The sequence below is a fragment of the Parahoeflea olei genome, from assembly GCF_001703635.1.
GTDB lineage: Bacteria > Pseudomonadota > Alphaproteobacteria > Rhizobiales > Rhizobiaceae > Hoeflea > Hoeflea olei.
This window is the reverse complement of the sequence record NZ_LQZT01000042.1, coordinates 57,672-165,532: the sequence shown is the minus strand read 5'-3', so window position 1 is coordinate 165,532 and position 107,861 is coordinate 57,672. Positions and strand designations below refer to the sequence as shown.

The 107,861-nt window shown below is 62.8% G+C and carries 127 protein-coding genes and 1 pseudogene (1 of these 128 only partly in view); 70 read left to right on the top strand and 58 right to left on the bottom strand.

Annotation, left to right across the window (positions count from 1 at the left end; all coding sequences use genetic code 11):
- Positions 1–168: 168 nt before the first annotated feature.
- The gene (locus AWJ14_RS17585) at positions 169–489 is read left to right on the top strand and encodes a hypothetical protein (protein WP_066182262.1); all 321 of its coding nucleotides are present in this window, start codon (positions 169–171) and stop codon (positions 487–489) included.
- A 164-nt stretch (positions 490–653) separates the two neighbouring features.
- On the opposite strand, the gene AWJ14_RS17580 is transcribed toward AWJ14_RS17585, so the two are convergent.
- Positions 654–1,223, bottom strand: a complete 570-nt coding sequence (locus AWJ14_RS17580; protein WP_066182259.1) for a hypothetical protein — start codon at positions 1,221–1,223, stop codon at positions 654–656.
- A gap of 255 nt (positions 1,224–1,478) precedes the next feature.
- Here AWJ14_RS17580 and AWJ14_RS17575 point away from each other — a divergent pair, with 255 nt between their 5' ends.
- From AWJ14_RS17575 to AWJ14_RS22460, 5 genes are all read left to right on the top strand, one after another.
- Positions 1,479–1,895, top strand: a complete 417-nt coding sequence (locus AWJ14_RS17575) for a hypothetical protein (RefSeq protein WP_066182256.1) — start codon at positions 1,479–1,481, stop codon at positions 1,893–1,895.
- Positions 1,896–1,973: 78 nt separating this feature from the next.
- The gene (locus AWJ14_RS17570; RefSeq protein WP_066182253.1) at positions 1,974–2,321 is read left to right on the top strand and encodes a hypothetical protein; all 348 of its coding nucleotides are present in this window, start codon (positions 1,974–1,976) and stop codon (positions 2,319–2,321) included.
- A gap of 112 nt (positions 2,322–2,433) precedes the next feature.
- Complete coding sequence (locus tag AWJ14_RS17565) at positions 2,434–3,192, top strand: hypothetical protein (protein ID WP_066182250.1); 759 nt, start codon at positions 2,434–2,436, stop codon at positions 3,190–3,192.
- The gene (locus AWJ14_RS17560) at positions 3,193–4,458 is read left to right on the top strand and encodes a DNA cytosine methyltransferase (RefSeq protein WP_066182246.1); all 1,266 of its coding nucleotides are present in this window, start codon (positions 3,193–3,195) and stop codon (positions 4,456–4,458) included.
- A complete protein-coding gene (locus tag AWJ14_RS22460; RefSeq protein ID WP_171904902.1) occupies positions 4,455–4,622 on the top strand; it encodes a hypothetical protein in 168 nt (55 codons plus the stop codon). Before AWJ14_RS17560 ends, AWJ14_RS22460 begins: the two co-directional genes overlap by 4 nt.
- Positions 4,623–4,764: 142 nt before the next feature.
- Here the strand turns inward: AWJ14_RS22460 and AWJ14_RS17555 are convergent, their stop codons facing one another.
- The 6 genes from AWJ14_RS17555 to AWJ14_RS17530 all read right to left on the bottom strand — a co-directional run bounded on the left by AWJ14_RS17555 (position 4,765) and on the right by AWJ14_RS17530 (position 8,681).
- Entirely contained in the window at positions 4,765–5,007 is a 243-nt protein-coding gene (locus AWJ14_RS17555) for a hypothetical protein (RefSeq protein WP_066182243.1), read from the bottom strand.
- On the bottom strand, positions 5,001–5,198 hold the full coding sequence (locus tag AWJ14_RS17550; protein WP_066182240.1) for a Pam3-gp28 family putative phage holin: 198 nt from the start codon (positions 5,196–5,198) through the stop codon (positions 5,001–5,003). Before AWJ14_RS17550 ends, AWJ14_RS17555 begins: the two co-directional genes overlap by 7 nt.
- Positions 5,195–5,998, bottom strand: coding sequence for a glycoside hydrolase family 108 protein (locus AWJ14_RS17545; RefSeq protein WP_066182237.1), 804 nt, complete (start codon positions 5,996–5,998; stop codon positions 5,195–5,197). The genes AWJ14_RS17550 and AWJ14_RS17545 overlap by 4 nt, the downstream gene beginning before the upstream one ends.
- Positions 5,995–6,240, bottom strand: coding sequence for a hypothetical protein (locus AWJ14_RS17540; protein ID WP_066182234.1), 246 nt, complete (start codon positions 6,238–6,240; stop codon positions 5,995–5,997). Before AWJ14_RS17540 ends, AWJ14_RS17545 begins: the two co-directional genes overlap by 4 nt.
- A 110-nt stretch (positions 6,241–6,350) precedes the next feature.
- Positions 6,351–8,264, bottom strand: a complete 1,914-nt coding sequence (locus AWJ14_RS17535) for a helix-turn-helix domain-containing protein (protein WP_066182231.1) — start codon at positions 8,262–8,264, stop codon at positions 6,351–6,353.
- Between the two features lie 141 nt (positions 8,265–8,405).
- Positions 8,406–8,681 carry a hypothetical protein gene (locus tag AWJ14_RS17530; protein ID WP_066182229.1) on the bottom strand — a complete coding sequence of 92 codons (276 nt, stop codon included), beginning with the start codon at positions 8,679–8,681 and terminating at the stop codon, positions 8,406–8,408.
- 132 nt (positions 8,682–8,813) lie between these two features.
- Between AWJ14_RS17530 and AWJ14_RS17525 the strand changes: the two genes are divergently transcribed.
- Complete coding sequence (locus tag AWJ14_RS17525) at positions 8,814–10,241, top strand: SIR2 family NAD-dependent protein deacylase (protein WP_139112689.1); 1,428 nt, start codon at positions 8,814–8,816, stop codon at positions 10,239–10,241.
- A 1-nt stretch (position 10,242) separates the two neighbouring features.
- On the opposite strand, the gene AWJ14_RS17520 is transcribed toward AWJ14_RS17525, so the two are convergent.
- From AWJ14_RS17520 to AWJ14_RS17405, 24 genes are all read right to left on the bottom strand, one after another.
- Positions 10,243–10,452: a hypothetical protein gene (locus tag AWJ14_RS17520; RefSeq protein WP_066182220.1), complete on the bottom strand. Its 210-nt coding sequence runs from the start codon at positions 10,450–10,452 to the stop codon at positions 10,243–10,245.
- 2 nt (positions 10,453–10,454) lie between these two features.
- Positions 10,455–12,323 carry a hypothetical protein gene (locus AWJ14_RS17515; RefSeq protein WP_066182216.1) on the bottom strand — a complete coding sequence of 623 codons (1,869 nt, stop codon included), beginning with the start codon at positions 12,321–12,323 and terminating at the stop codon, positions 10,455–10,457.
- Positions 12,323–12,862, bottom strand: coding sequence for a hypothetical protein (locus tag AWJ14_RS17510; RefSeq protein ID WP_139112688.1), 540 nt, complete (start codon positions 12,860–12,862; stop codon positions 12,323–12,325). The genes AWJ14_RS17515 and AWJ14_RS17510 overlap by 1 nt, the downstream gene beginning before the upstream one ends.
- Positions 12,862–15,459, bottom strand: coding sequence for a hypothetical protein (locus tag AWJ14_RS22455; RefSeq protein ID WP_066182211.1), 2,598 nt, complete (start codon positions 15,457–15,459; stop codon positions 12,862–12,864). The genes AWJ14_RS17510 and AWJ14_RS22455 overlap by 1 nt, the downstream gene beginning before the upstream one ends.
- A 224-nt stretch (positions 15,460–15,683) precedes the next feature.
- Entirely contained in the window at positions 15,684–16,235 is a 552-nt protein-coding gene (locus AWJ14_RS17500; RefSeq protein ID WP_066182208.1) for a hypothetical protein, read from the bottom strand.
- Between the two features lie 62 nt (positions 16,236–16,297).
- Positions 16,298–17,080, bottom strand: coding sequence for a hypothetical protein (locus AWJ14_RS17495; protein ID WP_066182204.1), 783 nt, complete (start codon positions 17,078–17,080; stop codon positions 16,298–16,300).
- A gap of 19 nt (positions 17,081–17,099) precedes the next feature.
- The gene (locus tag AWJ14_RS17490; RefSeq protein WP_066182201.1) at positions 17,100–17,561 is read right to left on the bottom strand and encodes a hypothetical protein; all 462 of its coding nucleotides are present in this window, start codon (positions 17,559–17,561) and stop codon (positions 17,100–17,102) included.
- Positions 17,562–17,570: 9 nt separating this feature from the next.
- Entirely contained in the window at positions 17,571–17,936 is a 366-nt protein-coding gene (locus AWJ14_RS17485) for a head-tail joining protein (RefSeq protein WP_066182199.1), read from the bottom strand.
- Positions 17,933–19,609, bottom strand: a complete 1,677-nt coding sequence (locus AWJ14_RS17480) for a peptidase G2 autoproteolytic cleavage domain-containing protein (RefSeq protein WP_083220337.1) — start codon at positions 19,607–19,609, stop codon at positions 17,933–17,935. Before AWJ14_RS17480 ends, AWJ14_RS17485 begins: the two co-directional genes overlap by 4 nt.
- 3 nt (positions 19,610–19,612) lie before the next feature.
- Positions 19,613–19,939, bottom strand: coding sequence for a hypothetical protein (locus AWJ14_RS17475; protein ID WP_066182193.1), 327 nt, complete (start codon positions 19,937–19,939; stop codon positions 19,613–19,615).
- Between the two features lie 83 nt (positions 19,940–20,022).
- Positions 20,023–21,024 carry a major capsid protein gene (locus AWJ14_RS17470; RefSeq protein ID WP_066182191.1) on the bottom strand — a complete coding sequence of 334 codons (1,002 nt, stop codon included), beginning with the start codon at positions 21,022–21,024 and terminating at the stop codon, positions 20,023–20,025.
- A 35-nt stretch (positions 21,025–21,059) separates the two neighbouring features.
- The gene (locus tag AWJ14_RS17465) at positions 21,060–21,428 is read right to left on the bottom strand and encodes a head decoration protein (protein WP_066182188.1); all 369 of its coding nucleotides are present in this window, start codon (positions 21,426–21,428) and stop codon (positions 21,060–21,062) included.
- 23 nt (positions 21,429–21,451) lie between these two features.
- Positions 21,452–22,510 (bottom strand): hypothetical protein, encoded by a 1,059-nt coding sequence (locus tag AWJ14_RS17460; protein ID WP_066182186.1) that lies wholly within the window; start codon positions 22,508–22,510, stop codon positions 21,452–21,454.
- A 152-nt stretch (positions 22,511–22,662) separates the two neighbouring features.
- Positions 22,663–23,040 (bottom strand): hypothetical protein, encoded by a 378-nt coding sequence (locus AWJ14_RS17455; protein WP_066182184.1) that lies wholly within the window; start codon positions 23,038–23,040, stop codon positions 22,663–22,665.
- Positions 23,037–23,225, bottom strand: coding sequence for a hypothetical protein (locus AWJ14_RS17450; RefSeq protein WP_066182181.1), 189 nt, complete (start codon positions 23,223–23,225; stop codon positions 23,037–23,039). The genes AWJ14_RS17455 and AWJ14_RS17450 overlap by 4 nt, the downstream gene beginning before the upstream one ends.
- Before the next feature lie 183 nt (positions 23,226–23,408).
- Positions 23,409–25,013, bottom strand: coding sequence for a phage portal protein (locus AWJ14_RS17445; RefSeq protein WP_066182178.1), 1,605 nt, complete (start codon positions 25,011–25,013; stop codon positions 23,409–23,411).
- 1 nt (position 25,014) lies between these two features.
- Entirely contained in the window at positions 25,015–25,275 is a 261-nt protein-coding gene (locus tag AWJ14_RS22450) for a hypothetical protein (RefSeq protein ID WP_066182174.1), read from the bottom strand.
- Between the two features lies 1 nt (position 25,276).
- On the bottom strand, positions 25,277–27,463 hold the full coding sequence (locus AWJ14_RS17435) for a terminase gpA endonuclease subunit (RefSeq protein WP_066182171.1): 2,187 nt from the start codon (positions 27,461–27,463) through the stop codon (positions 25,277–25,279).
- A 3-nt stretch (positions 27,464–27,466) separates the two neighbouring features.
- Positions 27,467–28,090 carry a terminase small subunit gene (locus AWJ14_RS17430; RefSeq protein ID WP_139112687.1) on the bottom strand — a complete coding sequence of 208 codons (624 nt, stop codon included), beginning with the start codon at positions 28,088–28,090 and terminating at the stop codon, positions 27,467–27,469.
- Positions 28,091–28,264: 174 nt separating this feature from the next.
- Positions 28,265–28,552 (bottom strand): hypothetical protein, encoded by a 288-nt coding sequence (locus AWJ14_RS17425; RefSeq protein WP_066182165.1) that lies wholly within the window; start codon positions 28,550–28,552, stop codon positions 28,265–28,267.
- The gene (locus AWJ14_RS17420) at positions 28,549–28,767 is read right to left on the bottom strand and encodes a hypothetical protein (protein WP_066182162.1); all 219 of its coding nucleotides are present in this window, start codon (positions 28,765–28,767) and stop codon (positions 28,549–28,551) included. The genes AWJ14_RS17425 and AWJ14_RS17420 overlap by 4 nt, the downstream gene beginning before the upstream one ends.
- Entirely contained in the window at positions 28,764–29,027 is a 264-nt protein-coding gene (locus AWJ14_RS17415) for a hypothetical protein (RefSeq protein ID WP_066182159.1), read from the bottom strand. Before AWJ14_RS17415 ends, AWJ14_RS17420 begins: the two co-directional genes overlap by 4 nt.
- A complete protein-coding gene (locus AWJ14_RS17410) occupies positions 29,024–29,404 on the bottom strand; it encodes a hypothetical protein (protein WP_066182156.1) in 381 nt (126 codons plus the stop codon). Before AWJ14_RS17410 ends, AWJ14_RS17415 begins: the two co-directional genes overlap by 4 nt.
- Positions 29,401–29,781 carry a hypothetical protein gene (locus AWJ14_RS17405; protein WP_066182153.1) on the bottom strand — a complete coding sequence of 127 codons (381 nt, stop codon included), beginning with the start codon at positions 29,779–29,781 and terminating at the stop codon, positions 29,401–29,403. Before AWJ14_RS17405 ends, AWJ14_RS17410 begins: the two co-directional genes overlap by 4 nt.
- A 107-nt stretch (positions 29,782–29,888) precedes the next feature.
- Between AWJ14_RS17405 and AWJ14_RS23140 the strand changes: the two genes are divergently transcribed.
- A complete protein-coding gene (locus AWJ14_RS23140; RefSeq protein ID WP_083220335.1) occupies positions 29,889–30,248 on the top strand; it encodes an HNH endonuclease in 360 nt (119 codons plus the stop codon).
- Between the two features lie 271 nt (positions 30,249–30,519).
- On the opposite strand, the gene AWJ14_RS17400 is transcribed toward AWJ14_RS23140, so the two are convergent.
- Entirely contained in the window at positions 30,520–31,143 is a 624-nt protein-coding gene (locus AWJ14_RS17400; RefSeq protein ID WP_066182150.1) for a hypothetical protein, read from the bottom strand.
- A 113-nt stretch (positions 31,144–31,256) separates the two neighbouring features.
- Entirely contained in the window at positions 31,257–31,628 is a 372-nt protein-coding gene (locus AWJ14_RS17395; RefSeq protein ID WP_066182149.1) for a hypothetical protein, read from the bottom strand.
- Between the two features lie 166 nt (positions 31,629–31,794).
- On the opposite strand from AWJ14_RS17395, the gene dcm reads away from it, so the two are divergent.
- From dcm to AWJ14_RS17365, 6 genes are all read left to right on the top strand, one after another.
- Positions 31,795–33,039, top strand: a complete 1,245-nt coding sequence (gene dcm / locus AWJ14_RS17390; RefSeq protein WP_066182146.1) for a DNA (cytosine-5-)-methyltransferase — start codon at positions 31,795–31,797, stop codon at positions 33,037–33,039.
- Complete coding sequence (locus AWJ14_RS17385; protein ID WP_066182143.1) at positions 33,039–33,515, top strand: very short patch repair endonuclease; 477 nt, start codon at positions 33,039–33,041, stop codon at positions 33,513–33,515. Before dcm ends, AWJ14_RS17385 begins: the two co-directional genes overlap by 1 nt.
- The gene (locus AWJ14_RS17380; RefSeq protein ID WP_083220334.1) at positions 33,493–34,719 is read left to right on the top strand and encodes a type II restriction endonuclease; all 1,227 of its coding nucleotides are present in this window, start codon (positions 33,493–33,495) and stop codon (positions 34,717–34,719) included. Before AWJ14_RS17385 ends, AWJ14_RS17380 begins: the two co-directional genes overlap by 23 nt.
- 90 nt (positions 34,720–34,809) lie before the next feature.
- Positions 34,810–35,010 carry a hypothetical protein gene (locus tag AWJ14_RS17375; RefSeq protein WP_245304347.1) on the top strand — a complete coding sequence of 67 codons (201 nt, stop codon included), beginning with the start codon at positions 34,810–34,812 and terminating at the stop codon, positions 35,008–35,010.
- A 94-nt stretch (positions 35,011–35,104) separates the two neighbouring features.
- On the top strand, positions 35,105–35,773 hold the full coding sequence (locus tag AWJ14_RS17370) for a hypothetical protein (RefSeq protein ID WP_066182137.1): 669 nt from the start codon (positions 35,105–35,107) through the stop codon (positions 35,771–35,773).
- Positions 35,774–35,857: 84 nt separating this feature from the next.
- Positions 35,858–36,730, top strand: a complete 873-nt coding sequence (locus AWJ14_RS17365) for a nucleotidyl transferase AbiEii/AbiGii toxin family protein (protein ID WP_066182131.1) — start codon at positions 35,858–35,860, stop codon at positions 36,728–36,730.
- A gap of 1 nt (position 36,731) precedes the next feature.
- Here the strand turns inward: AWJ14_RS17365 and AWJ14_RS17360 are convergent, their stop codons facing one another.
- The 9 genes from AWJ14_RS17360 to AWJ14_RS22285 all read right to left on the bottom strand — a co-directional run bounded on the left by AWJ14_RS17360 (position 36,732) and on the right by AWJ14_RS22285 (position 42,198).
- The gene (locus tag AWJ14_RS17360; protein WP_066182128.1) at positions 36,732–37,064 is read right to left on the bottom strand and encodes a hypothetical protein; all 333 of its coding nucleotides are present in this window, start codon (positions 37,062–37,064) and stop codon (positions 36,732–36,734) included.
- Positions 37,036–37,326 carry a hypothetical protein gene (locus AWJ14_RS17355; protein WP_066182125.1) on the bottom strand — a complete coding sequence of 97 codons (291 nt, stop codon included), beginning with the start codon at positions 37,324–37,326 and terminating at the stop codon, positions 37,036–37,038. Before AWJ14_RS17355 ends, AWJ14_RS17360 begins: the two co-directional genes overlap by 29 nt.
- Positions 37,326–37,820: a ferritin family protein gene (locus AWJ14_RS17350; RefSeq protein WP_066182122.1), complete on the bottom strand. Its 495-nt coding sequence runs from the start codon at positions 37,818–37,820 to the stop codon at positions 37,326–37,328. The genes AWJ14_RS17355 and AWJ14_RS17350 overlap by 1 nt, the downstream gene beginning before the upstream one ends.
- Before the next feature lie 55 nt (positions 37,821–37,875).
- Positions 37,876–39,510, bottom strand: coding sequence for a DNA cytosine methyltransferase (locus tag AWJ14_RS17345; protein WP_066182119.1), 1,635 nt, complete (start codon positions 39,508–39,510; stop codon positions 37,876–37,878).
- 72 nt (positions 39,511–39,582) lie between these two features.
- The gene (locus AWJ14_RS17340; protein ID WP_066182116.1) at positions 39,583–40,332 is read right to left on the bottom strand and encodes a hypothetical protein; all 750 of its coding nucleotides are present in this window, start codon (positions 40,330–40,332) and stop codon (positions 39,583–39,585) included.
- Between the two features lie 132 nt (positions 40,333–40,464).
- The gene (locus AWJ14_RS17335; protein ID WP_066182113.1) at positions 40,465–40,758 is read right to left on the bottom strand and encodes a hypothetical protein; all 294 of its coding nucleotides are present in this window, start codon (positions 40,756–40,758) and stop codon (positions 40,465–40,467) included.
- A 2-nt stretch (positions 40,759–40,760) separates the two neighbouring features.
- The gene (locus AWJ14_RS17330) at positions 40,761–41,414 is read right to left on the bottom strand and encodes a hypothetical protein (protein WP_066182111.1); all 654 of its coding nucleotides are present in this window, start codon (positions 41,412–41,414) and stop codon (positions 40,761–40,763) included.
- 102 nt (positions 41,415–41,516) lie between these two features.
- Complete coding sequence (locus AWJ14_RS17325) at positions 41,517–41,771, bottom strand: hypothetical protein (RefSeq protein WP_066182106.1); 255 nt, start codon at positions 41,769–41,771, stop codon at positions 41,517–41,519.
- Positions 41,772–41,859: 88 nt separating this feature from the next.
- A complete protein-coding gene (locus tag AWJ14_RS22285; RefSeq protein ID WP_139112686.1) occupies positions 41,860–42,198 on the bottom strand; it encodes a hypothetical protein in 339 nt (112 codons plus the stop codon).
- A 478-nt stretch (positions 42,199–42,676) separates the two neighbouring features.
- On the opposite strand from AWJ14_RS22285, the gene AWJ14_RS17320 reads away from it, so the two are divergent.
- The 9 genes from AWJ14_RS17320 (at position 42,677) to AWJ14_RS17280 (ending at position 48,309) form a co-directional block, all read left to right on the top strand.
- Entirely contained in the window at positions 42,677–44,074 is a 1,398-nt protein-coding gene (locus AWJ14_RS17320; protein WP_066182102.1) for a replication initiation protein, read from the top strand.
- Positions 44,071–44,778 carry a hypothetical protein gene (locus AWJ14_RS17315; RefSeq protein WP_066182099.1) on the top strand — a complete coding sequence of 236 codons (708 nt, stop codon included), beginning with the start codon at positions 44,071–44,073 and terminating at the stop codon, positions 44,776–44,778. Before AWJ14_RS17320 ends, AWJ14_RS17315 begins: the two co-directional genes overlap by 4 nt.
- A 270-nt stretch (positions 44,779–45,048) precedes the next feature.
- Positions 45,049–45,591 carry a hypothetical protein gene (locus AWJ14_RS17310; protein ID WP_066182096.1) on the top strand — a complete coding sequence of 181 codons (543 nt, stop codon included), beginning with the start codon at positions 45,049–45,051 and terminating at the stop codon, positions 45,589–45,591.
- Complete coding sequence (locus tag AWJ14_RS17305; protein ID WP_066182093.1) at positions 45,584–46,279, top strand: hypothetical protein; 696 nt, start codon at positions 45,584–45,586, stop codon at positions 46,277–46,279. Before AWJ14_RS17310 ends, AWJ14_RS17305 begins: the two co-directional genes overlap by 8 nt.
- Complete coding sequence (locus tag AWJ14_RS17300) at positions 46,272–46,580, top strand: hypothetical protein (RefSeq protein ID WP_066182089.1); 309 nt, start codon at positions 46,272–46,274, stop codon at positions 46,578–46,580. Before AWJ14_RS17305 ends, AWJ14_RS17300 begins: the two co-directional genes overlap by 8 nt.
- The gene (locus AWJ14_RS17295) at positions 46,570–47,061 is read left to right on the top strand and encodes a hypothetical protein (protein WP_066182086.1); all 492 of its coding nucleotides are present in this window, start codon (positions 46,570–46,572) and stop codon (positions 47,059–47,061) included. The genes AWJ14_RS17300 and AWJ14_RS17295 overlap by 11 nt, the downstream gene beginning before the upstream one ends.
- Entirely contained in the window at positions 47,058–47,567 is a 510-nt protein-coding gene (locus AWJ14_RS17290; RefSeq protein WP_066182083.1) for a hypothetical protein, read from the top strand. The genes AWJ14_RS17295 and AWJ14_RS17290 overlap by 4 nt, the downstream gene beginning before the upstream one ends.
- Positions 47,567–47,824 (top strand): hypothetical protein, encoded by a 258-nt coding sequence (locus tag AWJ14_RS17285; protein ID WP_066182080.1) that lies wholly within the window; start codon positions 47,567–47,569, stop codon positions 47,822–47,824. The genes AWJ14_RS17290 and AWJ14_RS17285 overlap by 1 nt, the downstream gene beginning before the upstream one ends.
- Positions 47,824–48,309 carry a hypothetical protein gene (locus tag AWJ14_RS17280; RefSeq protein WP_066182078.1) on the top strand — a complete coding sequence of 162 codons (486 nt, stop codon included), beginning with the start codon at positions 47,824–47,826 and terminating at the stop codon, positions 48,307–48,309. Before AWJ14_RS17285 ends, AWJ14_RS17280 begins: the two co-directional genes overlap by 1 nt.
- Before the next feature lie 56 nt (positions 48,310–48,365).
- On the opposite strand, the gene AWJ14_RS17275 is transcribed toward AWJ14_RS17280, so the two are convergent.
- Positions 48,366–49,913 carry a site-specific integrase gene (locus AWJ14_RS17275; RefSeq protein ID WP_066182075.1) on the bottom strand — a complete coding sequence of 516 codons (1,548 nt, stop codon included), beginning with the start codon at positions 49,911–49,913 and terminating at the stop codon, positions 48,366–48,368.
- A 437-nt stretch (positions 49,914–50,350) separates the two neighbouring features.
- On the bottom strand, positions 50,351–51,313 hold the full coding sequence (locus tag AWJ14_RS17270; protein ID WP_066182072.1) for a LysR family transcriptional regulator: 963 nt from the start codon (positions 51,311–51,313) through the stop codon (positions 50,351–50,353).
- Between the two features lie 94 nt (positions 51,314–51,407).
- Between AWJ14_RS17270 and AWJ14_RS17265 the strand changes: the two genes are divergently transcribed.
- The 13 genes from AWJ14_RS17265 (at position 51,408) to AWJ14_RS17205 (ending at position 65,676) form a co-directional block, all read left to right on the top strand.
- Positions 51,408–52,274: an ABC transporter permease gene (locus AWJ14_RS17265; protein WP_066182068.1), complete on the top strand. Its 867-nt coding sequence runs from the start codon at positions 51,408–51,410 to the stop codon at positions 52,272–52,274.
- A complete protein-coding gene (locus tag AWJ14_RS17260; RefSeq protein WP_210183559.1) occupies positions 52,274–53,071 on the top strand; it encodes an ABC transporter permease in 798 nt (265 codons plus the stop codon). The genes AWJ14_RS17265 and AWJ14_RS17260 overlap by 1 nt, the downstream gene beginning before the upstream one ends.
- A gap of 36 nt (positions 53,072–53,107) precedes the next feature.
- Positions 53,108–54,247, top strand: coding sequence for an ABC transporter substrate-binding protein (locus AWJ14_RS17255; protein ID WP_066182065.1), 1,140 nt, complete (start codon positions 53,108–53,110; stop codon positions 54,245–54,247).
- 71 nt (positions 54,248–54,318) lie between these two features.
- Positions 54,319–55,392 (top strand): ABC transporter ATP-binding protein, encoded by a 1,074-nt coding sequence (locus tag AWJ14_RS17250; protein WP_066182063.1) that lies wholly within the window; start codon positions 54,319–54,321, stop codon positions 55,390–55,392.
- On the top strand, positions 55,389–56,753 hold the full coding sequence (locus AWJ14_RS17245; RefSeq protein ID WP_066182061.1) for an aminotransferase family protein: 1,365 nt from the start codon (positions 55,389–55,391) through the stop codon (positions 56,751–56,753). Before AWJ14_RS17250 ends, AWJ14_RS17245 begins: the two co-directional genes overlap by 4 nt.
- 9 nt (positions 56,754–56,762) lie before the next feature.
- The gene (gene kce / locus AWJ14_RS17240) at positions 56,763–57,689 is read left to right on the top strand and encodes a 3,5-dioxohexanoate:acetyl-CoA acetone transferase (protein ID WP_066182058.1); all 927 of its coding nucleotides are present in this window, start codon (positions 56,763–56,765) and stop codon (positions 57,687–57,689) included.
- A gap of 38 nt (positions 57,690–57,727) precedes the next feature.
- Positions 57,728–58,750 carry a histone deacetylase family protein gene (locus tag AWJ14_RS17235; protein WP_066182055.1) on the top strand — a complete coding sequence of 341 codons (1,023 nt, stop codon included), beginning with the start codon at positions 57,728–57,730 and terminating at the stop codon, positions 58,748–58,750.
- Positions 58,747–59,853, top strand: coding sequence for an NAD(P)/FAD-dependent oxidoreductase (locus tag AWJ14_RS17230; RefSeq protein WP_066182053.1), 1,107 nt, complete (start codon positions 58,747–58,749; stop codon positions 59,851–59,853). The genes AWJ14_RS17235 and AWJ14_RS17230 overlap by 4 nt, the downstream gene beginning before the upstream one ends.
- 23 nt (positions 59,854–59,876) lie before the next feature.
- Complete coding sequence (locus AWJ14_RS17225) at positions 59,877–60,224, top strand: RidA family protein (protein ID WP_066182050.1); 348 nt, start codon at positions 59,877–59,879, stop codon at positions 60,222–60,224.
- A 714-nt stretch (positions 60,225–60,938) separates the two neighbouring features.
- Entirely contained in the window at positions 60,939–61,640 is a 702-nt protein-coding gene (rquA, locus tag AWJ14_RS17220; protein WP_066182047.1) for a rhodoquinone biosynthesis methyltransferase RquA, read from the top strand.
- Positions 61,641–61,944: 304 nt separating this feature from the next.
- Positions 61,945–63,147 (top strand): cytochrome c3 family protein, encoded by a 1,203-nt coding sequence (locus AWJ14_RS17215; protein WP_245304346.1) that lies wholly within the window; start codon positions 61,945–61,947, stop codon positions 63,145–63,147.
- Between the two features lie 98 nt (positions 63,148–63,245).
- Positions 63,246–65,030, top strand: a complete 1,785-nt coding sequence (locus AWJ14_RS17210) for a multiheme c-type cytochrome (protein WP_171904901.1) — start codon at positions 63,246–63,248, stop codon at positions 65,028–65,030.
- On the top strand, positions 65,023–65,676 hold the full coding sequence (locus AWJ14_RS17205) for a cytochrome b/b6 domain-containing protein (RefSeq protein ID WP_066182041.1): 654 nt from the start codon (positions 65,023–65,025) through the stop codon (positions 65,674–65,676). The genes AWJ14_RS17210 and AWJ14_RS17205 overlap by 8 nt, the downstream gene beginning before the upstream one ends.
- An 18-nt stretch (positions 65,677–65,694) precedes the next feature.
- Here AWJ14_RS17205 and AWJ14_RS17200 read toward each other — a convergent pair whose 3' ends face one another.
- The 6 genes from AWJ14_RS17200 to AWJ14_RS17175 all read right to left on the bottom strand — a co-directional run bounded on the left by AWJ14_RS17200 (position 65,695) and on the right by AWJ14_RS17175 (position 71,675).
- Positions 65,695–66,330 carry a glutathione S-transferase gene (locus AWJ14_RS17200; protein WP_066182039.1) on the bottom strand — a complete coding sequence of 212 codons (636 nt, stop codon included), beginning with the start codon at positions 66,328–66,330 and terminating at the stop codon, positions 65,695–65,697.
- A gap of 82 nt (positions 66,331–66,412) precedes the next feature.
- A complete protein-coding gene (locus tag AWJ14_RS17195; RefSeq protein WP_066182037.1) occupies positions 66,413–67,201 on the bottom strand; it encodes an ABC transporter ATP-binding protein in 789 nt (262 codons plus the stop codon).
- Positions 67,198–67,956 (bottom strand): ABC transporter ATP-binding protein, encoded by a 759-nt coding sequence (locus tag AWJ14_RS17190; RefSeq protein ID WP_066182033.1) that lies wholly within the window; start codon positions 67,954–67,956, stop codon positions 67,198–67,200. Before AWJ14_RS17190 ends, AWJ14_RS17195 begins: the two co-directional genes overlap by 4 nt.
- A gap of 19 nt (positions 67,957–67,975) precedes the next feature.
- Positions 67,976–69,187, bottom strand: a complete 1,212-nt coding sequence (locus tag AWJ14_RS17185; RefSeq protein ID WP_066182030.1) for a branched-chain amino acid ABC transporter permease — start codon at positions 69,185–69,187, stop codon at positions 67,976–67,978.
- 3 nt (positions 69,188–69,190) lie between these two features.
- Entirely contained in the window at positions 69,191–70,222 is a 1,032-nt protein-coding gene (locus tag AWJ14_RS17180) for a branched-chain amino acid ABC transporter permease (RefSeq protein WP_066182027.1), read from the bottom strand.
- A gap of 109 nt (positions 70,223–70,331) precedes the next feature.
- On the bottom strand, positions 70,332–71,675 hold the full coding sequence (locus AWJ14_RS17175; protein WP_066182025.1) for a substrate-binding protein: 1,344 nt from the start codon (positions 71,673–71,675) through the stop codon (positions 70,332–70,334).
- Between the two features lie 341 nt (positions 71,676–72,016).
- Here AWJ14_RS17175 and AWJ14_RS17170 point away from each other — a divergent pair, with 341 nt between their 5' ends.
- The 7 genes from AWJ14_RS17170 to AWJ14_RS17140 all read left to right on the top strand — a co-directional run bounded on the left by AWJ14_RS17170 (position 72,017) and on the right by AWJ14_RS17140 (position 78,609).
- Positions 72,017–72,550, top strand: coding sequence for a hypothetical protein (locus AWJ14_RS17170; protein ID WP_066182024.1), 534 nt, complete (start codon positions 72,017–72,019; stop codon positions 72,548–72,550).
- A 46-nt stretch (positions 72,551–72,596) separates the two neighbouring features.
- A complete protein-coding gene (locus tag AWJ14_RS17165; protein WP_066182021.1) occupies positions 72,597–73,871 on the top strand; it encodes an imelysin family protein in 1,275 nt (424 codons plus the stop codon).
- 11 nt (positions 73,872–73,882) lie between these two features.
- Positions 73,883–74,209, top strand: coding sequence for a (2Fe-2S)-binding protein (locus AWJ14_RS23065; protein WP_066182017.1), 327 nt, complete (start codon positions 73,883–73,885; stop codon positions 74,207–74,209).
- Positions 74,210–74,244: 35 nt separating this feature from the next.
- Positions 74,245–74,727, top strand: coding sequence for a bacterioferritin (gene bfr, locus AWJ14_RS17155; protein WP_066182014.1), 483 nt, complete (start codon positions 74,245–74,247; stop codon positions 74,725–74,727).
- Between the two features lie 164 nt (positions 74,728–74,891).
- Positions 74,892–76,418 (top strand): di-heme oxidoreductase family protein, encoded by a 1,527-nt coding sequence (locus AWJ14_RS17150; protein ID WP_245304345.1) that lies wholly within the window; start codon positions 74,892–74,894, stop codon positions 76,416–76,418.
- Positions 76,418–77,536, top strand: coding sequence for an imelysin family protein (locus AWJ14_RS17145; RefSeq protein ID WP_066182011.1), 1,119 nt, complete (start codon positions 76,418–76,420; stop codon positions 77,534–77,536). The genes AWJ14_RS17150 and AWJ14_RS17145 overlap by 1 nt, the downstream gene beginning before the upstream one ends.
- Positions 77,533–78,609 (top strand): DUF1513 domain-containing protein, encoded by a 1,077-nt coding sequence (locus AWJ14_RS17140; protein ID WP_066182008.1) that lies wholly within the window; start codon positions 77,533–77,535, stop codon positions 78,607–78,609. Before AWJ14_RS17145 ends, AWJ14_RS17140 begins: the two co-directional genes overlap by 4 nt.
- Positions 78,610–78,835: 226 nt before the next feature.
- Here AWJ14_RS17140 and AWJ14_RS17135 read toward each other — a convergent pair whose 3' ends face one another.
- Together AWJ14_RS17135 and AWJ14_RS17130 are read right to left on the bottom strand one after the other, a co-directional pair.
- Positions 78,836–80,209, bottom strand: coding sequence for a radical SAM/SPASM domain-containing protein (locus AWJ14_RS17135; RefSeq protein WP_171904900.1), 1,374 nt, complete (start codon positions 80,207–80,209; stop codon positions 78,836–78,838).
- Positions 80,210–80,303: 94 nt separating this feature from the next.
- Positions 80,304–80,486 carry a DUF1843 domain-containing protein gene (locus AWJ14_RS17130; protein ID WP_066182002.1) on the bottom strand — a complete coding sequence of 61 codons (183 nt, stop codon included), beginning with the start codon at positions 80,484–80,486 and terminating at the stop codon, positions 80,304–80,306.
- Positions 80,487–80,671: 185 nt separating this feature from the next.
- Here AWJ14_RS17130 and AWJ14_RS17125 point away from each other — a divergent pair, with 185 nt between their 5' ends.
- The 14 genes from AWJ14_RS17125 (at position 80,672) to AWJ14_RS17060 (ending at position 93,778) form a co-directional block, all read left to right on the top strand.
- Positions 80,672–81,202: a hypothetical protein gene (locus tag AWJ14_RS17125; RefSeq protein WP_066181999.1), complete on the top strand. Its 531-nt coding sequence runs from the start codon at positions 80,672–80,674 to the stop codon at positions 81,200–81,202.
- Positions 81,203–81,837: 635 nt separating this feature from the next.
- Positions 81,838–83,388: a methyl-accepting chemotaxis protein gene (locus AWJ14_RS17120; RefSeq protein WP_066181995.1), complete on the top strand. Its 1,551-nt coding sequence runs from the start codon at positions 81,838–81,840 to the stop codon at positions 83,386–83,388.
- Between the two features lie 66 nt (positions 83,389–83,454).
- A complete protein-coding gene (locus tag AWJ14_RS17115) occupies positions 83,455–83,754 on the top strand; it encodes an STAS domain-containing protein (protein WP_066181991.1) in 300 nt (99 codons plus the stop codon).
- Positions 83,751–84,116 (top strand): response regulator, encoded by a 366-nt coding sequence (locus AWJ14_RS17110; protein WP_066181988.1) that lies wholly within the window; start codon positions 83,751–83,753, stop codon positions 84,114–84,116. The genes AWJ14_RS17115 and AWJ14_RS17110 overlap by 4 nt, the downstream gene beginning before the upstream one ends.
- 13 nt (positions 84,117–84,129) lie before the next feature.
- Entirely contained in the window at positions 84,130–86,436 is a 2,307-nt protein-coding gene (locus AWJ14_RS17105) for a chemotaxis protein CheA (RefSeq protein WP_066181985.1), read from the top strand.
- A gap of 9 nt (positions 86,437–86,445) precedes the next feature.
- A complete protein-coding gene (locus tag AWJ14_RS17100) occupies positions 86,446–86,901 on the top strand; it encodes a chemotaxis protein CheW (RefSeq protein WP_066181982.1) in 456 nt (151 codons plus the stop codon).
- On the top strand, positions 86,898–87,779 hold the full coding sequence (locus tag AWJ14_RS17095; protein ID WP_066181979.1) for a protein-glutamate O-methyltransferase: 882 nt from the start codon (positions 86,898–86,900) through the stop codon (positions 87,777–87,779). The genes AWJ14_RS17100 and AWJ14_RS17095 overlap by 4 nt, the downstream gene beginning before the upstream one ends.
- 5 nt (positions 87,780–87,784) lie before the next feature.
- The gene (locus AWJ14_RS17090; RefSeq protein ID WP_066181977.1) at positions 87,785–88,843 is read left to right on the top strand and encodes a protein-glutamate methylesterase/protein-glutamine glutaminase; all 1,059 of its coding nucleotides are present in this window, start codon (positions 87,785–87,787) and stop codon (positions 88,841–88,843) included.
- The gene (locus tag AWJ14_RS17085) at positions 88,843–89,232 is read left to right on the top strand and encodes a response regulator (RefSeq protein WP_066181974.1); all 390 of its coding nucleotides are present in this window, start codon (positions 88,843–88,845) and stop codon (positions 89,230–89,232) included. The genes AWJ14_RS17090 and AWJ14_RS17085 overlap by 1 nt, the downstream gene beginning before the upstream one ends.
- Complete coding sequence (gene cheD, locus AWJ14_RS17080; RefSeq protein WP_066181971.1) at positions 89,229–89,783, top strand: chemoreceptor glutamine deamidase CheD; 555 nt, start codon at positions 89,229–89,231, stop codon at positions 89,781–89,783. Before AWJ14_RS17085 ends, cheD begins: the two co-directional genes overlap by 4 nt.
- Positions 89,784–89,794: 11 nt before the next feature.
- Positions 89,795–90,187: a hypothetical protein gene (locus AWJ14_RS17075; protein WP_066181968.1), complete on the top strand. Its 393-nt coding sequence runs from the start codon at positions 89,795–89,797 to the stop codon at positions 90,185–90,187.
- 179 nt (positions 90,188–90,366) lie between these two features.
- The gene (gene fliF / locus AWJ14_RS17070; RefSeq protein ID WP_066181963.1) at positions 90,367–92,049 is read left to right on the top strand and encodes a flagellar basal-body MS-ring/collar protein FliF; all 1,683 of its coding nucleotides are present in this window, start codon (positions 90,367–90,369) and stop codon (positions 92,047–92,049) included.
- A gap of 207 nt (positions 92,050–92,256) precedes the next feature.
- Positions 92,257–93,024: a transcriptional regulator VisN gene (gene visN, locus AWJ14_RS17065; protein WP_083220331.1), complete on the top strand. Its 768-nt coding sequence runs from the start codon at positions 92,257–92,259 to the stop codon at positions 93,022–93,024.
- 16 nt (positions 93,025–93,040) lie between these two features.
- Positions 93,041–93,778 carry a helix-turn-helix transcriptional regulator gene (locus AWJ14_RS17060; protein WP_083220330.1) on the top strand — a complete coding sequence of 246 codons (738 nt, stop codon included), beginning with the start codon at positions 93,041–93,043 and terminating at the stop codon, positions 93,776–93,778.
- 41 nt (positions 93,779–93,819) lie between these two features.
- Here the strand turns inward: AWJ14_RS17060 and AWJ14_RS17055 are convergent, their stop codons facing one another.
- The 6 genes and pseudogenes from AWJ14_RS17055 to motA form a co-directional block, all read right to left on the bottom strand.
- Positions 93,820–94,275 carry a hypothetical protein gene (locus AWJ14_RS17055; RefSeq protein WP_066181961.1) on the bottom strand — a complete coding sequence of 152 codons (456 nt, stop codon included), beginning with the start codon at positions 94,273–94,275 and terminating at the stop codon, positions 93,820–93,822.
- A complete protein-coding gene (gene flhB / locus AWJ14_RS17050; protein WP_066181958.1) occupies positions 94,272–95,363 on the bottom strand; it encodes a flagellar biosynthesis protein FlhB in 1,092 nt (363 codons plus the stop codon). The genes AWJ14_RS17055 and flhB overlap by 4 nt, the downstream gene beginning before the upstream one ends.
- A 12-nt stretch (positions 95,364–95,375) precedes the next feature.
- The gene (locus AWJ14_RS17045; protein WP_066181955.1) at positions 95,376–96,443 is read right to left on the bottom strand and encodes a flagellar motor switch protein FliG; all 1,068 of its coding nucleotides are present in this window, start codon (positions 96,441–96,443) and stop codon (positions 95,376–95,378) included.
- Positions 96,440–97,063: a flagellar motor switch protein FliN gene (fliN, locus tag AWJ14_RS17040; RefSeq protein ID WP_245304344.1), complete on the bottom strand. Its 624-nt coding sequence runs from the start codon at positions 97,061–97,063 to the stop codon at positions 96,440–96,442. Before fliN ends, AWJ14_RS17045 begins: the two co-directional genes overlap by 4 nt.
- Positions 97,064–97,163: 100 nt before the next feature.
- Positions 97,164–98,117: a FliM/FliN family flagellar motor switch protein gene (locus AWJ14_RS17035; protein ID WP_066181949.1), complete on the bottom strand. Its 954-nt coding sequence runs from the start codon at positions 98,115–98,117 to the stop codon at positions 97,164–97,166.
- A gap of 4 nt (positions 98,118–98,121) precedes the next feature.
- A pseudogene (motA, locus tag AWJ14_RS17030) lies at positions 98,122–99,028 on the bottom strand (flagellar motor stator protein MotA).
- A gap of 205 nt (positions 99,029–99,233) precedes the next feature.
- Between motA and AWJ14_RS17025 the strand changes: the two are divergent.
- The 13 genes from AWJ14_RS17025 to AWJ14_RS16965 all read left to right on the top strand — a co-directional run.
- Positions 99,234–100,016, top strand: coding sequence for a DUF1217 domain-containing protein (locus AWJ14_RS17025; RefSeq protein WP_066181947.1), 783 nt, complete (start codon positions 99,234–99,236; stop codon positions 100,014–100,016).
- Positions 100,016–100,741 carry a flagellar basal-body rod protein FlgF gene (flgF, locus tag AWJ14_RS17020; RefSeq protein ID WP_066181944.1) on the top strand — a complete coding sequence of 242 codons (726 nt, stop codon included), beginning with the start codon at positions 100,016–100,018 and terminating at the stop codon, positions 100,739–100,741. Before AWJ14_RS17025 ends, flgF begins: the two co-directional genes overlap by 1 nt.
- A gap of 55 nt (positions 100,742–100,796) precedes the next feature.
- Positions 100,797–102,173, top strand: a complete 1,377-nt coding sequence (gene fliI / locus AWJ14_RS17015; RefSeq protein ID WP_066181939.1) for a flagellar protein export ATPase FliI — start codon at positions 100,797–100,799, stop codon at positions 102,171–102,173.
- A gap of 8 nt (positions 102,174–102,181) precedes the next feature.
- Entirely contained in the window at positions 102,182–102,730 is a 549-nt protein-coding gene (locus AWJ14_RS17010; protein WP_066182725.1) for a flagellar protein, read from the top strand.
- Between the two features lie 146 nt (positions 102,731–102,876).
- Positions 102,877–103,254: a flagellar basal body rod protein FlgB gene (flgB, locus tag AWJ14_RS17005; protein WP_066181937.1), complete on the top strand. Its 378-nt coding sequence runs from the start codon at positions 102,877–102,879 to the stop codon at positions 103,252–103,254.
- Entirely contained in the window at positions 103,254–103,679 is a 426-nt protein-coding gene (gene flgC, locus AWJ14_RS17000) for a flagellar basal body rod protein FlgC (RefSeq protein WP_066181934.1), read from the top strand. The genes flgB and flgC overlap by 1 nt, the downstream gene beginning before the upstream one ends.
- Positions 103,676–104,014, top strand: coding sequence for a flagellar hook-basal body complex protein FliE (gene fliE / locus AWJ14_RS16995; RefSeq protein ID WP_066181932.1), 339 nt, complete (start codon positions 103,676–103,678; stop codon positions 104,012–104,014). Before flgC ends, fliE begins: the two co-directional genes overlap by 4 nt.
- A 12-nt stretch (positions 104,015–104,026) precedes the next feature.
- On the top strand, positions 104,027–104,815 hold the full coding sequence (gene flgG / locus AWJ14_RS16990; protein ID WP_066181930.1) for a flagellar basal-body rod protein FlgG: 789 nt from the start codon (positions 104,027–104,029) through the stop codon (positions 104,813–104,815).
- Positions 104,816–104,833: 18 nt separating this feature from the next.
- Positions 104,834–105,316: a flagellar basal body P-ring formation chaperone FlgA gene (gene flgA, locus AWJ14_RS16985; RefSeq protein WP_066181927.1), complete on the top strand. Its 483-nt coding sequence runs from the start codon at positions 104,834–104,836 to the stop codon at positions 105,314–105,316.
- Positions 105,313–106,470 (top strand): flagellar basal body P-ring protein FlgI, encoded by a 1,158-nt coding sequence (locus AWJ14_RS16980; RefSeq protein ID WP_171904899.1) that lies wholly within the window; start codon positions 105,313–105,315, stop codon positions 106,468–106,470. Before flgA ends, AWJ14_RS16980 begins: the two co-directional genes overlap by 4 nt.
- Positions 106,467–106,994, top strand: a complete 528-nt coding sequence (locus tag AWJ14_RS16975) for a MotE family protein (RefSeq protein ID WP_066181924.1) — start codon at positions 106,467–106,469, stop codon at positions 106,992–106,994. The genes AWJ14_RS16980 and AWJ14_RS16975 overlap by 4 nt, the downstream gene beginning before the upstream one ends.
- Positions 106,991–107,698, top strand: coding sequence for a flagellar basal body L-ring protein FlgH (gene flgH, locus AWJ14_RS16970; RefSeq protein ID WP_066181921.1), 708 nt, complete (start codon positions 106,991–106,993; stop codon positions 107,696–107,698). The genes AWJ14_RS16975 and flgH overlap by 4 nt, the downstream gene beginning before the upstream one ends.
- An 11-nt stretch (positions 107,699–107,709) precedes the next feature.
- Positions 107,710–107,861 carry the 5' end (the start) of a flagellar basal body-associated FliL family protein gene (locus AWJ14_RS16965; protein ID WP_066181918.1) on the top strand. It continues 370 nt past the right edge of the window, so only the first 152 of its 522 coding nucleotides appear in the window; its start codon is at positions 107,710–107,712; its stop codon lies beyond the right edge, outside the window.

Below are 107,861 nucleotides of genomic sequence, written 5' to 3'. Positions count from 1 at the left end.
TCACGAAAGACGCGGCAACAAGCTGTCTATCAGAAAGCTGCCTCGCTAATATCACGGACTTCTGCATGAGTGCGATCGCACTCTCTTAACTCTTCCGGGAGATTGCGGGCTCACAAATGATTAGGGTCCATGTATCGATATGATCCCGATGTCAGAGGAGTGCCGCGTATGTCGATGTTCACAAGCCGCAACCCCGCCGGAGCAGCCGCAGGCGAGCTGGCCCTGCTCACCATGGGTATCGCCGCGACGATGTCGCAGGCAGCCGCCGCTGGTCGCCAGGCCGCCGCCGAGCGCAAGGAGAAGCGTGCTGCATACAAATATGCGACGGAACTCGTCGAAGCCCGCGGTCGTGCCGATGAGCTGGGCCGCGTTGCAATGCGCGCCGTCCGCCACGTTGCAAGTCTCGAAGCCGAAGTTCGCCGTCTGCGGGTCGCGCTTCAGCAGCGCCAGGCGCACATCGAGCGCAACCGTGACCGTGGAGCAGCCTGATGGATCCGCGCACCGATCTCTCTGATGAAGCGATGGCCGCGCGCTGGGGCGGGATTCTCAACGAGGTCCCCGAACTCTGGGACGCTATCAGGCTCTTCGAAATCAAAAACCGCCCGATGTCAGACATGGGCGGTTTCAGGATCAAGAGCGACTGGGTGTCAGTTTCAATGAATGGTGCCGCTGGGAACGTATCTCGGATTCAAGTTCGGAACCCCGCGCGCGTGGAATAGCTCACGATACCGCGCGGCGACGAACGCCCGCTTCTCCTCTTCTTCATCTACAGGGGCCGGGATCTTCAGGATCTCGGCCTCACCCGTCTCGTCGATCGGCTTCCGATAGATCGGCTTAACAGCCCGCGCTTCGAGGCTTCGAGCACAGCCAGCCGTCGTCGACATCGCCAACAGCGTTAGGTCGTCTTCGCTCAGGTTTTGTAGCCAGTCCTGACCCTCGGCGTCGAGCACGGACAGGTCCATAAGAGCGCGATCCTCCGGGGAAGCCGACGCGTAGGCTTTCACGACTTCGGCAGGCGACATGTCGCGCACGATCGCATCGATAGCTTCTTCCGTTCTCTTCGCCTGCTCGGCTGCCTCTTCGACGTCGGCCGTGCTGAGGTTTTCGAAACCGTCCGTGCGCGGGGGCGGCATCAGGCCGAGCCACCGCAACAGCGGCCCGAAGACGGCGGCGATCCAGGTGAACGGATTCAGCAATGACCAAAGCGACTTCTTCTTTCCCATATCGACACCTCCTTGTCTGACGAGACCAGGATCTCGCCGGCGGCCGAAAGCGACAAACGACCGAACTCGCCGGCGTAAAACTCACGGACAAATGTGTGAACGGCGTTTCGTGAAATCAGACGTTGTTAACCTAAGTAATTGTTGACAATGAATTATTTTGATTCCGGCTATTGCTTTGTGTCCGCATCCGGACACACCATTAGTCATCGGCACACGGCATAGGGCCGCCGAGATGCCGAAACAAAGGAGATCGAAATGAACGAAGAAATCCAGACCGCGCTCGAACTGCTGAAGACTGCAGTATTCAAGAATGTCGTATCCAGCGACGAACGTAATCGCTGGCTCGTGGGCCTACGCTACGCCGCCGGCGCTACCGTCACGGAAGACGCCTACGAACTGTACGATGGCATCTCTGACCTCGCGCCGATCTACACGCTCGCCTTCGTAGACGCTGCCGAAGTGTCGATGCAGGTTGCGCGTCGCTTTGAAATCCCCGCCGATAAAGCCGAATGGGCGCGCGATAACTACGCATATGTAGCGTCTCGCGTCGCGGGGGAGTTCGACTTCGACCACTCGACGGTGGCAGCGGCGATCGTCGCTAAATTCAAAGAAATCGCTGCTCTTGAGGGCGTGGAACTCAAAGAGAAGGTCGCGCAGTTAAAAGCCGCCTGACGATGACCGCCTGGCAGCGGTCGAAACCCTCTCATGAGGGTCGCGGTAGCCAAACCCAACCGCATGAGGAGAACGAACATGAAAACAGCACACACAGCCCATCTGATCTGCGCACGGAGCGGCGTTCTGGCGGCGTCGGGAACGGGCAAGAGCGAGGGCCACGCCATCCTCGCAGCGGTAACCGAGTACGGAACCGCAATCGGAGCGCGCCAGTCCTGGTACGAGACATTTTCGCTCAGGAGCCAGCCGCTCTCGGCCCGGATTTTCGAAGTCTACTACGCAGACGGACAGTTCGGGTGCGGCGACGAAGACAAGATCGCGGCCACCGGGGAGCGCTGGGGTCTGATCGAGCTGAAAGACTACGTCGAGCCGGTCGTCAACGAGAGCGACGACGATGACGACGAAGATCTCGACGAAGCCGCCTGACGATGGCCACGTGGCTGTGGCCGAAACCTCCTTCCGGGAGGTCGCGGTAGCCAAATCACGAAGATGACCACGCACTGCAGAGGAACACGAACTCAACATCCGGGAGACTGAAATGGAACTAGACATCGAAATCGAGGAGACGACGCGTCCAAGCGTTCGCTACTTCCTCACCGACAGCGAGATCGGCAACGCATGCCGCGCAGCCGAAGAGCTGCTCGCGTCACACGGCATCGACCGTGACGCTACCGCCGCCGCTCTCGGCATCTCGCCGATAACGCTCAAATCGTATTCGCGCGGTGTCGCAACAGTGTCCCATCGTCGAATGCCAGCCGTCACCCTCGACCGTATCCGTGACCTCGCTGTGGATGCCTACTGGCGCGCAGCGGCGTGGCCGTATCGGCAGGAAATCGGCGGCGAGCAGGCTCATCTGACTCCCGTTTACACGGCTCACGACTGCACCGGACTGGTGCGCGATCGGCATCCGCACCCTCTGCGCATGCGTGAGATCGCCGACAAGCTAGGCGGCAGCGTGCGCGTGACGTGGTGTGCGGATCCCCGCGTGACGGAGGTGCCGCCTCTTGATGCGATGGCCGCTCTCCGGAGCCGCTGGAGGATCGGTGTCTGGCAGTTGAGAGACCAGTTCGAGTTTCTCGGGCGCGACGATGCGGACGACGTTCTCTGCGAGATCGCGGATTGCGACAGATATTCGTTGTGGTCGTTCTCGACGGAATATCGGCCATGGCTGCTCCAAGTCACGACATCCCAGGTCGAACGACTGGAAGCCGCTGTCGCTGACATCGAGCGCGGCGACCAGATCCAACCGTGGGAATCCGCGACGGCCCGTGCGATGGCCGAACTGGAGGACTTCTGAATGCGCGTCCTGTCTACCTTCTCAGGCATCTCGGCCGCGAGCGTCGCGTGGAAACCCTTGGGCTTCGAATTCGCGGGCTACTGCGAGCCGGCAGCGTTCCAGTGCCACGTGCTCGCCGCGCGCTGCAATGCGACGGCCCCGAAATACCTGCCGAGGGATCCGGATTTCGCTCCGAAGAAATATGCTTCGATCTCGGGCGGCTCCGTCGTCAATTTCGGCGATATCACGCAGATCTCGGACGACGACCTCCGCGCGCTCGGCCGTGTCGACGTCCTCGAAGGCGGCAGCCCGTGCCAAGCTTTTTCGATCTCGGGGCTTCGGCGTGGCCTCGAAGACGACCGCGGAAATCTGACCTTGGCGTTCGCGCAGCTCGCTCTGCGGATGCGTGAAATCAACGGCCTACGCTTTGTCGTGTGGGAAAACGTGAAAGGAGTCCTCAGTGACAAAACAAACGGATTCGGATGTCTTCTGGGCGCTCTCGCGGGCGGAAGGAACGGAGATCCTCTGGTCCCGCCAAGGAGCGGCTGGACAAATGCTGGTCACGTGCTTTCCAGAAACGACCATGGCGCTACCGACGTCACTCTCTGCTGGCGAACGGTTGACTCTCAATTTTTCGAAGTCCCACAACGCCGGGAAAGAGTCTTCCTCATTGCGAGCTTCGATGGAGATGTCGACGCAGGAAGCGTACTCGCTGAGTTCGACCGCGAAGGCCGGGATCCTGCGTCGCGCCGACGGTCGGAACAAGACGCTACCAGAAGCAGTCAGGAAGGCACTGCAGAGCTGATCTGGCCTCCGGTGCTTGGAACGCTGAACGCCAGCGGAGCCGGGATGTCTCGGCCTGCTGGGCAGGGCAATGAGTTGGATTTCGTGCTGGTGTTCGCCGACGGCACCGTTCGCCGCCCGACACCGCTGGAATGCGAGCGAGCGCAGGGATTCCCGGATAACTGGACCGATGTCGCCGTCGGCAAGCGCGCGGCTCTCGATATCGAACGGTACCGGGGGATCGGGAATTCAATGTCGGTCCCTGTGATGGAGTTCGTGGGCTGGCGGTTGATGCAAGCGGTCGAGATCGCCGAGAAAGCGAAGAAAACCCGCAAGCCGGATCCCGTCGTCTGGCTTCGGCATTCCTGGGACCGGGCGAAGGATCGTCTCGTTACCGAAGCCGCGGTCGGCCGGCAGCCGGATGAGCCGGGCTGGTATCGGCAGGGGTCCATTCAAGAGATCGAGGCGAGAGAGAATGCCGGGCAGCGGGAGATGTTTGCGTGACCGAGAAATCGATAAAGAAGCATTTCGGCGACAAGATCGCGGCGCGGATGGCACGAGAGGTGAATCCACCGCCTCCGGATGAGACACCGGAACGGCGGCGGTCGATGTGGGATTTCCACCGCGAGCTGGAACAGCGAGTTAGAGATGGCGAGGCCGGGGATTGATCCCGGCCTTTCTCGTTACGGCTTCCAGCCGCACACCTTGGCACCAGTCCGATTATGCTCAAGGAGCTGCCGCGCAGTCCCATCCGACATCGTCTCGACCTCAGCCGCAGTCGGCCGGATCGGCCTGTTCGTCGCGCACCAGTCAGCCGTTGTCGCGCACCCAGCCACGAAGCTCGTCACGAACGCGATCAGCAGGCATCTTCGAAACATCATCCTGAATCCTTTCCCGCTCGCGTGCGGCATCCATCTTCTCGGCGACCTGGCGCGCCCGCTCCGAAGCCCGGCCGTCGGCATAGATCTTCCAGTAGATCGCAACGCCGATGGCCATGAACGCCGCCAACTTGGCCACCAGATTCCCGATCGACGAGGTCAGCCAGGTCAGCATGGATCCGCCTTCCGCTTCCTCCGGGGAAGGTCGGCGCGACGGTCGTACGCGAACCAGCCCAGGTTCAGAAGAATGATGGCTCCGGAAGCGAGGGTCTCGACATCGGATGCCGACAGGCTCGTCTGAGCGAAGAGCATCCCAAAAATGAGAGTGATGGCATGGCGAACGAGACCGACGACTGCAGGGTTCATGCTGTGGCTCCTGCCGCGACCGCGGCGTAGGCTTCGGCACGAGCTGACTGCGTGCGCGAGCGATGGATGAGATAGACAGCCAGCACCACGAGCGCGGCGGTGGCCCCGATCAGAAGGATGCTCTCGACCCCTGCAAGATTCGACCAGTCCGTCGACACGGAGGACGTCGCGGCGGCAGTGCCGGATCCCGCGACCCCTGCGGTGGCGTTCTTCGACTTCTCTGCTGCGCGCACAGACTCAGCCTGGAGGGCGATGGGCAGCGACTTCGAGGAGATCCCGCGAGCCTCCATCGCCATCGAAACGGATTCCGCTTCCACCCGGGCGACACGGGAAGTCCAACCCCTGCCGAAGGTCGAGAAGATCGACAGGCCTCGAAGGAAGGACATCCGCCTCGCGCACATGGACTTGACGGTCGCGATGGAGTCGGCCTTGGCGGCAGCCGTGATTGTCTGGGATCCGATCTTGCCGTCAGAACTGACACCCAGTGCGCTCTGAAGCCATTTCGCACCGCGTGAGACACCCGAGTTCACGGCTCCGTCGAGGGTCGCGTAATCGATTCCGGCCGGCAGCTCGTCGTAGCGGATCTTGTCGGCGTACTGGGTCTTGTAGATCTCGTTGACCTCGGCTTCCGAGATCAGGCGCACTGACTGCTTCGACATCCCCTTCGACTTGCGGAAGGTATCGTAGACCGTCTGGATGATGCCGTAGTTGGTGGCTCCCCCGGGATCGCGAGGATGGTTGCTCCAGCCCCCTTCGGAAATGCGGATGCCTTTCATGGCGCGTGCGTAGGTCGACTTCATGCCCGCACCTCCACGTCTCCGCCGAGGGTCTCGATGATCGCGAATGCCATCCGGATGCCGAGCGTTTCGCCGTTATCCAGGGCGCGCAGATGGTATGGCCGGATTGACGGATAAGTCTGCTGGATCTCTGCGGCGGTCAGCCCGGTGGCTTTGACAATCCGGTCGGCAGCGCGGCTCAGATCGTATTCGAAGTTCTCGGCTGTGGAGCACTTCCAAGGTTTCGGGATGTATTTGGTCGCCATGCGCGTCTCCGAGTGTTCATGTTATGTTCTAACATTACATCGAGAAAAAGGAAACGCCGGCAGCCGATCCGGGAAGAGAAAAGGCGGCACTGTGGCCGCCCTGTCTGGTCTCAGGCCCGGTATTTCTCACCTACGAGCAAACCGACCTGACGATTGCCGTCGGAATGGCCAAGGCTCCATGCTCCACACCAGGTGGTCGGCCCTGTCGCATAGTCTGCCCGTAGCAGCAGATTACCCAGGCTTAGACAGTCATCCATCCATGACAGCGTGTGGTCATGGGCTTTGGTGATCTTGAGGCCGAGCTTTGCCAGCCCCGCCGTCGATCCTCTTGATCCGTTGACGCCCTTGTCACCATGAAATTCGTAACGCACGCCGTATGCTTCCAACGGTGTGTCTACATTGACGATTTCGAACTGAGCGCTGGGCGCGGCTTTCCGAAGGAGCCATTCGAAGACGTCGAACTTCACGCCGCGGTCGATTGCGTCCCTGACTTCGAAGTTCGCCTGATGCCACAGCTTGCTATTCTCGATGGCGATCTCGTGCGCCGGGCGCTGTAGCCAGCGATAGATGAAGTCGTCATGGTTTGAATAGACGACGTAAGATTTGCACCACGGCCTCGACGTCTCCTGCAGGAAACTGGCAGCCCGGGTGATTTCGTCGGTCAAGCTCTGGCGTTTTTCGGCATGACGGCGATAGACGGATATCGGGTTTTTGTCTTCGTGATGATTGATGCTTTGGCCATCGAAGACATCGTTGACGTTCTGGCCGCGTGCTCTGACGAGATCGATCAACGGGACGTCACCTGCTGGCTTTCCGCCCCATCCCCAGAGCCCACGCGCGTGAGGAACATGGATGCCATCAACGTGTGTGCAACCGACTGGCATCCATGGCCAGTCGTAGTCAATGAAGTGGTAGTCCTGAATGGCCTCATCAATCGTGAGAACGCGGCCTTTCGATACGCACAGCTCGAGATCTCGGAGATCTCCTGTGTGCGGATCCGCATCTACATTCCGGACGAAAACGTTGTCGTCGTGGTCGATCTCTACGATCAGGAATCCGACGGTATGGCGATCCAACGCCTTCAGTCCAGCTTCCTGTCCGATGTAATTCGGCACTGTGATCGCGCCAGTCGTCCACATCGTGACAGGCTTCTGGCTCTGAGGACGAGGAACGGACGCAATCTCTCGGCGGGGATGCGCAAAGAACGAGGTCTTGCCACGGATGTATGTGTTGAGGCCTGTCAGTGGCCTAGCCTTCGTCGGCCTGAGGTTCATCTCGGCGCAGAATTGTGTGTCCGGATCAATGTGACGCCGACTCCTGGTAACGTGGTCGGCAAGCATTGAAGACCACGGCGCGATTTCAAGTACGTCCTTCTTCCTGCGCTCGAACAGGGATTTTCCGTAAGTGAAACCGCCGATTTCTAGGTCTTCGATTCCGCGGGCGCGCATCAATGCCCTCATGTTGATGTAGGCGGGGCCATGAGCAGGAGTGAGAGCCTGAGATCCGGTCAGCGCGAACCCTCGCTTCAGGCTGCGTTTTGGGGCGGCGACGTTCGGCGAAATCCAGATACCGTTGATGTCTTTTGGACCATCCCAGGAATCTGGCCAGAGAACTCCAGGATCAAGTTTCACACCGACGAGCCTTTGCTCGCCGTCCTGGTCGGTCTCGTAGATATCCTGCGGCTCCCCGGCTTCCCGATACCAGCCTTGGCCGATCCAGTTGCTGAAAGGGACGGTCAGCTCGTCGGTCGCAATCCGCTCGCGTACGTCGGCCTCGGTCGGCTTGGCCTTGGCGATTTTCGGTGTCTTGGAGGGCTTGGGTGCCGGAGTATCAGGCTCGACGGCGGGTGTGGTTTCAACAGTGCTTCTGCTCTTGACTCGGATGCGGGTGACACTGCGCGGCGGCATGCCGAGGATTTCGGCGATCTCGCGTGTGCTTTTGCCGTCGGCAACGAGGGATTGGATGGCTGCTATCGTGTCTGCAGTAGACTGACCGGCTGCGGTCGATGGGGAATTCTGTGTCATTGACTATCCTTCAGGTGCCGCCTCTTCACCGGGCGGTCTGAAGGAATGGTTTGCGTCGGCGGACTCCACCGCAAGTCGTCAACGCATTGATTTTCAATCCGTATCCGACACTTTGTTGACGGCATCAGGTACCGCCACACTTTAGATGCCGAAGATTTTTTTGATTTTCTCGCCGAAAAGCATCCATGCAATGCTGCCGGCGGTGACGAGCGCAGACCCGTACGCGAAAAGCACGGTTCGTTGGCTCTTGATCACGGCGACGTCGGCCTTCACGGCACTGATGTCGGTCTTCATCGAGTCCATCTCGGCTTTCATGGCCGTCTGAGCCGAAAAGAAGTTGTCGATCTTCGCCTCGAGGCGAGCTTGCCCGCGGATCAGCTCGAGGATTTCGCTCGAAGGGATGGCTGTGTCTGTCATTTGATGGGGGCTCTCGTACAACTGGGTGTCAACTCCACGAGCAGACCCGACAATGCTGCAAGATTCGAGGTCGAGCGCTTGCGAAAACGACGTGTGCGGTGTCATCTGGACACAATTTTAGGACGCTGAGTCGTGGGGGATCAGATGGTGGAGCAAGTGGCGGCAGCCGAGACGAAGCAGCCGCGCTACGAGCGCTATATCGAAGAAATCACAGAGGACATCACGAACACGGTCGACGAGTTCGGCTGTCAGCCGATCCTGTTCATCGGTTCCGGCTTGGCGAAGCGGTACATGGACGCCCCCAATTGGGAGGAATTGCTGGCCCATCTCGCTGACAAGTGCTCTGTGATCGACAAGGGCCTGGGGTTCTACAAGCAGTCGTTGGTGTCACCGATCAAAATTGGCCAGGAGTTCGCAAGGCTCTACCACGAGTGGGCTTGGGGAGCCGGGAACAACGAGTTCCCGAAGGAGCTGTTCAATGACGACGTCCACGCTCAGTCGTACATCAAGTTCAAGATTTCCGAGCATTTAAAGAGCCTGATGCCGCCTGATGCCGCCGGATTGAAAGGCGAATATCAGCCGGAAATCGAGGTGCTCTCGAAGATCAAGCCGCACGCGATTATCACTACGAACTACGACCAGATGATCGAGCTGATCTTCCCGGATCACGAGCCGATTATCGGACAGCAGATCTTGAAGGGACAGCAAGTCTGCGTCGGCGAGATATACAAGATCCACGGTTGCGTGACCGATCACGACAGCATCGTCTTCACATCGGACGACTACGAAGAGTTCATGAAGCGCAAGAAGTTCCTCAGCGCCAAGCTCCTGACATTCTTCAACGAACATCCGCTGGTCTTTGTCGGGTACAACGCAGGCGATCCGAACATCCGCGCGATCCTGTCTGATATCGATGAAGCTCTGCCTGAGAAGGGCGGCATCATCCCGAATGTGTACATCCTGCAGTGGGACGGCTCCCTCACTGAAGAGAGCTGGCCCCCGCGAGAGAAGGTCATCCCGACCGAGGATGACCGTAGTGTCCGCGTGAAGATGATAGTCGCGAATGATTTCTCCTGGGTGTTCGACGCCTTCGCGGCTAACCCAGCCCTGGCACATGTTAACACAAAGGTCCTTCGATCTCTGATCGCCAGATCTTACGAACTCGTACGCCACGACATCCCTAAGATGACGGTGGAAGCAGACTTCAAGATGCTGAACGAAGCCGTCGAGAATTCGGAGACCTTCGCGAAGCTCTTCGGTATCGCCAACATCCACGACTACAGCTCAGCAGGTGCGCATCACTGCCTCAGCCTGACTGAGGTAGGCAAGGCCCTCGGACACAAGGGGTGGCACGCTGCAGACCACCTGATCACTAAGGTAACGACGAAGACCGGTATCAACATCAAGAAGTCCGACAACCGCTATCATCGCGCAGATAAGGTGAACAACACGATCTTCCACAAGTACTCTCACGACGCGGTCGACCTGCTGAATAAGGTGCAGAACAACGAGGATTACACGGTCGACCTCGGCATTCCGGAGGTCAAGAAGGCGGTGTGATTCAAGTAGGCGCCACGAAATCGACGCGGGTGTTGATCTGGCAGCTCGACGCATCCACAGGCTGCTCGGATCCGATGACCAGCCCGCTCTCGTTGTCGACATCCCACCTTGCCATGACATCGACCGTCACCGTCCTCGGCCGCCCATCCACCTCCGACCGGATCCGACGCTGAACGAAGCCAGAAAGCCCCATGATCAATTTCTGCGACATCGTTACGCTCCCATGTCCGGCCGCAAGTTGATCTGGCGCGGCAACGCTGGCGGCAGACACGTCACCGACATCCGGCGTGTCAGGAGGTCCTCTTCCCGGAGTGCAGGCATCGCTATGCGGAGCCTCGTCGGCATCGTTCCGATAGTGCCCACGGGATCGCCCGAACCCATGGCGGCGGCGAGTTGTTCCCCGGCCGCGTTTTCGACGGCATAGACTCGCGGCGGCACAGATGCGAGGGCGAACGCGTTGACCGGAACCTGCGGCTGCCGGTAGCTGGTTGAATACACGATGTCGCCGGTCTGAAATTCGTCGGGTCCAGGAGTTGGTGCGATCGATCCAGAACCTGGAATGGCTACGATGGTGATCTTGGCCGACCGCCTGCCGCCGCGTTCGATGTTGAGATCGACCGCCGTAACCTTTCCGGTGACCTCGACCCCCGGCAGCTTCGGATGGGCGATCCGGCAGGAGTGCGCCGTCGTGATCCCTCTGCCGAGCATCCATGGCACCTCGAAAGTGATTTCGGCGCACTGGCGACGCTCCATAACAGCTCGATCGAGTCGGAGGACGGCATGGCGGACGGCTCGGATGCCGCGTGGCAGGTCGAGGAACCGGGAGTTCCGGCTGTCGCGCATCGGCGCGCGCTTTTCGCGCTGTATCCAGAGGATTGGCCCGCCGTCGTATTCCCTTACCCTGAAATCCTCAGTCGCTTCATGATCGGTCGCGCACGTCCACGCCTTTCCGGCAGCCAGAACCTCATCACCGACGACGTACTGGATGACCTCGAGCGTCTCCGGATCTTCGTAGAGCCACTCCTTCGTCGAAGAATCGATGTTGAGCGGCCCCAGGGTGATCGGGGATTCGATGAGCTCGCGCTGGTCGTCTTCGTCCGGCAAGTCCTGAAGCCCGGACGGCATGACCAGAGTAAGGATTTCCTGTCTTTGCTGGGAATAGTCGTAGGCAGCCGTCAGGCGGAAATGCACTGTTTTCGACAGCAACTCCACCTGACCACCCGATGCGTTGCCGAATTTCGCTCCAGAGATCGTCAGCCAGTTGGACAGATTGTTCACGACGTTCTCGACCTTCGCTTCCGCGAGCGTCCACCCGGTGTTGGCACCGATCGACGCACCGGGCTGAGGAAACGAGCTGATGAAGTCGTCGGAGGTGAACGTGGAAACCGCATCCGGCTCCGACACCGTCTGCCGTCCCTTCGCGGCCTGCGTCCAGCTCGCGATTATGCGCAACATGCTGATCGGCTTCGGGGGATTCGTGACAGATAGCGACGGAGCCGCGCCGACAGACTGATAGCCGATGTCATGCACGACGTCACTCTCGACGAGGTGCGTGCGGCCGAGCTGAAGAGACGCGCGATCCCATCTCCAGATCTCCGGGCGAGCGACAAGGGCCGTATCGGGATCGTCGGAGGCATCTGCACTGAAGAAGAGCGGGTCGTAGTATTCGGCATCCAAACGGTCAGCGGGATCCGCATCGGGATCGTAGTCGAAATCCTCGCCGATCCGTAGTGCGTCGGCGGCGGAAGTCAGAACGTCGTCGCTGTCGGGAGGCAGACACCGGAACGTAAGCTCGAGCGTGGCCTCTGCCATGTCCGTCGGGAGCGGTACAAGGCGCCCGCGTGCGATCAGCACCGGACCCGGATCTTCGTCCCGCTGCTCCCAGAGATCCGCGTATTTCAAAGCTGCCGGCATCCACCCCGCGGCTCCAGGGTTGGCGATCACGACGCGAAAGGAGGGTTCGACCTTGCGGCCGACGCGCTGCTCGGTGACCACGGCCGAGAGCACAGTGAACGCATCGCCATCGGTGGCTGACGGATTGAAAGGGGCATCATGGGACGGGATGAACTGGAGGCGCTTCATCAGAGGATCCCTCCCACTTCCTCGGTGGCGAGCTGCCACGAATAAGCCGCCTCCGCTTCCTGGAAGGACTGCCGCCACGGCTCTACGACCATAACCTCGTGTTCAAGGCGGGCGTAGACACGCACCGCTTCCGTGGCTGGAGCCGACAGGGTGACAGTTTTCGCGGCGAAGGAATGCGCGATGTCATCGAAGCCGAGCGTCAGCGCGCGGGCCGAGTGGATCGTGCGCGGGAAAATAGCGGTGCTGCCGCCCGCCGGGATGACCACGCAGACCTCGCCCGGAGGGACGATCGTGAAGGTCTCGCCCGGCCACATGTTCGCCAGCGCGGGCGGCCGCATGTCGTCGGCACCGCTCGAGAGCCTGATGGCGTACAGGCGGAACATTGGGTCGGCCAGGTTGACTGCCCTCCCGTTCCAATCGCGCTCGATAGCGGCGGATCCGGAGATCGGCGACAGCTCCACACTCAGGTTGAGTGCCGTCTGCCATCCTATCCCGAGAGCCGGACAGAGAAGCTTGGTGTGTCCTTCGTATTGAGCCATTACCATCCCCGTGTCGCCTGCTCGAGGGTGCGAGCGAGCTGCATCGCCGAAACTTCATCGCCCTCAAGGGTAGTCGTGCGGCCTGCAACATTCAGGTCGACGGCAACGCGTTTCGTCACCGGAACTGGATGCGACATTCCGCGACCGTCGCCGGAGTAGCCGTAACCTTCTTCTGGCTTGTAGTCCGCCCTCCAGCCCATGAACTCGTTGCTTCTAGCTAGGTTGGCGGCGGCGCGCTCGGCGGCAGACATGCCCTGCCAGCCACCCTGCAGGGTGCCCTGCTTCTTCCAATAGGCGGTCCTGCGATCTCGGCTCGTCTCATCTCGGCGGTTCAGGAAGTCCTTCATGTAGGATTCGTCGTTCGCACGGATCAGGGCGGTCTGTCCTTCAATGACCTTGTCGTGCGCTGCCAAGGTGTCCGCCATAAAAACCTTGGCGGCCTGCTGACCGAGCATGAATGCGGCCGCAAGTGTGGTTCCGAGTACCACCGCAGCCGATGTCAACGTGCCGATCGCCGTAGTCACGCCTGCCACTGCAACACGCAGTCCTGCCGCTGTCGCACCTGCCGCCCCCGCGGCTCCGGCAGCGGATCCGGCAGCGCCACCAACGGCGCCGACTGCTCCAGCCGTCGCCCCGGCGAGCGCAAAGGCCTTCCCGAGCGCTTTGAAGAGCAGTCCGGCTGCTCCGGTCAGAATAGGCAGAAGTCCAACAAGGCGCGTGAGTCCCAGGAAGAGGCCTAGGGTCGCGATGTCGGTACCCAGATAGTCCAGCACTGTCTTGAATGTGTCGCTGAGCTTCCGGACGACACCTCGCAACATCTCGAAGGCATCCTGGAAGCGCTTGGCGAACGCAACAACCTGATCGCGGGCCCTGTTCAGCCAGGTGAAATCGGTCGCTTTGCCGCCGGAAACGACTGCCCAGGCATCAAGGGCGAACGCTTTCACCTGGCTGAACAGGGCCCGGAGCGAATTCACCCACGCGTAGTCCGAGTTCTTGCCCTCCCACAGCAGCGCGACCTGCTCCCGAACATCGACTACGAATGCCTTGACGCTGGCGAGGCCATGCAGGATCGCGTTGATCCATTTGTAATCCGTGTCCTGTCCCTCCCAGAGCAGCGCGATCTGACGCCGCACATCAGCGACGACCGCCCGGAGGTCGAGGACCTTTCGTACGGTAATGTCGAGCCACCTTGTCTGGATTGCATCTCCGTTGCCCGAAACCAAGGAGAACGCGTCCTTCGCAAACACGCGGGTGTCGTTGAATGCATCAACGGCAGCCTTCGCGATCTTCTCCCGGCTCTTTATCAGCCACGTGGTCAGCTCCACAGATGACCGCGTGAGGTCCGGCACCAGGGTGCGGCTGACTGTCAATCCAGTACCGGACCATGCGGCCTTAAGGTTCAAGATCGCGCGCGAATACTCTTCCGCGTTCGCGATGTCCTGCGGTGTCGCGATGGCTCCCGAAGCCTCAAGGACTCGATGGTACCGCTCGATGGCTTCCCGACCGCCGTTAAGCAGCGGAATGAGTTTTACACCAGCGTCTTCGCCAAAAAGGCGCATCGCTATCCGGGCGCGTTGGCTCGGGTTCTCGACTTTTTGGAAAGCGTCAGAAATTTCGAGGAGTCCTTCGACGCCACCCTGCGATGCCCGCGCCAGGTCAACGCCGTACTTCTCAAGCTCATGTAGAGCCTGAGCTTGCGGAGACTGCGTAGACCAAAATTCGTCACGCGCTTTCTGGAGTTCCCGCATCTCTTTTCGAAGCATAGCTATAGCGGGGCCCGAATTCCGGGTCGTCGCTTTGCCGTGCTCCTCTGGCAGAGAGCCGGGCCGAAGCGCTTTGTAGTAATCGCCAGCAAAAATTCCGTAATGCAATACGTTCTGGATCTGTTTTATGCGGTCGTCGATGTCGGAAACCGAGCTCTTTCGCGCTTCAAGTTCAGCTTCCCGAAAGTTTTTCTGGATCTCGTTTAGCTTCTCGAGGTCTTTCGCGCGCTTTGCGGCAGCGATGTCAGTACGGGTGTCCGTGAGAAAGTCGGTATACGTCTCTTTCGACTTCTTTATGTTGTCCTGCAAACTCAGGAACTCGTTGCTGATGGTCGCGATCTGGGTGATCAGCTCGTCTCTGTCGGTGCCTGTCAGCTCTGCGGCGTAGCCGAGCACGGCAACGTCTTCGGTGGAGCCGCCGATGCGCTGTGCGTCGATCGAAATCGACTTCAAAGAGGCTGCAGAGTCCTTCGCGGCCTGGATCGCGGCAGCGGATACGGAGGATACTTTTGCTTTCAAACCGACGAATGCCGCGCCGGCACCGAGGGCACCAGTCTTGAGGCCGCCCCATGTTCCCTTCGACCCCATCTTCGAGATGGACTTCGTGAGCGAATCCGCGTCTTTTTCGGTCTTCTTGAGAGCCTTGGATAGCTCGTTGCTCTCTTTTTCCGCGCTCTTCAGCCCGGCATCGAGCGGCGTCAGGGAGCCTCCGCCGGACTTGCGGATGCCTTCGAAGACATCGAGAACGGTGCGGCCAACGGCACGCAGACCCGTCGAGGCCTGGCGGAGGCCGTCGAGGGTGAATCTGGTTTTGATTTCAGGCGTCGTTGCCATTCGTTGTCTCGCTTACTCAGTCAGTGCATTCCAGGCCTTCTCGTCTCCAGACATCGCGACGGCGACCGCCTTCGCCATTTCAAACGTCTTCAGCTTGTCCAGCTCCCGGAGCGTCGCCGTTCGTGCGGCGAGCTGGCCGAGCGTCAGATCCCCCGCATGGCGACCAGTACGGCACTCAAACTCGACGGCCAGCTTGACGATGCGGACGAGCGCGCCGTCGAGGTTCAGGCCGCCTTTCGTCCACCTGTCCTTTTTGCCTTCGGCGACTGTGACTGCGCTGCCGGCTCCGTCGTCGACATCGAGTCCAAGATTCTGAAGATGATCGAGGACACGTTTGTCAGGCCCAGTTCCTGAAGTCGCTGGACCGTCTTGCCGAAAAAACTCTGGAGCGTCCCATGCTCCCTGAAGAGTGCCTCCGCGGCAGCGGCAGCGAGGTCGATACGGAAGTCGTCCGGCTTCGACAGCAGCGCTCGCTCGAATTCGATGTTGCCAGGGCGATCCATTGCGCATGCGCTGAACGCAGCCACGGCGGCAGGTGCGCGACGGCAGAGATGCAGGATAGCGTCACCCTTGTCGGCAGCGTCTTCCTTGCTGCCGTCGAGCAGCTCCAGAAGATCCGGGAAGCGTGCCATGAGCTCGCAGATCTCGGTGATCGTCGGGGCGCGGACGGCGAAAGTCAGCCCGCGAACGGTGACGGTGGTGCTTGTGTGATGGATCGCGGCGAGGACGTCTTCGGGCGACAGGATATCGAGATGGGCTGGGATGGTTTGGGACATGCGTTTCCTCCTTGACTGCATGTGACGGCGGGAGGAGCCGGATCACTCCGGCTCCCAAGAGATTAGGCGTTGACGATGGTTTCGAGACCCTGGAGAGAGCCGTAGCCCTTGGTCGCGGTCGTATAGACGGCACCCGTGAGTGACCCCACGTTGTTATTGGCGGTGTCACCCACCGAGTAGGCTCCGTTCGGCTGGAACTCAACGTCGGACAGCCTCATGTCCATGTCCTCACCCACGTCGGCGCAGTGGCCGATGTAGCGGAACTCACCCCGGGTGCCCGAAGTCTCAAGGATAGACAGGTCGATCAGCTTGTCGGCTTCGGTGATCGCGGGAAGCGAATACTCGATCTCAACATCGGCGGTTGCTCCTGCCGGAATGGCGAGGAACTCGATCACGCCCGTGGCCGGGTGGAACGTGTAGTGCGTGTCCTCAACATAGACTCCCGTTGCGCCGTCAGTTACCGCCGTTACAGTGCCCTTCTTGCCGGGCAGCTCTACAACATCTCCGGCGATGACATCCTCGACGATCAGCGTGTCCGACGGGACAGCCGACTGGGTCAGATACCCGGGCTTCGACATGAAGAGAGCCTGATACAGCCACTCCGTCCATGCGCTGATACCGTTCAGGACGACAGTGCCTTCCTTCGTCGTCGTAATCTTACGAAGCAACCTGCGGTCACCAAATTCGTTCGTATAGACATCAACTGTGGTGAGGTTCGGAGTGAATTCCACCGAGTCCACGGGGCCAATTTTGATCCACTTGGACGAATTTTCGGGGCGGAAGAGTGCGATGCCGCCCATCATCCTTTGCATTCTCGTGAGCGGACGTACAGGAAGTGTTGCCATTTTGTTCTCCTAACAGGAATCATGTGTGAAGGTTGATGTCGGGCGCGCTGTCGAGGGTCTGGATCTCGCACGTGTATGTCACGGTCTCGACGAGCAGGAGCCCGGATGCCGTCGGTTGCGCATCGATCGCGCTCGTCCCGGCATAGGCCCAGTTCGCGACCTTCCCGATCCCGAAATCCGGCTTCGTGAGAGCCTTTTCGACGTCGACGCAGACCGCATCGATTATGTCTTCCGCGTCGACCGTGTCTTCCTCGACACCGACCTGGATATCGATCTTGTAGCGACGAGTGACGGGGCGTTCACCAATGAAGCCGCCCGGGTTCGGCGACGATGCCTCTGTCACGGCAATCAGAGCGGCCGGATAGTTGTCGGCCTGGAAGTCGCGCGCATGCCGGGTCATGTTGTATGCACCCTTCACCGAAGGCACCGTCGACAGACGTGTCTTGATCGCGTTTCGGAGCTGTGTGCGGACGTGCGGCATGCGGTCGGGCTACCCAATCAACTTCAGTGTCAGAAGACCGTAACCGTCGTGGCTGCAAGATTCGACATCGTAGGAGCGGCCATCGATGATGAGCTCGTCGCGGCCGTCGTTGCGGAAGATCGCCTCCGCTTTGCCAGATGCCCGGCTCGGTTCCAGGCGCAGCGCGTCAGCCTTCGCGCAGACGGCGGTGGGCTTGCCGGACTGCTGCACGAAGCCATCGGCATCGACCTCTTCCGTCGCCTGGTGGAAGCGGACGACCAGCTCATCCGATGCCGTTGATCCATCATCCCGATGCCGGAGCCACACAGCAGGAGCGGTCTCGCGGAATGTGCGGGTCAGGATCCGTGGGAGGGGGGCGAAGACGCGGGCGGTCATCTGACGAGCCACTCCTCGACGTGCTCGCTCACGTCGGCGAGCTTGATCCAGCGAGACCCCGTCGGCTGACCCTTTCGGATGCGCAGCCGGCCGGTCAGGCCCACCGGAGACCATTCAGGACGCTGATCGCGGGGGATGTATTCGAGGTCTGGATCGAAATCGGGATTGAGTGTCGGGATCCCGTCCGAATCCTTGACGACACGTCCGAAAACATCGCGGACATACTTGCCCTGCCATGCATTCCAAGCGGCGTTGCCAAGCACCGATGGCGCTCCGGAAACTACGCCGATAGCGTCCTCGCCCGGAACCGCCAGACGGATCTTGTCATCGACGAGGACGACTGTGTAGCCGACTCTGTCTTCTGCATCCGGGTTGCCGTCGGACCACTCGAAAAGTTCCGCGTAGTCGGCTCCGTTGGCATTCCACGTCAGGTCGGCAAAAGCCTGACCGTCGCCGCGCAAGTTGAATTCCGTGTCCGGTGAAACCGTCGACTGAGAACGTGCCAAGAAGAATGAGTATGCGAGGTTCGAGCTACGTCCAACATCCACCTGCACCGCATTGCCGCTGTAATCGGCCGCCGTGCACGACGCAAAATAGGCTCCGAGCGAAGACTCTGTGACTTGAGCGCTTACGCGGCGTGAGGCGTTGATGCCGCCGATACCAAGGCCGATCTGATTGAAGCGGTATTCAAGGTTGCCAGCGCCGCTGACGTATTCGATCCCGAACTCTCCGGACGTCCGTCCGAACAAGCGCATGTACTGGGTCACGGCCGGATTCTTGATACTGACGACAGTGTTCTGTGCGGCTCCGCCATTCAGGGGTTCCGACGTGAAAGTCGTCGTCCCATTGACTTCCCAGCGTTGCACTCTGTAGTCGCCTGGCGCGACGGTGATGGGAAAGTTGGTACCTACACCGGTTGCCACCGAAGCGATGCGGTATTCGCCCGCCTTCTTCGAGACCAACACAAAGCGCTGCTCATAAGATCCATTTAGATGCTGAAGAGCCAGGGACGCCGTGTCCTCGCCGACCACGTTGGCTGGGTCGCCCGAAGGGCAAAGCGCCAGTCGGTTGGCTCTGTTGGCTACGTTTGGATACGAGGCAACGCTGCCCTCATCGTAATGCGAGTAAAATCCTTCATGGCGATACCGCACGCCCGTCGGTCCACCGATAACGATGCCACCGCCGTCGCTGATATAGTTGCCGTTGCCGTCGTCGCTCATTCGCCCGGCGTAAATGTAGTGCCCGGAGATATTTCCTGCGGCATCGTATGTCACCGCGTCATCAGCACTCGCGGCACCGACATCGGCAGCCGACAAAACGACCTCAGGACCAGTCTGACCGTTTACGCTAGTTATCGTGCCTCCTCCGCCACCACCGGACCCAGGAGGGCCAGTAATCTCGGAAAGCTGGACGAGATCGGCAAACTCGCCGCCCGTCTGCCGCCAGATGATAGCTGTGTCGGACTTTGACAGTTCGACGCTCTTGCCGTCGGCGCCCGGCTCACCCGGATTGCCGTGTTCTCCTTTTAGGGAGAGCAACCAAGCCGCCTCGTCGCCGACGAATCCTTCGGCGACAGCGACCTCATACGCGCTCTTGCCGTCAGCTCCCGCAGGGCCACGAGGCCCTGGAACGCCACTACCGGATCCTGTCGATGTCAAATTAGGAACCATCATCGATCAGTTCTCCATGACCCACACGACCGTGTCGGCCGTGGCGTTGAAATGCAGATCACGACTTCCGCCCGGCACGCCGAACGGCAGGTATCCGGGGAGCAGTGGCCACGCCTTCGCCGCGTCGTAAGCGGAGCCGCGCACCAGCGTCAGACCGGCAGCCGTTGCATCGAGACCGACTGCGATAGTCACGAGGGTCGTGGTGCCTGCGAGTGTGTGGGTGGCGGTGGTGTCGGCTGCGACCTCGATCGCGAAGACGCGAGCGGAATCGAGCAGAGCGACGTCAAAGGATTCGCCGAGGGCTGAGACGGGGGAGTCGATCGTGTTGGCCATGGGGCGGCTCCGGTGTGGATGGGAATGGAAGAGTGCGCAGCCGACACAAGGAGGGATGCCGGCTGCGCTGTGCCTCGTCTCGATTACGAGAAGAGGATTCTGACGATGGCGCGGGGCTTCTCGCAGTAAGCCAAGAAATTGGACTCTGCGGCCAGTTCCACGCCCTTACCGAACGGCATTGGCTCCGAAGCCATGTAGTACGGCAGGCCGATCGTGTTCGCGGCTTCCAGCGTGTCGGCCGGAGCGAAGTTGACCTTCAGAAGGCCAGCGGCATCAGGGATCATGTAGCCTTCGTCGTCCGGGATAGTTGTGAGTCCGTTTCCGAGGTCGGTGATGTCCACGCTCATGATCTCGATGTTGTCGGCGATCATGAAGCCCTTGCGGTTGTCGGCGCGGAGGAAGGCGCCATCCTGCCACCTGTCGTAGGCTTCCTTCAGCGAAGGATGGCTTACAAACCTGTCGAAGACGGCTGCCGGCAGCGGCACCTTCACCTTCGTGTACGAGTAGCCTGCAGTCTCCTTTTCGAGGAGGCGCTTGCCCTTGATCATCTCGTCGCGGAGATTCCGCGTGGCATCCGACAGGTCGATGGTGAACTCGTTGCGATCAACGCCGAATTCGTCAAACCAATCGTAGATGATGCTGCCGTCCTCGTCATAGAGAACGCCCTGGATCGCGCCCCACTTGCCGAAGTTCTGGGTGCGGTTGAGGTCGGACAGCATGTCGGTGCGCTTCTCGGCGAGCTTGGACTCGACCGTCTCCAGAGCATCGCTCGAGCCGAACTGACGGACACCCTGCACCTCGGACGCGAGGATCGCATCGTAGGTCGGGTAATGCGGCACGGCGAACGAACGCGCCCGGCGCTTCTTCGAAGAGATCGAGCGACCGACAGATCCTCGTGGAGCCGACTTGACGATACCGAGGCGACCGTCCTTCTCTTCCACCATCACCGTCAGGGTGTTGACCCCGGACTCCGTGAAGTTGGCGAAAAGGTCGACCGAAGTCGGCTCGACAGGCAGCAGGTTGATTGCGGTCGTCAGCGACGTGAAGCTGAAGATGTCCGACTTGAATACGTTTGCGAGATTCATTTTGAACTCCTGTTCGTGTTTTGTTCTCGCAACGCTTAGACGGCGTTACGGACCTTGATCTTGGACTTGGCGAGAAGTGGCTTGACCTCCGCGACCGTGAGACCGGATCCAAGAACGAGTTCCGAATCCTTGACGGCCGCAGTGTCAGCGATAACCGCCGCTGGGAAGGCCTCCGTACCGGAGCAGTTGCGGGCGACGATCGCGTAGGTGGCGTCGCCATCAACATCAGCGTCGACGAGAGCCTGCGTTGCCAGGGCGTAGTTGCCGCCCTCGTCAGAGATGACGACGGATCCGGATGCGTAGGTGCCGGCTGCGAGCGTGACGGTTTCACGGCTCATGCGGGTGTTCAGCTCTCCAATGAGGAATCCCTCATCGACCTTGCCCTGAGTGAGTACTGTTGCCATTGAGAAAACTCCTGTGTTGGCGCTTAGCGCTGCTTGTTTCTGGCGGCTGCTCGCTCGGCGAAGACGGCGGTCGCGTTGATGGATTCAGCCGAACGCTGGGCGACTGGCTTCACGACGACCGGGGTCTCCGAAATCGTGACGGCTCCGCGCTCGGCGATGGCACTGCGAACGGCCTTGCGGAGGTCCGCAGGCTTCGCCCGGAGCACGAGCATGTCGTCGACGAGCTTTCCGAGGCCGTAGCTCCGGGCGACCGTACGAATGGTCTCGGTCTCAGCCTTGTCCTCTTCGGTCTCGCCGTCTTCTGCTGCGCGTTCGACGGCATCCGTCTTCTCGTCCTCAGCCTTCGCGGCACCTTCGTCCTCGGCGGCGCGGGCAGTCCGGAGGGCGCGGACGCGCTCAACGAGTTCAGGTGCGGTGCCTTCGGCGGCAACGGCAGCATCTGCGGCTGCGATGGCGGCTTCGGCCGCGGCTACGATCTCTTCCAGATCCATGGGTGTCTCCTGTGATGGGGTTGTCGCCTCGGCCGCACGGACGGTGACCTTCGGTGGCGATGGGGTGTCCGCGCTGCGGATGATGGAATTCGGATCCGCCCCGACGGCAACGAGCGAGTAATCGGTGGCCAGGCTGCGCGTGATCAGGACGAGCGGAATGTCGTCAACGCGATCCACCCATTCGACTTCAAGGATGTCGGCACAGATGGAGCCTTGCCGATAGAAGCCGCGCTGAACGTCTTTCAGGCGGTACTCGTGATCGGACGCAAACATGGCCTCGCCGATGATCTGGCCGTCCTCTAGTCTGACGTTGTCGATCTTGCCAAGAATGGCTCCGATCCCCGCGTCCGTGCGGTGACCGTCGATCAGAGGCATGCCCTGAGCACGAGAGAGATCCACGCCTTCTGGGACGATGACCTCATCCACGAGAACCTTCTGGCCCGGATTGCGGGGGTCGTCGATCATCCTGCGCACGGGGGTGCCGGTGATCATGACGACCGTAAAGCTGCCAGTCTCTGCATTGACGGAAACCGGAACAGAAGAGATGTCAGCAGACGACAGCGCGCGCTTAACCGTGCCCGAATAGGACATGCAATTGGCTTTCGATGTCGAAGATTTGGATGGCATTCGCTCTTCTCAGTCGGTGTCTGGAGAGAGCGTTGCCTGGTCGTCTGCAAGATTCGAGACGGCATCACGAGAAAAATGAAAGCCCCCGGGTTGCGGGGGCTTCAGGTGTCGGGGCGTTAGCTGATCGGACGGGCGGCCTTGATCAGACGCTTGATCAGCTCGCGGGTTTTCACGGCATTGATCCACTCATCGCTTTTGAGAAAACCGATACACTCGGCGACGGTCACCTGACGTCCGATTGCATCGTCGATCGAGATCGCGAAGGCCCACTCGGGTGCTGCATCATCCGTGCGGTCGTAGAACATGATCTTCGACCGCAGTTCGTTCCCATCCTCGATCGCGCAGTAGATAGCGATGGTCGGGTGCGACACCAGTCCATCGATGCGATCGGCGCGCATAAGTGACTGGATGACTGCCTCCGTCGCCTCGAGGAAGTTTTTGATGACGAACGTGACGATGCCCGCGTTGGCGAGCTGGACGGGCTGCGTCTTCATGCCGACACCTCCGATTCCGATGCCACGATCGAGATGGAGTCGGCATCAATCGGCGCGAGGATAGCGCGGATGAAAGTTTCGAACGCCTCGTTCGTAACGGGCTCGATGCGGACGCGGGTCGTGCGGAGGTCCGCACTGATGAAAAAACGCTGACCGTCGAAGGTCATGAAGTCGCAGAGGTACACAGCACTAACTCCTTTGCCGTTGAGTACGGACCCAGGGAACCGGACCTCGTTCCTTCCGTCAACGATTTCTGTGCCTAAATCCGCAGAGAATAGCCGTTTTCTTTCAGCGACTTCGCTATTGTTGCAAATCCGCAATCACGGACATATGCATGAGTTTTTGACTGGCAGCGGCGGGATTTCGGATCACCCCGCCGACATGATCGATCCCGGATCCGATGCGCCGGATCCGTCGAGATTCTGCAGTTCGTCCTCGACCATCGACGACTGCAGGATGGCGTTGAAATCCAGGCCCTCGAGACCGCCGTAGACGTCGTACTTGAGGCCGAGACGCATCGCGCGCTGCTGGTCGAGAGCGTTCTCTTCGTCAATGTCCTCGACGTCGTCGCCAAACATCGAGGCAACTCGCTTCCGGGAGATCACGCCGATGCGGATCGCTTCCTTAAGAGCGGCGACTTCTTGCACGGGGTGTATGTGGCCCCGTGCGGGCGGCATGAATTCGACGTCGTAGTAGTCGTCGAGGGTCTTGTCCGGCTCCGGCTTCCACAGATCCGCGAGGTAACAAGCGTCTACGAAGCGCTTCCAGACCGGGCGGTAGAACTGCGAGATCATCAATTCCTGATTGGCTTCGATAGCGCGGGTCACTTCGAGATTGTTGGCGCGCCACTGCCTGTCATTCAGCTTCTCGAAATTGAGCGTGACGTGTTCGACCGACAAGCCGAAGCAGACTGCGACCTCGGTCATGCCCTCGCGACGATAGAGCGGGTAGTTCTGATCGGTGCCCTGCGGTTGGGAGAACTCGACTTCGTATCCGGGGTCCATCACGGTCCAGGTTCCGGGAGTCATGCCCGCGAAGTCGATGCCATTGTTGTCGACACCGTCAACGCCGAGTGTTGGCTTGCCGTTCTCACCAAGCGGAGGCTTGATGAATCCGCCGTGCATGGCTTGGCCTTTCTTGCGCTCCAACTCGGCCTCGTCGTAGGTCTTGAGGCTCTCGGATTTGTTAAGAGCGGGCGCACCCCACGGAAAGCCGCGCATGGCCTCCATCCTGTCAGGGCGGTAAAGGTGCAGCACTTCAGAGGCGGGAACCCTTTTCGGCAGGAACGACCGCTTGTCGATCCGGGCGAAATCGCGCGGGTGGTACTCGTACATCCAATACGCGTCCACGCGGTCGATCATGTTCTTTTCGACGCCGCTGATGATGATGTTTCCGTTCGGAGCCAACTCGTTCTTTTCGGGCGGCACGTATTCGGATTCGAGAGGCTGAAGCTGCAGAGGAACGCCGGAACGCATGTCTTCCTTGCGCCGCGGACGGAAGCGGACGAAGGCCTCGCCGTCTCTTGCCTCGGTCGACATCAACGCATGCGCCATCAGATGCAGATTGAGAACGCCGCGGGCATCCGCCTCGCGTTCCCATCGCCGCCAGAGCTTGCGCAGGACAGGATCCTTGATCCTCGGCTTGATGCCGTAGCCAACGACATTGTTCGCTACCTGGCGGCAAGCATTCGCCCAGAAGCCGTCATTCGCGAAGGTCCACCGGGACCGGCGCTGGATCTTCTGGAGTTCGCCATTGGCGGCGTTGGGGCCGTAGTCGGGCGCGTACTCGATCGAAGGGCTGTTGCTGGCGGCTTCGTAATATGTGCGCGAGGCGCCGAACCCGAAGCTTCCGCCGAGATCGGATTGGAACTGACGGACGATGCCGCGCGGGACGAAGCGAGATACCGCCTTGGCGACGGTCGAGATGGCTGTCGAGGACTTGGCGAATTTGGTGGTCGAAGTGCGAGCGGCCATGTTACCAGCCCCTCTTCGAGATCTGGCGGATACGGCGGAGAGCTGGCTGCTCGGCGGGGATGTCGGGCGAGTTCTTGCGATCCCAGGCGGCATAAAGGTCGGACAAGATTGCTTTGTAGTTGTCGCGCGACGTCCATGTGACGGTGCCGCCGCCGGGGCCTGCGGTGGATACCGACGCGGCTCCTGTCGAAATTCCCTGCTCGAGAGCGAGGATCGCTTCCCTGATCTCAAGAGCCGACCAAAGCTCACCAAACCTATTCATGCTACCTCCGCGGCCATCCCGCTTTAATCTGCTTCATGACCCTGCGAGGCTGCTGTTGCACCTCGACGAGGGTCGACTTCGTCGGCTTGGGCGCGACCTGAGCCACTGGGGGATCAGCCGTCTGCTCCGGGGCTTGCGCTTTCGCCGGGGATCCTCGCTTCGGCTTCTCGGGTTCGGCTAGAAGCGGACCGGCAGCCGCACGACGCTCTTGTGCGTGTGCCGACATGTCGATGCCGCGATAGCCGAGCTCTCCCGTCTCCGGATCGTGGATCGTCTCCGGTATCCCGAGGGTAGTGGCTGCAAGATTCAAGTCGCCCCACGCCCCGGTGTCAGAAAGCTGCAGACCCTTGAGAGCGGCGTAGGCGTATGCGAGGCAGACCCATTCCTCTTCCGCGCGGCGCCCGCGCTTCGGCTGCCAGTAATCGCCCGTCTTGAGCTTCTTCCGCTCCTCGCAAAGGAGCTTCTCAAGGTAGTCCGGCGGCATCGAGCGCGGGAACATGGGTGCGTAGTCGCCGTCCTGCTGCATGAGCCTGAAGACCGCGTCCTTCGCGAGGCCGGAGTCGATACGGTAGAACTGCGTACGCTTGATCTTGTTGGTGGTCGCCTTCGCTGGCCAGACGTAGGTACTGCGGGTTCCCTTGGCCTTGTTGTCGCCGATGATCGCCCAGACGCGCTCTCCGCGGAACGATGCGGCGAACGTGCGCACCTCGTCAGCGAAGCCGCCGTTCGAGTCCATGGCCGTGGCGATGACCTGCATGGTGCGGCCGTCGCGCCGTTTCCATTTCCTCCGGATGAAGGTCCTGACCTCCTCGTCGGAAGACGCGTCTCCGGGTTTGCCGAGGAACTTGTAGTGGCCGATCACGCGCATCTGTCCGTAGCGCGTCCAGCCGACCACGGAGAATTCACGGCTCGGGATCTCGAATCCTGTGCCCTTGCCCTCCTTGTTGCGCTGCGTGTCGCCTCCTGCTGTTAGCACCACGACATCGTCGGGGATCTCCTCCGGGTAATCCTTGAACAGGGTCGACACCGCATGTTCGTCGATGCCCTGGCCGATGTCGTCCCAGGGCTCCGCCATCTTGAAGGTCACGAACTCCTTCAGCTTCTGCGGGTCGCCCTGCGCCTCCAGCCACTGCTGTGCAAGCGTCTTCCAGGCGGCACCAGGCGACATCGATATCCATGAAGGCGCGTGGATGCCGACGTTGCCCGGCTGGGTCGGTACCGCCGTCGGGCGATACTCACCGGCTTCGATAATGGCTTCCTTCTCGTCCTCCCGAATGAAGCAGTCGCGGTCGGTGTCGCACTTGTAGTAGGCACGCTCGACATGGCCGTGCTCATCCAGATCCCACCGGAATCCGTACCGCGTCTTGTTGCTCCCCCACCGCAGTTCCTGCGTCGTCCGGCACTTGGGGCAGGTGATGAACAGCTTGCGTTTGTCGCTTGTCTGCCATTCCCGCCACACGACCGAGATGTCGCGGATGCCTGGCGTGGACCCGATGATCAGCTTCGAGTCCACGAAGTCGGTACCGCGGTTGCGGAGCTGTGAAACCTTGTCGCCTGCGGAATGGCCACGCGGCTGCCAACCATCTCGGTCGGCCTCGTCGGCAAGCTGGAGCCAGGAGGTGAACGACTGGAGGCTGTCTTCGTTGAAGGCGGCGCGGAGATAGGCGATCGCCCCGTTCGCATACCGCTGTTCTGACAAAGTACTTGCAGGCTCACCACGCTTGGGCTGACGGATGATGTCGGCGACCGCGCGCACGCTGCTGTAAAGGGACGCGATTTCGTCATCAAAGAAGCGTTTCGTGTCGCCTTCTGTCGGAAAGACCACGGATATACGCTTCGCCAGAACAGCCACGCAGTATGCGAAGATGACGCGAAGGAGCTTGGAGTAGCCGATCTGGACGCCCTTGAGGACTGTAACCTGTCGGCAGTGATGGTCATGGAAGACTGCGTTCCCAATCGCGCGCTGGTAGACTGAGAGGCGCATGGGACCGGCACGGGATGACTCCTGTGCGGTCAAGTGAACGTTATCATAGACCCAATCGACGAACGGTGGCCGTTCTGGCCATTTTAGGTAGGTGGCGCGGTACACCGCGAGAAGCTGCTTGAACTCCTGCAGTCCCTCGGCGAAGTCCGATGTCGCCAGGAGTTCGGTGGCCTCCGCTCTGATGTCGTGCAGGTTCAGGGTCATAGATCAGCCCTTGTGCCGCTTCTGAGCCTCATCCACGGCGACGAGTGCCTTGAGCGCGCTCTGGATCTGTTCATCGGCGATGGCGCGCACTCTGGCCGAAATCTTGGAGTCGACCTTTCCCGCGATGGTGTCTGGGATGGCACCAAGCCTGAGGGTCAGTTCGACATAGTCCTGGCGCATGAGATCGAGCATGTCGTGGATCTTGGCGACCATGCCGATGCTCTCAGCGGCGTCCTTCTCGCGGATGACCATGCGCGCCACCCAGTCTCGGCGCTCGGCTTCATCCTTGGTCACGGACTTCGTGTCGCCACCCAGCTTCTCGGCGACGTTGCGAGCCGCACGTTCCTCGAGCCACCGGACTGCCTCCGCGGAATCGATCACCCATGCGATACCGCGGTCTCTGTCCGCCTGTTCAACTGACGGCATGCCTTGATCCAGGTATTTCATCACCGTATTGCGGTCACGATTGAGGAAGGCTGCTAGCTGCTTGAGCGACATCTGCCTTGAGTTCGGGGAGTTTCTTGCGCCGCCTGCGGGTGCTGAATCCTCGTCGATCGTGAGCGAGGGGTGCGACCCGGATTCGGCCGATTTCAGCAAGGGGTCGGTCTTGGATCTGCGTGGTGCCATGAATGAAAAGTCCCGTGGTTGCTGGGACTAGCAGGCGGTCACCGTCTGCAAGATTCAACGCAGGTGATGGAGGGTGCTGATGTTGAATCAGATTTCAGAAATTTCGGCGGAGTGATCGACTGGGGTCGCGAATTACCCGCACTGGTCACACCCCCTCAGGAGCCTCCGGGCGGTTCATGGCCGCCAGAAGATGATCCGCTCTTTGTCGCCGTATGCGAACGGCGCGTGTTCATCCTGATCCGCGTCAGGCCAAGCCCATGGATCGATCACGTTGCCGCCAGGCGTAATGAAGTGCGCGATGTAGTCAAACTCGTCACCATCGTAAAAGACAGACACCTGCCAGCCGTCACGAGCGTCGAAGGTCAGTGTCGAATGCCACTGCACCTCAGGGACGGCGTGAGGGAATGGGGCGCTCTTCGCGATGTCGAGCAGGAAGTCGGCTGTGTATGGAGACGGGTTCATACCCCACCTCCCGCACGCGCAGCATCATCGGCCGCGATGATCTCCCGGGCGAATGCGACCCAGCTCTCCCACGACATCGTCGGTTCGCAGCACGGATCGCCAGTTTCAATGTAGTAGAGACCGTCAGCAGTGGCCCGATACATTTCCACGAGACCGCCGTCGGATTTGTGCGAGATCCGCTTCGGCAGCCGCTTGATGAATTCGAGATCGCTCATGCCGCTGCTCCAACGATGCCCGCCACCGCATCCTCGATAGCTTTGATGGTCGGCTCGTCGACGTCGTGGATATGCCCATGCATGATCTCGATGATGGCCTGACGTCCGACACCGGCGCGATCCGACAGGACATCGAGATCAACGCCATCCTCGACGGCGAGAGCGATCTGGTTGGCGCGCAGGTAGAGCTGACGGATGCGATCCCGAACTTCTTCCGGATGCCGGGACAGTGGGTCGTGTCTGATGAATTCGTTTGTCATGCCTGCTCTCCCGCACCTTTATCGGCAATCTCGACCCACTGCTCCCCACGCGGCGTCGTCCAGTAGACGAAGCCAGCGCACTCGAGGAGATTGCCGTGTGCGAGAACGTTCGCGACAAACTCGGCAGCAACTCGTGGATCTCGCTGGATGATCTCGGCGATACCCCGGAGACCGTCACCATGTCCCGTACCAATATCGCGCAGGACACTTGCAACGAAGCCGAAGACATCATCGCGGAAGCCACCAGTGCTGCCGACGAGATAGTGCATGACGGCATCGCTCTCGCTTTCGCAGTGACAGCCTTCTGGGTCGATTACGCCGCCGAGCGGATCAGGAGTGAACTCGATGCGGTTCTGGCTATTCAGGAAGCTGCTCATGCCGCAACTCCAGCACGAATTGCCTCGTATCTGTCTTCAGCGACATCGCGCTCGCGCTTGGCGTTGGCGACCTCCCAGTGGAGCTGGTTGTTTTCACGCTTCAGTCGCGCGACTGTTTCCACGAGGCCCATCACCTGCTGCCTGATCACCGCCCGCTCAACTTCCCGCGCGAACGCCACCAAGTCCTTGTGCTCGATGACGTCGAACCTCGTCCCCGACTGCGCCGTCAGCACATGATTACGGTGCCGTTCAGCGATCTGCAGGATCCGCTCGTCGGTCAGTGCTGGCTGCTTTCCAGCGGTTGCGTAGAGCACGTCCCAGCCATCTGGCATCTCGAGCAGCGTGCCCGGCTGCGGTGATTTGAATTCGTCGGCCATCCCATCCTCCTCGTTTCGGATACGAGAATGGTGTGCGCTGGCGGCGCGTGGCGCAAACGCCGGCGTAAATCGTATGATCGCGGTTTCTATGATTCGGTGGGGCAGGAATGGACGCGATCAACATCAAGACATGCACCAAGTGCGGCGGAACTCGCTTCAATGGTTGGGATCGCTGCATGGATTGCCGGAATGCCCGAGGGAAGGTTCGCCAGGCGAGGATGAAGGCAAACGGGGGGAAGCATACCGCTGCCGAGTGGAAAGCGCTCCTTGCTACAAGCTTAGCCTGCGCGGAATGCAATCGGCCTTGGGAAGAGATTCCGAAGCGCCCAGATCCCCGCTATAAGAACGTCTGGACCAAGGGCCATAAGATCCCGGTCTATCATGGCGGGACAGACGACATCTCGAACATCCAAGCCGAATGCTACGAGTGCAATTTCAGGAAGAACGCTGGGGCGTTGAAGCGCTAGCCATGGCGCGGAAGCGGCAGTTCCTGTTCGACACCTTCGAAGCCAGCATGATCGGCTACAATCGTGTGAAAAGCATCGATCCCACGGGCGAATGGCTGGGGGATCTGCGAGGAGATGGCTACGTCGTCGCGTGCTCGACACCGGCAGCATGGTTCGTGTGTCGAATATTCGGAGGGCGGCCACGGCGTCCTGGGCGACCTAGAAAGTAATCCGCCGCCGAGCTGGTGAGCCGGGCGGCGGTGTGTGAGACGGATACGGACAGATTGCCGAGTTAGGAGACCATTTCGGACACGCAGCCGTCCAGATAGGCACGTTGCGCGATCTGCAGGTCTACCAAGGCTCTCTCAAGCTCTTCGATATTGCGATCGGTGCTGTAGACAGTCCGCGTCACGCCATCGATCTTGATCTCGATCCTCTTGACCTTCGGCTCCTCCGGATCCGTGACTTCATACGGATCGGCATCCACATCGTATCCTTCAGGCAGCGTCGTCCAGGTGCCAGGTGCAATTTGGTCCTGCCGCGCCCGATCACGCGCATTCGCGGCATCCAGCTCAGCGACATCGATACCGAGAGCATCGGCGACGTCTTCACGTGTGGCTTCACCAGACTCGTAGTCGGCGATCGCGGCTTCCATGGACTTCACGGGATGCAGCCAGCCATATTCGTTATGCCAAGCAGACTTGGTGATATCTGCGGCGACCTCGACCTTCCGGCGGAGGTCGGTCGTCAGATCAATGGCCTTGGCCAGCCTCTCCAGCTCGTTGTCGCGATAGATCACGGAGCCTTCCTCATCGTCGAATGCCTTTGACCACTCTCCGGTCAAGCGCACACGCTCGTGATGCAGGGCGGCAACGACTGCGCCCCTCTCGTCTTCGTTCAAATTCAGTACCGGCATCACATCCTCCTCATATCGGTGCCCAGGAGAATGGTGTGCGCTGACGGTGCGCGGCGCAAACGCCGGCAGGATTCGATGGGCATGGAAAAGCCGCCCGGAGGCGGCTTGTGGGGTCAGACTGTCGGATCGTACCATCCGGTGTCGCGGAGCCAGTTGTGTCGAGACCGGATCATTTCATCTCCGGCTTTCCGTTCCGGATCATCTCGGGGAACGAAAAAGGCGGCCGCGACGTCGGGATCGGCAGGAACGACATCCAGGGCAACGAAGACATACCTGGTCAGATCCTCGGCAAGGAGCTTGGCTTCTTCCTGTGATCTGGCCGCCCTTACAAACTCGCCTTGGCAGAAGATGTCGCTTCTGATCTGCAACTGCCACGGCCACCGATAGGCTTCAGCCTCCCACGGCATGATGTCGAAAGCATGCTCCTGACCGACGAACCCGATCAATCTTTCCTCGTCAATCGACTTCCACTCAATGACGCTCATATCACCCTCCCTCTGTTCGGTGCCTAAGGAAGATGGTGTGGGCAATCGGTGCCGCGCGCAAACGCCGGCACAAATCCGGAACAATCTTGTTAATGTTCTCTTTCCGTTCTATTGGTAGAATCGTGCCGGGATGTCAGAAAGAGTCCCAGCGAATACGAGGTGAAGCATGTCCTATTTCTCTACCCTCCGCCAGAAGGCTGGCCTGAGCGTTCCTGAAGCAGCCGAACTCCTGGGTTATAACGAGCGTCAGGTCTACCGCTGGGAGAGCGGCGAAAACGTGCCGCGGAAGGTCGTTATGGACAAGCTTGAGTTCTTGCGACAGCAGCGCTGCCCGGCTGCGTCGGCGGAGCACTCCTTCACCTTTATCGACCTCTTCGCGGGCATTGGAGGGCTTCGGCGGGGGTTCGATGCCATCGGCGGCAAATGCGTGCTGACCTGCGAGTGGGACAAGCATAGTCAGCAGACGTATCGCGCGAATTACCCGGACGACCAGCACGAAATCCACGGCGATATCCGCCAGCTTCATGTCGACGACATCCCCGATCACGACGTCCTGCTCGGAGGTTTCCCGTGCCAGAGCTTCTCGATCGCAGGCGTCAGCAAGAAGAACGCTTTGGGCCGTCCTCATGGATTCGCATGCGAGACACAGGGCACACTGTTCTTCGAAATCCAGCGGATCCTTGAGGCGAAGAGGCCGAAGGCTTTCCTGCTCGAAAACGTCAAGAACCTCGTCAACCACGACAAGGGAAGAACGTTCTCGGTAATCAAGGACGTGTTGGAGAACCAGCTCGGCTACACGATCAAGTACAAGGTTCTCGATGCGAAATCGTGGCTGCCGCAGCACCGTGAACGCATCTTCATCGTGGGCTTTCGGCAGGATCAGGGCTTCAATTTCGAAGACCTGCAGATTCCCGATGTCCTGAAGGGGCCGACGCTGAAGACCATTCTGCATCCAGAAAATGGCGAGGAAGCTCCGGAGAAGCCGTATACAGACGGTAACATCGGTCGCGTCTCCGACAAGTACACCTTGACTGACAAGCTGTGGGCTTATCTGCAGGCCTACGCGGCTAAGCATAAGGCTGCGGGCAATGGCTTCGGCTTCGGCTTGTTCGGACCAGAGGGCATCTCTCGAACGCTGTCGGCGCGCTATCACAAGGACGGCTCCGAGATCCTGATCAGCCGCGGCGACGGCCGCAATCCGCGCCGCCTCACGCCGCGCGAATGCGCTCGGCTGATGGGATTCGACGGCCCGGGAGAGAGCAACTTCCGCATCCCGGTTTCTGACACCCAGGCTTATCGCCAGTTCGGAAACAGCGTAGCCGTTCCCGCGGTCAAGGCCGTGGCCGAACTCATGAAGCCGTATATCCTTGACTACCAAGAGGTTGAAGAAGTCATCCTCAAGCGCGCCTGATGACGGACGTTGTTTCGCCTGAAAGGCGCAGTCAGATGATGGCTGGCATCAAGGGCAAGAACACGCAGCCCGAGATCGCCATCCGGAAGGCGCTGTTCGCACTCGGGTGGCGCTACCGGATCCACGACAAGCGGCTCCCAGGAAAACCCGATCTCGTCTTTCCGGCGCGCAAGGCCGTGGTCTTCGTGGATGGCTGCTATTGGCACGGGCACGATTGCCATCTTTTCAAGCTGCCGTCGTCGCGCACCGAGTTCTGGGCCGAGAAGATCGAAGGCAACCGGCAGCGTGACAAGCGTGTCCGAAACGAGCTTCAAGCATTGGGATGGCGGCATCTGACGGTGTGGGAATGCGCGCTCAAAGGACGGACCCGATTGCCATTTCCCGTTGTAATCGACAGGATCCGGGCGTGGCTCGAATCAGCGGAGTCGACAGGGGAAATCGAGGGGATACGGGATGGCGATTGCCGACCTGAGTGATTGGATGGCCGACTTCGGAAAGCCGGGCTATCTGTGGTATGCGAAACGCCTTTCCGGCAATGACACGCTAGCCAACAAGAGCCACCAGGCTGGGCCATACATTCCCAAGCAGGTGTTGTTCGAAGTTCTCCCGAGCATCAATCGCCCAGAGGTCGAAAGACCCGACGCCTTCTTCGAGTTGTATCTCGACTCCCATCCGGAAGTCAGAACGATCAGAGCTATCTGGTACAACGGCAAGCTACACGGCGGCACGAGAAACGAAACGCGCCTGACGGGCTTCGGTGGCGCTCAGTCTGCTCTCCTCGATCCCGACAGCACTGGTGCACTCGCGATCTTTGCTTTCAAGGTCGAGACCGAAACCTCACCGGCTGAATGCCACGTCTGGGTATGCGGCGGCGAAGGGACGGAGGCGGACTTCGTGGAAGAGCGTCTGGGTCCGGTTGAGCCTAAGATTCCCGTGATCTGGAGGCCAGGCGTTTCGGATCCGCAAGCTGATCTCTTCACGGCAGTGCCGAGCCGCGCGTCATGCTGGCTGCAGCCAAGCGAGATACCTGAAGCATGGTTGACCGCGTTTCCGACAGGACGAGAAATCATCGAGAGGACGATCAGCTTGCGTCCGGCAAGCGCCATGCCCGTCGATGTCCGACTGATGCTTCGACGCGCCTGCGAGTTCGAGATCTTTAAAAGCATCGAAGAGGCTTCTTGGCTGCCGAAGATCAAAGAAGGATTCCACTCGATCGACGGGTTTTTGGGGATGGCAAACACCATCCTACAGAGCCGCAAGTCCCGAGCCGGGAAGTCCTTGGAATATCACACCGCAGCTCTCCTCGAAGAAGAGGGTCTGGCACCGGGGACGGCGTTCGTGCACAACCCCCTCATCGAAATCAACAAGAGGCCGGATTTCTTGTTCCCAAGCGTTGCGGCGTACGAGGACAATTCGTTTCCAGCCAACCGCTTGCGCATGCTCGCCGCGAAAACGACCTGCAAGGACCGATGGCGGCAGATTATCAACGAGGCCGACCGCATTCAGACGAAGCACCTGTTGACCCTGCAGGAGGGCGTGTCGGAACCGCAGTTCAACGAGATGGTCGAAGCGGGTGTTCGCCTCGTTGTGCCGTCTGGTATACACGGTTCCTATCCAGAGGCCGTCCGACCGCATCTGATAACTCTCGAGGAGTTCATCGGCGACGTCCGCACAGCATGAGAAACGACATTGGCGACTTTACCAAATCCAGTCCTCCCGGATGGCGACTATCCGTTCATCGACCAGCGGTACCCGCTCTCGGAACTTGCCATGATAGAGGTGCCCGCACCCCTGCAGGAAATCCTTGTCACCCAGTCGGAGAAGAACGGTGAGCCCATCATTAGGGATATCCCAGTCGAATTGCGCTGCACCTCCGATCAGTTCGGGGAGGCCACGTTCCTGATCTACTGGCCGCACGGCCACAAGATGCACATGCTCGCGCCTTCGAAATTCCGAACTGGCAACGCGTAACGATCGCACATCCGTAACCATTCCTCCATCCTCCGCGTTGACTGGGTGCCACTTTTCTGTCACCCAGTAGTCATTGAGACTGACGGAGACGGCTATGGCTAGGCGGGTATGGACAACGGACGACTTCCAGAGATGGCTTTCCGCGTCCGGTCTGTCTGCTCCCCAGCTCGCCGCCGTGCTCGACGTCTCCGAGCGCACAGCGAAACGCCTTCGCTCCGGCGAGGTCGGCGTCAAAGACGCAATGACCGCACGCGCCCAGGAATGGCTCGGGCAATCCCGCACGACGACAGGTCGCGATGCCGAGTTGCTGGACTCGTACGCCGCTCAGGCCGACTGGGCCGATCTCTGCGCCGCATTTCCGAATGCGCACATCACGGGCATGCAGTCAGCGATCGCCCGGGGATGGACATCGGCGAACAGCCACGGGTTCCGGCAGCTCTCCCAGCCCGAGCGGATGCCGCAACCACCGAAGTGGCAGGACTTCGATCTGGAGTGGATCCACGGCGTCGACTTGCCATGGGGCGTGGAAGTCAGGGAGGACACGGATGGGCGGCCGTATCGTGTCGCGTCGGCGGAGAGGACGTTGCTCGAGCTGGCGATCAATGAATCCATGTTCGGCATCGACGACGTCGAGGAGTGCTACCGCGGTGCCTTCGCTGATGGTGGCACGCGCCCGGATGTCGTGCTCCTGAGGATGAAGGCTCGGGAGCGCGGAGAGAAGCCTGCCGACCAAGTCTACTACTACCTCCGCCATTTCATCTAAAGCCGCCGGCGCGTTTGCGCCATGCACGGCCGACGACAACCATGCTCATCAAGAGATCACTACGTGATGTTTTGGAGAGCGAAAATGTCGGATACGCACACCATCGGCGAACGGAATGCAGCGAAGCTGAACGCCCGCTTCAGGAATCGCGGTCAGGATGTCCCCCAGGGCTTCCAGAGGTATGCGCAAGAGCGTCTGGCATGCCGACTGCAGGCGTTCGAAGAAGGTCGTCACCTGGTTGTCACAGGCGGCTGTCTCTATCACTGGTGCCCAACGATGTCGGACATGGATCGCCCGACGAGCGACATCGACCTTCACACCTACGAAGTCCGTTCGCACGAGGATATCCTCGATCTCTTCCAGCGCGCGGTGACGGTCGAAGATAGCGACGGATTCCGGTTCGAGATCACCAAGACGTCGGAGCTGGAACACGAGCACAGCGAGTACCGTGGCCTGCGCATCTACATCACGGGATTCCTCGGCAAGACGCGCGTCACGACCTACGCCGATATCAGCATAGGCGGAGAGCCGCCGATAGGACTGCGGGAACTCCCGATCATCCCGATGCTCGAAGGCCAGACGTCGGCGACGATAAAGGCTCAGCCGTGGGAGTACTGCATGGCTGAGAAGCTGCACGGCATCGTCACCAGAGGGCTGACGAATACCAGGATGAAGGATTACCGGGATCTAGTGCTTCTCAGCCGCAAAGGATTCGATCCTGAGAAGGTGCGGAATGCGATCGAGCACACCTTCAGCCAGTGCCGGACGGAGATGCCACAGGAAACACCTGAGGGACTGATGCCCGTGTTCTCGAAGGCCAAGCAGTCTGAGTGGGAGCGGCACCTGAGGAAGAACAAGGTCACCGGCTGGCCGCAGGACTTCGGCATCGTGGTCGACGAGCTGAGGACGTATTTCAGCGACAAGCTGACTCCGGCCTACGCGCCAGCCTACAACTGACCTACCGCTCCACGATCTGCCCGTCGTACTGCGCCCGGATCCGCCCTCCATCGATGCGATATCCGAAAAGGATAGGCAACTCGACGGCGTACAGACTGTTGATGTCGTCGAGGCTGAATCCTTCCGCCGTCTTCTCCGACACGAAATCCACGATAGCTGTCTCGACCGCGGACAGCCGTGCGCGGACGGCATCCCGGATCGCGATCTCGTCGCGAGTGCGCGGTGTCGTGTGGGCGACGGTTACAGGATTCGGCAGATAGTGGATGACCGGCTGCTCGATGATCGGCTCGGCGACGGCTGCGGGGTCAGCAGGTTTCGGCTTGCGGGGTGCCATCAGAGTTCTCTCTTGTTTTCAGTGATTCCGCGATGATCGCCAGCTCGTCGATGGCGTACTGCATATGCATAGCAGCCGAGCCGACATAGCCGCTCGCTTCCAGCAGTCCGTCTTCGTGCTCGAATCCAATATTGTTCCGGATACGGAGCTCGTGAATATCCTGGCCCGCGTCTGCAATGCGGGAGCGCAGACGTTCTATATCCGACAGCGTGCCGTTGATGCGGGCGGAAAACTCGTTCAAATCGGTGGAGATCGACACCATCACGCGTCCTCCCATAGCTTCGTGACATTGTCGGCCAGCAGGTCATCGAGCGCCTTGATGATGTCGATGGCGCGCCTGGCATCCTCGAGATCGGTGATCGGCGGTTGCTCGCTCTCGATGCGCACGAAATCCCCTACGTCGCGGGAGAATTGATAGCGCTGCTCACCGTGCTCGTCCGCGAGGTGATCCCACAGCCAATCGATCTGATCTCGGAAGTCCTTGAGATGTCGACGATCGATGCTGACGATTCCTTCCCGGATCCGCACAGCGTCACCGCGACGTCCGCGCAGAGCATCTGCGATCTGCCACATCACGTGCCCGTCGTCCGGCAAAGACTCGAGCCGGAATCGCATGATGAGCTGCCATAGCCGCGTCAGATGTGCGATGTCGTATTCCGCCCCGAGCGAAACCCAGTGGACACGTGGCGCGGCAAGACGTCGGGCGCGGGTCGACCAGGTCGGAAATCGTTCAACTGTCAGTTCGGCTGCGGGCATGCGGACACTCCTCGATTACGGGAATAGTGTCTGTGCCGGCGGCGCGTGAGGCAAGTCAGTCGCGCTTCTTCCTAGTCTTCTTTGCCATCCTGGCTTTCGCGAATGCGCGGTAATCGGAATCGTGTCTCGGGTCGTTCCAGTTGTCTGGACGTTCGTCCCCGGCAGGATCACCTGCAGGCGGCGACAGACGGTAGTCATCAGGCGGATCCGGGTCGAAATTCTGTGCGGCAAGGTCTGCCTGGTAGGCTTCTTCGACGGTCTTCTGCCGGATCCGTGACGACAGGAGACGCTTGCCAGATCCGTAGGTCGGCACCGGGCTGTGCAAGAGGTCGCCAATGGTCCACTTCGGCTTCCACTGCGCTCTCGCACGCGGAAACAACGGTGGTGGCCGCTTCTTCTCCTTTTTCCGCTTGGCTTCGCCCTTGGCTATGGCTTTCTCGACGTCGGATTTCGGCCTGGGCATGGCCGCATATAGACGGAGCGCGGCACGCATGTCGGACTTCTGATGGACTCCTAGCGGTTTGGGAACATTCGGTTTCCGCTGATCCACCGGCAGCTTCTCATTCTCGTCCCACGCTCGCTGCATGGCATAGAATACTCTATCGAGCATCGCCACTTCGATATCGACATCGGGATATGTCCTGCCTTCCAGCAGCTTTCGCGCACGGTTGACGCGACTGCAGATGTTGTCGACGGAGCGTATGTCGAGATCGGTTGTTTCCAGAAGATACGGACGGAAGACCTTGTTGATCTTCGGGAAGCACTTGTCCTCATGCCGCTCCCTGATAGCTTTCGCGAAGTGATAGGCGAATGCGGGCGGCACCGCATTGGCGATCATCTGGTCGATATCCGCGATAGCTATCCGGCCATCTTTCGGTTGCCACCGGAAATTCCGCGGGAAACCTTGGAGCCGAGCCATTTGTTGCTGCGTCAGGACGTGCGCCGCCGTCGCGTGGATCTTATCCTTCGGATTCACAATGGTCTTGTGCTTGCCATAGGGCGGCTCGCGGAACGTATGATTGATACCAGGTGCTGGTTCGTCGATGCTTCGCACCCCAGCGCCATCCTTGTAGCCGCGGGTGTAGTAGTAGCCCACCTCGAGCAGGTGAGCGTCGTCGGGATCGAGAGGATCCAGGATGCTCCTTACAGACCGGGGTTCTTTCGAAGCTGCCCGTCGAATCGGCGTCTCAAGGAACTGAGGCCCTTCTCCGATGCGTCCTATGACGATGAGCCTATGCCTAGCTTGAGGCACTCCGTACAGCGATGCGTCGAGGAAGAGCTCGGTGAGTCCGTACCCGGATTTCATCCAGATCCTTCGGGCATCAAAATATTCGTCGCTTTCCGCTGCCTCCGTCACATTCTCGAAGACAAACCATTCGGGACGAGCGGTCGCTATGAGCAACGCAAATGAGCGCGTGTAAGCGGCATTCTGACCAGACTGACGCTTGCCACCTTTCGCGAAATCCTGGCAGGGAGGCCCGCCGATCACGATGTCCATGTTGTACCGAGCAAGGTCGCTACCAAATCTCGTCAGATCGGAGGCATCAGCCCATTGATAGAACATGTCGTTTGCGGAACGTACGTAGCCGACGCGATCCCAGGCATCGACACCGCCGCTGACTTGGATACCTGCGGCCTCGAATCCGATGCCCATGCCGCCGACACCGGAGTAAATCTCGAACGCTTTCATGCCCCACCTCGATCACGGATCTGTCCGTTCATAGTGTGGGACCGTTGAGCCCAGGTAAACGCCGCCGGCAGCTTACCCGCCGTTGAGCTTTCGGAGTGCGCGCGTGATCTCGGCCTGGTAGATCTTCCCCGGATCCGAATCCCTGACCGATGCAGAGATCGTGTCATCCCACTTGAACGTCGGCTTGTAGACGGCCTCGTCCGACATCCGTGCGAGTAGCTTGAGCCTGTAGTCACCGTCGCGCATCGCCGCGCGCTGCCAATATCCCTTTTGATTGCCCACGCGGCCGAAGAAGATGCCGGGCTTGTTCGGGTTGTTCGCGGCCCAGCTCGCAGGAGCCGTGGGCTGGCCCGCCTTGCGGAGCTTGTCGCGTTTGGCGGCAAGACGAGCACGCTTCGTCTTCTCGAGCCGCGCCTGCCTTGAAAGCTTCTTCAGGTAGCCGCGCTTAAGGTTGCCGAACGCATTCTTCTCGCTGTCCGGGGCATCGGTCAGGACATCGTATGGGGTGGCCCCGACGTCGCCCTTGCGACGTATGCCACCATTGATCAGGTACGTCATGTAGCCCGCTTGCTGCGGCTGGAGCCTGACTGTGGCTTCCACGGAATCGGGGGTGGCTTTGTCGACGACGAAACCTTTCTTCGTCCAGGTAGTTGGCTTGCCCTCGATCACGGCGTCAGCGTGCTTGAGCAGCGCCTTCCTGGCACTGAACGCGATCCCATTGAGAAAGCCTGCCTGGGCCGTCGGCAAAATCGTCTTCTCGACCCTGCTCATCGTCTTCTCGAATCCGCGAAGGTCGAATGTGAAGAGATCATCTTTCGCCATGCGTCACCTCAAAAAAGAAACCCCGGGCGCGCGGTTGTTCGCGCGGCAGCCGGGGTGAGTCAGAAGGAACCGACAGAAAGAATCCAGCGGTAGATGAATGGTGTGTGTCGGCGGCATCGAGCGCAAGTGGATTCATGCTCGAGTCCTTCTCGGCTGCCGGCTACGGACGAGGTCAGGCAGCGCCGTCGCGGCGGACGTCAGCGTGTAGAATTCCTCGAGCATCGTCTGCTGCATCAAAAGTTCTGCGGCCAGGTCGTTCCCTGCCGAGATGTCGCAGGGGTCGCCCGTGACGTCCATGGCGAGATCGACGAGGGTTTCGTACCCGGTGACGTATTGAGCCACGGCCGCGCGCAGGACGTGAGGCGGGACCGGCTCGCCGCCGAGGTAGGCGTGGACTGCCTGTCGAGGTGTGAGGTCGGTGTCCATCGTCAGAGACCTCCTGCGTTGATGCGCGCTCGCAGGTTGTCGATCTGGCTCTGGAGATTGGCATGCGCGGCGTCGTTTAGATCGGCTTGATGAGCGACCTCGGTCTGAACGTCCCCGATGGCTTGCTCTGCGCCCGTCGCAAGGGTTTCGAGTTCGGTCGCAAGGTCGTTGATACGATCGATGATGGTATAGTTCCCGACGTAAGAGACGTCTTTGAATATCGCGGACATGAGGTTGAGGTTGGCGGCGCGCAGGGCGTGAACCCAGCCGCTGTCGGGGGCGCCGAAGATCTCGGTGGCGAGGTTGCGGCTACCGTTCTCGGGTCCGTACTGCCAGCGCGTCTCGGTCGTCGGAAAGAGCCAGCCGTAGAGGCCCTTGCCGTCCTGCGTCTTCAGAGCGTTGGCAGCGTTGTTGCCGTAGAGGGTCTGGTGGAGCGACATGCCATTGACGGAATCGGGGCCGTAGATAAGATCAGTCTGCGTCCACGGATCTGGAGACCAGGAGCCGCTGGTTTCGGCTCCTGTGAGCGTTGCGCGCCAGAGCCGTTCGTCGAGCGTCCCGCCGCTGCCAGTTTTGGTATAGAGATCCGCGGCGGCTTGCTCGAGCCAGTCGATCCGAGGCGCGAATGTCTGAATCTTGGCGTCCTTCTCGGCCATGTCTTGATCTCCTGTGTTGGATCATGATCGGGCCAGTGCGGTGAAAGATTCAAGCGCCGGCAGCCGACGGGGCTGAATCGGGAATCCGCAATTTGTCTCGCGTTAAAGCAACGTGCCCTGCGATAGGGTCGACGCTTGGCGGCGGTAACGAGCCGCCATCCGGAGTATCTCGCCGAGCAGTGACTGGTCACCAAGCGCAGCGGCGAGGCTGACCTTGCTCAGTGCGTGGCCCTTGCTCGAGTCCGATTTAGAAAATCCACGACCGTTGCGAGTTTTGGCATAGTCGGCGTCTTCAGCGGCAACCGCGCCAAGAACCAGGAGCGCCTGACGAACTTCACCAATCCTTGCGTCGCTCACCCCGCCGAGTTTCCATCTCGCTCTCGGTGTCAGATTTAGATGCGTCACTACGAGACTCCCGCAAAATCATCGGAAAACCGATTCTGGGTTAAGAAGTAATGGGGGGAGAACGACGCTTGCGCGCACTTCGGAATCGTGACGCGATCTTCTTCTGCGCCTCCACTCGGTCGCACCCGGAAGACACAAGCTCCTGTGTCGCCGTTACGACGATCTTCTTGAGAAGATGACGTCGAGGATCGTTCTCGCCGATAGTCCTGGATTCGGTACGAGAAGCCAGCCACATTGCAGCCTTCGCGACGGCTGATGCGACCGCGACGTCAACCTGGCTCGCCTCTGGCTTGCCGATCAACTTCAGCTTCTCGCGGTGCTTCGCCTGTCGAGCCTGCTGCGCGACCAGTCTCGGCGTTGTTCCCTTCGGTCTCGGCATATCCAACCCTCCGTCACTACGAGACGGCTCGATCAGTTCGGCCGTCACTACGAGACAAGGATGTTGATCGGCGTTGCAAGTGACAAAGCACAGGATCGCAACGTCTATGTCGGAACTTGTCACTCGGGGCTAGTTGTTGGACACGCGGTAGCTGGTCGAGCGGAGCAGCGCGTAGCGTCCTACGAGAGACGTAAGTCTCCCCCCTCCCGGATGAGCAGATTCACTTCCATACCGACCCGCTCGGTATATTCTTTTCGAATTCCCGGCAAATCGCGTTGACGGGCTTAGAAGCCGCGCCGCGTATCGGAATCGTCTCAGCTACATTTTGTCCGAAAACACCCCCGTCTCAGCTACATTTTGTCCGCGCACTGTCATCACTACGGGACACATTCTTTCTGCTCGACAACGAGAGAATCGAGCCGAGACCCTTGCGTCATTCTCCGCCGGCGATGACCATTGTTGTACGAGGAGAGCAGACATGACGAAGAATTTCAGCCGACAGAAAACAACGGGAGCCGACCGCAGGGGCGTTCGAGGTGACATCCGCCTGGTTCATGCGAAAGAGCGTCCTGGCATCGAGAAAGAGCCGACCGTCGAGAGGTCCGCTGCTCTCATTCATTCCGTCAGGTACTTCGGCGCGCGCGAAGGAAACACGCCAGAAGAAGCGATGACGGCAACATCCGCCGCTCTCTATACTTATCTTTTGGCTCGTTGGCGCCCGACGCTCGCTGAGACCGAGACGTTCATGGTGCCCTTCGAGGACGCGAAGGCATACCTCCAGATCGAGAAGACATCTCGTCTCCGGAGCCAAATGAAGGCACTGTCGTCGACGTGGGTGTCGTATGACTTTCTTGATACCGACGGCGATTTCGAAATGACGGCGGAGCGTGTGCAGCTTCTGAACGTCTATGAAGCCAGGTCGAAGACGACGAAAAAGAGCCATATCGCTGTCGAGATGTTTCCTGCGGTCAGAAAGGCAATCCTCGCCAGCGAGATCTACGCGCACCTGGAACTCGGTGCATTTCCGCGGTTCACTTCGAAATACACATCTCGTCTCTATCCGACGCTCGCTCTGATGTCGGGCCGCGACCAGCGCCCCCCAATCCGTTGGACACCTGAAGAACTCGCGGATCTCCTCGGATGGCAGCCCGACATCTTCAAGTTCAGCAACTTTGAGAGCCGAGTCCTGCAACCCGTCCTCGACGACATCCGGAACCACGTCCGCCGCTTCCAGATCGATTGCGAATACGTCCGCGCTGCTACACGAGGCCGCCCGGTTGTCGGGATCGTCATCACCGTGGGCAAGGCCCTGAAGATGCCAGCCGAATTCCAGAAAGCGGAAATGGATCGCTCAGATCGTACGGTCGTTCGAAGGATCGCAACGTCCTCCGCGGTCGACATGGCCACTCAGATGCCCGGCGAGGACGTCCTCCGTCGTGCGGCCACACGCCTCGACGTCTCGGTGAGAGAGATCGCGACAATGTGGACCGAGGCCTTCGCCGATGAGCGGATTACGGGGCTGCTCGAGCGTGCTGGGATATCCGCCGCATTCGAAGCCTGGGTTCGAATGCAAGAGGGAGGCGAGGCTCAGATTATCGAGTCCGACGAAGATGCCGCCGACGAAGCGATCACCGACATCGCGCTCGCGAACAAGGTCATCCTTTATGTTGCCGAAGGATTCGATCCGGCAGAGGCCGTGTCCATCGTCGCAGGCCACCTCTGGACGGGCGCCTCCGAGAAGACGCTCCGATTGGTCTGGTCGGCCGACGGAGAGCAACAATACCGGGATATCGAGGCCCGGCCTACAGAGAGCGATCTCGGCCACCTTTTCCGGAACAACGCAGACGTCATCGAAGACATGGAGTACGCAGCATGAGCACGAGAAAACTGCCGAAGAAAGTCCTGATAGCAAACCTGGTAGCCATCGCCGAGGCCGAGGCCGCGCAGGAACACGAACACCGCGCCAGGTTCGACAAGCTGATTGCGGCGATCAAAACGGAACTGGATGCCTCCGCGGATCCCGCCGTCATCCGCACAAATGGACTCGACACCGTCTTCGGTGACGTCGTGAGAATCGCCAAGGAACACCTGCGCATGCGGACTGAAGAGTTCGAGGCGGCGGTGGCTAGCCTCAATACGCCGATCAGCCGTGTCGTTGACAACTGTCCAGCAGGTAAGGACATGCGGGTACTTCCCGAGGGATATCCCCGCGAGATGCTCATGAAGCCTGAGGAGCTTCGACTGTCTTACAGCCTGATGACACCCGCCGAAGAAGCCCGGTTTATCTCGGAAGCTGGATCGCTCGTCGGATATGACGCAGCCCAGATCGCCCGGGCTGGGAAGTCGCTCAGAGCGTTTGAGCAGGCTCGTCGCGCAAGATTGTCAGCGGAAGCCGACGAGGCGGCCGCCGAGAGCCGTGCCAAGTTCGACGCCTTCCTTACCGAAAACCACCGCCGTCGGCGCGAGTACGAGGCCACGAACCCACCAGTGCCCGACTACGTCATCCAGGAGCGCGAATGGCTCCGCCGGCAGCGCAGGCCGATGGATTTCGTCGGTGTCGAGGTTGTATTCGAGCATTAAGCCCCAGCTTGGTATCACAGGCAGTATATCGGCCCACAATTATACCGCCTGTGAGATATCTCATGCATAAGTCCGTGCACCCGATCGCAACCCGTTAACCTCGCCGGCGCCTTTCTGCATCGGCGGGGCTCACAACCACTCCGGGTCCTGCTATACGGATTCCCGGAACAAGGACGCCGCCGATGACTGGACTGAAGATAGCCCGAATAGCCGCCTGACACCGCCCTCCGCGGTCGCCGCTTTCGTATGTCTATCTTTCAGGAGTCCATCATGTCCTTCACCCGCAAGTGGTACACAGCCGACCTCCATCTCGGCCACCACGGCATCCTGAGGCACTGCGCCGCCACGCGCCCCTTTGACGCCGTCGAGGATATGGATGCCGCCATCGTTCGCCGCATCAACGACCGCGTCGAGCGCGACGACATCCTGTATGTGATCGGCGATTTCGCCCTCAGCGGCGATGTAGAGTACATTCGCCATCTCTTCCATGAAATGCACGGCCGCAAGATCCTCGTTCTGGGCAATCACGATCTCGATAACAAAGGCCGCGTCAGCAAGACCGTCCGCGGCCTTCCGTGGGATCAGCCGCCGGTCCACGCGCTCGAGACGACTGATGAGGGCTGCCGCATCTATCTGCATCACTACGCTTGCCGGACTTGGCCCGCCGCTCATCACGGTGGCTACCACCTTTTCGGACACAGCCACGGCGATCTGGCACCTCTCGGGCGCAGCCGTGACGTCGGAATCGACTGTGCCGACACTCATTTCGCACCGCTGACGTTTTCTGAAATCAAGGAGTCGCTCGATGTCTAATCCCTTCCACACTAGCCTCCGCCAGCGTTTCGGCGCCCGAGTTCCTTTCCCCCCGGAGTACATCGACATCCCCACCGAGATCGAGCCGGTCATCATCGAGTTCTTCGAGCGACTTGCCGCATTCGATTCCGATCTGCGCGTCCAGCGCATCTGGCTTGATGACAGCAAGCTGCGCATCGTAGTCGCCGGCAGCAGCCAGGGCCTCGACGACATCATCGCTGATGCTGAGGAGGCTGCCGCAGATCTCCTCCGAGACCGCTTCCCCCTCCGCCCCGACGACATCTGGTACGCTGCCATGCGCGGCCGCTACGGCGATGCCGTCCCCGATGTCGAGCACCTGCAGTTCCGCCGCGGCCTACAGACTGCCGTCGGCGACATGTACGCGCAGCTACACGACCTCGGTCTCATCGACAAAGTTGACATCCGCAGCGTGGTCACGCGGAACGCGGGCTTCGTCGTCGTTGATGCTCGGATCGCGGATTGCCTGCCCGATATCGACCGTGCCGCGATTGAGTTCGTACTGGAAGGCGCGCGCGGTGACCTGGTGGAATCCTGCGAGCACTGCGGTCGCCCCGGTGAAATCGTCTCGAAGGTCGGGCTGGAGGCGCTGCTCGATGATCCCGACGCCGCTCTCGGCGACCGCCTGCTGTGTTCTGGATGCTACGAAAAGTGGAGCCGTCATGAGTGACGACCGTCTCCCGATCGGCTGGATCGGCCTCGTCCACGACCTCCGCCTCGCTCTCCACAGCGCCCACCCGACGGCAGCCATTACCGAGATGACCGCGGACCGCGGCTGGCTCCACGTCGACGTCGATGACAGCCAGCTCGGCCCCGCTCAGCGCTATCAGCTCGGACGCCTCGTGCAGGGTTTTGTCACCCAGTCGCTCCACACGTGCGGCTGCTGCGGATCTGGACATGGGCGAGATCGTGGAACCAGCCGCGTGGTGACGTGTGACGGCTGTGAAAAGGAGGCCATCTGTGACGCATGATCCCGACTTCCCGCGCATCAAGCTCGACGACCTGCAGAGTGACTACCCTGGCGTCTTCGACAGCGCCCTCTACGTCGACGTCGGTATTGGCTGGCTGCCGCTCGTACGCGCGTTCGTAGTCGAGGCGCTGCCGCACGATCCGAGCCTCGAAGTGCACGAGATGAAGGAGAAATGGGGAACGTTGCGAATTTGGTGCGACACCCCCGTCCTCGCGGCGCGGCTCGCGAAGGGCAAGGCCGAGATCAAGTCGGGCCAGACGTGCGAAGTCTGCGGCGAACCCGGCTATGTCCGCCGCCCTCCGCCTGGGCGCTATGCCTGGTGGCGCTGCCGGTGTGATGAGCATGCGTCTCCTGATCAGCGGTCGTGGCCGCGCCGGGAACATGGAGCGATGTCCGGTATGATGCAGGTCCGTGGCAATTGGTACCGTTACGACGAGGCCGCTGACGCGATGATCAAGACCGATCCCCCGGAGTTCCGATGACCGCGCCCCGCCGCCGTTTCGGATTGCCGCCGGTCCGGATCGATGTCGAATCCATGGATCTCGAAGAGCTGCTTGCGGCTGCTCTCGAAAGGTGCCCGGACATCGAGAATGCCGTTGACTTCTATGGCCTCGATCCCTTCGACATCGATCCGACGCTGATTCAGGTCGGCTGGCACATGGCGGCGAAGACTGGCACCGATTTCAGGATCGGGCGACGTCTGCTCCAGCTCTTGTCGCCGGACGGCTATCTCATGCCACCGCCGGAATTCCGTCTGAGCCGTGTGACGGAGCCGACGGAAGATGAGATGTTCAAGGCTCCTATCGTCACGCCGTGGCGCGTCGAACTCTGGCAGAGCGGGTCGTCGCCGGCCGAGTGGCGTGTCAATGGATCCGTCTACCATAAAAACTGGGGGCCGCGGATCTGGTCGAGGGTGCTGTATCTCAACCGCGCATGGGGAATGGCACTAACGGATGATGGATGGATCCGACTAGGGAGACGTATCTGATGACGGACAGGAAGAGTGAGCTGGCGACGATGTGTCGGCTCGAGATCCGGCGAACGGCGACTTTGATCAGGATGGGGATCAACGACGCCGACAAAGAGGCCGCTGACGTGATCGATGCCGAGTTCTGGAGCATGCTTGCGCGGATTCGTGAGAAGCAGGTGACTGAAGCCGATCTGCCGATGCTCCGGGAACTGGTACTGGCGGAGCTGTGGCCCCTAACGAGCGATGTCGGTTATTCTCGACAGAGGAGCCTGTAATGTCAGAAATTTCCGTCGCCCACGGTTGGCAGCACATCCTCGACGAAGCTGTTGCCGAAGCGGCCGCGCTGCCTGAGGAATGGTGCTTTGAGATCGTGAAGGCCGAGACCGTCGACGGCGCGCTGAAGATCTCGACGACGTATGTGTCGGGTGATGTCCCGTTAGATGACCACCTGCCGTCCGACAGTAAGCTTCCGCATCCGTTCCGCGCGATGATGCGTATCCGGGAGGCGGCACGGCAGAAGTCTCTGGTGACGTGCGAGTGTTGCGGACGGATCGGCAGGCTCGTCGGCTCCGGTGACGATGCGCGGGTTCGGTGCGCGGCGCATGTCGATGTCGTCGATGCGATGGGGTGGGTGCCGCCGGCGGATGTGATGTTCGAGACCGACGAGGAGGCGTTGGCGCACTTTCTCGACGACTACGGCGGCGGTCTGGATGCAATGCAGGAACTGTCGCAGGACGGTGACGATGACACGAGGCACTGAAACTGGCACCCAGTGCCTGCGGAACGGAATCCGGCGGGCACTGGGATAGGGCGGAATCACTCGGCGGCTTCGAGAGTGGCCGCTTTCTCGGATTTCTGGCGGTCGTATTCATCGAGGACGGCATCCGTCCAGATCCGCATCGCCTCCTTCTTGAGCGCGATGTACTGGGCGCCGCCGTAGGCCATCTTCGTGATCCGGGCGGTGCGGAGCTTCTGGAAATCCTCACGCTCTCGCTCCGATGCCGTGACGGCAAGCTCTGACTTCTCATGGATGTCGTGCGCGAGGATGACGGTCGCGCCGCCCGGAATTCCGTTGTCGTCGAGAACCTTCGTCAGGCTGCGGCGGAGGTCGTGCAGGGACCACCAGTCGATTCCTGCTTCCTTCAGCAGATCACGGCGTTCCGTGCGCTCCGGAACTTTCTTGCCCTTCCGCTCGACCTTGGCTTCCTGGATCAATGCGTCGCGACCTGCAAGGCGATATAGGATCCGGTAGACACCGGATGCGGTCGCGTGGGCGTCCTTCTTTCGCTCAGATGGGAAAGCCCACTCTTGCGATCCGGCATGACGACCTTTCTCACGGAACGAGTTGATCATCGCCCAAGCGCGGTCAGGGATCGGGAGCACGTGAGCCTGTCCAGCTTTCATAACGTCCTCTGCCCATGCAGCCAGAAGAAACTCGTTGCTGTCCGGATCGGTGACGACATCATGTGCGAGAAGAGACATCCCCGCCGCCGCACGCTGACAGGTGAGGACGAGCCACCACAGTCCCGCAAGCGTTCCCGGATTCGTGCCGTTCACGCCCTGCGCCCGGCCGGGTAATGGTTTCGTGAGATACTCTTCGGCAAGCAACATCGTGGCCACGATGGCCTCGATTTCAGGACGTCGGTTACGAGGCTTGATTTCGAAAGGAGCGTTGAGAAAATGCCACCATGCATCGACCTTGTCGAGGCCGGACTGGCCAGCATGATTCCTTGCGCAGTAGTCGAGGACGGCGCGAGTGTATGTGATAATTTTGATCGCGGGTGACGCGCCGACGTGCTTCTTCACATGATCGCGCACGCTCTCGATGTCGCCCCGCGTAACGAGGACGGCAGGCTTGTCGAGCACCTTCTGGAACACATCGCGGGAGAAGGTGCCGCGATAGTCCTTAACCGTGTTCGCTCCGATCTTGTGCTTGGCATCCGGAGCCGTCTTTCCATCGATCGTCTGCTCGACGCACTCGCGCAGCGTCCAAGTGTCGGCCGTCTTGTGAGCAGCTTTTAGGGCTTCGGATTTTGACTGTCCCGCAAAATGCGCGTCGAGGTAGCTTTTCACCTTATCAGGATCGTCTTTCATGAGATCGAGCACGGTGTCGGCCAACTTGCGCACCGTGCTCGGTGCGGTGATGTGCCGCTTCTTGGCGGGCCATGCGTAACCAATCGTCACCGAAGAGGATTTCCAGCGGACGATCCACGACGCCGTCTTCGCTTGCACCTGGAGCCGCAGGTTCGTGAATTTCTCATCCGTGAAAATGAAGATCTTCCCGTCCGGGGTTTCACCGGATTTCGCCATGGCGATCGCTCTGTTGATTTCCGTATCGCCGATGATGAGCTTCTCAGTCGCCACGATCCTGCACCTCAGTCTATGCCTTCACCTAGAATCTATACCGCTCCTATACCGCTTCCAAATTGGTTGACAAGAGCTGACGACACCTAGCCTGATCCAACCGCCCGAAACATTCAAGAGGGACGCAATTGTTGACAACACGTTGATATAGCAGGATTTAATGAGAGGTAGTCGACGTGATTTCGACGCCTGTCAACAAACTTGAAAATGGGCTATGAGACAGACATTAGGATTGAAAATCCGCGTGTCGGTGGTTCAAATCCGCCTCCGGGCACCACTTTTCTCTCGACAGATAGATCGACGATGAAATCGGTCGGCGGCTTCCGGCCGTTGCGTCACGCTTGCCGAATTCCATGCCGTGCGCGCGATCAGTGGGGCCGCCCGCCGCCCGCCCGTCCCCGGCCGGGCCTTGCGCCACACTGTTTCGGCGCCGGTCTTCAATAGTAGGTGCGCTCGGACATCGGGGTCGCTTCGATGCGGGCGAGCAGTTCTCCCAGCAGCAGTTGCTCGGCGCGGTTGTTGCGTGCGCTCGGGTTCCAGACGACGTGAACGTCGATCTCCGGCACCTCCTCGTAGGGCGGCAGGCGCCACAGCAGTCCGTCCTCGATGTCGCGCTTGACGACATGGATCGGCAAAGGCCCGATGCCGAGGCCGGAGATGATCATCCGTCGGACCTCTTCGAGATTTGCCGAGGTGCCGACGACGCGCTGGTCGAGTGCCGCGCGGGCGCGCAGCAAGGCCACCGGGCGCAAGGCGTCGTCCATCTGGTCGGTGACGAAGCTGACCGAGGAATGGCCGGCGAGATCCCCGATCGAGACGTCCGAGCGGCCGAAAAGCGGGTGGGTCGGCCCGCAGAACAGGCCGAAGAATTCGCGGTAGAGCCTGCGGTATTCGAGCCGCGGACTGAATTCGTGGACCAGGCAGAGGGCGAGCGAGGCGCGCCGCGCGACGACCTCCGCGGCGGCGAACTTGCTGGCCGCGACGTCGATCGAGATGGTGGCGGCGGGATGCGCGGTATGGAAGGCGCTCAGCGCATCGTTGAACACCGGCGATTGCACGTGGCTCGCCACCGCGATCCGGACATGTCCGCGCACCTCCTCGGCGACATCGCGCATCAGCGTCCCGAGCCGGAGAATGGCGCCCTGGATGTCGACCGCCTCGCGATAGAGCAGGGTGCCGGCATCGGTCAGGCGGAAATGGCCCGGCGAGCGGTCGATCAGCTTGCGGCCGAGCCGTGTCTCGAGCCGCTTGAGCGCGCTCGAGACCGTCGGCTGCTTGAGCCGCAACCGGTCGGCAGCCGCCGTGACGCCGCCGGCCTCGGCGAGGGTGACGAAGGTGCGCAGCAGGTTCCAGTCGAGTTCGCGCGCCAGTCGTTCGAGGTCGGAATCGGTTGCTATCATTGATAATCTCTATAGCTAAAATTCTTATTATCTATTTGATCAATGTTGCGCCGCTTGGCAAGCTTTGCCCAACAAACAAAAAAGGGGAATGCGAATGGGTGTCGAGGCGCGGGAAGCCCGCCAACCCTGGATTCTGCTGTCACCGGCGCTGGTTGCGATCACGTTCCTGCTGTTCGTGCCGCTGGCCTTCATCGTCGTCTATTCGTTCTGGTTGCGCACGGCCACGGGAGCGGATGTCGCCGGCTTCCACCTCGACAACTGGACCGAGGCGCTGACCGACCGGTTCTACCGCGACATCCTGCTGTACACGCTGAAGATTGCCGCGATCACCACGGTGGTCTGCGCGGTCGCGGGCTATCCGGCCGCCTATTTCATTGCCCGTTCCAACCGCAACAAGGGCTTCCTGCTGCTGCTGCTGATGCTGCCCTTCTGGGTCAGCTACATCATCCGCACCATGTCATGGATCAACATTCTGGGCGTCTCCGGCGCTGTCAATTCCTTCCTGATCTGGGCCGGCATCATCAACGAGCCGCTGCAGATGCTCTACAACGAGGCCACCGTGATCCTGGGGCTCGTGCATTTCCTGATGCCCTTCATGATCCTCAACGTCTTCGTCTCCGTCGACGGGATCGACCAGAACCTCGAATCGGCTGCCAATTCCCTCGGCGCCACGAAGCTGCAGACCTTCTTCTCGGTCACGCTGCCGCTGTCGCTGCCGGGGCTCGCGGCGGGTGGGCTGCTCTGCTTCGTGCTCGCGGCCGGCACCTACATCACTCCGCTCGTGCTCGGCGGTCCGCGCGATGCGATGTTCGCCAATCTCGTCTTCGAGGCCATCATCACCCAGCTCAACTGGCCGCTCGGCTCGGCGCTGTCGCTGATGCTGCTCGCCGTGCTCGGCGCGCTGGTGCTCGTCTACAACCATTTCCTGGGCATGGCCCAGCTGATGAAGGGGATGGGCTGATGAACCGCGGCATGGGCTGGACCCTCATCCGTCTGTGGACGATGCTCGTCTACATCTTCATGTTCCTGCCGGTCGCCGTCGTGGTGCTGCTGAGCTTCAACGCGAGCGAGTTCGGCGCCTTCCCGATGAGCGGGCTGTCGCTGCGGTGGTTCGTGGAACTCGCCGGCAACGATGCGATCCTGCGCGCCTTCCGCACATCGATCATCCTCGGCGCGCTCACCGCGCTGATCTCCACCACCATCGGCGTTTTGGCGAGCCTGGCGCTGATCCGCTACAAGGTGCCGGGGCAGAACCTGATCTCGACGATCCTCATCGCGCCGATCCTGGTGCCGGAAGTGGTGCTGGCCGTTGCGCTGCTGCTCTTCCTCAACGCGCTGTCGATCAACAAGAGCTTCGCGCTGCTGCTTGCCGGCCACGTCATCTTCACGCTGCCCTTCGTCATTCTCGTCGTGCAGGCGCGTCTCGTCTCGATCCGGCGCGACGTCGAGGAAGCGGCGATGAGCCTCGGCGCCAATCCGGTGCAGACCTTTTTCTCGATCACGCTGCCGCTGCTGTTGCCGGCGGTGCTGGCGGGCGGGCTGTTCGCCTTCACCATTTCCTTCGACGACATCACCGGAACCCTGTTCTGGAAACCGGGCGGCGTGGAAACCGTGCCCACCCAGATTTTTGCGATGCTGCGCAACTCGATCTCGCCGGAGATCAACGCGCTCGGCACCGTGATGATCGCGCTTACCGTCGGGCTCCCGCTTCTGGGGCTGGCCATTGCCCGGCGCATGTCTGCCAATTCAGGCGGATGATCCGCATTTGTCGGCCACAGCACACTGGAGAAACAGATGGACAGTACCAAACGCTATGAACGCCTCCGCGAACGCTATCTCAACGGCGATCTCGACCGCCGCGTCTTCCTCGGCCTGATCGGCGCGGCCGGCCTCGCCTTCGGCGTGCGCACGCCCTTCGTCGGCGAGGCGCGCGCGGCCGCATCCCAGGTCCGCTTCGACGGCTGGGGCGGCGTGGTCTCGGAAGCTTTCCGCAAACTTGCCTTCGATCCCTATACCGAGAAGACCGGCGTCAAGGTGGTCGACGGCACCTTCGGCGGCGGTGACGAATATCTCTCGCGGGTCAAGGCCAGCCAGCCCGGCGAATACAACATCGCCCACCTGTCCGGCGTCTTCGACTATGCCCGCTATGCCGGCCTCGGTCTCGCTTCGGAGCTCAACGAGGACAACATCCCGAACCTCAAATACGTGATCCCGAAGCTGGTCGACGTGTTCCGGCCGATCACCGGCGGCAAGATCTCCTGCGTGCCCTACGACTACGGCACCACCGGTCTCGCCTATAACCGCAAGCACATCTCGGAAGACGAGATCAAGGAGAAGGGCGCCAAGATCCTGCTCGACGAGAAGTACAAGGGCAAGATCGCCGGCTGGGCCGACTGGCGCACCCGCATCTGGTACGCCTCGCTGCAAACCGACCAGGATCCGAACAATGCCACCGATATGGATGCGATCTGGGAAGCGCTGCGCACCCACCGCGACCTCCTGCTCAAATACTGGGGCTCGGGGGCGGAACTGATGAGCCTCCTGGCCGAGGAAGAGATCTATGTGACGGAAGGCTGGTCGGGCCGCATCTACGCGCTGCAGGAGCAGGGCCACGACATCGGCTATTTCGATCCGCCCAACGGCTTCGGCTGGCAGGAATGCCTCTTCGTCATCAAGGGCTCGCCGATGCCCGAATGCGAGGAACTCCTGAACTTCATGCTGGCGCCGGAAACCTCGATCGCGGTTGCCGAAGGACAGAACTATCCGCCGGCGCTCGATCCGCAGAAGGTCGATCTCGGCAAGAAGATCCCGACGCTGCCCGCTTTCGACCCCAGCGGAACGCTTGCCGGGCTGACCTTCGCCAATCCGGACTACTGGAACGGCCACGAGGCCGAATGGTCGAAGGAATTCGGCCGCATCCAGAAGGGCTACTGAGCCAGGTCCTGTTTCATCGGTCCCCGCGCTCGCGCGGGGGCCGACCCTGTCCCCATCGGAAGGCCAGAGTCTTGAGCACCGTCAAACTCACCGATATCGAAAAGCGCTTTGGCGACTATGTCGCCGTCCACCGCATGTCGCTGGAAATGCCCGAAGGCGGCTTCGTCACGCTTCTCGGCCCCTCGGGCTGCGGCAAGACGACGACGCTCAGGATGATCGCCGGACTTCTCGACCCCTCCGCGGGCGAGATCGAGATCGGCGGCAAGCGCGTCAACGACGTGCCGATCCACAAGCGCAATCTCGGCCTCGTGTTCCAGAATTACGCGCTGTTTCCGCACAAGACGGTGGCCGACAACATTGCCTTCGGGCTGAAATATCGCGGCGTCGGCAAGTCCGACATCGACCGCAAGGTGAAGGATGCGCTGGATCTCGTGCAGTTGCCGCATGTGGCCGGGCGCTATCCGCGCGAACTCTCGGGCGGCCAGCAGCAACGCATCGCGCTCGCCCGTGCCATCGTCATCGAGCCGGACGTGCTGCTGCTCGATGAACCCCTGTCCGCGCTCGATGCCAATCTGCGCGAGGACATGCGCGTGGAACTCAAGCGCATCCAGGAGCGCATCGGCGTCACCACCGTCTTCGTTACCCACGACCAGTCCGAGGCGCTCGCCATGTCCGACCAGATTGTGGTGATGTCGGCCGGCAGGGTCGAGCAGATGGGCGCTCCCGAAGAGGTCTACAATACGCCCGCCAGCGAATTCGTCGCCAGGTTTCTCGGCGCCTCCAACATCGTCGACGCCCGGTGCACGCAACGCGACGCGACGTCGATGGTGCTTGAAACGCCCGATCTCGGCCGCATCGTCATCCCCTCGGATCGCGGGCCGAAGGTCAGCGCCACGGGGCCGGTCAAGCTGGTGCTCAGGGCGGAAAAGATCGCGCTGAGCGCGTCCCAGCCCGTCCATGGCGAGGTGGCGCATTCGGCCACCGTCGACACCGTGGACTACCAGGGCCAGGCGGCGCGCTACTTCATCCGGCTCGGCGGCCTGCAGCTGCAGGCCATCAACATGATCGACACGCATCCGCATGCCGCAGGGCGCGAGGTCACCGCCTCCTTCAGGCCTGCGGACTGTACGGTGCTGCCTGCATGACCCCTTCTCCCGAACGACCCAAAAGCCATCTCTTCTACCAGACCCGCCGGCGTCGTCCGGTGCTCGACCAGGCGCGTGGCGTCTATCTCTGGGATGTCGACGGCAAGCGCTATCTCGACGGCTCTTCCGGCGCCATGGTCTGCAATATCGGCCATTCCAACGAGCGGGTGCTCGAGGCGATGCGCCGGCAGATGGAAAAATCCACCTTCGGCTACCGGTTGCATTTCGAGACCGAACCGGCCGAGAAGCTCGCCGCCAAGGCCGCCGAACTGGCGCCGAAGGGCATGGAGCGGGCCTTTTTCGTCTCCGGCGGCTCGGAAGCGGTGGAGAGCGCGATCAAGCTCGCCCGGCAATATGCGGTCACCCAGGGCGAGGGCCTGCGCTGGAAGGTGATTTCCCGGTTCCCGAGCTATCATGGTGCCACGCTCGGTGCGCTGGCGGTCACCGGCTACACGCCGATGACGGCGCCCTTCGAGGCGATGATGCGGCCGATGCCGAAGATCCCGGCGCCGCGGGCCTATCTCGACGGGCTCGATCCGCACGACCCTGCGACCGGCGCCCACTACGCGGCCATGCTCGAACGCAAGATCCTCGAGGAAGGCCCCGAGACGGTGCTCGCCTTCATCGTCGAACCGGTGGGGGGCGCCTCCACCGGCGCGCTGGTGCCGCCGGCGGGCTACATGCAGGCCATCCGCGAGATCTGTTCGAGATACGGCGTGCTTCTGATTCATGACGAGGTGATGTCGGGCGGCGGCCGCACCGGCAAGTTCTTTGCCGGTGAGCACTGGAACGTCGATCCCGACATCCTGGTGGTCTCCAAGGGGTTTGCCGCGGGCTACGCGCCGCTCGGCGCGATGATGGCGCAGGATCGCATCGTCGATGCGGTGCTCGACGACGGCGGCTTCATTCACGGCTACACCTATGCCGGCAATCCGCTCGCCTGTGCGGCGGGGCTTGCCGTGCTCGAGGAGATCGAGAGAAGCGGACTGATGGCGAACGCGACCGCCATCGGCGCGCTGCTCAAGGCGCGGCTGCAAGGGCTGATGCAGCGCTTCCCCTTTGTCGGCGACGTGCGTGGCGAGGGGCTGCTGCTCGCCTTCGAACTGGTCTCCGACCGCGCCACGATGACGCCTTTCCCCGCCTCGCTCGGGCTTTACGACAAGCTGGTCGAGATCGCCTATTCCAAGGGGCTGATCATCTATTCGCGGCGCACGCGCGGCGGCTATGCGGGCGATCATTTCCTCGTCTGTCCGCCGATGATCGCCACGGAGGCCCATGTCGACGAGATCATCGAGATGCTGACGCTTTCGCTGGCCGAACTCGAGGCCGAGATCGGGCCGCTGCTCGACCGGGGCGCGTGAGGCCAGGGTATGGACAAGATCATCATCACCTGCGCGGTGACGGGCTCGATCCATACCCCGTCGATGTCGCCGCATCTGCCGGTCACCGCCGCGGAGATCGCCGGGCAGTCGGTGGCTGCGGCGCAAGCCGGCGCGTCGATCCTGCATCTGCATGCGCGCGATCCGCAGGACGGCCGCCCCTCGGCCCTGCCCGAGCATTTCATGGCTTTCCTGCCACGCATCAGGCAGCAGAGCGATGCGGTGATCAACCTGACCACGGGCGGCAGCGCGCGGATGAGCCTTGAAGAGCGGCTGGCGGCGCCGATGCTCGCCGAGCCGGAAATGTGCTCGCTCAACATGGGCACGATGAATTTCGCGCTCTATCCGGCGGCCGAGAGGATCACCGACTGGAAACATGACTGGGAAAAGCCCTTCCTGGAACAGTCCGACGACCTGATCTTCCGCAACACGCCCCGCGACATTGCCCATGTGCTCACCGAAATGGGGGAACGGTGCGGCGCCCGCTTCGAGTTCGAATGCTACGATATCGGCCATCTCTACATGCTCAGGCACTTCGCCGACCGGCAGATGGTCAAGCCGCCGTTCTTCATCCAGTTCGTTTTCGGCGTGCTTGGCGGCATCGGCGCGGATCCCGACAACCTCGTCCACATGAAGCGCATGGCCGACAAGCTGTTCGCCGACGATTACCGCTTCTCGGTGCTCGCGGCGGGACGGCAGCAGATGCCGATGGCGACGATCGCGGCGGCGATGGGCGGGCATGTGCGCGTGGGGCTGGAAGACAGCCTGATGATCGGGCGCGGGCAGCTCGCCCGGTCCAATGCCGAACAGGTCGCCAGGATCCGCGACATCGTCGAAGGGCTCGGCCGCACCGTCGCGAGCCCTGCGGAGGCGCGCGAAATGCTCGGCCTCAAGGGCGCGGACAGAACGGCGTTCTGACCGCGACACGAAGACACCAGGAACCCGGGAAAGAACCGATGAAAGCCATCCTCGACACGCGCCAGGCGGCGCACGATCCGAAACACTTCATGGCCCATGGCAGCCGGCTCGCCAATCCGGAGCAGCCGCGCCGGATCGAGGTGCTGAAGGGCGGGGCGGAAGCCGCCGGCTGCCGGTTCGAGGCGCCGGAGGATCATGGCCTCGGTCCGATCGCCGCGATTCATTCGGCCGAATACCTGACCTTCCTGCGCACCATCCACCAGCGCTGGACCCAGATGGGCGGCGCCGCCGACGAGGTCATCCCCAATGTCCATCCGGCCAACCGGACCGACAGCTATCCGCGTTCGGCGGTGGGCCAGGCCGGCTACCACCAGACCGACACCTCGTGCCCGATCTCGGCGGGCACCTGGGAATCGGCCTACTGGTCGGCGCAGACGGCCCTTTCGGGCGTTGCCGCGGTGGCGGGGGGCGAGAGGGCCGTCTATGCGCTCAGCCGTCCGCCCGGCCACCATGCCTTCGCCGACCTCGCCGGCGGGTTCTGCTTCCTCAACAATTCGGGCATCGCGGCGGATGCGTTGACGCGGCGCGGATTGCGCGCGGCGATCCTCGACGTCGACGTCCATCACGGCAACGGCACGCAAGGAATCTTCTACCGCCGCAAGGACGTGCTCACGGTGTCGATCCATGCCGATCCGCTCCGCTTCTATCCGTTCTACTGGGGTCATGCCCATGAGCGCGGCGAAGGCGAAGGGCTCGGCTACAATCTCAACCTGCCGCTCGAACGCGGAACCGGCGACGACGCCTATCTCGAAACGCTCGACACGGCGCTCGCGCGGATTGCCGATTTCAGCGCCGATGTCCTCGTCGTCGCGCTGGGTCTCGATGCCTACGAGAACGACCCGCTGAAAGGGCTGGCCGTGACCACGCCGGGCTTCGCGCGTATCGGGGCTGCGATCGCCAAGATGGGGCTGCCCACATTGCTGGTGCAGGAAGGCGGCTATCTCAGCGATGAGCTCGGCCACAATCTGCGCAGCTTTCTGGAAGGGTTCAAGGGCGCATGACCGAGACCTGCGATTTCCTCGTGATCGGCGGCGGCATCGCCGGCATTTCCGCGGCCGCCTTCCTGTCGGAGACGGCGCGGGTGATCGTTCTGGAAGCCGAAAGCACGACCGGCTTTCACGCCACCGGCCGGACAGCGGCGATCTATATCCGCAACTACGGCAATGCGACGCTGAGGGCGCTGAACGCCGCCGCCCACGGCTTCCTCGAACAGCCGGAGGGCGTGAGCGAGACGAGCCTTCTGAGCCCGCGCGGCGAGTTGATGATCGCGGCGGAGGATGAACTGGCCATGCTCGAGGCCTATGTCGCCGGGGCCAGCGGCATGGAGCGGCTGACCGCGCGGGAAGCCGTCGAGCTCTTCCCGATCCTGCGTCCGGAGCTGATCGCGGCCGCCGCGTTCGAGCGCGACGCGATGGATATCGATGTCGACCGCTTCCTGCAGGGGTTGATCCGGCTGATGCGCCAGCGCGGCGGGCGCATCGTCACGGAGGCGCGCGTGGAGACGCTGGCGCGCACCGACGGGGTCTGGACCGCGACAACGCCGGCAGGGCGCTTCGCCGCGCCGGTCGTCATCAATGCCGCCGGTGCCTGGGCCGATCCGGTGGCGTTGCTCGCCGGCGCCAGGCCGCGCTCCATCACCCCGATGCGGCGGTCCGCCGCCATCCTGCCGGGACCCGAGGGCCATGCGTTCGACAGCTGGCCGCTGGTCGCCTCGGCCAGCGAGCGCTGGTACGCCAAGCCCGAGGCCGGCAAGATGATGGTCTCGCCGGCCGACGAGACGCCGGTGGAGCCGCATGACGCCTGGGCGGACGAGATGGATCTGGCCGAAGGGCTCTACCGGTTCGAGCAGGCCGTCACCATGCCGGTCACGCGGGTCGAGACCAGTTGGGCGGGCCTGCGCAGCTTTTCGCCCGACCGCACCCCGGTCTGCGGGTTCGACGGCGAGCGCGAAGGGTTCTTCTGGCTGGCGGGGCAGGGCGGCTACGGCATCCAGACCGCGCCGGCGATGGCGCGCCTGACGACACAGTTGTGCCTGGGCGGCACCCCCGACTTGAGCCCGGCGACGATCGCCGCACTCGACCCGCGCCGATTCGACGGCGCTTGAGACACACCAGCAAGGAGCACAGGATGAGCGACATCACCAGACACGACACCGGACCGCGCATGAGCCAGGCCGTCGTCCACAACGGCACGATCTATCTGGCCGGCCAGGTGGGCAAGCCGGGCGAAAGCGTGACCGCACAGACGCAGGCGATTCTTGCCGGCATCGACGATCAGCTGGCGCGCTGCGGTTCGGACAAGACCAGGATCCTCCAGGCCACCATCTGGCTCGCCTCCATGGAGGATTTTGCCGAGATGAACGCGGTCTGGGATTCCTGGGTGCCTGCCGGCCACACGCCGGCGCGAGCCGCCGGCGAAAGCAAGCTGGCCACTCCCGACTACAAGGTCGAAATCATCATCGTCGCGGCCGCCTGATCCCGCGTCTTGCCAGGTCCGGGGGCCCCGTCCTGCGCGATGGCCCCCGGCGTTTCCGGCCCTGGGCGGGCGGGCGCCAGGGCCGCTGTCACCGCGGGCGAATCGGTGCGGCTCCTCTGCCTCGCAGCGTTCCGCGTCCGCCTCTGTTTGACGGAAGAAAGCCCTGTCGTGGGCTCGTCGGGGCTGCGAAACTGTCGCTCTGCGGCATGTCAGGCGGACGCGGCATGTGGTCGCGAATGTGTTAAGCGAGATTGACACTCTGAGTGTGCTGCCATAGGGGAATAGGACTGTAATCTCGTTGAAAATCTGCGGCCATTTTTGCTCTTGCTTATCCGGTCGCCGGTATTACACGAAGAGATGAGTTCGCAGCATGGTAAGATGTTGGATTTGTGGCCTGACGAGATGCTAGTTTCGCGATTCGATAAGAGGGATGAAAAGTCTCGCCACTGGCACGGTATCCATCTATCGTTTATGGCGGGTGTTGGCCTTGCGTCCGCACCCCGTCCCCGCCTTGCCGGTCTTTCAAGGCCGGTTCTTCACCGCCGCAAGAGGTCAATTAGCCCCCTTTGTGTTCCAAATGCCCCGGTGCCTGTGTCTCGGACCATCGGACCTGCGCCCCGCCATTGCAAATGGCGCCAAGCTTTCAAACCGCGAGCAGCCTGACATGATCAGAAAGACCAGCCAGGGCAGCCGATAATCCGAAAAAGTTGTGCGATGCTACAGATCCCCGACGACCTCCGCTCCATTCCGGCAGACCATGAAGTCCCCGGGTATCTCAGGAATACCTACAACTGGGCCTACCTGGATCCGCGCAACTGCCGCATCCTCGACAATGAGCTGATTGTCGGCGTCATCCTGTTCGGCAATCATGTGCGGCTGCGCAATGCCGCGCTCGCCGAGATCAAGACCGGCCAGAGCGTGCTGCAGGCTGCACATGTCTATGGCACCTATATTCCCGAGGTGGCAAAGCGCGTCGGCCCCACCGGAAGCCTCGACTGCATGGATATCGCGCCGATCCAGGCCGCCTTGTGCCGCCGCAAGCTCCGCGGCATGCCCCATGCCCGCGTGCGTCTGGCCGATGCCTCCAAGCCCGGCAACGGCATCTATGACGTCGTCAGCTGCTATTTCCTGTTGCACGAAGTGCCCGACGATCTGAAACAGGCGATCGTCACGGCGCTGCTGCAGCGCGTGGCGCCGGGCGGGCGCGCGGTGTTCGTCGATTATCACCGTCCTGCCAGGCTGCACCCGCTGCGCGGCTTCTATCGCAAGCTGTTCGAACGGCTCGAGCCCTTCGCGCTGAGCATGTGGGACACCGAGATCCGCGACATGGGCGCCGATTCGGCTTCCTTCGAGTGGAGCAAGCAGACCTTCTTCGGTGGCGTCTACCAGAAGGTCGTGGCCCGCCGCATCGCCTGATCGGCTTCTGCCGCATTCCCATCTCTGACATGGTCCGCCCGCCGGCAGTGGCAGCTGCCGGAGGGCGTATTTTTGCGTGTCGCGACCAGTTGCCGCAACGCGTGGCGCCGTCTGCGGCTTGATCAACGAGCCGTGGCCTGCTTGATAGACACGATCAGGTGTGTTTGGTTGACATGTCAGGTTCGTGTGACAGACTCGCGCCCATGCTCGGGTGCGACGCAGGCCGCGGCGCGGCGGAATCCGTCCCGCGTTTTGCAATGCGTCTGCGTGCCCGACGGGACAGGTGGAAAGGGGAGACTAGGCGATGCATTTTCCAGCCCGGATTCTGGTGACCTTTGCTGCCGTGGCGGGAATTGCTGCCTGGTCCGGCATGGTCCGGCTGCCGTTCACCCAGGCCCTGGCGCAGGACCAGGCACCGGTCGCGCCGGTGTTCGAGGTGCCGACCCCATCCACGCTCGTGCCGGCCGTTCCCAATCTCGATGCCTGGCGATCCTCGGCCCATGCCGATATCACCCGTGAGGCGTTCCGCCACTGGGACCATGAAGACGACAAGATGATCCCGGAAATGTGCTCCAAATGTCACTCGACGGCGGGGTTCATGGATTATCTCGGCGCCGACGGCAGTGCGGCGGGCACCGTCGATACCAAGCATTCGCCCGATCCCGCCACCGCGATGGGGATCTCCTGCATGGCCTGCCACAATGACGTGGCGCGCAGCATGACCTCGGTCACCTTCCCCTCCGGCGTCCAGCAGGAAGTGCTGACGGCGGATGCGCGCTGCATGACCTGCCATGGCGGCCGCGCCTCGACCGTCCAGGTCAAGCAGGCGATCACCGAGGCTGGGACGCCCGCGGAGGATACGCCGTCGCCCGATCTTGCCTTCGTCAACATCCATTATCGCCCCTCCGCGGCCGGCCGCTTCGGCGGCGAGGTCCATGGCGGCTTCGAATATGACGGCAAGGACTATGCGGGCTATTATTTCCACGACCAGGCTTCGCGGCTCTGCACCGATTGCCACAGCCCGCACAAGCTGGTGGTGAAGGTTTCCACCTGCAGCGAATGCCACAGGGAAGTGGTGGCCGGCGACAAGGCGTCGCTGCGGATGATCCGCACCTCGAAGATCGATTTCGACGGCAACGGCAATGTGCAGGAAGGCATCCACTTCGAGGTCGAAGCCCTGCGCACCCGCCTGCTCGACGCCATCAAGGGCTATGGCAAGGCCGTGACCGGCACCGAGATTGCGTATCACCCGAATGCCTATCCCTATTTCTTCCAGGACACCGACGGCAACGGCACCATTGACGAGGCCGAGGCCAAGTACCCCAACCGGTATCAGTCCTGGACGCCGCGGCATTTGAAGGCGGCCTACAACTATCAGTTCGTGACCGTTCAGGTGGGCGCTTACACCCACAATCCCCGTTACGCGCTGCAACTGCTCTACGACAGCATCGCGGATCTGGCGGAGGGTGGCAGCGGCGTCGAGGTGATCGGGACGCGGCCGGATTGAGTTTGAGTGCGTCCCCGGGGGCCGGACGGGCAAGGCCGGCCGCGGGGACCCAGCCTGGAAAGGGGGCATCACGAATGGAACGGCCCTGGTTTGTTGGCTTGATACTGGCATTCGGCCTGGTGTTTGCGGCTGCCCCGCCATCGGCGGCGCAATCGTCGCCCACCGAAGCCGGGGCGGGGGCCACCCCGGCTCCAGACGCTGCGGCTGCCGCCGGCGCGACCATGCGCACCGGACGCGGCGGCGGTCCCGCCTCCACCGCCGATCACAGCCGCTTCAAGGAACTCGCCGGTCCGTTTGCCTCCCCCGCCGAGGTCAACCAGGCCTGCCTGACATGCCACAACACCGGGGCGGAACAGCTTCACGGCTCGATCCACTACACCTGGACCTGGCCCACCGGCAAAGCGGGAGACGGCGACGCGGCCAAGGACAAGGACCAGTTGCTCGGCATGCTGCATGTCGCAAACGGCTTCCTGCTTTCGGTCCCGTCCAATATCGGCGCCTGCTCGTCCTGCCATATATCCGGCACCCGTTTCGACGACGCGGCGATGCTCGACCCTTCGAGCGAACCGAAGGCGCCGGTCGATTGCCTCACCTGCCACGAGCCGACCGGCAAGTGGGCGCTTGCGAATTTCCACGAGGGCGGCGCCGCCTGCTCCATGTGCCATGACCAGCGGCTGCCGGGCGCGGTTCCGGACATCAAGGATCTTGCCGCGGCAGCCCGGTCCATCGGGCCCACGACGCGGGCAAGTTGCGGCAGCTGCCACTTCAATGCGGATGGCGGAAACGGGGTCAAGCATGGCGATCTCAACGCCGATCTCGCCGCCCCCGCCGCCACGCTCGACGTGCACATGGCGCCACGTCCGGACGGGCGCGCCTTTACCTGCAGCACCTGCCACACCACCCGCGATCACGTCACCGCGGGCAGCCGCTATGCCGGCGGCCCCGGCGAGGCGCCGCGACGGCCCGCGCTGGCGGGTGCCGCGGCCTCGTGCCAGAGCTGTCACACCGACGGCCCGCATCAGCGGGTTGCAGGCGGCGCGCGGCTCGACCGCCATGTCGACCGCATCGCTTGCCAGACCTGCCACATTCCCGAGATCGCCCGCGGCGAAACCGGCACGCGGGTGCTGTGGGACTGGTCGACCGTCGGCACGCTCGGGCGCGATGCCAGGTCCATGATCACCAAGGACAGGAACGGAGACATCGTCTATTCCTCGGAAAAGGGCAGCCTGATGTCCGCGGGCTCCGTGAAGCCGACCCTGGTCTGGAGCGACGGACAGCTCAGGACCCATCGCCCTGGCGACCCGTTGCCCGGCCCGGTCGCGGCCGTCGAGGCGCCGGCCGGAGCAGGCGTGGCAGGGGGCGACAGTGCGGCGCTCGAAACCGCCTTTGCCGGTTCGCCATGGATCTCGTCCTACACCGGTGACGCGGAGGATCCCGCGTCGCGCATCGTGCCGGTCAAGGTGATGCATTCGGTTGTGCCGGTCGATGCAGACGGCGGCGCGCTGGCCGCGGTCAGGTTCGCCGGGCGCAGCGGCGAAGCCCTGTGGAACCGCTTCGACTGGAAGGCCGCCGCCGGCGCCGGGATGAAGGCCGCGGGCCTGCCGTTCAGCGGCGAGGTGGCCTTCGCCAAGGTCCGGCAGATGATACCGGTCAACCACATGGTGGCGCCGGCCGAGCAGGCGCTCGGGTGCCAGTCCTGCCATGTCGCATCGGGTGGCCTGCTTGCTGATGTGCCGGGCGGCCTGGTGCCGCGTCGCGGCGGCATGGGCCTGATCGAATGGGTGGGGCTTGCGATCCTGGCCGCGACCCTGGCCGGCGTGTTGCTGCACGGTTTCGCCCGCATCGGGTTCAGCTTCTTCTACAGGGGGCCGCGTCATGGTTGACCTCGCACCGATCGATCCCGCGGCACCTCCCCGGGCAAACCCCCGGGGCGTCTATCTGTTCACCCGGTTCGAGCGGTTCTGGCACTGGTGCCAGGCGGCGCTGATCATCTTCCTGTTGCTGTCGGGGTTCGAGATCCGCGGTTTCTACGACATGCTCGGCTTCGAGCGCGCGCTCGATTTGCATGTGATCGCGGCCTTCGCGCTGGTGGTGCTGTGGGTGTTGGCGATCTTCTGGCACCTGGTGACCGGCCAATGGCGCCATTACGTGCCGACCACCGACCGTATGGGATCGACCATGGTGTTCTATGCGATGGGCATCTTCGTGGGCGCGCCGCACCCGTTCCGTCCGAGCCCCAAGCGCAAGCACAACCCAATGCAGGCGATGGTCTATCTGGTGTTTCAGGTGGCGATGGCGCCGGCGATCTGGATCTCGGGCCTGATCCTGTGGGTCTATGGCGCGTTTCCCGATCTCTATCCGGGCGAGTTGCCGATCCTGCTGGTCAACGCCATCCATGTCGGCGTCGCGTTCCTGATCGCGGCCTTCCTGATCAGTCACCTTTACCTGATCACCACCGGCGAAACGGTCACCGCGCAGTTGCGGGCGATGATCACCGGCTGGGACAAGCACGGCAAGGACGACGCCTGATCCGGCGGGCCTTGCCGGTCACGCCGGCGCGGCCCCGGGGAAGTGCACCGGCCGGGCGCCGGGCTGCCATGGCGCGTATTTCTCCATCACCCGCTCGAAGCGATCGGAGGCGAGAAAGCGGGCAAGCCAGGCCTGGAGATCCGGCCAGTCTTGCGCGTCGAACCAGGCCTTGTCGATCAAGGCGAACTGGCGGACGAAGGGCAGGATCGCATAATCCGCAAGCGTGGGCCTGCCGAAGATCCAGTCCTCGATCTGCCCGTCGAGCGCGGTGAGGAATTCGCCGGCGCGGCGGCGTTCCTCATCGGGATCGCAGCCGGGATAGCGATCTGCATATTTGGTCCGGTCGAGCGCGGCCTTGAATGGCCCATCATTGCGCGCGATCCAGTCGAACCCTTCCCCGGGCATGGCGAGCCAGCCCTCCGGGTCGTGCTGCCGGAGCGCCCAGAGCATGATGTCGAGGCTCTCGTCGATCGCCGTTGCGTCCACCGCGAGGCAGGGCACGGTGCCGCTCGGAGAGGTGGCGAGAAAGGCTTCGGGCTTGTTCCGCAACACCACTTCGCGCAGCTCGACCGGGATGCCGGCCGAGGCGATCGCCAGCCGCGCGCGGATCGCATAGGGGCAACGGCGGAAGGAATAGAGCAGGGGCTGTGTCACGGCCCCAGCTTATAGGGCGCGCGCGGACAATTGCCAACGCGCGGCACGGGCGTGCTCACCGCGCGTTGGCATAAAGCGGGTGTCAGATCGCCAGGTAATCGTGGCGCAGCTGCTCGTTGTTGAGCACTTCGTCGGCGGTGCCGTCGAACACCACTTCGCCCGATTCGAGGATCACCGCGCGGTCGGCGAGCTTGAGCGCGCGAATGGCGTTCTGCTCGACCAGGATCGTGGTGATGCCCTGCTGCTTGATGATGTTGAGCGTCTTTTCGATCTCGTCGACGATCACCGGCGCGAGCCCCTCATAGGGTTCATCGAGCAGCAGCACCTTGATGTCGCGCGCCAGCGCCCGGCCGATCGACAGCATCTGCTGCTCGCCGCCCGACAGCGTCACGCCCTCCTGCTTGCGCCGTTCGCCGAGCCGCGGGAACAGCTCGTAGATGCGTTCGATCGACCAGCCGATCGGCGGGGCGATCTGCGCGAGCTGCAGGTTCTCCTCGACCGTGAGCCCCGGAATGATGCGCCGGTCTTCCGGCACCAGCGACAGCCCGGCGCGCGCGGCCTCGTGCGCGCTCATCCGGTGCAGCGGCTGATGGTCGAGCCAGACCTCGCCATGGGTCATCAGCGGCGAGCCGATCTGGGCGATGGTGCGCAGCGTCGAGGTCTTGCCCGCGCCGTTGCGGCCCAGCAGCGCCAGGATCTCGCCCTCATGCACATTGAAGCTTACGCCCTGCACGATGTAGCTCTCGCCGTAATAGGCGTGGATGTCGTGCACGGCGAGATAGGCGGGCGCGGTCGCCGCGTGGTTGGCGTGTTTGGAAAAGTCCGGCCGCGTCACGGGCTGACGGCCCTTGTGGAGTTCGAGTTGGCTCATGCTGCGGCCTCTCCCAGATAGGCTTCCTTGACTTTCGGATGGCCCTTGATGTTCTCGGGCGTGTCCTCGACCAGCGGCGTGCCCTGGGCGAGAACCGTGATGCGCTTGGCCAGCGAAAACACCACATGCATGTCGTGTTCGATGATCACCATTGTGATCTCGCGGCTGTCATGGATCTGGTTGAGCAGGTCGATGGTGTTGTTGGTGTCGGCGCGCGCCATGCCGGCGGTCGGCTCGTCGAGCAGCAAGAGCTTCGGCTCCTGCACCAGGCACATCGCCATTTCTAGCCGCCGCTTGTCGCCGCGCGACAGCGAACTTGCCGTCATGTGGCGCTTGTCGATCATGTTGACCTCGCGCAGCATGTGTTCGGCAAGCTCGATCAGGGCGGCCTCCGAGGCGATCGATTCGAGCGCATGCAGCCGGAACGCCCCGTCGCGCTTGGCAAAGCAGGGGATCAGCATGTTTTCGAACACGGTGAGATCGCCGAAGATTTCCGGTGTCTGGAACACGCGGGAAATCCCGAGCTGGTTGATCTCGTAGGGCTTGCGGCCGAGCACCGAGGCGCCGTTGAACATGACCGTGCCCGTATCCGGGATCAGCTTGCCCACCAGCACGTTGAGCAGCGTCGACTTGCCAGCCCCATTGGGCCCGATGATGGCGTGGACGGTGCCCTGGCCGACATCGAGATTGACGTTGCTCAGCGCCTGCAATCCGCCGAACCGCTTGTTGACATTCGTGACTTCGAGAATTCCCATTGTCTTCGATCTCCCCGGTTCAGTTGACGTGAACTGGTGGTTTGGGCTGGTGTTCGCTGTCCTTGACGATGGACCGGGTCTTGCGGCTCTTGCCGGTGACCAGGTTCCAGATGCGGGTGCCGCCTTCGATCAGGCCGCCCGGCAGGAAGATCACCACCAGCATGAACAGCAGGCCGAGCGTCAGGTTCCAGCCCTTGCCGATGAACGGGTGCAGCATGAACACCACCGCATCCTCGAGCCCGTCGGGCAGGGCGGAGAACCACGAATGCAGGATGGTGTCGTTGATCTTGGAGAAGATGTTCTCGAAATATTTGATGAATCCCGCGCCCAGCACCGGCCCCATCAGCGTGCCGGCGCCGCCGAGAATGGTCATCAGCACCACCTCGCCCGAAGCCGTCCACTGCATGCGCTCTGCACCGGCAAGCGGGTCCATCGCGGCCAGCAGGCCGCCGGCCAGACCGGCATACATGCCGGAGATCACGAAGGCGGCAAGCGTGTAGGGCCGCGCGTTGAGCCCGGTATAGCTCATCCGCGTCTGGTTGGTCTTGATTGCCCTCAGCATGATGCCGAACGGCGAGCGGAAGATCCTCAGCGACAGGTAGAACACCACGATCGCGATGATGGCGCAGAAATAGTAGCCGTTCGAGAAGGTGAACTGCCAGCCGTTCACGTCGATCTTGGTGCTCTCGTTCATGACGATGCCGAACAGGTGCGGCGAAGTCGGCGCGCCGGCGCTCATCAGCACCTGCGGGTCGTCGGTATAGACCTGCAGCCCGGTTTCGCCGTTGGTCAGCGGCGTCAGCACCGAATAGGCGAGGTTGAACGACATCTGCGCGAAGGCCAGCGTCAGGATCGAGAAATAGATCCCCGAGCGCCTGAGCGAGACATAGCCGATCAGCAGCGCGAACAGCGCCGAGGTGATGATCGCCAGGATCAGGCCGGGCAGGACATTGTAGCTCAAGAGCTTGTACATCCAGACCACGGAATAGGAGCCGACCCCGAGGAAGGCCGCGTGGCCGAAGGACAGGTAACCCGTCAGGCCGAACAGGATGTTGAAGCCGATCGCGAAGATGCCGTAGATCGCAAAGCGCTGCATCAGGTCCGGATAGCCGGCGTTGAACTGCGCCAGCGGCGAGCCTTCGGGGAACGGCTGCAGCAGGATCGGTGTCGCCAGCGTCAGGAAGATGACGATCAGGAGGAAGGTGGTGTCTTTTTTACTCAGGCCCAGCATGAATTATTCCTCCATCACGCCTCTGCGACCCATCAGCCCGCGCGGCCGGGTCAGAAGGATGATGATTGCAACGAGATAAATGATGATCTGGTCGATGCCCGGAAGCACGGACTTGATTTCGTTCATCGAGGCGAAGCTCTCGAGAACGCCGAGCAGGAAGCCGGCGAGCACAGCGCCCGGAAGCGAGCCCATGCCGCCGACCACGACCACGACGAAGCTGAGCACCAGGAAATCCATGCCCATGTGGTAGTTCGGCGAGTTGATCGGGGCGTACATCACGCCGGCCAGGCCTGCCACCGCGGCGGCGATGCCGAACATGATGGTGAAGCGCTTGTCGATGTTGATGCCGAGCAGTCCCACCGTTTCGCGGTCGGCCATGCCGGCGCGGACCACCATTCCGAAGGTGGTGAAGCGCAGGAAGGCGAAGACCGCACCGATGATGGCGGCGGAGAAGAAGAAATAGACCAGCCGCCAGTAGGGGTAGATGATCTCGTTGGGCGCAAAGCCGATCATGACGCCGAAATCGACCGAGCCGCGGAACACGTCGGGCGCGGGCGTGGGGATCGGGTTGGCGCCGTAGAAATACTTGACGATTTCCTGGATGACGATGGCAAGGCCGAAGGTCACCAGGATCTGGTCGGCATGCGGCCGCTTGTAGAAATGCTTGATCAGGCCGCGTTCCATCACATAGCCGATCAGCAGCATCACGGGGATCGCGAACAGGATGGCGAGCGGCACCGACCAGTTGAGGATGGCGTTGCCGGCCGAATCGCCGAACCAGCTGACGATATAGGGCGTGTCCACCTTCAGCGGATTGCCCAGGAAGTCTTTCTGGGTCGGATCCTCGACCGTATAGGACAGCGACAGCAGCCGCTGCAGCGTGACCGCGCAGAAGGCGCCGAGCATGAACAGCGCGCCGTGGGCGAAATTGACCACGCCGAGCGTGCCGAAGATCAGGGTGAGCCCCAGCGCGATCATGGCGTAGGCACTGCCCTTGTCCAGACCGTTCAGTATTTGCAGAATGATAGCGTCCATGATGAAGCCCGCATCGACAGACCGCGCGCGCGAGGGCGCGACGGCTTGAAACTCATTTCAAGTACAAAGCCGCGCCGCCAGGGGCGACGCGGCAGAGCTGTGAGGGGGCTTATGCGCCCGAGTTGCACTGGCCGAGGTCGCCGCCGGCGAACATCGGATGATCCGGTGCGTATTCGACCTGGGCGCGCGGCGTCACTTCGACGATTTCCAGCGTGTCGTACTCGTTGGTCGGGTTTTCCGTGCCCTTCATGACCAGCACGTCCTTGAAGCACTGGTGGTCCTCGGCGCGGTAGAGCGTCGGGCCGTTGCCAAGGCCGTCGAACTCGAAGCCTTCGAGCGCTTCGACGACGCCGCAGGGATCGAAGGTGCCGGCGCGTTCCACGGCATCGGCGTAGAGCAGGGTCTGCACGTAGCAGGTATGCGCCGAGTTCGAGGGCGGACGGCCGTATTTCTCGCCGAAGGACTTGACGAAAGCCTTGGAGCCTTCGTCCTGCAGCTGCCAGTTCCAGTTCATCGACCCGAACACGCCGCGCACGTTTGCGCCCGCGCCCGCGGCCATCAGCTCGGAATAGAGCGGAACCACGATTTCGAACTGCTTGCCGTTGACGGTCTTGTCGCGCAGGCCGAACTGCACCGCGTTGGTCAGCGAGTTGACCATGTTGCCGCCGTAGTGGTTGAGAACCAGCACGTCCGCACCGGAATTGAGCACCGGCGCGATGTAGGACGAGAAGTCGGTCGCAGCCAGCGGGGTCAGCACGTTGTTGACGGTTTCCCAGCCCATGGCTTCGGTCGCCTTGGCGATCGATTCCTGCTGCGTCCAGCCCCAGGTGTAGTCGGCGGTCAGGTGGTAGGCGCGGCGGTCGCTGCCATAGGCCTTGGCCAGCACCGGAGCCAGCGCCTGGCCGGACATGTAGGCGTTGAAGAAGTGGCGGAAGCCGTTGCGCTTCTTGTCCTTGCCGGTGGTGTCGTTGGAGTGGGTCAGGCCGGCCATGAAGATCACGCCCGCTTCCTGGCACAGGCCCTGCACGGCCACGGCCACGCCCGAGGACGAGCCGCCGTTGATCATGATGGCGCCGTCCTTCTCGATCATCGACTTGGCGGAGGCGCGGGCGGCGTCGGACTTGGTCTGGGTGTCGCCGGACACGAAGGTCACCTTCTTGCCGAGGATGCCGTTGCCCTTGAGCACCTTCGAGGAGAAGGTGTTGAGCATGCCGCCGTCGCCTTCGCCGTTGAGGTGCTGGACGGCCAGTTCCTGCGCGCGCAGTTCGTCGAGACCCTCATCGGCATAGGGGCCGGTCTGCGGCACGTTGAAGCCGAGCACGACGGTGTCGCCCTTGGGCTCGTTGAGATAGGCCCGCGCCGAGCTCGTGAAAATCGTCGGCAGCGCCAGGCCAGCGCCGATCGCCGCGCCGGATTTGATCAGCGTACGGCGATTCACTTGGAATTTCGTCATTTAATCCTCCCTGGAGTGGAAACGGCAAGACCTCCCAGTCCCGCCATGTAGCTACGGTGATAGCAGTCTTAAGACAAACATGGCCGTGGCTCGGTTACTATTCGACTATTGTATATTCACGCGGAAATTTACGATTGCAGCATTTCGTGAAGTGGGCCGATCCATTCCGCAAACAGGGAAATCCGCGTGTGTGACACGCATTCACATGGCGGCTGTGGAGCCGGTCACCGGATCGGCGCCCGGCGGCGGGCCGCCAGTTTGGAGTCATTCTAATCTATACTGTTTGACTCCACTTTATAATTACATTACCCAATCACTCATGTTTTAGGCATGGGGTCGGCATGGCGCGCACACCACATCATCAGGACACGGAATGCCCGGCGGCGGCCTATCTTCGCCGCCAGCCGGAGAATCTGGTCGTCAATGGCTACCGCAATTGCGTGGCGAGCCTTGCCCATCGCGACAGCCGCTACTGGGATGCCGCCCGGTCGGCCCATTGGCAGGCGCTCGGCGCCGCCGACGGCGCCTATGCGCTTGAGCTGATGACCTCGCTTATCGGCCGGCTCGGCGTGTGCGCGACCTGTCCGCTGCGGTTCTGCCGGCCCGGCACCGGCCATCTGTGTCGCGACGAGTGCCTGGTGCTCGGCATGGTCGCCGGTGCGCAGAATGGCGATGAGGTCACCATGGTGCAGTCGGCCCGGCTGCTGTCGTGTTCGGAAACCTGTTTCGACATCATCGACAGGGCGAGCACTTATGCCGGGGTCCTGCTTGGCCACGGCCAGCGGCTCACCCCGATCCCGCTCGATGCCATCGCGGATATCGAATTGCGGTCGGCCGCCTATGCCGGAGGCCCGGCGAGCGGCTCGGTTCACTGACGCATTTTCAAGACTGAAAAGAGTAAGACAAGGAGTATCACGGACGATGAAGAACCTCGCAAGACTGATAGGGTTCGGACTGCTGGCTTCCACGGCGCTGAGTGCGCCGGTGCGTGCGGACACCACGCCGGAAGCGGTGATCGAGCACTATGCCGACGTCGCCGAAGCGAAATATGCCGATTCCCTGGCAACCGCGCAGGCGCTGGATGCGGCCATCGAGGCTTTTCTCGCCGAACCGACCGAAGACACGCTGGCTGCCGCCAAGACCGCATGGCTTGCCGCCCGCGTTCCCTACCAGCAGAGTGAGGTCTACCGCTTCGGCAACGCCATCGTTGACGACTGGGAAGGCCGGGTCAACGCCTGGCCGCTCGACGAGGGGCTGATCGATTATGTCGATGCGAGCTACGGCACGGAAAGCGACGAGAACTCGCTGTTCACCGCCAATGTCATCGCCAACAGCCAGATCGAGATCAACGGCAAGACCATTGATGCGAGCAAGATCACCCCGGAACTGATCGCCGACACCCTGCAGGAGGCCGGCGGCATCGAGGCCAATGTCGCTTCGGGCTATCACGCCATCGAATTCCTGCTCTGGGGCCAGGACCTCAATGGCAACGGCCCCGGCGCCGGCGCCCGCCCGGCCACCGACTACAGCCTCGAGAACTGCACCAACGGCAATTGCGATCGCCGCCGCGAATATCTCGCCGCCGCCAGCGAATTGCTGGTCGCCGACCTCGAGGAAATGGCCGCCAACTGGAAGGACGGCGGTGCCGCACGCACCGCGCTCGAGGAAGCCGGCGTCGCCGGCGGCCTGTCGACCATCCTCACCGGCATGGGCTCGCTGTCCTATGGCGAACTTGCCGGCGAGCGCATGAAGCTCGGCCTGCTGCTCGGCGACCCGGAAGAGGAGCATGACTGCTTCTCCGACAACACCCACAATTCGCACCGCTACGATGCCGTCGGCATCCGCTCGGCCTATACCGGCTCCTATACCCGTCCGGACGGCACCGAGATGACCGGGCCCTCGCTTGCCGAGCTGGTCGCGCAGAAGGATCCGGCGATCGCCAAGGAACTCGCCGCCGATCTCGACGCCACCATCGCCGCCATGGACGCGATGGTCGAGCGTGCCGAGACGGTCGAGGCCTATGACCAGATGATCGCCACCGACAATGCCGAGGGCAATGCCACCGTGCAGGCGGCCATCGACGGGCTGATCAAGCAGACCCGTTCGATCGAGCGCGTCATCGCCGCTCTGGATCTCGGCACCATCGAGCTCGAGGGGTCCGACAGTCTCGACAGCCCCGATGCGGTCTTCAAGTAAGAGAGAACGTCATGATCGTGTGCAGCTGCAACATCGTTACCAGCAAGGAGATCGAGGACGTCATTCTTGAGTTCCTCATGGTCGACGAGTGGCAGCTGATCACGCCTGGACGGGTGTTCCAGGCGATGAGCGCCCGCGGCAAGTGCTGCGGGTGCTTCCCCAGCGTCATCAACATCATCGTCGAAACGACGCGGCGCTATCACGAACTGATGCAAAGCCCGGCGCCCAAGGTGGTGGAACTGCTCGAGCGGATCGCCGCCCAGCGCACCCGGATGGAGCGTGCAAAAAAGGCTTCAAGACCGAAAAAGTTGTTCGTCTCCGGTAATCGAATGCTCTAGGGTGAGCCTCGGTCACCAAAACGGGATAGGACACCATGAAAAAGAGCAAAAAAGTCGTCGATTGCCTCAATGAGGCGCTGTTTCTGGAGCTTTCGGCGGTCAACCAGTACTGGCTTCACTACCGTCTTCTCGAAGACTGGGGCTATGCCAAGCTCGCCGCCAAGGAGCGCGCCGAGAGCATCGAGGAGATGCAGCACGCCGACAAGCTGGTCGAGCGCATCATTTTCCTCGACGGCTTTCCGAACATGCAGAATGTGGCGCCGCTCCGGATCGGCCAGACCCTCAAGGAAGTTCTTGAGGCGGACCTGGCCGGCGAGCAGGATGCCTGGAACGCCTACACCAAATCACGCGATATCTGCGAGAAGGAAGGCGACTACGTCAGCAAGAACCTGTTCGAATCGCTGATCGCCGACGAGGAAGGGCACATCGATTTTCTCGAGACCCAGCTCAATCTCCTCGAAAGCCTTGGCGAACAGAAATACGGCTTGCTGAACGCGTCTTCCGCCGAAGCGGACTGACAACAAAGAGAGCAGGCATGAGTGTTGCGACATCGTCGTCAGGGTCCCGGCCCCAGATCTTGGCGCAGGATTTTTCTGTGCCGCTCGGCGTCAAGCCAGGGCGGTGCTACATGACCGAGAAATTTTCAGCCCCTGTTTCTGCGGCGCCGCTTGGGCGCCGAATCATGCCTTCGCTGCTTGCCGGCCTGGCGGCGTGCCTCGTGCTCGCCGCCGGCGGGCCGGCCTTGGCCCAGGACCTGTCCGGCCTTCCGCACATCCGCGACGACCTGTCGGAAAAGGATCGGGCCCGTGTCGAAAAGGTGGTCAGGCCGACCACGTCCTTCGACGCGCCCGAACAATTCGAGACCATGCAGGGTGGCGCCGGCACCACCACCAAGCTCGTCAACCGCGATTCGCTGTCGCAGTTCAGCGCCAACATCTCCTTCGCGGAAGAAGAAACCTTCAAGCTCGGCAATGCGCTGTTCCGCAAGCTGTGGGTGTCGGCGCCGTCGTCCACCCAGGCTTCCGACGGGCTGGGGCCGCTGTTCAATGCCCGCGCCTGCCAGAGCTGCCACATCAAGGATGGCCGCGGCCACCCGCCGGAAGGGGCGGCCGACGCCACCTCCATGTTCCTGAGACTCGCCCGCCCGGCCCGCACCGACGAGGAGCGCCGGGCGCTCGAAACCCATATGGCCGCCTCGCTGCCGGACCCCGTCTACGGGGGCCAGTTGCAGGATCTGGCGGTGCCGGGCCTCAAGGCCGAAGGCCGGATGGTGATCGACTACCGCGACGTTCCGGTCGAACTCGGTGACGGCACCGTGGTCACGCTGCGGGCGCCGAGCTACAGCGTCGCCGATCTCGGCTACGGCCCGCTCGATCCCGAGACCACGCTGTCGCCGCGCATGACCCCGCCGATGACCGCTCTCGGCCTGGTCGAAGCCATTCACCCCGCCGACATCATCGCGCTCGCCGATCCTGACGACCGCGACGGCGACGGCATTTCGGGACGGGTGGCGCTGGCGCGCGATCCGGCGACCGGCGAGCTCGCCATTGGCCGCTTCGGCTGGAAAGCCCAGAACGCCACCGTGCGCCAGCAGGCGGCCGGGGCATTTTCGGGCGATATCGGCATCTCCACGCCCGACGTGCCCGGCAATTACGGCGATTGCACCGAAGCGCAAACGGCCTGCCTGGAACTGCCGCATGGCGAACAGGCCGATCTCGGCGTCAGCGAAGCGCCCGATCCGGTGCTGGACCTCGTCACCTTCTATTCCAAGAATCTCGCGGCGCCGGCCCGCCGTGATGTCGATGACCCGACCGTGCTGGCCGGCAAGCAGCTGTTCTACGCCATCGGCTGCACCTCCTGCCACACGCCGAAATTCGTGACCTCCCGCACGGCCGAGCAGGAAGCGCACCGCTTTCAGCTGATCTGGCCCTATTCCGATTTCCTGCTGCATGACATGGGCGAAGGCCTGGCCGACGGCCAGCAGGTGGGCGTGGCCGACGGCCGGGAATGGCGCACGCCGCCGCTGTGGGGCGTGGGCCTGACCCAGGTGGTCAACGACCACACCTTCTTCCTGCATGACGGCCGTGCCCGCAACCTGACCGAGGCGATCCTCTGGCATGGCGGCGAGGCCCAGGCCGCGCGCGACGGCTTTGCCGCACTCGAGAAGTCCGACCGCGACGCCCTTCTGAAATTCCTGGAGAGCCTGTGATGCGCGTGCTGCCGCTCCTTCTCGCAACGGCGATGCTCGCAGGCGCGGGCCTTGGCATCGGCAGCGGGGCGGCGGTTGCACAGACGGCGTCGGTGGCGCCGATCGCCCCGGTGCTGAACCGCATGGTCGATCATTACGTGCGTCCGCGCTACGCGGCCTTCAACCAGGCTGCGGTCGATCTTGAGAGCGGAATCGCAACCCTGTGCGCCACGCCGTCGGGCGACACGCTGGCGGCCTCGCGCACCGCCTTCCGTGCTGCGGCCGACGAATGGTCGCGCATCGAATGGCTGCGGCTCGGGGCGGTGATGTCCGACAACCGGCTCGAGCGGATTCTGTTCTTCCCCGACCGCAAGGGCACCGGGCGGAAACAGGTCGAGGCAGCCCTGGCCACGCAGGACGAAAGTGTCACCGATACTGTCACGCTTGCCGGCAAGAGCGTGGCCATGCAGGGGCTGGGCGCACTCGAATACATCCTGTTCGGCACCGGCAGCGAGGCGCTGGCAGCGTCCGCGCCGGATGCCGCGGCGGCGCACGGCTGCCGCTTCGCCCGCGCCGCGGCCGACAATGTCGCCAATCTCTCCGCCGAGCTGATCGACGGTTGGGACGAAGGCAGCCCCTTCCTCGCGGCGTTCCGCGAGCCCGGCCCGACCAATCCGCTGTTCCGCACCGACGAGGAAGCGCTCAATGTGCTTCTGGGGCAGATGATCCACGGTCTCGAGGCGATCCGCGACACCCGCATCGGCGCCTTCCTCGATCCCGACACGCCCGACCACGATCGCGCGAAATCGGCGCTGTACTGGCGCTCGGAGATGACCCTGCCGTCGATCAGCGCCGGCATTGCCGGGCTTGAATCGCTGTTCAACGAAAGCGGGATCGAAGTGGTCGCCGAGGAAAGCGCGCCGCGGCTTCCCGATCAGATCCGCTTCGAATTCACCCAGGCGGTCAGGACCGCCGACAGCCTCGATGCACCGGTCGAGACCCTGCTGGCCGACCCGAAGCAGCGGGACAGGCTGGTCTATCTGGCCTATGCCATCAAGATCGTCATCGACCGGCTCGACCAGGAGTTCGCCCAGGCCGGCGGGCTTGCGGTCGGCTTCTCCTTCGGAGATGGCGATTGAGCCGGATCGTCCTTGAGCGGCGCACGTTCCTGGCCGGGGCAGGCCTTGCCTGGCTGAGCGCACTCACGCCCGCTGGCGCCGAGCGGCTGGCCGCTTCGGAGCTTCTGTTCGCGGCAGCCTACATGGACGCCAAGGGCGCCTATGGCGTGGCCATTCTCGATCGCGACGGTGCCCGGGTCTCGGCCCACGATCTGCCGGGCCGCGGCCATGGATTTGCCACCCACGCCACCGCCGACTGGCTGGTGGCCTTTGCGCGACGTCCGGGCAATTTCGCCGTCGCCTTGCACACGCGCGCCGAAGCCCGGCCGCTTCTCTTCCATACCCCCGCCGACCGGCATTTCTACGGCCATGGCGCGTTCTCGCCCGATGGCCGGCTGCTCTACGCCGCCGAAAACGCCTATGAGACCGGGGATGGCATGATCGGCGTCTACGACGCCACCGACGGTTTTGCGCGTATCGGCGAGTTTCCCACCCATGGGATCGGCCCGCACGAACTCGTGCTCATGCCCGATGGCCGCACGCTCTGCGTCGCCAATGGCGGCATCCGCACCCATCCGGACCAGGGCCGCGCCAAGCTCAATCTGGCAACCATGGCGCCGTCGATCGTCTTCATCGACCGGACCAGCGGCGAGCTGAAATCGTCGCATGCGCTGGCGTCCCGGCTCAATCGCCTGTCGCTGCGCCACATGGCCGTGGATGCGTCGTCCCGCGTCTGGATCGGCGGTCAGTACGAGGGCGACGCGATGGACGAGGTGCCGGTTCTGGCCCGGCTCGATGAGGAAGCCGGTCTGGTCGCGGTCGATCTTCCCGCGGATGTGGCGCAGCGCTTCGGTCTTTATGCGGGCTCGGTCGCCATCGGCAATGACGGCGTCACGCTCGGCGTGGCCTCGCCGAAATCGGGCGTCGTGCTCACGCTCGACACCCGCTCCGGCCAGCCGCTGGCGCTCGAAACCGCCCCGCGCACCTGCGGCCTGCAGGCGAGCGGCAGCGGCTTCATCAGTTCGAGCGAAAGGGGCCGCTTCGGCACCACCAGCCATGCCTGCGCCTGGGACAACCATATCGCCCGGGTCTGAGCGGCCGAGCCGTCCCGGACCTTATGCCGCCCGGGCTTTCATGCAGAACTGACCCGCGCGCAGCACCCCTGCCGCCAGTGTTCGGGGAGGCAGGGCCGGTTCACCGCGCAGCGGCAGCTGCCGAGGCACGCATCCTGCGCGCGATCTCATGCCTGCATGGTGACTTGGGCTTTCGATTCCCGTTCGGCCCGGTCCGAAAGCCGGCTCCGGCCTGTGCGGGCTTGTCTTAACGGGCCGAGATCTCGTCGACGAGCGCATGGATGCCATGGCTGTGGCTGTCGATTTCGGCGAGCAGATTGTGCACGTCCTGCACCCGCTCGAGCCGGGACCGGGCCGCGGCGCGCTGCTCCGCATGGCAGTGGACGCAGACCGGCTCAGTGTTGGCGATGAATTGGCCGCACTGTTCGCACACCACGAGATGGGTCGCCCCGACCGACCGCGGCGCGGTATCGGCCACGGTCGCCGGACCCGGCTTGCCGTCCAGCGTTTCGAGCACGATGTCGAATTTGCCGATTGCGAAGGGCGTGTCGGGCGCCTCCGCCGTCTTGACGATGCGTTCGCGCAGGCCCGCGTCGCGCAGCTTGCCGGCGCGGTAGACGCAGAAGGGATTGTCACCGCGCCTGCCGGTCAGCGAATGGGTCACCCAGGTGCAGCCGGCCTGGCAGAAATCGTAATAATAGCAGGTCGCGCAAAAGCCCCCGCCGGGATTGCCGTCGCGCCGGACGGTGCGGTCGGCCAGGTTGCCGATCGCTTCGGCAATGCTCACCGTGCGCGAATTCCCGCCCGAATAGCTCTCCCGGGTCAGCGAGGGGCAGCCCTTGATGGTGCCGTCGGCCTCGAGCCCGAGCGTGGTTTCCCCGGCGGTGCAGCCCTGCCAGGGTTCGGCCGCTTCGGTGATCGAGCGCCACTGCGCCTCATGGCGGCCGAAATAGCCGATGCTGTTGCCCGGCAGCACCCGGAAATCATGCAGAAGCCCGTCCTCGAAAATCGCGTAGAGGTCCTCGACCACGTCGACAATGAGATGGGGCTGGAGCAACATCTCGGCATTGTCCACGGCATTGCCCATCGCCACCGTGAGCTGGGTCTGCCAGGATCTGGCGCCGGCATCGCGGATGGCGCGGTAGATGTCCCACAGATGCGGCGCCGACAGCGCGTTGATCTGGGTGTTGACGCCGGGCCGGATCCCCGTCTCTGCAATGTCGGCGATGGCGCGCATGGCCTGGTCGTGGCTGCCCGCCACGCCCCGCAACCGGTCGTGGATGTCGCGCGGTCCGTCGATCGACACGCCGATCGCGCGCACGCCTGCGTCATAGGCGGCCTCGATGCGCGCCTTCGTCAGCCCGCGCGCGCCGGTCTGCAAACCACACAACATGCCCAAGCGGGAAATTTCGGCGGCGATTTCCAGCCAATCCTTGCGCAGATAGGCTTCGCCGCCGATCAGCGTGATCTCGCGCGTGCCCGCCTCACGCAGCTGGCGGATGATGTCGAAGCACTCGGCCGTCGTCAGTTCGTCCGGGCGCCGCGCGCCGGCCCGCGAGCCGCAATGGCCGCAGGCCAGATTGCAGGCCAGCGTGATTTCCCAGACCACATGCACGGGCATGTGGCGCCGGGTATCCTCTGACCTGCGGTATCTGAGCGGAAGCTTCATCGGCGCTCCAGGCGTCGGGGCTCGGGGATGGATGGCGCCGGAAGCGTTACTTGCGGCCGCGCTCGCGGGTGGCGATTTCGCTTTCGAGCTTCTTGAGCGCGCCCTTCAGGTCGCCCTGGGCCTCAAGGATGGCGGCGGCGTGGTCGCGGAGCACCTTGAGTTCCTCCAGCGTCGTCTTCGGGTTTTCGAGCGCCTGCCCGATCGCAGTTCCATATGCAACGATGATCATGATACCTTCCTCCATAGGCATTTGTTGTTTAGTTTTTCGCATTACTGAGAAAAACAACCTATGGTAATCCTGAAATGAAATACACACAAGGTGAATTGTTGTCACAACTTGTTGTCCGATTCCAAAATGGAGAATCCGGAAAGAAAATATCGGACGAAATAAGCCGAATTATTGAGCTTCCCCAAATGGATGAGGTGTCGCTCACCGAGCTTTCGGCCCTCCATGCAATTTATGGGGTGTCCAATTATGTCTATGAGGGCACGACGCTCGAGGAAACGCGCGAAATCCTGGCCTGCGCGGGGCTCGTGCCCCACAGCGTGTTCTGCGACATTGGCGCGGGATACGGCGCGGTCGTGCTCTACGGGGCGGCCTTGTGTCCCTGCGGCTTCATCGCCGTCGAGGCTGTCGGCCGGCGTGCGGCCCATATCGCGCGCGTGGCCAGGCGGCTCGGCCTGGACCGGGTGCGGGTGGTCGAAGCCGATGCCGACGCGGTCGATCTGACGCGCGTGACGCATGTCTATCTCAACAACCCGTTCCTGGGCCGCACCGCGAGCGCCTTTCCCGAGCGCTTGGCGCGCAGGGCCACGCCGGGCTGCCGCGTCATTGCGCTCAACAACATCGTGGCCGACTTCCGCCGTTCCGGCAGATACCGCGAGATCGAAACCGAGGCGCGTCTCCCGAGCTACAGGTTCGGGGTGTTCGAGCTTGGCCGCTGACGACCGCCCCCGCAGGCGCCCCGCAAAGGTTAACGACCTGGCGCGCCTCTTCGCGGCGCCGCGCAGAAGCGGCCGGCTCGCGTCAGCGGCAATGGGCGGCGAAAGCGCTCAGAATACGGGGGTTTGGCGCAGGTGTGTTCCATTGGAACACATGAGGACGGAAAAGCTTGCGAGGGTGGCTGTTGCGATGGCGACCGCGCCGATTCCTAGAACAATCATTGCTCGTTTCCTGGTGACATCATTGTCATCGATGCGCAGTATAGTAGCCGCCGCAACTTGCGCGAAACTGGTGTACGGACCCGTTTCATCATCGCAAATAAGTGCTTAACACTAGCCCTCAAGTGTTAACCTTCAGGCAAGGATTAACACGTAAAAATCTGCACACTCGTCGGATTGCGGGCATCGCGAAAGCGGCCACGCAAAGGCATGACGCCGCTCCGCCGTCCCGGAACCAGGCCCGGATTCAGACAATTTCCATGAGCCAAGGCGGCGTTGCGGCTAAGCGGGCGTCGGACGATGCGTGCGACGGCCATGCATGACGCGCGAAGGTCATCATCGTCGCAAAGCGGGCTTGAATGCAGGACGCGGCAACAGCCGCCGGTTGGGGTAAGAGCGTGGGGCACGGTCAGGCAAGGGTGAGGGATGAAGCTGCGGCCGCAGGCCTGCGCGCGCGTCTTGACCTGACGGCATTTGACGCCGAGGGCTGCGATCGCCTGCGCGGCATCCGGCCGATGATCGAGACTGAAGCCCGGGCCGCGCTGGCGGTCTTTTTCGAGCGCCTGCAGAACACCCCCGAAATCGCCTCCCTGTTTTCCTCGAGCCGGCAGATCGACCGCCTGCAGGATCTGGAAGTGGCGCATTGGTCGCTGCTGTCCGATGGCCGCTTCGACGGCCTCTATGTCGATCGCTCCGTCATTCTCGGGGAGCTGCGCCAGCGCATCGGCCTGGATGCCGGCTGGTCGATCGGCGGCCATGCCCTGGTTCTCGAGCGCGTCATCCGGCGCCTGGTCGCCGAAAGCCGTGGCGGCCTGTTCGGGCTGTTTGCAAGCCGTTCGGAGCAGCAACTTCTGGCCGACCGCCTGGTCGATGTGGTCAAGGCGGCGCTGATCGACATCGACATGCAGGTCTCCCACCGCATCGGCGAGCAGGCCAAGGCGCTGACCCGCAAGGGCGATCAGGCACTGGCCGAGGAGCGCGACCTGGTGGAGGCGACCCTGGGCCGGGCGCTCGCGCAACTGGCCGAAGGCGACCTGTCGGTGCGCGTCGCCCCGGAAAGCATCGAACCGCACCGCGAGGTCGCGGACAATTTCAACCGCGCGGTCAGCCGCCTGGAAGATCTGGTCGCGGGCACCGCGGCGCGTCTGACGGAGGCCGAAACGCTTGCGGCGCGGCTCGGCGACGATCTCGAAAGGGTCCGGGCCGATATCGAAAGCCGCGGCGTCGAGCTGAGCGGGGAACATGACGTGCTGGCCTCTGTCGCAGGGCGCATCCGCGTCACCGCCCAGACCGCCCGCGCCGCCGAGACGCTGATCGCGGAAGCCCGCCAGAGCGCCGAATCCGGCGACCGGGTGGTCGAGACCGCGATCGGGGCCATGGCCGGGGTCGAGCAGTCCGCCGAGCAGATCGGCAAGATCATTTCGGTGATCGACGAGATCGCGTTCCAGACCAATCTTCTTGCGCTCAATGCCGGCATCGAGGCCGCGCGCGCCGGCGATGCGGGGCGCGGCTTTGCCGTCGTCGCCACCGAGGTGCGTGCCCTGGCCCAGCGCTCGGCCGGTGCGGCCAACGAGATCAAGCAGCTCGTCGCAGACGCCAAGTCGCAGGTCGGGCGTGGCGTCGAACTGGTGGGCCAGACCCGCACCGCGATTTCGGGACTGGTCGAGCAGGTCGGCCGGATCTCGCAATCGGTGGCCGGCGTCGGTGCGGAAGCCGAGGCCGGGGCGGCGGAGCTGGCCGGCTCGGTGTCGGACCTGGAGCGCACGGCGGGCCTGATGGCCAGCGGCTGCAGCCAGCTTGCGGGTACGGCGGAAGCCCAGTCCGACCTGCGCGTCATCATCACCGAACTGGGCGAGCAGATCCGGCTGTATCGCCAGGCCCGTCATGCCGGCTTTCAAAGCGTCGAGCTTACGGGACGGGCCGCTCCGGCCGATACCGGTCGCGCGCCGCTGCAGCGGAGGACCGCGTGATGGCACGGCGCAGGCACCCGATGGCGGCACACGGCACAAGCCCTTTTACCAATGAGGAAACCAGGCATGAGGCCCATGACAGCACCACCTAAAGTTCTCAAGCTTCCAGACATCCTGGATCTCAATGCGGCCAGCAGGCTGCATGAGCAGGTCCTCGCGCACAAGGGAGAAGACATCGATCTTGATGCGACCGAAGTCACCAGGGTGGGCGCACAATGCGTTCAGGTCCTGTTGGCCGCAGTGTTGAGCTGGCGCTCGGAAGACCGGACCCTGGCGGTCCGCACCGCGTCCGAATCCTATGTCAAAACTTTGCAGTTGCTGGGAATTTCAGAAGAGGCCCTGCTTCCTAAGGAGATGCTGAAATGAAAAAGAAGGTTCTCACGGTCGACGACTCCCGAACGATCCGCAACATGTTGCTGGTGACGCTCACCAATGCGGGCTTCGAGACGGTTCAGGCCGAAGACGGAGTTGAAGGCCTCGAAGTGCTCGAGGAATCCAACCCCGACGTCATCGTCACCGACATCAACATGCCCCGTCTCGACGGTTTCGGCTTCATCGAGGGCGTTCGCCAGAACGACCGCTTTCGCGCGATCCCGATCCTGGTGCTGACCACCGAAAGCGACGCCGAAAAGAAGAACCGCGCCCGCGAAGCCGGCGCCACGGGCTGGATCGTCAAGCCGTTCGACCCTTCGAAGCTCATCGCTGCCATCGAGCGTGTAACCGCCTGACAGGATCTGTCCCATGGATATGAATGAAATCAAGGACATCTTTTTCCAGGAATGCGAGGAACAGCTTGCTGAACTGGAATCCGGTCTTCTCCGCATCAATGACGGCGATACCGACCCGGAAACGGTCAATGCGGTGTTTCGCGCCGTGCATTCGATCAAGGGCGGGGCCGGAGCCTTCGGGCTCGACGATCTCGTCGCCTTCGCGCACGTGTTCGAGACCACCCTTGATTGCGTTCGATCCAACAAGATCCAGGCAACGCCCGAACTGCTCAAGGTCATGCTGAAATCGGCCGACGTGCTCGCCGACCTGACCGCGGCCGCCCGCGACGGCGTCAGCGTCGACCCGTCCCGCACCTCGACGCTGGTCAAGGAACTCGACGCCTTCGCCAAGGGCACGCCATTGCCCGCGTCCGCGCCTGCGGCCGAGCCGGTGGTTGCAGCGGCTCCTGCGGCGGCAGCGCCGGCACCGACCGACGAAAGCGGCTTCCAGCCGGTTCCCTTCAGCTTCGAAGGGTTCGATGACGAGGACGCCGCGGCCGAGCCACCCCAGCAGGACGCTGACGGACGCTCGGTGTTCACCGTGCGCTTCAAGCCGCGCTCCGACCTCTATGCCAAGGGCAACGAAGCGGTCCTGCTGCTGCGCGATCTCGCCCGCGTCGGCGATCTCCAGGTCATCTGCGAGACCGAAGACCTGCCGGCCATCGACCAGCTCGATCCGGAAGGGGCCTATTTCTCCTGGCTGATCCGGGTCGAGACCGACAAGGACGAGGAGGCGATCCGCCATGTGTTCGAATTCGCCGAATGGGATTGCCTGATCGAGGTTACGCCCGGCGCGGACGAGGAGCTCTTCAGCGTGCACTCGGACTCGGGCGAGGACCTGCCGATGGCGCCGGTGCCGTTCGATCTGTCGATGCTCGACGAAGAGCCGGCCGTGCCCGCCGAAGAGGCGACGCCCTCCAATGTGGTCGAACTCGCCAAGCCGGCAGCGGCCGTGCAGGAGCCTGCCGCAGCGGCGGAAGCGCCGATGGCCGCGCCCAACCTGCCGCGCGCCGAAAAGGCGATCGCGGCCGAGGCCGAAAAGAAGGAAGCGGCGGTTGCCGCCGTTCCCGCCGCGCCGCAGACCATCCGCGTCGATCTCGACCGCGTCGACCGCCTCATCAACCTGGTGGGCGAGCTCGTCATCAACCAGGCGATGCTCGCGCAAAGCGTTGTCGAGAACGAGACCGGCGGCTCCTCGGCGATCAATCTCGGCCTTGAGGAACTGCAGCAACTCACGCGCGAAATCCAGGACAGCGTGATGGCCATCCGCGCCCAGCCGGTCAAGCCGGTGTTCCAGCGCATGGGCCGCATCGTCCGCGAAATCGCCGACATGACCGGCAAGAGCGTGCGCCTGGTCACCGAGGGCGAAAACACCGAAGTCGACAAGACCGTCATCGACAAGCTCGCCGAGCCGCTGACGCACATGATCCGCAACGCGGTCGACCACGGCCTGGAGACCCCGGAAAAGCGCGCCGCGCTCGGCAAGAACCCGGAAGGCGTGCTGCGCCTGACCGCCAAGCACCGGTCCGGCCGCATCGTCATCGAGATCGCCGACGACGGCGCCGGCATCAACCGCGAGCGCGTCCGCGCCAAGGCCATCGAGAACGGCCTGATCGCGCCCGACCAGAACCTGAGCGACGAGGAGATCGACAACCTGATCTTCCATCCCGGCTTCTCGACGGCGGAAAAGCTCTCCGACATTTCCGGCCGCGGCGTCGGCATGGACGTGGTCAAGCGCTCGATCCAGCAGCTCGGGGGCCGCATCTCGATTGCCTCCAAGCCGGGCAAGGGCTCGGTCTTCACCATGAGCCTTCCGCTCACGCTCGCCGTGCTCGACGGCATGGTGGTGACCGTCGCCAACCAGACCCTGGTGGTGCCGCTGACCGCCATCGTCGAGACGCTGCAGCCGGAGAAGGCCGACATCCATGCCTTCGGCCCGTCGCAGCGCCTGATCGCCATCCGCGACACCTTCTGCCCGCTGGTCGATGTCGGCCACATCCTCAACTTCCGCCCCGATCTCGCCAATCCGATCGACGGCGTGGCGTTGCTGGTGGAATCGGAAGGCGGCGGCCAGCGCGCGCTCATGGTCGATGCGATCCAGGGCCAGCGCCAGGTGGTCATCAAGAGCCTGGAAGCCAACTACACCAATGTTCCGGGCATTGCCGCCGCAACCATTCTCGGCGACGGCCGGGTGGCGCTGATCCTCGACGTCGATGCGGTGGTCACCGCCTCGCGCGGCCAGGCGCTCAGCTCCGAAATGACGCTGTCGGCGACCGGTTGAGGAGCGATCATGTCGGCACCAGGCAACGATATGCGTGAATTGATCGCCTTTACCAGCGGCGGGCAGGAGTTCTGCGTCGACGTCACGGCCGTGCGCGAAATCCGCGGCTGGACTCCGGCAACGCCGCTGCCGCATTCGCCCGGCTATGTTCGCGGCGTGATCAATCTGCGCGGCGTTGTGCTGCCGGTCATGGACATGGCGCTCAGGCTCGGAATGAAACAGACCGACCCGGACCAGCGCCATGTCATCATCGTCATCCAGACGGGCAGCCAGCTGATCGGCCTGATGGTGGATTCGGTCTCCGACATCCTTGCCGTTCCCGTAGCCGACATCCAGCAGCCGCCGGACATCGGTCATCACATGGACCGGGACTTTGTTCAGGGCATCATTCCGATCGACGACCGCATGGTGAGTCTTATCCAACTTAGTGCCCTGTTCGGGTTTCTTGAAAGCGAGGCAGCATGAGCGCCGCAGCAATCCTCCAGGCAGGCCGTCCGGACGAATGTCTCGTCAACGGTGAGTATCCGCTCACCCGCCGGGATCTGTCCGAGATCGCCGCCATGATCTATTCGGATGCGGGCATCGCCCTCAACGAGACCAAGGCCTCGCTGGTCTATTCGCGCCTGTCCAAGCGGCTCAGGCAGATCGGCATGGCGAGCTTCAAGGAATATTGCGCCCTGGTCGGCTCCGCGGAAGGCGCGGCCGAACGGCGCGAGATGCTGAGCTTCCTGACCACCAATTTCACCCGCTTCTTCCGCGAGAACCACCATTTCGAGCATCTGCGCAACGAGGTGCTGCCGGGGCTGATCACCCGCGCCCGGGCCGGCGGCCGCGTGCGGATCTGGTCGGCGGGGTGTTCCGACGGCCAGGAGCCCTATTCGATCGCGCTCACCATCCTCGGGCTGGCGCCGAATGCCGCCACGATGGATATCCGCATCCTCGCCACCGACATCGACCCCAAGATCATCGCCCAGGCCAAGGCCGGGGTCTATGACGGCCAGTCGATCGAGACCGTGGATGCGGCCACGCGCAAGCAGTGGTTCACGCAGACCCCTGAAAAGCGCTGGCAGGTGAGCGACGCTGTCAAGCAGCTCATCACCTTCCGCGAGCTCAACCTGATGGCGCAATGGCCGTTCCGCGGCCCCTTTGACGTGATCTTCTGCCGCAATGTGGTGATCTATTTCGATGAGCCGACCCAGGCCCGCATCTGGGTGCGCTATGCCGATCTGCTGCCGCCGGGCGGACATCTCTACATCGGTCACTCCGAACGCCTGTCGGGCGAAGGCAAGGACCGTTTCGACAACACCGCCATCACGACCTATCGGCACAAGGGGAGGTTCTGACCGTCATGAGTCCACGTGCGCGCGTCCTTGTTGTCGATGATTCCCCGACCATGCGCGGCCTGATCAAGGCCGTGCTCAGCAGCGATCCCGGCATCGAGGTTGTCGGCGAGGCCGGCGACGCGATGGAAGCGCGCAACGCCATCAAGCAGCTCAATCCCGACGTCGTCACCCTCGACGTCGAGATGCCGAACATGAACGGCATCGACTTTCTCGAAAAGATTATGAAGCTCCGGCCGATGCCGGTCATCATGGTCTCGACCCTGACCAACCGGGGCGCGGAAGCAACCCTCGCAGCGCTCGAACTCGGCGCGTTCGATTGCGTGGGCAAGCCGCAGCCGGGCGATCCCGCGCCGTTCGCCCACCTCATCGATTCGGTCAAGGCTGCGGCGCGCTCGAAGCGCCATCATCCCGAACAGGCCGGCTCCGGGCCGGCGGCGGCCCCCTATGCCGCGCCCAGCGACTACCAGCCGTCGCGCAAGATCATCGCCATCGGCGCCTCAACCGGCGGCGTCGAGGCGCTGATCGCGGTGCTCACCAAGTTCCCGGCCAACTGCCCGCCCACGGTCATCACCCAGCACATGCCCGCGACCTTCACCAAGAGCTTCGCCGAGCGGCTCAACCGGCTTTGCGCGCCCCGGGTCAAGGAAGCCGAGGACGGCGACCGGCTGGAAATCGGCCGCATCTATCTGGCGCCGGGCGGGTCCCAGCACCTGGAGATCGCCAACCAGACGGCGCCGCGCTGCGTGCTGACCGATGGCGGCCCGGTCAACGGACACCGTCCGTCGGTCGATGTGCTGTTCAATTCGGTCGCCGGCCTTGCGCGCAACAAGGCCGTCGGTGTGATTCTGACCGGGATGGGGCGCGACGGCGCCGCCGGTCTTCTCAAAATGCGTCAGGCCGGCGCAACAACCATCGGTCAGAATGAAAAAACCTGCGTCGTCTACGGAATGCCGCGGGTGGCACACGAGATTGGCGCGGTGGGAGTTCAGTTGCCGCTCAATCTCATTGGCGAGGAAATCCTCAAAGCCACAACCATAACCTCTCGCAAAGATAGGGTCGCGTGATGTCCATTGCACAAAAGATCAAGGTTCTCATTGTTGATGATCAGGTGACCAGCAGGCTCCTGCTTGGCGATGCGCTTCAGCAACTCGGGTTCACCCAGATCACGGTGGCCGGTGATGGAGAACAGGGCGCCAAGATCATGAACCAGCAGCCGCATCACCTGGTCATTTCGGACTTCAACATGCCGAAGATGGATGGCCTCGGCCTGCTTCAGGCCGTGCGCAGCAATCCCGCCACCAAGCGGGCAGCCTTCATCATGCTGACCGCGCAGGGCGACAGGGCGCTTGTGCAAAAGGCCGCGGCGCTTGGCGCGAACAATGTTCTTGCCAAGCCCTTCACCATTGAAAAGATGAAAGCGGCGATCGAGGCCGTGTTCGGGGCCCTGAAGTGACGGCTGAGATCCAATTCCGAAGAATCCATGTGATTCAGGGCGAGTACAAGGTCACCAATGACCCGGAGGTCGTCCTCTCCACCATTCTGGGCTCGTGCGTTGCCGCCTGCATGCGCGATCCCGTCGCCGGCGTCGGCGGCATGAACCACTTCCTGCTGCCCGGCCAGAGCAACGGCGGCGCCGGCGAGGCGACCCGCTATGGCGTTCACCTGATGGAACTGCTGATCAACGGCCTTCTCAAGCAGGGCGCCCGGCGCGACCGCCTGGAAGCCAAGATCATCGGCGGCGCCAAGACGATTTCGGGCTTTTCCAATGTGGGCGAAAAGAATGCCGAATTCGCACATCGCTTCCTGACCGATGAGGGCATCCGCATCGTCGGCAGCAACACCGGCGGGCTGGTCGGGCGCAAGCTCGAATACTATCCCGTGAGCGGGCGTGCCCGCCAGTATCCGCTCTCCGGTGCGGAAACGCAGAAAACCGTGGCCCTGGAAACCGCGCCGCCGAAGATCATTGCCCCGAAGCCGGTCGAAACCTCGATCGAATTCTTCTAAGGAGGCCGCCCATGACGAACCGCTCCAGCGAGGCCGTCGACGACCTGCACGAGCCGCTGCGGGAAGTGATGTCGCGCATCAGCGTCGAGATCGCCGATGTCGCCGAGCTCATCGAACAGCTCGAACCGCTGCTGTCGAACGGCCGCTCCACGGAGTTCCTGGCCTCGCCCGATCACATGCGGGTCATGCAGGGCATCGACCTTGCGGTGCAGAAGGCCCGCGGCATTGCCGAATTCATCGACGGCATCGGCGAGGAACTGGATTCCCGGCATCTGGTCGATATCTCCACCGCGCTCAACCTGATCACGCTCGAAGACATGAAGCGGCGCCTGAAAGCCGCCGTTCCTGCCGTGCATTCCACCGAGGTCTACCAGAAGGCCTCCGGAGATCTCGACTTCTTCTAGGCCGCGTCTGCCACGACGGCGCCGCGCGCGCATCCGCACAGCCTTGTTCGTGAAATCCCGCTGCGCCGGCCTGAAACGCCGCGCGGCGCGGGGACCACTTTCGCGCAAGTTTCACCGCCTAGGGTGACGGCACCGGCATTGTGGCCGGGGTTGACCTCTTGAGTGTGGAAGCAAACAGAATGAATCTGTTGAACCAGCTGTCCCTGATTTCCAAGAATCTGGCCGGACTCGGCCAGACGAAGCTGATCGGACTGGGCATTGTCGGCATCCTTTCGGTGATGCTGATCATCGGCGCGGCGGTGTTCCTCAACAAGCCCACGCGCGAAACCCTCTATATCGGCCTGTCCGGCGAAGACATCAACCAGATCAGCCTGGTGCTCGCCGAAGCCAATATCGATTTTGCGACCGGCACCGATGGCACCTCGATCACGGTTCCCGCCGGCATGACCGGACGGGCGCGGATGCTGCTCGCCGAACGCGGCCTGCCGTCTTCCAATACCGCCGGCTACGAGCTGTTCGACAAGGTTGGATCGCTTGGCCTGACGAGCTTCATGCAGGAAATCACCCGGGTGCGCGCGCTCGAAGGCGAAATCGCCCGGACCGTTCAGGCGATCAATGGCATTTCCGCCGCGCGGGTGCACATCGTCATGGCCGACCGCGGCAATTTCCGTCGTGGCGACCAGCGTCCCTCGGCTTCGGTGATGGTGCGCACCGGCAACAATCTCGCGCCGCGCACCGCCGATTCCATCCGTCATCTCGTCGCCGCCTCGGTCCCCGGGCTCAATGTCGACGAAGTCACCGTGCTCGATGCCACCGGCAAGCTGCTCGCCGCCGGCGACGACTTCTCCAATTCCAGCCTCAACCGCTCGCTGTCGATCGTCCAGCTCGTGCAGAACGAGGTCGAGGCCAATATCGAAAAGGCGCTGGCACCCTTTCTCGGCATCGAGAATTTCCGCGCCAGCGTGAACGCCACGGTCAACACCGACAGCCAGCAGATCCAGGAAACCATCTTCGATCCGGAATCGCGGGTGGAGCGCTCGACCCGGGTGACGCGGGAAAACCAGAAGTCCAACCAGTCGTCCACCGACTCGCCCGCGACCGTTCAGCAGAACATTCCCAATCCGGCGCCCGGCGCCGGCGCCAGCGCCGGTCCTCAGTCGAGCGAGCTTGCCGAGCGCAAGGAAGAGCAGACCAATTTCGAGATCAATTCGAAGACCGTCTCCACCGTGCGCAACAGCTACACCGTCGAAGGCCTGTCGATCGCCGTCGTGGTCAACAAGGACCGCATCAGCGCCATGCTTGGCGGCTCGCCCACGCCGGAGCAGACCGCGAGCTACATCGCCGAGCTCGAGAAGATCGTGGCCACGGCCGCGGGCCTCGATGCCCAGCGCGGTGACCGGGCGACCGTCACCCAGATGGAGTTCCTGGCCAACGAACTGCTGACCGACAGCGCCACCCAGCCCGGCTTCGGCGAAACCCTCAAGACGCAGCTCGGCACCATCATCAATGCCATTGCCTTCATCGTCGTCGCCGTGCTCCTGGTCCTGTTCGGCTTCCGCCCGCTGCTGCGCGGCCAGAAGGCAATCGGGTCTGCCGCCGAGGATGGTCTCGACGACGGACTGGAGCTGCCGGACTTCTCGCCGGCGGCGCTCGGCGGTGGCGGGGCCATGCCGATGGAAGGCTTCGGCGCGGATTTCGGGTTCGGCGACGAAGCCGATTCGGAACTCTCCCTCGAGGAGTCGGGCACCTTCAACCGCCGCGTCAAGGAAGGCCCCGAACGGCGACTCGCGCGGATGGTCGAGATCAACGAAGAGCGCGCCGCCAAGATCCTCCGCAGCTGGGCCTCGAGCGAAGCGGCCTGATCCACGGCAAAGGCCCGGCGCCCCGCAAAAGGGGGCCGGGCAGACCGGCAGCGGCGAATCGGCGCAAGCTCGGGCCGTTCTGTAAAGACCCAGATAATAGCTATATGTTTTTGGGGTCGGCTGCGTCACACTGCATCAATGACGGGTTGATTCGCTGATTCGTCATGCGGAATGACCGTTTTGGGGCGTTGTTCCGGGATGTAGGTCATGTTCGGCCTGACAGACCGACCGGAATGCATCCGGGAACCAGGTTGTTCCAGGAAGGCGCGCGGAAGCGTGCCCGGCATTGCGGAAGGGGGTCGAATGGTTGCGCGCGGGGCGTTTATAAGGGATCTCGAATCCGGGGAAGCTTGCGGCAAGATCACCGGGGGCATGGACCTGATCTGTGCCTATGCCGGTGCGCGGTGCTACCTGCTTGCGCGGACCGACCTGTTCCTCGACCGGCACCAGGAATTCATCGTGACATCGAACTGGCCGTTCGACCTGGTGCGCAGCTTCGGCGCGGCGCTGGTCGACACCCAGGCGCGCACCAGCGAGGTCCGCCGCTGTCTGCAGGCCTTCGAGCCGTCCTTCCAGGATGTGGATCCGTCCTTCGGCCTGCCCGAGGAGTTTTCTCCGCGGGTCTGCCTGATCCCCTACAATGCCGGCCATGCGCGCATGGTGCTGGCCCTGTTGTTTGCCAGGGACATCTACCTGTCGCACGACCGCCTGCGCGATGTCGCCCTGGCGGCCGCCTATTTCACCTCCCGCTTTCCCGAAGTCGTCTCCTCCAACGACACGCTGTCGGACCTCACCGACCGCGAGGTGGAGTGCCTGTCGTGGATCGGCGAGGGCAAGACCAGCGACGAGATTGCGGTAATCATCGGCATCTCGCGCAACACGGTGAACAATTACATCACCAGCATCATGAACAAGACCGGGGCCAAGACCCGGTCCGAAGCGGTCGCGTTCGCGGTGCGTCAGCGTATTATTTGAGCAAGGAGAATTTTTGATGGCCTTTGGAGCATCCGACCTTTTCCCATCCAGCCAGGACCGGACCCAGCATCTCGGCCACGGTGGAGCCGGGCGGGCGGGCTCCACGGCCGACCTGTTCCCCAGGCTCGTGATCATGCAGCGTCTGTGTGGCGGCGAGGCTTTCGCCGTGCTGGTCGCCAAGGCCCAGACCCTGCTCACCCCGGGCCGGCTCGAATGCGGCATGCAGAGCCCGGGGAGCGAACCCTTCGTCGATCGCATGATCGAGGAGCAGTCGGAGTTCCTGTTGTCGCATCTGGCGCTGTCGCCGCGGCCGGTGATCTTCGCCGCCCAGGGCCAGGAACCGCTCGAAGCTTCGCCCGCCGTGACCATCCACAAGGACGACCAGCGCGGGCTCGATCTCGCCTTTCCCGTGCAGCTTGGCGCCATGGGCAATGGCTATGTGGTGTTCTTCGCGGTCAAGGCCGTCATCGACAACGACCTGCTGATCGATCTGCACCGCAAATCGCTGTCCCTCATGCGCGAAAAGCTGCGACTCGGCGTCAGCGGCATCTCCCAGGCGGACCGTCTCAACGAACGCGAGGTCGAGTGCCTGCAACTGGTCGGCAACGGCATGAAGAGCGAGGCGATCGGCGAGCGGCTCAACCTGTCGGTTCACACCGTCAATGCCTATCTCGGATCGGCCACCACCAAGCTCAATGCCGTCAACCGCATCCAGGCGATCGCCAAGGCGATCCGGATCGGCCTGATCGCCTGACACGCGGGCGGATTGCCCTCGCGCTTGCGTGGCCGCTCCGGTCAGGCCGCGGGACGGGCGTTCAGCGACGATGTTTCCATGAAGGGCCGAAACGCCGCCTTGCGCAGGCTTTCGGCGAGCAGCAGGGTGTATTCGAGCTCGTTGTCGCGCTCCTCGTGGAAGGCGATGTGGTTGATCTCGACGCCGGCCCGGTCCTGTTCAAGCATCAGCCGGGCATAGATCGTCACGCCCTGCGGCCGGATTTCCAGGTCGAGCAGGACCCGCGGCTGGCCGCCCCAGTCGAGATCGTAGTCGCCGCCGATGCCGAGCTTGATGGTGCCCGGCACGAAAAACAGTTCGGCCGACGATGCCACCAGATCCTCGAGGTCGCCGTGACGTTCGAAGCGAAGCATCGAGATCAGGTCGGCAACGTCGATCAGGCGCAGTTCGGAGGCCACCAAACAGATCGCGTCCGCCACGATCTTTTCCCAGTCGGCCGAATACTCGTGCTGTTTCATGGAAGTGCGCCTGCAGTTTTGTTCTTCGTCTTGGTGGCATAGATTCGGTGCACCAGTTCGGCCACAGCCTTGTAGAACACCGCTGGAATGAAATTATCGACCGAGACTTGCGCAAACATGGAGCGCGCCAGCGGCGGATCCTCGAACACCGGGATACCATGGGCCTCGGCGACTTCGCGGATCTTGAGCGCGATCAGGTCCTGGCCCTTGGCGATCACCACCGGGGCGCCGCCTTCCTCGCGGACATAGCGCAGCGCCACCGCGTAATGGGTCGGGTTGGCGATCACCAGCGTCGCGCGCGGCACCTCGGCGATCATACGGCGGCGGGCGCGGTCGCGCGCCAGCGAGCGCTGCCGCGCCTTGACGATCGGGTCGCCGTCCGATTGCTTGAGCTCGTCCTTGATGTCCTGCTTGCTCATCCTGAGGTCGGCGTTCCAGCTGTAGCGGGTCCACAACAGGTCGAGCACCGCCAGCGTCGCCGTGCAGATCAGCACCACGACGATGACTTTCCCCGCGAGCCGCGCCATTTCCGGCGCGACCAGGGTGGGGTCTGAAAACATGAAATCCAGCGTGCGGTAGAAATCCTCGTGCAGCACCGTGGCCACCACCGCCGAAACGATGACGATCTTGGTCATCGACTTGGCGAACTCGACCATGCCTTTGGCGCCATAGATGCGGCCGAAGCCCTTGGCGGGCGAGATTCGTTCGAGCTTGGGCTGGATCCGGTCGAACACCGGGCTCGGCATGTTCTGCAGCACGGAGGCGGCGATGCCGAAGCCCATCAGCAGCGCGAAGGCCGGCAGCAGCACCGCACCGACTTCGAAGAACAGCACCTGGAACAGGCCGAGCGCATCGCCCCCGTTCTGCAGCCGCCATCCGTCGGCCTGCTCGAACAGATCCCTGAGCGCTTCGACGAAATAGCCGGCGCGATCGGGCAGGAAGAAAACCAGATAGATCAGCATCGCCAGCACGGAGGCAAAGATCGGCACTTCGCGGCTGAAGGGCACATTGCCCTTGTCCACCGCGTCGCGCAGCTTTTTCTCTGTGGGTTCTTCTGTTTTGCTGTCCTTGTCTTCGCCGTCAGCCATGGGCGCTCAGGCTCAAGCGGCTTGCGCTTCGGCCGGAGCGGCGTCCGGTGCCGGGGCGTTCGGATCGCGCAGCGTCAGCTGGTCGAGCCCGGCGAGCCGGATCGCCTCCTGGGCGATCGTGCGCCGGGCGACCGCGATCTCGCGCGTGCTGACGCCACCGTCGCCGGCCGCAAGGTCGGATTCGATCATGCGCCGCTGGCGCGCGCCGATGGCCGACAGCAGGGCTTCGCGCAGCACCACATCCGCACCGCGCAGGGCGGTGGTGATGATGTCGCCGGAAATGTCGTTGAGCAGGGTCACGCGGCTGCGCTGCGGCATCTGCACGATGTCGTCGAACAGGAAGATGCGCGGGCGCACCTTGGCGACAGCGGTCTTGGAGGCCGTTTCGAGCGCGCCCAGCAGCGATTCCACGTCGGGCTTGGACAGCTCGTTCATGATCTCGGCCACCTTGACGGCGCCGGTGCTGGCCCGCTCGGCTTCCATTTCGGCCACGAGTTCGCGCACGCGGGCCTCGATGATCTCGGCGGCGCGCGGATTGACGTTCTTGATCTCCACCGCGCGGCGGACGATGTCGACACGGATCTGCTCGGGAAGCTGCATCAGGGTCCGTCCGGCAAAACCGGTCGGCAGCATCGAGACGATATAGGCTGCGGTCTGCGGGTGTTCGCTCTGGAGGAAACGGCCGACACGGACCGGGTCGGAATCCTGCAGGCGGTCCCAGATCGAGGTTTCATAGGCTTCGAACTGGGTGCGCCGGCCCAGAAGACCATCGACCTCGTCGGGGGTGAGGCCTTCCTCGAGAATGCCTTCCATCGCCTTGGCATTGTCCATCAGGCCGGTGCCTTCGCTGAACAGGTCCTCGAATTCGTTGACCAGTTCCACCAGTTCCTGCGGCTTGATGGTGCGCAGGTTCTGCGCCTTCTTGATGATCTCCTGCAGCTCCTCGTATTCGAAGAACTTCAAGAGCTTGCCGGCAACCGGCTTGCCCATGGCCAAAAGCACCGCTGCGGCCTTCTCCGAAGGCGTCAGCGGCGCGACTGCATCCATTCCGTTCGGATCGAATTCGTTGTAGAGACTCATGCGCCCGACTTCTTCTGCTCTTCGCCGATGACTTCGATGATGCGGACCGCAAAGCGCGTGTCGTCGGAATCCAGCACCGTGATCTCGCCGCGGCCGATCAGCTTGCCGTTGACCACGATCTCGACAGGTTCGCCGATCTTGCGGTCGAGCGCGATGGTCGCACCCTGCTGCAGTTCCATCAGCGAGGACACGGCCATACGGCTGGAGCCGAGGATGATCTGCACGTCGATGGGAATGCCGAGAACCAGGTCGAGCCGGGTGTCCGTGCCGGTCGCGCCGGTCTTGACGTCGTTATGGGCGGAATGGCCGCCGAGGGAAAAATCCTGTCCGAGCGCGGGGGCTGCGCCGAAATCGCCGCCGAATCCGGCTCCGCCCAGGTCGGGCATGCCGAAATCGGCCGCACCCGCCGCCGGCGCGTCGCCGATGTTGAATGGGTCATTGAGGTCTGCCGCGGCGTCGCCGTCGGCAAAATCCGCGCCAAAATCTGAACCGAAGGCCGCTGCGCCACCCATATCGTTTACGCTCTCATCGCTGATGACCGACGTCTCGCCGGCATTTTTTTTCAAAACTCCGCGAAGCTCATCGATGGCACCGTCGATTGCGCTGTCTTCCTGCGCCATCGGATCCGCGTCGCCATCTAGTGCTTTCTCGCCTGTCATCCGTTCTTATCCCGTTTCAAGCTTGCCCGGAGCCTGCGGGGCGGGCTCCGTGTGACTTCGTTTACACGAAATCGGTTTTCCAGTTTTCATCGGGGCCTGCCGCCCCCTCGACCTTGACCATGTATTGCGCGCCGGACCGTCCCAGGGCGCATGTGTAAAGCGGTTTGCCATTGGCGCTGAGCGTGACGGCAATGTCGCCGGTGTCGGCAAAGGCGAGCAGGTCGCCCGGCACCAGCCGGCTGATCTCGCCCAGCGGCAGCGGCGCCAGCGCCACGGCCGCCTGCAGGCTGATCTGGGAGCGCGACACGCGCTGGCTCAGCCGTTCCTTCCACTCGAGCGCGCTCTGGCTTGGTTTCGCGCCGAGCGCGGGAGCGGTAATCTTGGTCTTGAGCAGGATCGCCTGTGGCAGCACCAGCGTCAAGGGTGCAACCACGGCCCCGAAGCCGATATCGAGCGTCATCGCGGCGGCATGGAAATCCGGAAACGGATCGTCAATCTCCTCGCGCAGCTCCGACTGCGGCTTGGCGACGCTGGTTTTCGCCTTGGTCTTGGGGGCCACAACCTGCTGCAGGCTCTCGGTCAGCTGCTCGAACACCACCAGCGACATGTCGAGTTCGATGCCCGACAGCGGCCGGGCGACGATGTCGAGTTCCGCGGGGTCCGAACCGCCGAGCAGGCATTCGACCAGGCCGATGATCAGCCGCGTGCCGCACAGGCCGGCGATGGCGTCCGACCAGTCGCCGATGCTGGATTCGCAATAGACCGCGTTGGGGAGCATCTCCTCGAGCAGCGCGCGCCGGCGGCCCTGGCGGATGTCGCCCGGCCGAGCCTCGATCTCCACGCCGGTGGCGTTGTGGAACGCGGCCGCCAGGGCCGGACCGAGCGCCTGCATCAGGCTCTGGCACTTGGCCTCGATGGCGTCGGCATTGCCCTTGGCGCCGATCATCCTGTCGAGCAGGTCCGGATCGAACCGGGTTGCGGTGGGAAGAGCCCCTGTTTCAGTTTCCGCGTTCATTGCCTCACGCCGCCTTTGCGTCGCCGCCGCCGCCGGGGTTCATCATTTCCTGCTCCACCGCGTCGATCGACGGGCGTTCGTAGGACGAGATCGTCTTGCGGCCATGCTCGAGCGCGACCTGCGGCACCGAGCCGTTCATGTAGGCGAGCAGGGTCTGCTTGACGATGGTGTAGAGCCGGTTCTGCTTGGTGCGCACGATCTTGATGTTGGTGGCGATCGGGCCGATCAGGCAGTAGGACAGGAAGATGCCGAGCATGGTTCCCACCAGCGCCGCGCCGATCAGGCCGCCCAGGATGGCGGGCGATTCGTTGATGGCCGCCATGGCCTTGATCACGCCGAGAACGGCGGCGATGATGCCGATTGCCGGAAACGCGTCGCCCATCGTGCTGACCGCGTTGTAGGCCTTGAGGCTGTCGGTGGAGATCGTCTCGATTTCCTCGTCCATCAGTGCCTCGATCTCGTGCGGACGGGCATTGCCGATGATGATCAGGCGCACATAGTCGCAGATGAACGAGGTCAACTCCTTGTTCTTGAGCACCGTGGGTGCGGACTGGAACAGGTCGGATTCCTCGGGATTGTCGATGTGGCACCAGCAGGTCGGCGCTGACCATGGTGGCGACCCGGTCGTTGCGGCTCTTGGTCCTCAGGTCGCGCATCAGCGAATAGAGAATGCTGAGCGTGTCGAGATATTCGCGTTCCTTCGGCACCTTGTGCTTGAACGCCTCGCCCAGCGCCTTGAGCGTGTCCTTGATGGTCTTGAGCGGGTTGGCCATGATGAAGCCGCCGACACCGGCGCCGCCGATGATCATCAGCTCGAAAGGCTGGTTCAGAACCTCGATGTGACCGCCCATCGCCATGAAGCCGCCAAGAATGCAGCCAAGGGTGACGACGAAGCCGATGATCATATTCATGACGAACTACCGCTTTTGGTTGGAGCCTCTCCTAGTGCCTACGGCTTGAGCCTTGTGTGAAGCTGAATCTGCCTCCCTGCCTAACGGTCTGTCGTGACCTACAGCCTCGCGCAAGCAACGTGTCCTAATCTGGAACAGCTATGCGGGCGGCTGCGCCATGTCGCGATAGGCGATGCGCCCTGACGGACCGAAAAGGGGTACGCCGGTGACGACGACTTATACCAGCTACAGTCTGATTGCGCGGGATCTGCCGCGTTCCATCGAGCGGATCGCCAGCCAGCCGCAGGTGGCGCGCGAAAGCGAATATTATCTGTCGCGGATCTCCGAGATCAAATCCATCGACGAATTCATGGCCGACACCCGGGTGTTCAACTATGCCATGAAGGCGCACGGCCTCGAGGACATGGCCTATGCCAAGGCCTTCATGCGCAAGGTGCTGACCGAAGGGGTGCAGAACGAGGATTCCTTTGCCAACCAGCTGGCCGACAGCAAGTACAAGGAATTCGCCGAGACCTATAATTTCGCCGCCCATGGCGAGACCGCGACCGTCTTTACCAAGGCGCAGCAGGGCACGGTCGACAAGTATCTCCGCCTGTCGCTCGAACAGGAAGCGGGCGAGGACAACACCGGCGTGCGGCTCGCGCTCTACTTCCAGCGCACCGCGCCCGAGATCGGCTCGGTCTACGGCATCCTGGCCGATCCCGCGCTCTACCAGGTGGTGCAGACCGCACTCGGGCTGTCGTCCGATCTTGCCGGCACCGATGTCGACCGGCAGGCCGACCTGATCAGCGCCCGTCTCGACGTCGAGGATTTCAAGGATCCCGAGAAGCTCGACAAGTTCATGCAGCGCTTCACCGCCCTGTGGGAACTCGACAATCCGTCCTTCACCGCCTTCGATTCGAGCCTCTTGCTCGGCTCGTCCTCCGGCTTCGGTATCTCCCCGGAACTGATGCTGACCATCAACAATCTCAAGCTTGGAGGACGCTGATGCAGGGTTCGCTCTATGTTGCCATTTCGTCCCAGATCGCGCTCGAACGCCGCCTGACCACGCTGGCCGACAACGTCGCCAACGCCAACACCACCGGGTTCCGGGCCACCGAGGTCAAGTTCAACGAAGTGCTTGCGGACACCGGCGTTGCCAATGTCTCCTTTGTCAACCAGGGCGAGGAATTCCTCAACACCGCCAATGGCGGCCTCAATGCCACCGGCAACCAGCTCGACTTCGCCATTCGCGGCGATGCCTGGTTCATGATCGAAACCCCCACCGGGAAGATGCTCACGCGTGACGGCCGCTTCACCATCAGCGACAACGGCCAGCTCGTCAACATCGACGGCTATCCGGTGCTCGATCCGGGCGAAGCCCCGATCCAGCTCAATCCGGCCGGTTCGGAGCCGCGCGCGGGGCGTGACGGCGGCCTCCAGCAGGACGGCGTCCGGCTGGGCGCCATCGGGCTCTTCGAGGCAGACCTGACCCAGGGCTTCCAGCGCAAGGCGTCGCTCGGCATCGTTCCGACCGTTCCGCCGCAGCCGCTGGTCGATGCCAACAGCGCCGGCCTGCTGCAGGGCTATGTCGAGGAATCCAACGTCAATCCGGTCTCTGAAATGAGCCGTCTGATCATGCTCTCGCGCGCTTTCGAAAACGCCACGGCGATGATGAAGGCGACCGAGGACGTCTTCAAGGAAGCGATCCAGACGCTCGGCAGCGGCAGGTGAGTTCCATGACAGCCGGCTTTGTTCATGAACGGTCGATCGTGCCGGAGGGTGCGCGATGAGCGGGGGCCTGGGTCTGGCCCGGCTCGCCGAAAAGGTACGGGAATTCACAACGCCCGAAGGCTGCTGCGACATATCCGGGGTCGTCACCTCGGTGGCGCCCGGACGGTGTGTCGTCGCCGGCCTGTCGCGCCATGTCCGCATCGGCGAATATCTCAGCTTCCGCCACGGCGACAGGGTCAAGCTGGCCGAGGTCGTGAGCCTCGGCACCGAGGAAATCGTCGCCTGTCCGGTCGACAATGGCTCGCAGGCCGGCATCGGCGAACGGGTCTGGCGCCGCGGCGCGTTCCGGATCTCGCCCGACGAGAGCTGGTGCGGGCGCACCATCAATTCGCTGGGCGAGCCGGTCGACGGGCTCGGTGCGCTGTCGCAGGGTCCGGTGTCGCGCGTCGTCACCGGCGCCCCGCCGGCTTCGATGATGCGCCAGAGGGTCGATGCGCCGCTGCGCACCGGCATCCGGGTGGTGGATATCTTCACGCCGATCTGCCAGGGCCAGCGGCTCGGCATTTTCGCAGGCTCGGGCGTGGGCAAGTCCACGCTGCTCTCGATGTTCGCCAAGGCCGCCGATTTCGACCGCGCGGTGGTGGCGCTCGTCGGCGAGCGCGGCCGTGAGGTGCGCGAATTCATCGAAGATACGCTGGGCCCGAACATGGCCAAGACCGTGGCGGTGGTCGCCACCAGCGACGAAAGCCCGATGCAGCGCAAGCTCGCGCCATTGACCGCGATGGCGGTGGCCGAGCATTTCCGCGACACCGGCGAGAACGTGCTTCTGATCGTCGACAGCCTGACCCGCTTTGCCCATGCGCTGCGCGAGATCGGCATGGCGGCGGGCGAGCCGCCGGTGGCGCGCGGCTACCCGGCCTCGGTCTTCACCGCGCTTCCGGGGCTGCTCGAACGCGCCGGTCCGGGACCCGAAGGGGCAGGGGCGATCACGGCGATCGTCTCGATCCTGGTCGACGGCGACAACCACAACGATCCGGTCGCCGACTCCGCCCGCGGCATTCTCGACGGTCACCTTGTGCTCGACCGCGCGCTCGCCGACGAGGGGCGCTATCCGCCGGTCAACCCGCTGACCTCGATCTCGCGTCTTGCCCGCAAGGCCTGGCGCGGGGACGAGGAGAAGCTGGTCATGCGCCTGAAGGCGCTGATCCACCGCTTTGAAGAAACCCGCGACCTGCGCCTGATCGGCGGCTACCGGGCCGGCTCCGATGCCGAACTCGACATGGCCATCAAGCAGGCGCCGGTGATCTACGACATCCTGCGCCAGACTCCCGAACAGCCGCCCAGCCACGATGCCTTCGCTGAACTGGCCGAAGCCATGAAGGCCGCCGCCGGCATTCCCACCGCGGGCTCAGCCAAGGAAAGGACCCGATAGTGACCGAGATGATCGACGACCTCGATGAGGACGACGCCGCACCCGCCGCGCGGAGCGGGCGCCGCGCCGGCGACCGGGTTTTCGCCGTGACCGGTTTCCTGCTGGCGACGGCTGCGGCCTTCTTCCCCTGGTACGTGTTCTTCAACCAGGAAAGCTTCGGCATCGCCCCGATGGGCTATGACGACACCCGCGATTTGCCCGAGATCCAGGGGCGGGGCCTCGTCAATGTTTCGCCGCTCGCCATTCCCGATGAAAAGGACGGCTCGGAGCCGCATTCGGCCTTCGATCCGATCATCACCGCCACCGTGCCCAATCCGGGCGAGGGCGGCGGCGGGGCGACGGTGCTTCCCGAGGATCCCAATCTCTCCTTCCCCGGCAAGCCGCAATACCGGCTTTTGCATGTCGCCAACGGCCGCGCGCTGATCGAGGACAAATCGGGCATGTATGTGGTGCGCATCGGCTCAGTGCTGCCCGACAATTCCCGCCTTGCCACGCTCGAGCAGCGCGGCGGCAAATGGGTGATCGTCACCTCCAACGGCGATGTGATTCGCGATTGAGACTCGCGGCCCCGGGCGATCTTTCGCGCCCGGGGCCGGCCTTGTTTCCGGAAGCGCACCGGAACAATGAGCGGCCGCTGCCGGTCGCAAGGCACGCACAAGATTAGGCGCCTAGTTTCCGGGCTTGCACAGGACGGAGACATGTCATGCAACCGATCCAGCTTTTCGATCTGACATCCAAACAGGCGCACTGGCTTACCGTGCGCCAGAGCGTCGTCGCCGGAAACATCGCCAATGCCAATACGCCCGGCTATGCGGCCCGCGACGTGGCCGCCTTCGAGGCGGTGCTCCAGGAAACCGGGACGCGCATGGCCGCGACCCAACCGGGCCATTTCCAGGAAGACAGCATCCGCGGTTCCGTCTCCAGCAGCGACAACCGCGGCGTGGAGGTCCTGCCATCCGGGAACTCCGTCAACCTGCCCGACGAACTGAGTAAAACGGGAGAGATCAAACGCATGTATGAGCTCAACACCGGCATGGTGAAGGCCTTTCACCGCATGATGCTTCTGACGGTGAAACGCTGATGGTCGTCGATCCGCTTTCGCTGGCCTCGCGCATCGCCTCCTCGGGCCTCGACGTCCAGGAAACCCGCATGCGCATCCTGTCGGAAAACCTGGCCAACGCCCAGTCCACCGGCGACACGCCCGGCTCCGACGCCTATCGCCGCAAGACCATCAGCTTCTCCTGGGAACTCGACCGCGCTCTCGGCGCCTCGAGTGCCAAGGTCTCCAGGATCGCCACCGATCCGGGCGAATTCAACATCGAATACGATCCGGGCAATCCCGCCGCCAATGAAGACGGCATGGTCAAGCTTCCCAATGTCAACGTGCTCATCGAGCTTGCCGACATGCGCGAAGCCAACCGCTCCTATGAAGCCAATCTCCAGACCGTCAAGCAGACCCGCGAACTGGTCTCCTTGACGATCGATCTCCTGAGGGCCGGACAATGATCGACACCATCAGTGCGACAAGCGCGTTTTCGCGGCTGGCCGGCACCAAGGAAACCGAACTCGCAAGCGCGGCCTCGATGTCGCAGATGGCCGGCTCCGCGGTCTCGGCGCTCAAGGGCAATTCCTTTTCCGATGTGATGCAGTCGCTCGGCGAGGGCGTGATGGACAACCTGAAGGTGGCCGAGGGGCAGTCCTTCGCAGCCGTGCGCGGCGAGGCCGCCACGCGCGATGTCGTCGACGCGCTGATGACCGCCGAGCAATCGCTGCAGACCGCCGTGGCGATCCGCGACAAGCTGGTGACCGCCTATCTCGAAATCGCCCGGATGCAAATCTAAGAGGATACCGCCATGAAGGCTTTGGCCATCGCTGCCACCGGCATGAACGCCCAGCAGCTCAATCTCGAAGTGATCGCCAACAACGTGGCGAACATCAACACCACCGGCTTCAAGCGCGCCCGCGCGGAATTCTCCGACCTTCTCTACCAGGTCGAGCGCAATGCCGGCGTCGCCAATGCCTCCAACCAGGCGATCGTGCCGGAAGGTGCCCATATCGGTCTCGGCGTCCAGACCTCGGCCGTGCGCAACCTGCACATCCAGGGCCCGATGGTCGGCACCGGCAACGATCTCGATCTCGCCCTGGTCGGCCGCGGCTGGTTCCAGGTGGAAATGCCCGACGGGCAGACCAACTACACCCGTGCGGGCTCCTTCAACACCAATGCCGATGGCCAGCTCGTCACCATCGACGGCTACACGGTCGTTCCCGGCATCACCTTCCCCGACGGCGCCACCGAAGTGGTCGTCTCGGCATCGGGCCAGATCTTTGCCCGCATCGGCAATGAACCCGAAATGCAGGAACTGGGCCAGCTCACGCTCGCCACCTTCGTCAACGAAGCCGGTCTCGAGCCGCTCGGCGACAACCTGTTCCGCGAGACGCCGGCTTCGGGCGGCCCCACCGTGGGCGTTCCTGCCGACCCCGGCTTCGGCTCCATCCGCCAGAACTATCTCGAAGGCTCCAATGTCGATCCGGTCAAGGAAATCACCGACCTGATCTCCGCGCAGCGGGCCTATGAAATGAATTCGAAGATCATCCAGGCCGCCGATGAGATGGCGTCGGTGGTCTCCAAGAACCTCAGGTAACCGAAGGACCCGGCAAACATGACGTTTGGCCCTCTCTCCGCTCTGACCCGGTTTTCCCGCTTGGCCTTCGTGCTCGCCGGCGTGCTTGGCGCTGCGGCGCCGGCGCAGGCCGGGCAGGGGACGGCGGTGGTGCCCGAACGGACCATCTATCCGGGAGAGGCGATCGACGCCTCGCTGGTGCGCGAAGTGCCGGTCACCAACCCCAATCTCGCCGCAGGCTATGCCGAAGTCACCGCCGAGGTGCTCGGCAAGGTGACCACCCGCACGCTTCTGCCCGGGCGCACCATCCCGGTCGGCGTGCTGCGCGACGCCTGGGCGGTCGAGCGCGGCGCAACCGTCAGGCTGGTCTTCTCCGGCGGCGGCCTCACCATCACCGCCGAAGGCACGCCGCTGAAGAACGGCGCCATCGGCGACTTCGTCCCGGTCCGCAACATCGAGTCCGGCGTCATCATCAACGGCACCGTCATGGATGACGGCAGCATCCGGGTGGCTTCGCAATGATCGGCCGTTTCGCAAAACTCGCCGGCGTCTGCCTGGCCCTTGCCGGCCTGGCCGGAACAGGCCTCGACCGCGGTTTGCTCGGCGAGGTCGTCGGCGTGCACAGCGCGGCCGCCGCCTCCCGCATCAAGGACGTCGCCTCGCTGCAGGCCGCGCGCGACAACCAGTTGATCGGTTACGGCCTGGTGGTCGGCCTGCAGGGCACCGGCGACGGCTTGCGCAACTCGCCCTTCACCGAGCAGTCGCTGCGCGCGATGCTGCAGAATCTCGGCATTTCCACCGAAGGCGGCGCGTCGCGCGCCAACAATGTCGCGGCCGTCATCGTCACCGCCAACCTGCCGCCCTTCGCCAGCATCGGCTCGCGCATCGATGTCAGCGTCTCCTCGCTCGGCGACGCCACGTCGCTGCGCGGCGGCACGCTGGTCATGACCTCGCTGTCGGGCGCCGACGGCCAGATCTATGCGGTCGCGCAAGGCTCGGTGGTCGTTTCCGCCATGGCCGCCGAAGGCCAGGCCGCCACGCTGCAGCAGGGCGTGGCCACTGCCGGCCGGCTGCCCGGCGGCGCCATCATCGAACGCGAGATCCCGGCCTCCTTCAAGCAGGTCGGCGGGCTGGTCTACCAGCTGCGCAACCCTGACTTCTCCACGGCCGTCGGCATGGCCGACGTGATCAACGCCTATTCGAAGGAACGCTACGGCGCGGCCATCGCCGAGGCGCGCGATTCCACCACCGTGGCGGTGCGCAAGCCCGACAATGCCGATCTCGCCCGGCTGACCGCCGAGATCGAGGGCCTGGTCGTGGAAACCGATGCGCCCGCGCGCGTGGTCATCAACGAACGCACCGGCACCATCGTCATCGGCAACGACGTGCGGGTCTCCCGCGTCGCCGTCACCCATGGCACGCTCACCGTCCAGATCAACGAAACCCCGACAGTGGTGCAGCCGGCGCCCTTCTCCGACGGCGTGACCGCGGTCGAGCCGCTGACCGACATCACCGCGGGCGTCGACGGCGGCAAGGTCGCCATCATCGACGGGCCGGATCTGCGCACGCTGGTCGCCGGCCTCAATTCCATCGGCGTCAAGCCGGACGGCATCATTGCCATTCTCCAGGGCATCAAGTCGGCCGGTGCGCTGCATGCGGAACTGGTGTTGCAATGAGACTCCCGCGTCATCCCTCAAGCCTGGTATCGCTTCGGCGGCTTGGTCCCGCCTCTGTGCTGGCGGCTGGCCTACTCGTGTCGGGCGCGCTTGCCCAGCAGGCGCCGCCCGCGACCTCGGACGAGGATGTCCGCGCCTTCTGCGGCAATATCGTCGATGCTGCGCGCGACCAGCGCTACCTGCTCCAGAAGAAGGAACTCGAGGACCTGCAGGCCGGCGTCGACGAACGCCTCAAGCGGCTCGAGGAGAAGTCCAGCCAGTACAAGGAGTGGCTCAAGAAGCGTGAGGAATTCATGCGCGTGGCCGAATCCCAGCTGGTCGACATCTACAAGAACATGAAATCGGACGCCGCGGCGCAGCAACTCGAGATCCTCAGTCCCGAAGTCGCCGCGGCGATCATCATGAAACTCAATCCACGGCTTGCAAGCTCCATCCTCAACGAGATGGACTCCACCAAGGCCGCGGGCCTGACCGGCATCATCGCCTCCGCGGCGTCTGCCGACAAACCCAAGGACCCGTCATGATCAGGGCTGTCGCATTCACCGCTCTCGCCCTCTCGCTCACCGCCTGCGAGAGCTCCCAGACCCTTCGCGAGATCGGCCGCGCTCCCTCGATGAGCCCCGTCGGCTCGGGCCTCGCCTATGGCGAAACCCCGCAGATGGCGGCCTATCCGAAGCAGCCGCCGCAGCGTTCGGGCAGTTTCTCGCTGTGGGACGACCGCAGCTCCAAGCTGTTCCAGGATGCCCGTGCGGTCAGCGTCGGCGACATTTTGACCGTCGATCTGGCGATCAACGAGAAGGCCAGCTTCGACAACAACACCGACCGCAGCCGGGTCAACTCGTCCGCCATGAATCTGGGCCTGAACATTCCGGCGATCGGCGCCGTGGGGGCGGGCGACATCAATTACGGCTCGGACACCTCGACCAAGGGACAGGGCAAGACCGCGCGGGCCGAAAAGCTCAATCTGCGCGTCGCCGCGGTCGTCACCGGCATCCTGCCCAACGGCAACCTGGTCATCAGCGGCAGCCAGGAAGTCCGCGTCAACCAGGAACTGCGCATTCTCAATGTCGCCGGCATCGTCCGGCCGCTCGACGTCGACCACAACAACACCGTGGCCTATGACAAGATCGCCGAGGCGCGCGTCTCCTATGGCGGCCGCGGGCGGCTTTCGGAGGTTCAGCAGCCACCGGTCGGGCAGCAGTTCGTCGACATCTACTCGCCGATCTGACGGGGCGGGCCATGGCTGAGACCGAAGACGAATCCGAAGCGCCCGGCAAGAAGAAGTCCGGACTGATCGTCACGATCGCGATCGTGCTGGTGCTCAGCCTGGTCGCCGGCGGCGGCGGCTGGGTTCTGGGCGGCATTCTCGCCCCGACGGTGGCGCCCGCCGA

Excerpts from the sequence above, each read along its gene's own strand:
- AWJ14_RS17585 (WP_066182262.1), top strand. The coding sequence starts at position 169 with ATGTCGATGTTCACAAGCCGCAACCCCGCCGGAGCAGCCGCAGGCGAG.
- AWJ14_RS17580 (WP_066182259.1), bottom strand. The coding sequence starts at position 1,223 with ATGGGAAAGAAGAAGTCGCTTTGGTCATTGCTGAATCCGTTCACCTGG.
- AWJ14_RS17575 (WP_066182256.1), top strand. The coding sequence starts at position 1,479 with ATGAACGAAGAAATCCAGACCGCGCTCGAACTGCTGAAGACTGCAGTA.
- AWJ14_RS17570 (WP_066182253.1), top strand. The coding sequence starts at position 1,974 with ATGAAAACAGCACACACAGCCCATCTGATCTGCGCACGGAGCGGCGTT.
- AWJ14_RS17565 (WP_066182250.1), top strand. The coding sequence starts at position 2,434 with ATGGAACTAGACATCGAAATCGAGGAGACGACGCGTCCAAGCGTTCGC.
- AWJ14_RS17560 (WP_066182246.1), top strand. The coding sequence starts at position 3,193 with ATGCGCGTCCTGTCTACCTTCTCAGGCATCTCGGCCGCGAGCGTCGCG.
- AWJ14_RS17555 (WP_066182243.1), bottom strand. The coding sequence starts at position 5,007 with ATGCTGACCTGGCTGACCTCGTCGATCGGGAATCTGGTGGCCAAGTTG.
- AWJ14_RS17550 (WP_066182240.1), bottom strand. The coding sequence starts at position 5,198 with ATGAACCCTGCAGTCGTCGGTCTCGTTCGCCATGCCATCACTCTCATT.
- AWJ14_RS17545 (WP_066182237.1), bottom strand. The coding sequence starts at position 5,998 with ATGAAGTCGACCTACGCACGCGCCATGAAAGGCATCCGCATTTCCGAA.
- AWJ14_RS17540 (WP_066182234.1), bottom strand. The coding sequence starts at position 6,240 with ATGGCGACCAAATACATCCCGAAACCTTGGAAGTGCTCCACAGCCGAG.
- AWJ14_RS17535 (WP_066182231.1), bottom strand. The coding sequence starts at position 8,264 with ATGACACAGAATTCCCCATCGACCGCAGCCGGTCAGTCTACTGCAGAC.
- AWJ14_RS17530 (WP_066182229.1), bottom strand. The coding sequence starts at position 8,681 with ATGACAGACACAGCCATCCCTTCGAGCGAAATCCTCGAGCTGATCCGC.
- AWJ14_RS17520 (WP_066182220.1), bottom strand. The coding sequence starts at position 10,452 with ATGTCGCAGAAATTGATCATGGGGCTTTCTGGCTTCGTTCAGCGTCGG.
- AWJ14_RS17515 (WP_066182216.1), bottom strand. The coding sequence starts at position 12,323 with ATGAAGCGCCTCCAGTTCATCCCGTCCCATGATGCCCCTTTCAATCCG.
- AWJ14_RS17510 (WP_139112688.1), bottom strand. The coding sequence starts at position 12,862 with ATGGCTCAATACGAAGGACACACCAAGCTTCTCTGTCCGGCTCTCGGG.
- AWJ14_RS22455 (WP_066182211.1), bottom strand. The coding sequence starts at position 15,459 with ATGGCAACGACGCCTGAAATCAAAACCAGATTCACCCTCGACGGCCTC.
- AWJ14_RS17500 (WP_066182208.1), bottom strand. The coding sequence starts at position 16,235 with ATGTCCCAAACCATCCCAGCCCATCTCGATATCCTGTCGCCCGAAGAC.
- AWJ14_RS17495 (WP_066182204.1), bottom strand. The coding sequence starts at position 17,080 with ATGGCAACACTTCCTGTACGTCCGCTCACGAGAATGCAAAGGATGATG.
- AWJ14_RS17490 (WP_066182201.1), bottom strand. The coding sequence starts at position 17,561 with ATGCCGCACGTCCGCACACAGCTCCGAAACGCGATCAAGACACGTCTG.
- AWJ14_RS17485 (WP_066182199.1), bottom strand. The coding sequence starts at position 17,936 with ATGACCGCCCGCGTCTTCGCCCCCCTCCCACGGATCCTGACCCGCACA.
- AWJ14_RS17480 (WP_083220337.1), bottom strand. The coding sequence starts at position 19,609 with ATGATGGTTCCTAATTTGACATCGACAGGATCCGGTAGTGGCGTTCCA.
- AWJ14_RS17475 (WP_066182193.1), bottom strand. The coding sequence starts at position 19,939 with ATGGCCAACACGATCGACTCCCCCGTCTCAGCCCTCGGCGAATCCTTT.
- AWJ14_RS17470 (WP_066182191.1), bottom strand. The coding sequence starts at position 21,024 with ATGAATCTCGCAAACGTATTCAAGTCGGACATCTTCAGCTTCACGTCG.
- AWJ14_RS17465 (WP_066182188.1), bottom strand. The coding sequence starts at position 21,428 with ATGGCAACAGTACTCACTCAGGGCAAGGTCGATGAGGGATTCCTCATT.
- AWJ14_RS17460 (WP_066182186.1), bottom strand. The coding sequence starts at position 22,510 with ATGTCCTATTCGGGCACGGTTAAGCGCGCGCTGTCGTCTGCTGACATC.
- AWJ14_RS17455 (WP_066182184.1), bottom strand. The coding sequence starts at position 23,040 with ATGAAGACGCAGCCCGTCCAGCTCGCCAACGCGGGCATCGTCACGTTC.
- AWJ14_RS17445 (WP_066182178.1), bottom strand. The coding sequence starts at position 25,013 with ATGGCCGCTCGCACTTCGACCACCAAATTCGCCAAGTCCTCGACAGCC.
- AWJ14_RS22450 (WP_066182174.1), bottom strand. The coding sequence starts at position 25,275 with ATGAATAGGTTTGGTGAGCTTTGGTCGGCTCTTGAGATCAGGGAAGCG.
- AWJ14_RS17435 (WP_066182171.1), bottom strand. The coding sequence starts at position 27,463 with ATGACCCTGAACCTGCACGACATCAGAGCGGAGGCCACCGAACTCCTG.
- AWJ14_RS17430 (WP_139112687.1), bottom strand. The coding sequence starts at position 28,090 with ATGGCACCACGCAGATCCAAGACCGACCCCTTGCTGAAATCGGCCGAA.
- AWJ14_RS17425 (WP_066182165.1), bottom strand. The coding sequence starts at position 28,552 with ATGAACCCGTCTCCATACACAGCCGACTTCCTGCTCGACATCGCGAAG.
- AWJ14_RS17420 (WP_066182162.1), bottom strand. The coding sequence starts at position 28,767 with ATGAGCGATCTCGAATTCATCAAGCGGCTGCCGAAGCGGATCTCGCAC.
- AWJ14_RS17415 (WP_066182159.1), bottom strand. The coding sequence starts at position 29,027 with ATGACAAACGAATTCATCAGACACGACCCACTGTCCCGGCATCCGGAA.
- AWJ14_RS17410 (WP_066182156.1), bottom strand. The coding sequence starts at position 29,404 with ATGAGCAGCTTCCTGAATAGCCAGAACCGCATCGAGTTCACTCCTGAT.
- AWJ14_RS17405 (WP_066182153.1), bottom strand. The coding sequence starts at position 29,781 with ATGGCCGACGAATTCAAATCACCGCAGCCGGGCACGCTGCTCGAGATG.
- AWJ14_RS23140 (WP_083220335.1), top strand. The coding sequence starts at position 29,889 with ATGGACGCGATCAACATCAAGACATGCACCAAGTGCGGCGGAACTCGC.
- AWJ14_RS17400 (WP_066182150.1), bottom strand. The coding sequence starts at position 31,143 with ATGCCGGTACTGAATTTGAACGAAGACGAGAGGGGCGCAGTCGTTGCC.
- AWJ14_RS17395 (WP_066182149.1), bottom strand. The coding sequence starts at position 31,628 with ATGAGCGTCATTGAGTGGAAGTCGATTGACGAGGAAAGATTGATCGGG.
- dcm (WP_066182146.1), top strand. The coding sequence starts at position 31,795 with ATGTCCTATTTCTCTACCCTCCGCCAGAAGGCTGGCCTGAGCGTTCCT.
- AWJ14_RS17385 (WP_066182143.1), top strand. The coding sequence starts at position 33,039 with ATGACGGACGTTGTTTCGCCTGAAAGGCGCAGTCAGATGATGGCTGGC.
- AWJ14_RS17380 (WP_083220334.1), top strand. The coding sequence starts at position 33,493 with ATGGCGATTGCCGACCTGAGTGATTGGATGGCCGACTTCGGAAAGCCG.
- AWJ14_RS17375 (WP_245304347.1), top strand. The coding sequence starts at position 34,810 with ATGATAGAGGTGCCCGCACCCCTGCAGGAAATCCTTGTCACCCAGTCG.
- AWJ14_RS17370 (WP_066182137.1), top strand. The coding sequence starts at position 35,105 with ATGGCTAGGCGGGTATGGACAACGGACGACTTCCAGAGATGGCTTTCC.
- AWJ14_RS17365 (WP_066182131.1), top strand. The coding sequence starts at position 35,858 with ATGTCGGATACGCACACCATCGGCGAACGGAATGCAGCGAAGCTGAAC.
- AWJ14_RS17360 (WP_066182128.1), bottom strand. The coding sequence starts at position 37,064 with ATGGCACCCCGCAAGCCGAAACCTGCTGACCCCGCAGCCGTCGCCGAG.
- AWJ14_RS17355 (WP_066182125.1), bottom strand. The coding sequence starts at position 37,326 with ATGGTGTCGATCTCCACCGATTTGAACGAGTTTTCCGCCCGCATCAAC.
- AWJ14_RS17350 (WP_066182122.1), bottom strand. The coding sequence starts at position 37,820 with ATGCCCGCAGCCGAACTGACAGTTGAACGATTTCCGACCTGGTCGACC.
- AWJ14_RS17345 (WP_066182119.1), bottom strand. The coding sequence starts at position 39,510 with ATGAAAGCGTTCGAGATTTACTCCGGTGTCGGCGGCATGGGCATCGGA.
- AWJ14_RS17340 (WP_066182116.1), bottom strand. The coding sequence starts at position 40,332 with ATGGCGAAAGATGATCTCTTCACATTCGACCTTCGCGGATTCGAGAAG.
- AWJ14_RS17335 (WP_066182113.1), bottom strand. The coding sequence starts at position 40,758 with ATGGACACCGACCTCACACCTCGACAGGCAGTCCACGCCTACCTCGGC.
- AWJ14_RS17330 (WP_066182111.1), bottom strand. The coding sequence starts at position 41,414 with ATGGCCGAGAAGGACGCCAAGATTCAGACATTCGCGCCTCGGATCGAC.
- AWJ14_RS22285 (WP_139112686.1), bottom strand. The coding sequence starts at position 42,198 with ATGCCGAGACCGAAGGGAACAACGCCGAGACTGGTCGCGCAGCAGGCT.
- AWJ14_RS17320 (WP_066182102.1), top strand. The coding sequence starts at position 42,677 with ATGACGAAGAATTTCAGCCGACAGAAAACAACGGGAGCCGACCGCAGG.
- AWJ14_RS17315 (WP_066182099.1), top strand. The coding sequence starts at position 44,071 with ATGAGCACGAGAAAACTGCCGAAGAAAGTCCTGATAGCAAACCTGGTA.
- AWJ14_RS17310 (WP_066182096.1), top strand. The coding sequence starts at position 45,049 with ATGTCCTTCACCCGCAAGTGGTACACAGCCGACCTCCATCTCGGCCAC.
- AWJ14_RS17305 (WP_066182093.1), top strand. The coding sequence starts at position 45,584 with ATGTCTAATCCCTTCCACACTAGCCTCCGCCAGCGTTTCGGCGCCCGA.
- AWJ14_RS17300 (WP_066182089.1), top strand. The coding sequence starts at position 46,272 with ATGAGTGACGACCGTCTCCCGATCGGCTGGATCGGCCTCGTCCACGAC.
- AWJ14_RS17290 (WP_066182083.1), top strand. The coding sequence starts at position 47,058 with ATGACCGCGCCCCGCCGCCGTTTCGGATTGCCGCCGGTCCGGATCGAT.
- AWJ14_RS17285 (WP_066182080.1), top strand. The coding sequence starts at position 47,567 with ATGACGGACAGGAAGAGTGAGCTGGCGACGATGTGTCGGCTCGAGATC.
- AWJ14_RS17280 (WP_066182078.1), top strand. The coding sequence starts at position 47,824 with ATGTCAGAAATTTCCGTCGCCCACGGTTGGCAGCACATCCTCGACGAA.
- AWJ14_RS17270 (WP_066182072.1), bottom strand. The coding sequence starts at position 51,313 with ATGATAGCAACCGATTCCGACCTCGAACGACTGGCGCGCGAACTCGAC.
- AWJ14_RS17265 (WP_066182068.1), top strand. The coding sequence starts at position 51,408 with ATGGGTGTCGAGGCGCGGGAAGCCCGCCAACCCTGGATTCTGCTGTCA.
- AWJ14_RS17260 (WP_210183559.1), top strand. The coding sequence starts at position 52,274 with ATGAACCGCGGCATGGGCTGGACCCTCATCCGTCTGTGGACGATGCTC.
- AWJ14_RS17255 (WP_066182065.1), top strand. The coding sequence starts at position 53,108 with ATGGACAGTACCAAACGCTATGAACGCCTCCGCGAACGCTATCTCAAC.
- AWJ14_RS17245 (WP_066182061.1), top strand. The coding sequence starts at position 55,389 with ATGACCCCTTCTCCCGAACGACCCAAAAGCCATCTCTTCTACCAGACC.
- kce (WP_066182058.1), top strand. The coding sequence starts at position 56,763 with ATGGACAAGATCATCATCACCTGCGCGGTGACGGGCTCGATCCATACC.
- AWJ14_RS17235 (WP_066182055.1), top strand. The coding sequence starts at position 57,728 with ATGAAAGCCATCCTCGACACGCGCCAGGCGGCGCACGATCCGAAACAC.
- AWJ14_RS17230 (WP_066182053.1), top strand. The coding sequence starts at position 58,747 with ATGACCGAGACCTGCGATTTCCTCGTGATCGGCGGCGGCATCGCCGGC.
- AWJ14_RS17225 (WP_066182050.1), top strand. The coding sequence starts at position 59,877 with ATGAGCGACATCACCAGACACGACACCGGACCGCGCATGAGCCAGGCC.
- rquA (WP_066182047.1), top strand. The coding sequence starts at position 60,939 with ATGCTACAGATCCCCGACGACCTCCGCTCCATTCCGGCAGACCATGAA.
- AWJ14_RS17215 (WP_245304346.1), top strand. The coding sequence starts at position 61,945 with ATGCATTTTCCAGCCCGGATTCTGGTGACCTTTGCTGCCGTGGCGGGA.
- AWJ14_RS17205 (WP_066182041.1), top strand. The coding sequence starts at position 65,023 with ATGGTTGACCTCGCACCGATCGATCCCGCGGCACCTCCCCGGGCAAAC.
- AWJ14_RS17195 (WP_066182037.1), bottom strand. The coding sequence starts at position 67,201 with ATGAGCCAACTCGAACTCCACAAGGGCCGTCAGCCCGTGACGCGGCCG.
- AWJ14_RS17190 (WP_066182033.1), bottom strand. The coding sequence starts at position 67,956 with ATGGGAATTCTCGAAGTCACGAATGTCAACAAGCGGTTCGGCGGATTG.
- AWJ14_RS17185 (WP_066182030.1), bottom strand. The coding sequence starts at position 69,187 with ATGCTGGGCCTGAGTAAAAAAGACACCACCTTCCTCCTGATCGTCATC.
- AWJ14_RS17180 (WP_066182027.1), bottom strand. The coding sequence starts at position 70,222 with ATGGACGCTATCATTCTGCAAATACTGAACGGTCTGGACAAGGGCAGT.
- AWJ14_RS17175 (WP_066182025.1), bottom strand. The coding sequence starts at position 71,675 with ATGACGAAATTCCAAGTGAATCGCCGTACGCTGATCAAATCCGGCGCG.
- AWJ14_RS17170 (WP_066182024.1), top strand. The coding sequence starts at position 72,017 with ATGGCGCGCACACCACATCATCAGGACACGGAATGCCCGGCGGCGGCC.
- AWJ14_RS17165 (WP_066182021.1), top strand. The coding sequence starts at position 72,597 with ATGAAGAACCTCGCAAGACTGATAGGGTTCGGACTGCTGGCTTCCACG.
- AWJ14_RS23065 (WP_066182017.1), top strand. The coding sequence starts at position 73,883 with ATGATCGTGTGCAGCTGCAACATCGTTACCAGCAAGGAGATCGAGGAC.
- bfr (WP_066182014.1), top strand. The coding sequence starts at position 74,245 with ATGAAAAAGAGCAAAAAAGTCGTCGATTGCCTCAATGAGGCGCTGTTT.
- AWJ14_RS17150 (WP_245304345.1), top strand. The coding sequence starts at position 74,892 with ATGCCTTCGCTGCTTGCCGGCCTGGCGGCGTGCCTCGTGCTCGCCGCC.
- AWJ14_RS17145 (WP_066182011.1), top strand. The coding sequence starts at position 76,418 with ATGCGCGTGCTGCCGCTCCTTCTCGCAACGGCGATGCTCGCAGGCGCG.
- AWJ14_RS17135 (WP_171904900.1), bottom strand. The coding sequence starts at position 80,209 with ATGCCCGTGCATGTGGTCTGGGAAATCACGCTGGCCTGCAATCTGGCC.
- AWJ14_RS17130 (WP_066182002.1), bottom strand. The coding sequence starts at position 80,486 with ATGATCATCGTTGCATATGGAACTGCGATCGGGCAGGCGCTCGAAAAC.
- AWJ14_RS17125 (WP_066181999.1), top strand. The coding sequence starts at position 80,672 with ATGGATGAGGTGTCGCTCACCGAGCTTTCGGCCCTCCATGCAATTTAT.
- AWJ14_RS17115 (WP_066181991.1), top strand. The coding sequence starts at position 83,455 with ATGAGGCCCATGACAGCACCACCTAAAGTTCTCAAGCTTCCAGACATC.
- AWJ14_RS17110 (WP_066181988.1), top strand. The coding sequence starts at position 83,751 with ATGAAAAAGAAGGTTCTCACGGTCGACGACTCCCGAACGATCCGCAAC.
- AWJ14_RS17105 (WP_066181985.1), top strand. The coding sequence starts at position 84,130 with ATGGATATGAATGAAATCAAGGACATCTTTTTCCAGGAATGCGAGGAA.
- AWJ14_RS17100 (WP_066181982.1), top strand. The coding sequence starts at position 86,446 with ATGTCGGCACCAGGCAACGATATGCGTGAATTGATCGCCTTTACCAGC.
- AWJ14_RS17095 (WP_066181979.1), top strand. The coding sequence starts at position 86,898 with ATGAGCGCCGCAGCAATCCTCCAGGCAGGCCGTCCGGACGAATGTCTC.
- AWJ14_RS17090 (WP_066181977.1), top strand. The coding sequence starts at position 87,785 with ATGAGTCCACGTGCGCGCGTCCTTGTTGTCGATGATTCCCCGACCATG.
- AWJ14_RS17085 (WP_066181974.1), top strand. The coding sequence starts at position 88,843 with ATGTCCATTGCACAAAAGATCAAGGTTCTCATTGTTGATGATCAGGTG.
- AWJ14_RS17075 (WP_066181968.1), top strand. The coding sequence starts at position 89,795 with ATGACGAACCGCTCCAGCGAGGCCGTCGACGACCTGCACGAGCCGCTG.
- fliF (WP_066181963.1), top strand. The coding sequence starts at position 90,367 with ATGAATCTGTTGAACCAGCTGTCCCTGATTTCCAAGAATCTGGCCGGA.
- visN (WP_083220331.1), top strand. The coding sequence starts at position 92,257 with ATGTTCGGCCTGACAGACCGACCGGAATGCATCCGGGAACCAGGTTGT.
- AWJ14_RS17060 (WP_083220330.1), top strand. The coding sequence starts at position 93,041 with ATGGCCTTTGGAGCATCCGACCTTTTCCCATCCAGCCAGGACCGGACC.
- AWJ14_RS17055 (WP_066181961.1), bottom strand. The coding sequence starts at position 94,275 with ATGAAACAGCACGAGTATTCGGCCGACTGGGAAAAGATCGTGGCGGAC.
- flhB (WP_066181958.1), bottom strand. The coding sequence starts at position 95,363 with ATGGCTGACGGCGAAGACAAGGACAGCAAAACAGAAGAACCCACAGAG.
- AWJ14_RS17045 (WP_066181955.1), bottom strand. The coding sequence starts at position 96,443 with ATGAGTCTCTACAACGAATTCGATCCGAACGGAATGGATGCAGTCGCG.
- fliN (WP_245304344.1), bottom strand. The coding sequence starts at position 97,063 with ATGGCGCAGGAAGACAGCGCAATCGACGGTGCCATCGATGAGCTTCGC.
- AWJ14_RS17035 (WP_066181949.1), bottom strand. The coding sequence starts at position 98,117 with ATGAACGCGGAAACTGAAACAGGGGCTCTTCCCACCGCAACCCGGTTC.
- flgF (WP_066181944.1), top strand. The coding sequence starts at position 100,016 with ATGCAGGGTTCGCTCTATGTTGCCATTTCGTCCCAGATCGCGCTCGAA.
- fliI (WP_066181939.1), top strand. The coding sequence starts at position 100,797 with ATGAGCGGGGGCCTGGGTCTGGCCCGGCTCGCCGAAAAGGTACGGGAA.
- AWJ14_RS17010 (WP_066182725.1), top strand. The coding sequence starts at position 102,182 with ATGATCGACGACCTCGATGAGGACGACGCCGCACCCGCCGCGCGGAGC.
- flgB (WP_066181937.1), top strand. The coding sequence starts at position 102,877 with ATGCAACCGATCCAGCTTTTCGATCTGACATCCAAACAGGCGCACTGG.
- flgC (WP_066181934.1), top strand. The coding sequence starts at position 103,254 with ATGGTCGTCGATCCGCTTTCGCTGGCCTCGCGCATCGCCTCCTCGGGC.
- fliE (WP_066181932.1), top strand. The coding sequence starts at position 103,676 with ATGATCGACACCATCAGTGCGACAAGCGCGTTTTCGCGGCTGGCCGGC.
- flgG (WP_066181930.1), top strand. The coding sequence starts at position 104,027 with ATGAAGGCTTTGGCCATCGCTGCCACCGGCATGAACGCCCAGCAGCTC.
- flgA (WP_066181927.1), top strand. The coding sequence starts at position 104,834 with ATGACGTTTGGCCCTCTCTCCGCTCTGACCCGGTTTTCCCGCTTGGCC.
- AWJ14_RS16980 (WP_171904899.1), top strand. The coding sequence starts at position 105,313 with ATGATCGGCCGTTTCGCAAAACTCGCCGGCGTCTGCCTGGCCCTTGCC.
- AWJ14_RS16975 (WP_066181924.1), top strand. The coding sequence starts at position 106,467 with ATGAGACTCCCGCGTCATCCCTCAAGCCTGGTATCGCTTCGGCGGCTT.
- flgH (WP_066181921.1), top strand. The coding sequence starts at position 106,991 with ATGATCAGGGCTGTCGCATTCACCGCTCTCGCCCTCTCGCTCACCGCC.